Consider the following 102,479-nt stretch of genomic DNA (forward strand, 5'->3'; position numbering starts at 1 on the left):
CAACGATATTGGCACAGGTAACTGGTTTGAAAATGGCGGCCCACACGGCACGCATGTGGCGGGAACCATCGGCGCCGCCGATAACGGCTTTGGTGTAGTTGGCATGGCACCAGGTGTTGATATGCACATCATCAAAGTATTTAACGCTTCTGGCTGGGGCTATTCATCAGATCTAGCGCAAGCAGCTCAGCTTTGTTCTCAAGCTGGTGCCAATATTATCAACATGAGCCTTGGTGGCGGCGGTGCAAACTCTACAGAAGAAAATGCGTTTAAAGACTTCGTTGCGGCAGGCGGTCTGGCTGTGGCTGCAGCAGGTAATGATGGTAATAGCGTGCGTTCTTATCCGGCTGGATACTCGTCTGTGATGATGATTGGTGCTAACGACGCCGATAATAATATTGCTGATTTCTCTCAGTATCCGTCGTGCACCACAGGTCGTGGTAAACGCGTTACTACCGACGAGACCATCTGTGTAGAAGTCACCGCAGGTGGTGTAGATACTCTATCTACCTATCCAGCAGGTGGAGCTTCACTTTCTTCAATGAGTGCTGACGGTGTCGGCTTTGCTTCATCAGCGATGGAAAATACCGGTACGGCATCAGCTGCAACCTACTTCCTAGGTCTAGGCGACGCAGTAGATACCGGCGCAGCAGGCAAAGTTTGTGTTATCGACCGTGGTAGCGTGTCATTCTACGACAAAGTTAACAACTGTGAATTATCAGGTGGTATTGGTGCTGTTATTGTAAATAACGAGCCGGGCATGCTTTACGGCACCCTAGGTGATACTAACAATACATCTATCCCTGCTGTAGGTGCTGCATTTGAAGATAGAAGCGCATTAGTTGCAGCATCTACCATTGATATCTCTATTGGCGCAAGCGACTACGGCTACATGAGCGGTACTTCAATGGCGACACCAGCCGTTGCAGGTATTGCGGCACTGGTATGGTCAAATCACCCAACTTGTACAGGTGAAGAGATCCGAAGCGCACTGAAAGCTACGGCGATGGATGCAGGTGCAGCGGGCAAAGACGACTTCTTTGGTTATGGTATCGCCCAAGCGGCTGATATGAATGCTTACCTTACGCAAAATGGCTGCGCCGGAGGCAACGGCGGTGGTACTGGCGGTGGCGGTACTGGTGGCACAGGTGAATTAACTCTTACTGCCACCGGCTATAAAGTAAAAGGTGCACAACGTGTGGATCTTTCTTGGGCTGACGCTACGTCATCAAATGTTGACGTATATCGCGACGGCACTGTAATTGCTACCACGGCTAACGATGGCGCTTATACTGATGCGCTTAGCTCTAAAGGCGGTGCTACTTACAGTTACCAAGTATGTGAAGCTGGCACTACGACTTGTTCAGCAAGTGTTAGTGTGGTTTTCTAAGGTTTTAGCGGGTTATGTTTCCGACATGAATTTGCAATGATTCGCAAAAAGATTGTCTGAATCTTAAAGCAAGAAACTAAAAAAGCGGGCAGTTCACACTGCCCGCTTTCTTTTTATTAACCGTAATCTAGGTAAGCAATTGCGCTTAGCTAAACATCTGGGTTGCTAGGTTTTGCTGTACCGCCTGAGCAGACGATGCACTTAGCTCAATCTCAATAGGATCGGCTTTGCCCGACAGCCAAATTTTAAGCTCGGCGTCAGTATCAAAATGCCCTGCTGTCTCAACGATAAACTGCGTAATCGATTTGTAAGGAATAGAGTGATAGTTCACTTTGCGCCCGGTAAGGCCTTGCTTATCAATAAGGATTAGGCGCTTGTTAGTGAATACACTTAAATCGCGCACTAGCTTAAACGCAGAGGTAACGGTTTCGTTAACAGCAAGTATAGGCGTAAGCTCTTCTTGCACATCTGAAGCGCTAGTCTCGCTTGCATTACCCATGATGGTATCAAATAAACCCATGACTTTTCCTTTTAGGCAGAGGCAAGTTTAACTCGCCATTGAACTCTATGCGCCAGTGGCTTGGGTTTATCCAAAGCAAAGCCTTGACCGAAATCTACTTTAAGCTCTCGTAAAACTTCGGCGGTCGCGTTATCGACCACAAACTCTGCCACGGTCTGTTTACCCATACTGTGCGCGATATTATTTATCGCAGTTACTGTAGCATGATCGATAGGATCGTGAACGATATTTCGCACAAAGGAGCCGTCGATCTTAACGTAATCAACATCTAGGTTTTTCAGGTAGGTGAACGAGGACATACCTGCACCAAAGTCGTCTAAGGCAAAGCTACACCCCAAATCGCGTAGTGTAGAAATGAAATGTTTAGCAGCGCTTAAGTTAGTTACCGCTGTTGTTTCTGTAATCTCAAAACAAATTTTCTCAGCAGGTACAGAAGTACTTTGCATACGCTTGGCAATCTTATGCAGCGCATGAAAACGTTCGCTTGAGAAAACTTCAAGACCAATTTTTACCTGCTCGGCAACCGACTGCGCTTTGGAAATACATGCAGCGCGTTCATCGTTTTGGATAAAAACACCAGCTGAAACAAATAAAAAGGTGAGAAAAAGAAACAAAACCGTAGGTAAGGCGTAAATACGATGGTTGTGTTTGCTTAACATGTGCCTGTCTCCGGTAACTTGCGCCGGTATACTAAAGAAGGTTTATGAAATAAATATGAATTGTCTTATGGGTATAGGCTCTGGCGTTATCTAATAGTATCTGGCACTGTAAGGCTTCCGATTTCCTTTTAGTGCGTAAAAGCCCTTGTCGGCGCTAACCCATTAAAAACTCAAAATGAAAAGAGCGTTACGTAATGAGTATTTCCCCAAATTTCGAAGATATAAAACAAGCCTATGAACGAATAAAAGGCGACGTAAAGAAAACGCCAATTGTTGAATCTTCGTTGCTCAACAAATGGATGGGCAACCGCATTCTGTTTAAAGCGGAGTGCTTACAGACCATTGGGGCATTCAAAATTCGCGGCGCCATGAATTTTTTAGCCCGCTTGAGAGAGGAAGGTCGTTTACCGAAGCATGTAGTTGCCAATAGTTCTGGAAATCATGCACAGGCGGTAGCCTATGCAGCAGCTCACTTTGGTATTAAGGCCACTATTTTCGCGAGCGAGACCATTTCGCCGATTAAAGCTGCTGCTACGCAAAGCTATGGTGCTGAATTAAAACTATTTCCTACCCGTCCAGAAGCAGATGCGGCTGTCGAGCAAGCATCAAAAGCACCAGACACTGTCTGGATACCGCCGTTTAACCACAAAGATATTGTGGCAGGACAAGGCACGGCAACGTTAGAAGCGCTTAATGAAATTGGTGAGGTGGATGCTGTCTTTGCGCCCTGCGGAGGCGGAGGGTTATTGTCGGGCTCATTGCTTGCAACTCGCGCACTACAGCCAAATGCATTGGTCATTGGCGCTGAGCCTGCCGAGGCGAATGATGCCTCTATGTCGTTGCAAGCTGGTGAGATCATTGCCTTAGACTATGCACCAAATACCTTAGCAGACGGCGCTGCCACGCCTTCTGTTGGCGATGTTACGTTCCCTATATTGCAAGAAATAGATGATTTCTATGAAGTGGACGAGCTGCAAATTGCTTATTGGACCCAATGGCTACATCATTTATTAAAGCTTCACATAGAGCCCACATGTGCGATGACCATGGCTGCAGTAGCGGCTTGGGCTGCCAACACCCCGCCTGGGCAAACGGCTCTTGTTATATTGAGTGGTGGAAACATAAGTCAGGCGAGTATGGCTAAGATTTGGGAGAGAGATTTTTTGCTGCAGCCTCCTATCCTTGACCTTGATGACGAAGATGAACTTGAAGAAACTGAGCGTGTTGAGGCATAGCGTTTTGTTAGCGCGCAGCTATCGAAATTTGGACAACTCGGTATAAGAACAAAGAATAAAACAGAAATAAAAAAGGCAGAAACTCACTATGAACTCTACATTGTCGGCACTGACATTTAAAAAGCACTCGCTTTCAAAATTGCTAACCGCAACGTTTGCAACAGCGGCAACGTTAGGTGCTATGACCACCACGCTTACGGTAGATGCTGCAACGCTAGTCGAGAACGTAAAAGGCTATACGTTAAATGAAAGTGGCAAACTGATTACGTTTAAAAACCTTGTCATTGATGAAGGCAAAGTAGTTGCATTAGATATCGACAAAGATAACACGCCTGTCGATAGCACTATTGATGGCAAAGGCAAAGTCATGCTACCCGGGCTTATCGACGCTCACGGGCATTTGCTTGGCTTAGGCGCAAACTTGTTGGAAGTCGATTTGCGAGAAAGTAGCAGTGCACAAGACGCGGCCAAGACAGTTGCCGAATACGCCTTTGCAAATGGGCAACAAGCTTGGATTACCGGGCGCGGTTGGAACCAGGAATTGTGGTCTGACAGAGCGTTTCCAACAGCGGCTGATCTAGATAAAGTAATTTCTGACCGACCTGTGGCACTAGCTCGCGTAGACAGCCACGCTACCTGGGTGAACAGTAAAGCGATGGAAATTGCGGGTATAACTAAAGACACCCCATCGCCTGCAGGGGGCGAAATCATTAAAGACGCTGACGGTAATCCTACCGGTGTTTTCATTGATAATGCATCTCAATTAATAGAAGCGCACTTGCCTAAAGCAAGCAACGCTATTTACGAGCAGCAATTACATGCAGCAGGTGAGCACTTACTAGCAAATGGCGTTACGTCAATGCACGATGCTGGCATAGACAGAGACGTTTACGATTTCTATTTAAAAGAAGCGGTAGAAGGTGACTTGCCTGTGCGTATTTATGCCATGGTGAGTGCGACGGATCCTGAATTAAGCACCATGCTAGGCAATGGCACTATTCGCGATAAAGACGACTTTTTATATATTCGTTCAGTTAAAGCTTATGGCGATGGCGCACTAGGTAGCCGAGGCGCAGCATTGCTTGAACCTTATTCAGATGCGCCGCATCAACATGGATTGCTGTTAACTCAACCAGAAGATATGACCCAACTGTTTACTACGGTAATTGGTGCGGGCTTCCAGCTTAACTACCATGCCATTGGTGATAAGGCTAACCATGTTGCACTGAACGAGTTTGAAACCACGTTTAAGAGTATTGGCGGCAGCGAACTGCGCAACCGCATTGAGCATGCACAGGTCATTGCGCCTGACGACCTAGCCCGCTTTTCTTCGCTAAAGGTGTTACCTTCCATGCAGCCTACTCACGCCACCAGCGATAAGAACATGGCGGAAGATCGTTTAGGAAAAGATCGTATGAAAGGCGCTTACGCATGGAAAACGCTACTCGATTCAGGTATTGCACTGCCTTTAGGCTCTGATTTCCCTGTTGAGCTTGCTAACCCATTTTACGGCCTTCACGCTGCGGTTACGCGACAAGACAGAAACAATCAACCCGTAAAAGGTTGGTATGCCCACGAAGCGTTAACCATTGAACAAGCCTTTAAAGGGTTTACTTTAGATGCAGCCTACGCAGGGCACATGGAAGATACCTTAGGCACACTAACGCCAGGAAAATGGGCAGACTTTATCTTGGTCGACCAAGATATTTTTACCATCGATGCCAAAGACATTTGGAAAACCGAAGTACACGCTACTTATGTGGCTGGAGAAGAAGTTTTTTCTAAATGAGTAGCGAAAACAAGAGCCTGTTAAGCAAAGGGATTGGCGGCATTGGCGCTTCCCTTTTGGTGCTAAATGGCCTTATTGGGGCGGGTATTTTTGCTTTGCCCGCTAAAATGGCCGCTGAGCTCGGCGCTTTCAGCCCTTACATCTTTTTGATTTTTGGCGCGCTAATGCTGGCCATTGTGTGGTGTTTTGGGCAGCTAGCGGCGCTGTACCAAGAAACCGGTGGACCTGTGGTGTACGCCCAGAAAGGCTTTGGCGACGCAGCGGCGTTTCAAACTGGCTTTATTTACTACTTGGCTCGCGCAACGGCGATTGCCGCCAACATGCACGTGTTATTGCTATACGCCGGCTATGTGTGGCCCGAACTAAATGCGGGAATAGGCAAATCATTCGCTATTATCGCGCTTACCACAGCACTAATCGTAGTGAATATTGTCGGCCTTAAGGCCGCCATGCGTTCACTCGATACTATCTCGGTGCTAAAACTGCTGCCTTTTGTGGCGCTTATTGCGGTTGGTTACTGGCAGCTCGATTTTTCTACTGCGCTAACACGTTCTTCGGAAACCGTTGTACCGGCGTTTGACACCATATCTGCTGGTGCCCTACTTACGCTTTACGCCTTTATTGGTTTTGAAACGGTAGTGGTCACAAGCGGCGAGACCAGTTCGCCGAAAAAAACCATACCTCGGGCATTAATGCTTACGGTTTCAGGTATTGCCATATTTTACTTTTGCGTGCAGTGGCTTTATTGGCACACAGTAGGGCCTGCAGAGCCGGATAGCGCACCGCTTATCGCACTCGCCAATATGATATTTGGCGAAACTGGGGCGCTTATAATGACGCTTACCGCCGTTGTATCGGTTGCCGGTAACTTACTGGCAAATATGATTTCTACGTCTCGGCTTACGTTCTCTATGGCGCAGCAGTCACTTATTCCAGGTAAGCTCGGACAGAAGTTAGGCGAGATTCACACATCCTTTGCTACCCCAGCAGTTTCCATATCAATACTGGGAATATTTGCAGGAGCTATGGCACTTAGCGGTAGCTTTGTGTGGCTGGCTATTTCAAGCGTGCTTGCACGGCTAGTGGTTTACGCCGTGTGTGTAGTGGTGCTGATGAAAGCTCAGCGGGCTTCCTTGCAAGGGGCTTCCTTGCAGAGCGCTTCTTCACAAAGCAGCATGCTGCAAGATACTTCTGAGAAAGGCGCTTACCTTAAAGGTTCTGAAGGCAAATTTTCCAGCCCTGTAAACCTGTTTCGACGTCTGATACCCTTTGTAGCACTAGCGGTTTGCGCATGGTCTATTGCACAGTCGTCAACCAACGCATGGCTATTTTTACTGGGTGAATTGGTAGTTGGCGCACTGCTCTATTTTTTTTATTTCGCTCAAAGCAACAAAGAAACAAAAGGTTAAACCGTGGAAATTCAAGTTATACCCGTTACGCCCTTTGCTCAAAACTGTTCTTTAATTTGGGACTCATCCACTAACAAAGGCGCGTTTGTCGACCCGGGCGGCGACATTGAAAAGTTGATTGAAGCCGCATCGAATAAAGGCGTGAGTATAGAGAAAATTATACTCACTCATGGGCACTTAGATCATGTAGGTGGTACTGTCGCCATCGCAGAGCATTATGGTGTACCCATTGTTGGGCCGCATATTGGCGATAAATTCTGGTTAGATGCACTTATGCAGCAAAGCCAGATGTTTGGCTTTCCACCGGCCCAGCCATTTGCTCCTAATGAGTGGTTAAACGACAACGATACCATTTCAGTGGGCAATTTAACGCTAGAAGTGCTGCATTGCCCGGGTCATACGCCTGGACATGTAGTATTGGTAGAACGCTCAAGCAATCGGGTTATTGTTGGGGATGTCATTTTCGCAGGCTCTATTGGCAGAACTGATTTTCCGCAAGGTAACCATCAGCAATTAATCGACTCGATCAAGCAGAAGATTATGGTGCTGCCGGATGATATGACGATTTACCCGGGTCACGGGCCAACCACAACGGTTGCGACCGAAAAGGCTACGAATCCTTATGTTTCGGGCCAATTCGGATAAAACCTCACGTTGTATTAGCGGTTGAAGAACAAAAAGGCGAGGTGCGTTGAACAAGCTTTTGCTTGTTTCGCCCTCGCCTTTCGCTTATTTAAAGCTTGCTATGCATTTGCTTAACGCAATGCCTAAAAAGCGTTATTAAGTAACGCTTATTCGTATGCACCGCTAGCATAATGCAACTCATAGCTGTGGCTATAAATTTCAAGGATGTTGCCAAACGGGTCTTCCATGTAAATCATGCGGTAAGGCTTTTCACCCGGATAGTAATAACGCGGCGCCTTCATTCTCTTTTTCCCCCCAGCAGCGACAATCTTTTCAGCCAAGCCTTCTACATCTGGGTCTTGAACACAGAAATGAAAGATACCGGTTTTCCAATATTCAAAGTTGTTTTCTGGGTTCTCTTGGTTGCTGAACTCAAAAATTTCAACACCAACACGATCACCTGTTGAAAGGTGAGCAATGCGGAATTTCCCCCAACCTGGACCAAATACATCGGTACACATTTCACCAATGGCCGAGTCATCTTCAACAATCTCGGTTGGCTTCATGATGAGGTACCAGCCAAGTACTTCGGTATAAAATTTCACGGCAGCTTCTAAGTCAGGTACTGAAATTCCAATATGAGAAAACGTACGTGGATACGGTGTTTTTACTGCTTCAGTCATCACTTACTCCTATGTAGTGCAAGTTATCAAAATGGCTTAAGCGGCGGCCTTTTCAAGAAGGCCAACTCGAACACCGCTTAAGTGAATGTGCATACATAGTAGCTAGACAAAGATTAAACATGAAATTATGATATTTTTTAAATTTAATAATTTTAAATTATAGAAAAATGATAAACCCTATTTGGCTAGACACCTTTATCACGTTAGTAGAAACGGGGAACTTTACGCGCACCGCAGAGCAACGATTTATGACGCAGCCAGGCGTAAGTCAGCACCTTAAGAAACTGGAAGAGGTATGTCAGTGTGAATTAGTCGTCCGTTTAGGCAAGGGCATTCAGCTAACTGAACAGGGCCAGCGTGTGTACCACTATGCCAAGGACAAGCAGGAAAAAGAGCAAGATTTTATTGCCAGCTTAAAGTTTGACGCCCCTTTTGAAGGTAAGTGCATAGTGGCCTGCTCAGGCGCGATTGCTCAGCGTATTTACCCTGCTCTGCTGGCACTGCAAAAGCAGCATAGCGCGCTTAATATTCACGTGGAAGTCGCACCTCGTCGTACTATTTTGTCAGGCATTGCGAACAATACGCTGGAGCTTGGCATTGTGACAAACCAGCCAGAGAGCGAAGATATACATAGTGAGTATTTAGGCGAAGAAGCATTGGGGCTTATTCTACCGCGTAGCCTACCTGATGCGCTTGCTGCGCAGATTCCTGAGTTATCTGAAAACGCACAGGGTTTTATTTCGGATTCAGGTTCAGGTTCGGGTTCGGGTTCGGGTTCGGGTTCGGGTTCGGGTTCGGGTTCGGGTTCGGGAGCAAAAGTAGCAAGCGTATCTGGAAAAGCAAAGAGCAAAACTGATGATGCTAGTTCGTTAAAAGACATCCTTAACCATCTAGGGCTTATTAATCACCCTGATGCTATGCACTACTTGCAGCGCTATTTTAACGATTGCGGAGAAGCTGAGTTAGCCAACATTAATCCGAATAAGCTACCTCATACCGGCTACATCAACCAACTTTCGCAAATTCTGCTGCCGGTAAGCGAAGGGTTAGGATACACTGTGCTACCCACTAGCACACTAGACTTTGTGTCTTTTGCCGACAAACTTACTGTCTACAAAGCAAAAAATGAAGTAACCGAGCCCCTATACAGTGTTCAAACACCCCACAGCGCTCTACCCGCCCGCTACCAAGCAGTTAAACAAGCCATCACCCAAGTATTGGGTTAAAAATGGGTTCAGAGTACATTATCGATCAAGCTAACCTGAGTATTGGGGTCAGAGTACATTATTACGCTGGGTTACTAACTCAGCGCCGAGCTTTTTGAGAGCGGGGCAATTAAAGTTACTCTGACCCCACAATTCGTGATTAGTCGTGAAGCGATGGATCTGGTGCAACCATTTCGGCTTCTTTTTTGTGTTCAGGGACATCCACTTTACCCGAGGCTATGACTTCGCCTTCCTGCCATAACTTCCACTCGCCCCGTTCGTAGATATCCCACTGTTCATCGTTTGTTAGCGGTTCAGTAGCAATAATGCTCACTACATCTTTTGGCGTGGTTTCAGCTGCAAAATCAATTTCCACCTCTACATCACTCAAACAAGCGGGGCCAAAAGGTGCTCTGCGGGTAATGCTAGCTAACTTTGTACTACAGAAGGTAAATAACCAGTCGCCATTGCTCAGTAAGCAATTGAATACACCTTGCTGAGCGTACTCCTTTGCAAGTGAAACTAACTTTTCAGCTAACTGCTCAGGCATAGCGTCTCGAGGGAGGTTTTGCCTAACGTTATTCATAATATCGCAGAAAAGCTCTTCGCTATCGGTATCCCCAACTGCTTCGTAAACACCCGTCCGGCGCGAGAAATTAGGTAGTTGTCCGTTGTGCGCAAACACCCAGTATCGCCCCCACAGTTCGCGAGTAAAGGGATGCGTGTTAGCTAAGTTAATGTTACCCACATTAGCCTGACGAATATGGCAAATCGCATTCTTGCTTTTTATAGGCAACTTCGAAACAAAGTCTGCGATGGGTGATGTGGCGCAAGGCTCGGGATCGTGAAACATACGCACGCCCTTCCCTTCATAAAAAGCAACGCCCCAGCCGTCTTTATGCGGCCCTGTTTCACCACCGCGGCGAGTCAGCCCGGTAAAACTAAAACATAGGTCAGTAGGAGTGTTCGCACTCATGCCTAAAAGTTCACACACAACGTTTATCACCTATAGCAGTTATTTCATTAAGTATGTCGAGAATACGCAAGCACTCGAGCCGAATCAATTCGACATTGGTCCGTAATAAAGGAGAAGCGGCAGACTTTACAACTCATTCACCTTTTTAAAGCCAATGACCTTCATATCACTTTATTTTAATTGAATTGCGTAAAAACGTCCGTTTTATGTTTACCTCCCCTTTCATTTGCGATAAATAATAATGATAATCAATTACAAACAAACTATTCTTTCATATATATGATGCGCTACCACTCTTTCTCGATTTATTCGCACTTCGTCATTGTTATGTGTTCGATGTTATTACCTTACACTTCTTTTGCTAACGAGGTTTCGCCTTCAACTCATATCGCTAACACTGGGAACTACGAGGTAAATCAAACCTTTAAGCATTTATTAAGCGAACATCAAATCGTGGCAATTGGTGATATACACGGCTCCGCAGCACCGACCGAGCTCTTAATCAACGCTCTGTCTGATCGTGATATATTTGAGAGTGTCAACGTTATTGTGACTGAGTTCGGTAATAGCCATTACCAGCCCGAGTTGGATGATTATCTGCTTAACCCCAATACAAAGGTTTCACTGCAAGAGTTAGAGCCTTTGTGGCAGGACAGTATTTATTTTATGGCGTGGCAATATGAGCATTACCGACATTTTGTGCAGACACTAAGGTTACTCAATGCATCGTCAAACCATAAAGTGCGCATAGCTCTAGCTGAACCAGAGTTTAAATGGGAAGGATTGAGCAAAGAGCAATGGCAGTCTCTCACCAAAACACGCATTGTTAACTATGAAAAAACTGTGAAGCAGATAGCTGAACAAAAAGATAAAGCGATTCTTCTGTTTGGCGCAATGCATACATTAAAGCAACCGGTGTCGTTAAAGCGCGGGGAAGCAATCAATGAGTTTGTGCCCTTTACTTCTAAGCTTAAGGACCTAAATATTGCGACAATATGGACCCATTTTTCTACATCGACAATACCTGACATTTCTACTCCTACGCTCGTTTTGCTTAACGAAAAGAATGAATTGAACTCCCCTTTATCCAGCGTTTCAGCACGATTTGCAGACGGCACAAATCAAAAGCTTTCAGACGTTGCTGACGCATACTATTACCCAGGCCCTTTGGACCGACATGCGCCAGTGCCTTTACGTATTAAACGAGACAGCCAGTGGCACCACGAGATGAATCGACGCGCCGCAATAGTTGACGAACGAGTCTCAGCACAAATCGCTAAGCAATTAGCTGAATGGCAAGCCAAAACCGACTAGCAATACGAAATTATGGGGAGGCGCTTTTTGCCTGCATGGTGACGGGTGCTCTGTTGGAGAGCAGCAGGTAAACCATGCTGGCGATGATTAACCCTACAAACCATGCGTAGGCGTAAAGCGTATCGAAAACGGCTGGCACGCTTTCTACAAACCCTGCCGCGTGCATAAAGCCAGGAATATTAGGCAAAATACCAATAACAAGTGCAGTCACCCCCGCCATGTTCCAACCGTTGTTCGCGCAATATTCGCCAGTGTGTTGAAATAGCGCATCTATGTTTAAGGTCGATTTTCTTAAGATAAAATAGTCGGCAATTAGAATACCCGCGATAGGGCCAAGTAGCGCAGAATATCCCGTAAGCCAAGTAAATAAATAGCCACCCGCGGTTTCAAGCAGCTTCCAGGGGAAGATAGCGACGCCGATACCAGCGGTTATATAGCCACCCATTTTGAAGCTTATTTTTGAAGGCGCCATATTCGAAAAACCATAGGCTGGGGCTACCATGTTAGCGGCTAAATTTGTGGTTAACGTGGCAAGTGCTAACGCAGCAAGCGCCAACACAACCCCCATGCCGCCCATTCGACCGGCAAGTGCCACAGGGTCCCAAATAGCTTCACCGTAAATGGTTACGGTTGCTGACGTTACCGCTACACCGATAAAGGCAAACAGCGCCATAGGTAACGGCAAACCAATAGCTTGGCCTAACATTTGGTCTTTTTGTGATTTTGCAAAACGCGTGAAATCGGGAATGTTCAACGCCATGGTTGCCCAGAAGCCCACCATGGAGGTTAAGCCCGCGAAGAAGGCTGTCCAAAACTGCCCTTCTTTGGCTCCACCTTCAACAAACTGAGACGGCGTTGACAACATTTCGCCAAACCCACCAGCATTAACGTATGCCCAACCAAGAAGCGCTAAGCCCATTAAGATCAAAAATGGTGCAGCAAAAGTTTCAAGCCAACGAATAGATTCGGTGCCGTGTTTTATAAAAACCAAATGCATCGCCCAGAAAGCGAAGAAGCACAGAGTTTGTGTGATATCGATACCTAAAAATGGTAGTGCCTGCCCCACAAATGCGTCGCCGCTCACGCTATTTAAAATAACGTAAATGGCACTGCCGCCTACCCATGTGTTAATTCCAAACCAGCCACATGCAACAAGCCCTCGGGCCAAAGCAGGAATTTTCGCGCCTTTGGTGCCAAATGCGCTACGTAATAATACGGGAAAAGGTAAGCCGTATTTTGCACCTGCATGACCAATTAGCATCATAGGTACAAGCACGATGATGTTGCCCAACAGTACGGTGATAACCGCTTGATACCAATTCATGCCTTCTGATACCAGACCGGCAGATAAGAGGTAAGTAGGTACACAAACCACCATCGCAACCCATAATGCCGCATAGTCTTTCCACACCCAGGTTCTGGTTTCCGCGTTGGTTGGCGCTAAATCTTCATTCCATAAATCGCCATCGTAATGGGAAGGTTTTGTCATGGTCTGATTGTTGGTGTTATCCACGATCTATTTCCTTATTGGGTTTGCTATTACTTGTTGCTTCTTTTTACACAGCGTCATGCTCGGCAAAGCGGTAGGTTAAAAAATGCATCAGCGCTCTCAACGGCGTAACGATTAGATTAGAGGCTCGCTGCTAACCTTTATTGGGGCTTGCTGATCTTTGGTGTACAACAAAGGTCAACAGCCCCTAGCAAAAAAGAAAAGCAAAAATACTGCCGCTTCGCGCGCTTTGTTAACGCAAAACCTAAATACCGTTTTGCTACGTCGGTATTTAGGTTAGCTACGCACGTTTCTTTTTAGAAGTAGGTAATACGCTTTATATTGTTAAATAAAGCGCAACTACGCTAATTAGAAATTACGTCTTACCGTTACGCCATACGTCCTAGGCTTCGCATAGGAAATCTGGCTGGTTCCATAAAAACCAGTTACGTCAAAGCCAATTAGTTCATGGTCTGAGTCAAACAGGTTATCTATATAAGCCGCTATTAGCCATTTGTCCTCAGCGTCTACCCAGGTTAAACGAGTATCAGCCGTGGCATATCTATCAATTTCATGAGCGGTAAAATTCCGCGCATTATGAAAGGTTTCCGACTGATAATTGGCTGACAGTTGGGCTGCCATATTGCCGTCGAAGGCGTCCCAGTTATAGCGAAGCATGGCAGACGCTTGATACTCTGGTGTAAATGGCGGTGTTGTATCAGCAAAGTACCCAGAAGCCACTTCTAAGTCTTCAACCACTGCATCGGTATATGAAAAGTTAACCATTACATCTAAGCTGTCTGTCGGGGTTAAGAACACTTCTAATTCAACGCCGCTAAATGAGGCTTCTTCGTTTGACACCACCCCCGCATTATTCACCCACGAAAACGACTGGTAATCGCTGTAGTCATAATAAAAAACATTGGCATTAAAAACGCCGCTTCCCTGCATAAAACTGTGCTTTAAACCCGCTTCATACGCAGTAAGCTCTTCAGGTTCGTATAAGCTGAAACCTCCTTGAAGCGGGGCATTGAAACTCCCCGCTTTTACGCCCCGATTGATGCCTGCATAGTACAAGCTATTACCCACACTGTATTCCAGCTGTAGCTTGGCCGACCACAGGTTTTGATCGTTAGAATCGACCAAAGTTTCTAAAGATGTTGTTGTGGTATCAATTTCAATGACGCGGTCGTTAGTATTCTCGTTTTGATACACATTACCCACAAAGTCTTTATCTTCACGGGTATAGCGTAAGCCACCAACCAGAACAAGGTCGTCAGTCAAGCTATAGTCTATTTGCCCAAATACAGAATAAGACTCGGTTTCAAGAAACACTAAAGTGTTATTTTCTTCACCGCCCAAGAAAAAGGTGGTGGGTGAACCCGCCAAGCCTTGGCTATAGTCTGTATCGATAGACAGATAATAAAGCCCCCCAACCCATTTCAAGTCAGCAGTTTCACCAGAAAAGCGAAACTCTTGGCTAAACTGCTCTATGGTGCTGTTGGACTGGAAAATAAGTTCGGGTGACGCGGTTTGGTCGGAGTCGAGGCCAACGGTACGTTTAAATTCTTTATAATCAGACATGGCGAAGAAATCGAATTCTTCGAAGGCATAGTCTAATGTTGCTGCAAGCCCTTTCGATTTGATTTTGTTTTGATCATCAAAAGCGAAGTCTTTATTTACTTTATTACCCGAACCATCAGGGTCGAAGTTACCGTTGAAGTCGCCGCCTTGCACAGGACGGAAAGGGTCGCCATTGAAGTTGCCGTCTACGCACACACCAGATTGAATAGTGTCACAGCCTAGCGGGTCGTCAGCAGCATAAATAACGTCAATTACATTGCCGTCGGCATCTTTTACTTCTGTGGTATTGACCACCTGATAAGGGCCTTCACTTTTGGTTGTATCAGACCAGTTACCGCTTAGTAGCAGCGAGCCTTCCTCACCAATATCAAACAGCAGTTGAGCACGAAATGCTTTGGTATCATCGTTGTACCCATCTTCCCCGCCTCCCACAGAGCCTAAACGGGTATCGGGTGCAGCACCGTCTTCATAAATATTCTCTAGTATCTCACCTTGTTGATTGGTAAACCCAGAAAAGCGACCATAAATGCCGTCTGCTATTTCGCCTGATATCGCCCCTTCGAAGCGGTATTGTTCGAAACGTGCGGCAGTAAATTCCGCGTAGCCTTCTGTATCTGCAGTAGGCTTGGCGGTGACCGTATTAACCAGTCCGCCTGTGGCATTTCTTCCGAATAATGTTCCCTGTGGGCCTTTAAGAATTTCGATGCGAGCCACATCGAATAAACCAAAGGTTTGTGCTTGGGTACTGGCTAAATAGCCACCGTCAACGTATACCGCCACCGGCGCTTCCGCCAAGTCAGCGTAATCGTTTTGCACCACGCCTCGAATATTGAAAATAGCACGCTGACCACCGATATCACCGGCCAACGATACGCCAGGGGTAAACGCGATAAGCTCAGTACTGCTTTCAAGGCCAAGCGCCTCTAATTGTTCACCAGAAAACGCAGTAATAGCGATCCCTACATCGCTTATATTCTCGTTGCGCTTTTGCGCGGTAACTTCAATACTTTCCCAAACATTCTCTGCAGCAAAGGCCGCTGGCGTACTTAACGCCATAGCTACGGTTAACGCCAGCAGACGCTTGTGTGTGTTTAACGTATGCATGTTTTACTCTCGTTTATAGTTCTTTTTAACAAGCCTTGCGGCGGTGTTGTCCCGATATTTTTATAAGAGTAACGGTCGACGTGAACTGCATATCGATTGCCACTGGGGTGCAAACCTAAGGCAGGACTGGAGAGGAACTGCCAAAGGCTTGCGGTTTTAAATTGTTATTATTGATGGCTCATGGCTGAGCCTAAATCTCTGTTCTTTTACCTGCTGCGAGCAACTATTTGTCATAAAGGCATAATAGTTACCTGGCGTGAGTAAAGTACTTATGGTCATTTATGGTTAATCAAGGTCAATACGCCATGACATTAACTTGGAAATGAAAAGCTCACTCCTTCTCGAATGCTGCTTGAAGGCCAACGTTGAGTAATGGTTTTGCGTTTGGTGTAAAAGCGTACGCCATCCGGGCCGTATGCGTGAAGGTCACCAAAGAGTGAGCGCTTCCAACCACCAAAGCTGTGATAAGACACGGGCACTGGCAGCGGTACGTTTATGCCTACCATGCCCACTTGGATATTGTCTGAGAAGTAGCGGGCAGCCTCGCCATCTCGGGTGAAAATACACGTACCATTGCCGTATTCGTGGCTGTCAATAAGCTGCATGGCTTGTTCCATGCTTTTAACGCGCATAACTTGTAGTACAGGGCCAAAAATCTCAGCTTTGTAGCTGGCCATTTCCGGCGTAACCTTGTCGATAAGCGTTGCACCTAAGAAGAACCCCGTTTCGTAGCCTTTTACGCTAGGGTTTCTGCCATCAACGACTACATCAGCCCCTTGCTCAGCCGCATTGGTTATGTAGCCTTCTACTTTCTCTTTGTGCTGAAGTGTAATAAGCGGGCCGAAATCGTTAGTCGCATCGTCAAAAGACCCTACTTTTAAGCTTTCCATGGCTGATTGCATTTTATCTACAATTTCATCTGCCACTTTGTCACCTACGGCAACCACGACCGATAATGCCATGCAGCGCTCGCCTGACGAGCCAAAAGCAGCACCTAAAAGCTGATTCACTGCGTTGTCGATGTCGGCATCGGGCATCACAATAGCGTGGTTTTTAGCGCCACCTAATGCTTGGCAGCGCTTGCCATTAGCATTGGCTTTCGAATAGATGTATTCGGCGATGGGCGTTGAACCCACAAAACTCACCGCTTTAATGCGCTCGTCATCTAGTATTTGAGCAACCGCTTCTTTGTCGCCATTTATAACGTTAAAAACGCCGTCGGGTAGCCCTGCTTCTTTGAGTAGCTTGGCTAAGTAAATGGCGCAGCTTGGATCTCGCTCAGAGGGTTTTAAAACAAAGGTGTTGCCGCATACAATGGCAAGCGGAAACATCCAAAGGGGCACCATGGCCGGAAAGTTAAATGGTGTAATTCCCGCCACCACGCCAAGAGGCTGAAACTCGCTCCAAGAGTCTATGCTTGGCCCAACATTTTTACTGTGCTCGCCCTTTAACAACTGGGGTGCACCACAGGCAAACTCAACATTCTCGATACCGCGCTGTAATTCGCCTGCCGCGTCGTGGCTTATCTTGCCGTGCTCCGCACCAATTAAAGCAATAACTTTATCGGCATGCTCTTCAAGTAAGCTTTTAAATTTGAACATAACGCGAGCGCGCTTACTCACTGGCGTATTACGCCACTCAACAAACGCATTTTGCGCGCTGACGATAGCGTCGTTTACCGTCGCTTTTGACGCCAGTAAAACCAGTTTTTCTGCCTCGCCCGTCGCGGGGTTATAAACATCTTGCATGCGCCCCTTTGGGGTACAGGTTTCACCGTTAATAAAGTGGCCTACTACTTTCATTATTTGTCTAATCCTTTAATTATGCGTCTTTGCACGCGCTGTGATAGCCGCGCTGATAATATAAAAGCGCGTCGGCTTCTGGGTCTTGCTTGATATCCACCACCTGGCAAAAAATAACGTCGTGAGTGGCCACACTTTTAACGTCTGTAATTATGCAATCGAAGCTTACTGCAGCATCGGCAAGTCTTGGGCAGCCGGTCGTCGATTCAACCCAATCACCAATTTCAAAGCGTTCGTTCATGGGCGCTTTACCACCGAATGTGTTTGAAATTAACTGATGCTGTGAGGTAAGGGTGTTGATAACCAAATGCGTGCTGTTTTTGAAAACCTGATGTACAGACGCACCGCGATTCAAACAAACCAGCAAAGTTGCAGGAGTATCGCTTACACTACATACGGCGGTCGCCGTAAAGCCTGCACGCCCTTCTGGGCCAATGGTTGTAACGACGTTTACCGCTGCCGCTAAACTCGACATACCTTCTCGATAAGCTTCGGGAGTTACCGGGGGAAGCACTTCTGTTACTGCGTTTTTTATTGCTGTAATAGTCATACAAATATCCTTTAAGTTGGCGTTACACGATTTGGCAGGCTTGCTCGAAACTTAAACGAGGCAAGCGTTTATGTAATTTCTCTTTATCGCCGTAGCCAATGTTCAGTAAGAAATTCACCTTCCACGTGCTATCTGAAAAGAAAGTCTCGTTGAGTAATGTGGGGTTGAAACCAGACATGGCGCCAGCGTCAAGGCCTAAGGCACGAACGGCGCTTATTAAGTAAGCCCCTTGCATAGAGCTATTGCGCATGGCAGTCTCATTGGCCGCTTCCGGGCTTGAAGTAAACCAGCTTTTCGCATCTGCATAAGGGAATAACATAGGAAGCTCTTCGTAGAACTCTTCGTCGTAGGCCACTATAACCGTACAAGGTGCAGTCATGGTTTGCTCAACGTTACCGCTTGAAAGGCAAGGTTTAAGTTTTTCTCTCCCTTCAGCTGAGGTAATGAAAACAAATCGCGCTGGGCTACAATTCGCCGATGTCGAGCCTACTTTTACTAAGTCGTACAGCTGTTTCAACACGTCTTCTGAAATAGGTTTGTCGTGCCATTTGGTGTGGGTATGCGCATCGGTAAAGAGTTGGGCTAGCCCAGCCTCGTCAAGCGGGCTAGTTGCTTTAAACTCTGTATTTTGTGTATCAGTCATTTTTAATTCATTCCAGTTTTATCAAATCTTTTAAACACTGCGCTATGTTTTCGGTTTTTTGCGCTTAGCGCTTTTTTAGCCATCACGTCATTGAGGCTGTAGCTTTGCAGCTTGTTTACAATGCATACGCCTCATCAGCTATAAAACACTCTAAAGCCTGATTCAGTGTCATGGGTACTTTAGGCCACTTGCCTCAAATACCCTCGCAGCAGTTCATTAAACGCAATTGGGTTTGTGATGCTTGATGCATGCCCGCCGTATTCCATCACCGACAATTCGGCGTTGGGCATAGCTTCAGCCAACATCAGTGAACGCTGCCACGGCACCAAGGTGTCGTCTTTGTTGGCAAGCGCTAGCGTTGGCGTGGTGATGGTGTGCAAACTTTTATCGATATCGAACGCACTAAGGGCACCAATGCGGGCAAACAGATTGTTTACGTCTGGGAAGTGGTTGAGTGAATGGGCCTCTTCCTCTTCCAAGTGGGCAGCATTTGCGGCTATCCAATCAGGCGGAAACAGCAGCAGCGCCTGAAGTTGCAGATACATGTCTTTTCTGTCTGCGGCCAATAATGCTTTGCGTATGTTAAAGCAGCGCAATGTGTGCGGATTTGCACTGCTCCATGCGTTTACCAGTACTAAACTTTGTAAAAGCTCAGGTTTAGATAGCGCAAGCTGAAGCCCTACCAAACCGCCCAACGCGTGACCAACAAAATGGCACGCTTGCACTTCGAGTTTATTAAGTAATGCAGCGAGTTCATCCGCCATATGTGAAATGCTGTAATTCTCTGGCAAGTCACCCACACTTTTATTCGTGCCATAGTGATCGTAAATAATCACTCTGTAGTCTTGGATAAAGTCAGCCAGTTGAGGCTGCCAAAATTTTGCTGCCCCGCCCAGTCCAGAACTAAACACAATCGTGGGGGCGTCAGGCGACGTCAAACCGTGAATCTCGTAATGTAACTTGTTGCCCACTTCACCGTTCATTTCGCCGCTCATGTGGGCGTAGCCTGCCTGCGCATCAGAATGCATAAAGCTCACCTATATAAAACCAATGGGCGCAGTTCGCGGGTAGTCCAAACATAACCGTCTACTCAATGTGCGCTACAGATGCGATTTCAATTAAGGCCTCTGGTTTTACCAGCCCAACTTTAATGCAGTAACGCGCCGGTTTTTCACCTGGAAAGTATTCGGCGTACACCTTGTTTACCGCGGCATAGTCATCCCAATCGGTAATAAAAATTGAGTTAAAGGTGACGTCATCCATAGTGCCGCCCGCTTCTTCGATAACACTTTTAATCGTTTCTAAAACGTGGCGCGTTTGTGCCTCAGCATCGCCCACGTGGACTACGTCGTTGTTTTCATCAAACGGTAAGGTACCTGACACATACAGAATATTGTCAGCCATAGAGCCTGGAACAAAAGGGGCTATTGGCGTTGATGTACCTGCTGGAATAATGGCTTTCTTTGGCATGTTCTTATCCTTTTCATTGCGCTTTCTATGCATTGCTGCCTAGCGCCTATAAGTGGTTTACTTCAATTCGTGCTAACTGATTTATCGTGTTGTTTTTGTCTGTGTGGCTAGTAGAAGCTAAGAAGAAAGCGCCTAATTCGCTCCATCAAACACTTCACAGAACTGCGCGGTGGTAGACACCCACCCGAAAAACGTTTGAATATTAAAAAGTGACGCCTCGTGAATATCCGGTGGACCAGCTTGATATGCGGCATCAGCCAACACCACACCAAAATATTCCAGGTGAAAGCCATCGCGCAGCGTGGATTCCACACACACATTGGTTGCAATGCCCGTAAACACTAAGTTGCGAATACCGCGGGCTCGCAGCATGCTGTCTAGATTGGTGTTATAAAAACCGCTGTAACGTGTTTTAGGGATAACGATATCGTCGGCTTGAGGCTTTAATGCGTCTACGAGTGCATAGTCCCAAGTGCCTTTGGCAAGCAAACTGCCCTTAAGCTCTGGTTGTTTACGCATGGTTTTAAGGGCATTAGATTTATACCAGTTCGGCGAACCTGGGCCGCCCGCCTCTTTATAGTCGGCATCCCATCCATTTTGTAAGAACACCACCGGCATACCAACAGCCCGCGCCGTTTCCAGCACTTTAATGGTATTCTCAATGACTGGTGCCGTGGTAGACACATCAAAACCCGCTTTATCTAAGTAACCGTTTTTACTGGCATAAGCGTTTTGCAAATCCACCACAATTACAGCAGTTTCCGCAGGGTTTAACGTCAACGGTTCAGGCTTAGCTGGTAGTACGGGCTGCCCTGTTTGGCGCGCTTGAAAGCACCCTGACACTTCAAATACTTCACCGGCAGACATTAGGCGGCTCCCGATGTTTCAAGTAGATGCTGACGGGACTTCATTAACGGCTGAATTTTAGTGCCGAAATCATCCATACCTTTAAGGAAGTCATCAAAGGTAAGCAGTACACCTTCACAGCCTGGCACCGTCGCTATTTCATCAAGCATAGAAGCGACTGATTCGTAAGAACCAACAAGGGTACCCATATTCAGGTTTACTGCTGAGGTTGGGTTGGTCATGTCTCGGATGTTAGTGTCTTTACCCGATTTCTTATCAGCAGCTCCTTGCGTTGCCATCCAGTCCAACGCTGACTGATCTTTGCCGTCTTTATAGCTTTCCCATTTCGCCATGGCGGCTTCATCCGTCTCATCGGCAATAACCATGATAAGTACCGCTGAACCTACGCTGCGACCGTGTTTTTCAGCCGCTTCAGTTAAGCGCGCTGCGGTTGGTGCAAAAGCGGTAGGTGTATTTACGCCTTTACCAAAGCAGAAATTATAGTCGGCATGACGCGCCGAGAAATCCATGCCTGCTGCGCTTTGACCGGCACAGATAAGTGGAATTTTTCGCTGTGGCTTGGGCAACATTCGGCAATCATCCATTTGGAAATGCTCGCCTTTAAAATCGCTTTTTCCGGTTTCCCATAATTCTTTGACTACCTGAATGTATTCATCCAAATACTCATAGCGGTTACCGAAAAATTCATCGCCCGGCCACATACCCATTTGTGAGTATTCAGGGCGTTGCCAGCCAGTGACTAGGTTTACGCCAAAACGTCCGTTAGAGATAGAATCGATGGTACTGGCCATGCGCGCCATGATTGCAGGCGGCAAGACTAGTGTGGCAGCCGTGGCATATAGTTGAATTTTTGAGGTAACTGCGGCAAGGCCTGCCATTAACGTAAACGACTCTAAGTTGTAGTCCCAAAATTCGGTTTCACCGCCAAACCCTCGTAGCTTGATCATAGAGAGCGCAAAATCCATATCGTACTTTTCAGCCTTCATTACAATCTCTTTGTTGAGATCGAAGGAAGGTTTGAACTGAGGCGAATTTTTAGAAATTAACCAGCCGTTGTTACCAATTGGAATAAATACACCTATATCCATGTTGTTCCCTCTGCTTGTTTGCGTTTTAAGCGGTTTACCCCGCTTTTTTAAGGTTGCCGAATTCAAAACATTGAAGTGGCGGTATACATAGTGAACAGCATAAAGCAGGCCAATTTATTAAATCTCTAATTTTCAACAACTTAAGAGTTATCGAAATTTAAATTAGACCCTTTGGTTCAATTTGGAACATCCAGTCCAGTGCAACTGAACTTAATTGGTGCATATTTGTGCAAATGGGTTTATAGGTGAGAAAACTGCGCGTAAACTATGCGCTAGATTGTAGAAATCCGGTTAAGAAGAATCGAGTAGTGAGCAAATCTGAAGACCAAGTAAATACAAAAACAGTAAGAGCATTTAGCCCTAAAACCCAAAAGCGGCGAGAAAAGGCGCTTCAAGAAAAGCGCACACGTATTATGGATGCAGCGCTATCTTTGTTTGCAAAAAACGGCGTTAACGGCACAACGGTAGAGCAAGTTTCTGAGTTAGCGAATGTCTCAAAAAGTAATTTATTGTATTACTTTAAAAGTAAAGAGGGTTTGTACTTATCGGTTATTACCCACCTTTTAGATGTGTGGTTAACGCCTCTTCAGAGCTTTTCAGCAGAACAAGACCCTATAGAAACCCTGAGCGACTACATTAAAGTAAAACTTGAAATGTCGAGGGACAATCCCGCTGAATCTAAGCTTTTTTGTATGGAAGTGGTACAAGGTGCCCCTCTTTTAATAAAGGAATTAGAAACGCCGCTCAAAACACTGCTGGACGCGAAAAGCGCCGTCATTATCGAATGGATTGAAGCGGGTAAGCTAAAGCCTGTTGATCCTATACACTTGATATTCAGCATTTGGGCCATTACTCAGCATTACGCCGATTTCAGCGTGCAGATCAAAGCCGTAACTGGTAAAGATTTAAGCGATCCCGCTTTCTTCGAGAGCACGCTAAGCGACATCCAGCACATTATTTTAGGCGGGCTAAAGCCAGCGTAATACTTGATGCATGAGTTGCCACGGGCGTGGAATAAATTTGAGGGAGGGTCTTTTGGCGCTCTCGCATGTGGAGCGCATTAACCGCTCTTACAATGGTAATAGTGACGAACTTTCTTTTAAAAAACCTTCCAGTCGCTCGACATGGGTAATAGCCACGCCCCCGTAGCGCTTTTCAATCAACTTTAGAGCATACAGCTTAGTTAACGATTTATGTGCGGTAAGTACGGTAACGCCCAACCTTTCAGCATAATCGCTTTGCCTTAAGGGTATAAAGACGTGCTTAGATGTAAGATACGATTGATAAATTAGCTTAGCTAACTGGACGTGAGTAGGTAAACGTCGAATATCATCCAACCTTTCCAGCGCCGAATGAAGCTTTATTGCCAGTGAACGGGTGATGAATTCTGTAATCGCTGGGTGTTGGCTTGTGAGAGAACGATAAGCAGGTTCAGGGATTTGTAAAACTTTACATTCCGTTAGCGCTTCAGCGTGATGCGTTCTTGCAAGTGATGCATATAATGTGAACTCGCCAAACGTATCTCCTCGTCGCAATACAGTAGTAATTTGATAACTGCCGTCCAGGCCATAATTACCAATCTTTACTTCTCCTGATACCACAAGAGACAACCCTTTGTTTTTAATTCCCCTTTCGTGGATGGTCGAAGTAGCCGCATAGGTTCTTAGCGTTCCAAAGGGCAAACAAAGCTCGACGTATTCGTCAGGCATAATGGTTTGCTGTATGCCGTGAATGTAAGACATGACATTCAAATCTATACAAGTATATATTCTCGCATGTTAACGCAATGTAAATTCACTCTCAACAATCTCTCGGTGGGAGTTATTACATGGGTTATCAATGGGCAATTTTAGCGGTTTTTATCACGTTTGCTTTGCTGGAAGCGAAGAACGGTAAGCTATTTAAAAAAGCGACAGAAGTGAGCGATGATGGAAAAGTAGAGCTCATAGGTACGTTACTCTTATTTATTGTAACTCAGCCACTGGTTCTATTTTGTTCTGCAACAATGATGGCACTAGCATTTCCCCAATATCAGGGAATACTTGTAGATTCCCCTATTCTCTTGCACATAGCGCTACTTTTGATTTTCGATGACATGATGCAATATTGGTGGCATAGGCTTTCACATTCCACTCGATTTCTTTACAACTTACATAGAGCCCACCATAACGCTAAGTACATGAGCGTTCGCATTATTTACAGAAATAACTTTTTCTATTACCTGTTTATGCCTTCGCTATGGTTTTCCGGTGCACTAATTTACCTAGGATTGGGTTGGACCTATGCCTTTTACTTGGTGATTAAACTTACCGTTATCACTGGCGCCCACGCGGAGTGGAAATGGGATAAGAGACTTTACAATATTCGGTGGTTACATCCTGTAGCCTGGGTAATTGAACGCACGATATCAACGCCTTCAACACATAGTGCGCATCACGGATTAAAAGCCGATGACGGCGTGACCAACTATAAAGGTAATTATGGAAACCTGTTGTTCTTCTGGGATGTACTATTTGGAACCGCTAAAATCACCAGACAGTATCCTGCACAATACGGTATTGAGGGTATGTTTTACGCCAACTGGAAAGAACAGCTTATTTGGCCGCTTTATAAAACACCGCGAAAGCCTAGAGTAGTGCGAAGTCCATCGACGAAAGTGAACGACGCTAGCCAACCTTTGATACCGAACACAAAACAAATACCTACGGGTGAAACAATTGAAAGTAAAGCCTAGCGCATTGATACGCAGCAAGTGGGTTCGTGCTAGAATAGGGTCTTAATTTAGAACAAGCAGCGGCACTTTATGAATCAACAACCTAATAATCCCTTACATGGCTTAACGCTAGAGAAAATCGTCACGCAACTTCACGAGCGTTACGGATGGGATGGATTGTATTACCGCATCAAAGTGAACTGCTTTAATAACGATCCTTCGATTAAATCGTCACTTAAGTTTCTTAGAAAAACCCAATGGGCGCGAGATAAAGTAGAGCAGCTTTATATACAGACGTTTAGTAATAATGCCTCAAATGGTGAATCTTAAAGCCATTTGAGCTGCAAAAACTTGAAACCGGTTTCCACAAAAACGATTCAAGTGGGTCTGAGCCGCTTGGGACATTAGACAAATAAACCAAGCATTAGTACGAGAAAAAGCCCAATAAAACCTATTAGGGTGGCCATACACGTCCAAGACACAAACGTGTCTTTCACAGAAATATCAAAATAACGGTTTACGATCCAAAACCCCGTATCGTTCACGTGAGACATGGCCGTAGCGCCTGCCGCTATTGCAATTGTCATCAGGGCGAGTACTGATGGTGAAAACGCCAGTTCCTGCACTACAGGGCCCATTAAACCAGCAGCCGTTAACATGGCCACCGTAGCCGAGCCCTGAATAATTCTGACTGAAATTGCGATAAGAAACCCGGCTGCCAATGGTGGGAGCGGCGATAATGCGACAACATCGGCGAAGACCTGCCCCGCCCCAGAATCGATGAGCACTTGTTTAAACATGCCACCCGCGCCTGTCACCAGTATGACTAAGGCAACCGGCTCTAACCCTCTTGATGCAATGTTTCTAATTTGTTCGCTTGATAAGCCTTGCTTCTTCCCTAGCACTTTAAAACAAGCAATGGTTGCAATGGTCAGGGCGATAAAGGGATGCCCAATAAATAGCAACGCCTCCTTCAAGACACCTTCGGAAAGCGTAAACTTTGCCAACGTACCCACCAGAATAGCCACTAGCGGAAATGTCAGTAGCGCCGCAACTGAACCAAAGCTGGGGAGTTCCATTGGCTTTTTATGTGAAGCTTCAATGATATGGTTTGGGACAGGTACGTGCAGGCGTTTCGCTAAAAATGTTGCGTAAATTGGGCCGGCTAAACAGGCGCAAGGAATACCAACGATAAAGCCGAACAAAATGACTAAGCCGATATCCGCCCCTAAAATTGAAGCTACCGCTACAGGTCCTGGTGTTGGAGGAATAAAAGCGTGAGTGACAGCGAGTCCTGCTGTGAGCGGGATTCCGTAATAAATAAGCGACTTTCCTGATTTCTTTGCTAACGAATAAATAAGAGGCATTAATATGATAAGCCCCACTTCAAAGAAGACAGGTATAGCAACAAGAAACCCCGTTAACACAACCGCCCACTGACTATTCTTATCACCAAATTTATTGTTGATAGTTTGCGAAAGCCTATCAATGCCGCCGGATTCTTCTAAGAATTGCCCGAACATAGCACCAAGACCAACAATGGTCGCTACAAATCCCAGCGTGTTGCCCATGCCTGACTGCATGGAAGCCAGTACGTCGGCCGCTTGCATTCCCGTACCCAGGCCAACAAACGCTGCTGCCACAAGGATAGCGATAAAAGCATGAACTTTTCTAACTACAACTAAATATGTGAGAAGCACAATGCTACAAATGGCGACAAAAAGAAGGGAAAAAGTATCGGTCATACGTGCTCTCTGGTACCTGTTAGTGACATTGTCTTCATGTCGACGAAGCCATAATACGGAAATCACCCGCTACCTTTACAAGCTAAGTTGAAAAACCCAGCCAATGTTAAATATTTATTAATACAAGATAGCTATCTGGTAACACTATTATAATCACCCCTTGAACGCAACCGGTTTCCAAACTAATATTTATGAGTAAGATGGAGACCAAATAACTCGCTCTTGATGTACTCCTGAATTTTAATGTAAGAGATAAGCTTATGACCCATTGCCATGTATTTTTCGTTTCGGGAGTTTCAGGGACGGGAAAATCGACATTGAGCCAGCATTTAGCCCAACGTTTTGACATGCCTTTCGAAGAAGGAGATCGTTACCATAGCGAGGCAAACGTAGAGAAAATGTCTTCAGGTATACCACTGCAGGATGCAGACAGATGGGAGTGGTTAATTACGTTAAACATGATTGCCAAGCAACACATTCACGCCGGCCGGAACGTGGTTATAAGCTGTTCAGCGCTGCGCTCAGCCTATCGTGACGTGCTAACCAAAGATATCGCGCCTCACTGCCACTTTATTTACCTTCATGCGTCACAGTCTGTGCTTAGTGCGCGATTAAAACAACGGGAGCATTTTTTTAACGGTGATGCTATGCTCGAAAGCCAGTTTGCAGCCTTAGAGCTGCCTTCTAAAGACAACGCATTCATTATTGATGTTACACAAACTTTCGAGTGTGTTTCTCAGCAGGCGGAAGACTTTATACGCCCTTTGATATCGAATTAAACATCACGACATTAACACTCACTTCCGCGCGGATTAGCGGACCTAGCAGCACATAAAAAGATCGAAGAATGAGTAAGGTAAAAAAGTCACGCACAAAAATATCAGACGTAGCCAATCATTTGGGGGTTCACAAAACTACCGTATCTCGCGCGCTTAATAATTCTAGTGGCATTTCTAAATCACTCGCCCTTAAGATCAAAAATGCAGCGCGAGAGCTAAACTATATTCCGAACCGCGCCGCCCAGTCATTATGCTCAGACAATAATAGAACCATCGCGTTATTGCTTCCGTCTTTTGGAAACAATGTGTTTAACGATGTGATGTTAGGCGTAAAGGCCGTTGCCGACAAAGCCAATTATGCACTGATGATTGGCGACTCGACCTATACCGAGCTTGGCGAGGAACGTACTGTCGAATCTTACATTCAACAGAACGTGAGTGGCTTCATTCTTACTTCGACGCGCCATACAGAAGAAACGAGAAAAATGCTGCTAGCCACAGGGACGCCTGTGGCCGAAATTATGGATATTTCTAGTGAGCCCTTTGATATTAACTATGGGGTAAATAACGAATTAGCAGCCCAATCTATGACCCAACATCTCATCGATAAAGGGCGCCGCAACATTGCTTTTTGCTCTTTGTTTTTAGATTGGCGCGCAATATTGAGAAAACAGGGCTGGGCAACCGCACTGGACAATGCTGAGTTGTCCGCCGAGCGATATGTTTCTTCTAGAGCCGACGCCACATTTCAAGCTGGTGCTGAGCTTCTTTCAGAAACACTGCATAAATGGCCGGATACTGATGCGCTATTTTTTGTGAGTGACGAGCTTGCTGCTGGCGCGGTGATGGAATGTAATAGACGAGGTATCAAGCCTGGTAAGGATATTGATATCTGCGGTTTCAACGACTTGAGTTTTGCGCGCTCAATTTACCCTGCCCTAACCACCGTATCAGTCCCGCGCCGTAAGATGGCAGAAATGGCAGCTGAATCATTGATATCGCTAATAGAGGGCGAAGACGTTGAACAAGCGAGCCAAGTTCTACCCTTTGAGCTTAAAATACGAGAAACCGCTTAGTAGACGTTTGGCAGCTTTAGCCCCTAGACTTGGTGCTCGTAAACCTGCGTTTCCTAACCTATTGTCTTTGAAGTTAGTCCTCAAAAACCCAGTGATAGTGCCATTTTAACGAAATTGCAGGGTCGTAAAGAAAACTCCCCTGCACACTCGCTCGATATTAAAGTGTAACCAATACTATTTAGGCATCAGTATAGAGTGTAGTTATCCACTTCTCTTCATTGATGAAATTCCAGCTCCAGTCGGCCCACTTATCGTCTAAGCCCATCGATTTAACTTCATCGAGGGTTTTGCCGTCTTGCTTAAGTGCCTTAACGTAGCTGAACGTTTCAGAGATCATAGCTAAAAATGCGCTGTATTCTTGCTTGTTACTGATGTCGCCGTGGCCAGGAATAATAACGGTTTCATCGTCTATTTTAGCAAGCAGCTGTTTTACTGAGTCCATATAGCCTTCCACATTACCGCCAGCACCTTGGTCGATGTAGGGAAAGCGACCATTAAAGAACAAGTCGCCGGTGTGCATAACGTTGGGTTGCTCGAACCACACTACGCTATCGCCGTCGGTGTGGCCTACTGCTAAGTGCATCACGTGAAGGGTTTCACCATTGAAGTAAATTTTTATTCCGTCTTCATAGGTGATAGTTGGCAGCGCTTCCGGTTTTATCTTTTCATCGTTAGCTAGGCGAACACGCACATTTTCGTGTGCCAGAATGGTCGCGCCTTTATGGCTGTGGAAAAACGCATTAGAGCCTGTGTGGTCGCCGTGATAATGTGTGTTTATCACATACTTTGGCTTGTCACTCCCGAGCTCACCAAGCTGGGCCGCTATCTTTTCTGCAAGCGGCGCAAATTGATCGTCGATGATCAAAACACCGTCTTCCCCAGCAGATACGCCGATATTTCCACCTGCACCTGTAAGCATGTGCACTGAGCCTTTTATCGCTGTCGCTTTAACTTCGACATCGGCAAATCTATCTTGTGCATTTGCGGGATTAATCGTTGAATAAACCAAAGGGCTCGAAGCAATAAACGCAGCCAAAATGTGTGCGCTAAGACGAGGTGCAGTTTTCATTATTATTTCCTTGTAAGAAGCCTGTTTATTAAAGACCTCTTACACTATGACCTAATTTCACAATTAGATCATTTTTTCATCATCGGGAATATTGCCAACATAAGCAAAACGGGTGAGTGTTTCTCCGTCTTTTTCAACCGACTCAACAAACATATCTAGGGGACGAACCCAAAGCGCTTTTTCGCCGTAGCATGGGCGGTATACCACTAGCTTACTTTCATCTTCTGAATGCGTCGCCACTTCGTATACATCGTATAAATTACCTTTGTAATGTTTGTAGCGACCAGGGGTTTTAAGTTCTTTCGAGTCCATAACGTCCTTCATTAAAGTGGGAAAAAATAGTAAGGGTTAGCCAACCGCTTTCATTTGCCAAAGATTAAATGGTCTTAGAAACTAAACTCTGTGGGATTGGCCTTTAATCGGGTAATACAAAACTGTCAGTCTATCGCATAGTATCAGTGCGTTAAGTATAACAAGTGGTTAGATTGAGGCTACTCATGTTAGTACTTAACAAGTGAGCTTATTGGCTAAATCGGTTCAAAAGGTAACACCAATTGCTGTGTTGATTGATCGGCAGCAAGACCTATATGAACGCCAACAAGACGAATACCCCGCCCTGTTGCTCGTTCGAAGGCTTCCTGCATTAACGTGCGAAAATACGCTTCATCAAGCGTGGCACAGCGGTGCTCTACCGTAGTTAGTTGGAAGTCGTTAAACTTAAGCTTAACGCCCTGCGTGCGAATACGTACAGGCTTACCCGTTCGCTTCTTGTGATTTTCCATTCGCTCTTGAAGCTTTTCAAATAAATGTGGCAAGAAGTCAATGCACTGCTCGAAGGTGTGGATGTCTTCGCTTAACGTACGCTCCACACCAATAGACTTGCGTTCACGAGATACCGATAGTTCACGTTCATCAATACCGTGAGCTCGCTCCCACAGCACACTGCCAAATTTACCCAGCTCTTTTTGAATGCGCTCAAAAGGGTATTGGCGAACATCGTCGCAGGTATTAAGCCCCATACGCTGAAGCTTTTGCATGGTGACTTTGCCTACGCCCGGTATTTTCTTTAGTGGCATTTCGCGTACAAACTCATCGAGCTTATCAGGAGTAATAACACAAATTCCATCGGGCTTATTTTCATCGCTCGCCACTTTTGCCACAAACTTACAAGGCGCAACACCTGCTGAAGCTGTAAGCCCAAGTTCATTTTTAATGCGTTCACGTATTTCTTCAGCAATTAACGTGGCGCTGCCACCGCAAAATTCACTGTTAGTCACATCTAGGTAGGCTTCATCTAATGATAAAGGCTCAATGAGGTCGGTATAATCAGCAAATATCTTACGTATTTTTTGCGACTCGGCAGCGTACACATCCATGCGCCCTTTTACGAGGGTCAAGTTTGGGCATAGCTTTAAAGCATACGCTGTAGCCATAGCTGAGCGCACACCAAATTTTCGGGCGGGATAGTTACAGGTAGAAATAACCCCTCGACGGTCGGCACTGCCGCCTATCGCAATGGGAATATCGCGCAAGGCTGGGTTGTCGCGCATTTCAACTGCGGCGTAAAAACAATCCATGTCGACGTGGATAATTTTTCGCATTACGTGCCTTTGTTCTTTACGTGCTTACGCAAAACTGTATAAAAAGACAGTATATTATTATTAGTGCCGAATTACACTATTTCGTTGTGATCTCCCAAAAAATTGATGGCTCGGCTAGCTACATTTCAACCAATGTCACAGTGTGAGCGAATTTATCGAAACAACGTCAATAGATCTCAATATTAAAGAACGTAATAGATATGCCCACAAAAAAAGCGCTGTCGATTAGTATCAAACAGCGCTTTTAAACCTTAAACCAACGGTGGGTTAAGCATTACAAAATTTGGTTCTGCTTCCACTCGTTTAGTTTTTTCTGGCGGGCTTCTTCTTTTTCCATTCGTGACTTTTTACGGTCACACGGTTCTGGACAGTCACAGGCTTTTTCTATGCCTAGTGCACCTAAGCCACCACAGCTTCCAGAAATTGATTTTTTCTGAAAAAGGTAGCCTACGGCCATAGCCAGTACCATTGTGAGAAAGAAACCAAAAGCAAGAATGAATGTAGACATTGCTACCCCCTAATTATGAACTGTGACCAGTTTATCAAATTCTGGCGATGCATACTCTTCAAATCCGTCTTCTGTGCGACGAATGAGGAATACAGCGAGTTGTTCTTGCTCAGCAACCGCTATCGCTTGTTCCCATCCCATTACATTGAACGCCGTAGCCAAACCATCTGACGTCATTGAAGAAGGATGAACAACAGTAACCGAAACCAGGTTATGTGAGATAGGTTTGCCCGTTGTGGGGTCGATTAAGTGCGAATAACGAACGCCGTCTTCTTCGTAATAGTTGCGGTAGTCACCCGATGTAGCAACCGCATTTTCCCCTATTGAGACAACTTTTTGAACAGCGCGTTCAGTGGTAACTGGCTTTTCAATGGCAATCAGCCACTCACTGCCGTCGCCGCGTTCCCCTTTCACGCGCATTTCACCGCCTATTTCTACAAGGTAGTTTTCAATGCCATGCTTTTCAAGGATCTCTGCCACTTCATCGACGCCAAAGCCTTTAGCAATAGTCGACAAGTCGACATAAAGCATTGGGTGACTTTTCTTTAATCCTGTAGGCGTGGTTGACAGCTTCTTATAACCCACATATTCGCGAATATCGTCGATGTCTGTCTGGCTTGGTACTTTTTCAGGGCGTTTAGTTGGGCCAAACCCCCACAAATTAACCAATGGGCCAACGGTAACATCAAGTACTCCGCCACTAAGGTTAGCCAAGCGTAATGCCTCATTTACCACGGTTAGGGTATCAGGCGACACAGCAAAGTTGTCGGTATAGCGATATTGATTAAACCTTGATAGTTCTGACGTTGGGTCGTAAGTAGACATCATCTTGTTTACCTCAACAAGACGGGCGTCTATTTCAGCTTGTAAGCCTTCCACCGGCGCTTCTGCTACAAGATATTTTATATTGTAGGTTGTGCCCATTGTTTGCCCTTGAAGGTGCACTACAGGCGTTTTTTCGTCGCTACAGCTTGCGAGAAGTAGAATACCTACCGCAACAAAGGCGAGGAATATTCGAATAGCAAATCGAATCACGATGTTGTCCTTAGCTAATATGCACAAAACGAAACGGGTATTATGTGCATTATGCGTTTTGCTTCAACGAAAAAGGGGCTTACGCCCCTTTTAATATGCTTGAGTTTTTAAGCGAGTAGCTTAGCCACCGAAGTCATCTAGCATGATGTTTTCGTCCTCAACACCTAAATCTTTAAGCATGTTGATTACGGCCGCGTTCATCATAGGTGGTCCACACATGTAGAACTCACAGTCTTCTGGTGCAGGGTGATCTTTCAAGTAGTTCTCAAGAAGTACTTGGTGAATGAACCCTGTGTAACCTTCCCAGTTGTCCTCTGGCTGAGGATCAGAAAGTGCTACGTGCCACTCAAAGTTATCGTTTTCTGCTGCTAGCTCGTCGAAGTCTTCTGTATAGAACATTTCACGAAGTGAACGTGCACCGTACCAGAAGCTCATCTTACGCTTAGACTTAAGGCGACGAAGCTGATCGAAGATGTGTGAACGCATTGGGGCCATACCAGCACCACCACCTACGAATACCATTTCGTTGTCAGTTTCTTTCGCGAAGAATTCACCGAATGGACCAGAGATAGTCGCTTTGTCACCTTCTTTCAGGCTCCAAATATACGATGACATTTTACCCGCAGGTAGGCTTAGGTTATTAGGTGGCGGCGTAGCAATACGCACGTTCAACATAATAATGCCTTCTTCTTCTGGGTAGTTCGCCATTGAGTAAGCACGAATAGTCTCTTCGTCTACTTTAGACTCGATGTCGAAGAAGCCAAAACGCTCCCAGTCACCGCGGTATTCTTCAGGAATATCGAACTCTTTGTACTTAACGTGGTGCGCTGGCGCTTCAATCTGAATGTAGCCACCTGCACGGAAAGGTACGCTTTCACCGTTAGGAATTTTAAGCTTCAGTTCTTTGATGAAGGTTGCTTTGTTATCGTTAGAGATAACTTCACAATCCCACTTCTTAACACCAAATACCGACTCTTCTAGCTCGATTTCCATGTCTTGCTTAATAGCAACCTGACATGAAAGACGGCAGCCTTCGCGTGCTTCACCTTTTGTGATGTGGTCTAGTTCAGTTGGAAGGATTTCACCACCACCTGAGTGTACATCTACACGACACTGGCCACATGAGCCACCGCCACCACACGCAGACGATACGAAGTAACCTGCGTCAGCTAGTGCACCAAGAAGTTTGCCACCCGGTGCAGTTTTGATTGCCTTATCTGGGTCACCATTGATAGTGATAGTAACATCACCACTTGGCACCAATTTAGACTTGGCAAACATGATAATAAATACCAACGCTAGAACGATGGCAATGAACATGCCTACGCCTAGATATATTTCTACATTATTCATTTATATGCTCCCGAGCTCTATTACAGCTGAATACCAGTGAATGACTGGAAGCCAAGTGCCATTAGGCCAGCGATCATGAATACAGAACCAAGACCACGAACACCATCAGGCATGTCAGCATACTTCAGCTTTTCACGCACTGCCGCTAGCAATACAATTGCTAGTGCCCAGCCCATACCACTACCTACGCCGTATACGATACTTTCAGTGAAGTTGTATTCACGCTGTACCGCGAACGCCACACCACCGAAGATTGCACAGTTAACGGTAATTAGCGGAAGGAAGATTCCTAATGCGTTGTAAAGCGCAGGGAAGAACTTGTCTAAGCTCATCTCTAGAATCTGTACCAACGCCGCGATAACACCGATAAACGTTAGGAAGTTAAGGAAGCTTAGGTCAGCTTCTGGGAAACCTGCCCATGCTAGTGCGCCTGGAGCAAGAATGTTTACATAAATAACTTGGTTAACGGGTACAGAGATACCTAGTACCACGATAACTGCAACACCAAGACCCATAGCAGTTTTAACTTTCTTAGATACCGCTAGGAATGTACACATACCCAAGAAAAGTGATAACGCCATGTTCTCAACGAAAATTGAGCGAACAAATAACGACAAATAATGTTCCATGACTTACTCCTTAGGCTCTACTTGCTCTGGACGGATAGTACGGATAAACCAAATCATACCGCCGATTAAGAAGAATGAGCTGAATGGTAGGATTAACAAACCGTTACCCTGATACCAGCCACCGTTTTGAACCAGTGGAAGGATTTCGAAACCTAAAATAGTACCGAAACCAAATAGCTCTTTAATTGTACCAATAACAATTAGAATGAAAGAGTAACCCAAGCCGTTACCAATACCATCAAGGAAGCTCATCAGAGGTGGGCTCTTCATGGCGTAAGCTTCAGCACGACCCATTACGATACAGTTAGTAATAATCAGACCAACGAATACCGACAGCTGCTTCGATATTTCATACGAATACGCTTTCAGAATTTGGTCAACAACGATTACCAACGATGCAATGATGGTCATCTGGATAATAATTCGAACGCTAGATGGGATCTGGTTACGAATTAGTGAAATAAACAAGTTTGAGAACGCTACAACGCTTGTAAGCGCAAGCGACATTACCAATGCTGTTTCCAGCTTAGTAGTAATTGCCAGTGCTGAACAGATACCCAATACCTGTAGGGCGATCGGGTTGTTGTCCAGGATTGGCCCAAAGAGGGCCTTTTTCATTTCTTTAGTATCTGCCATGAGACTTCCCTTATGAACGCCATGCTTGGTTCTTCAGGAACTGGCCGAAGCCTTGCTCGCCTACCCAGTAACGAATAGTGTTTTCAACACCGTTGCTGGTTAGGGTTGCACCTGAAAGCGCATCGATAGTGTGAGGATTGCTAGGGTTAGCATTTTTCACTACGCGAATAGCAACTTCGCCATTTTCGTAAAGCTCTTTGCCGTCCCATTTGTCCTGCCAAGCAGGGTTTTGCACTTCACCACCTAGTCCTGGCGTTTCTTTTTGCTGATAGTAAATAAGCTCGCGAACCGTTTGGCCGTCTGCGTCTACCGCTAAGAAACCGTACATAAGATCCCAAAGGCCGCTGCCGTGCACAGGAAGGATGATACGAGATACATCACCTGCGTCGTCGCGAACTAAGTAAACACTTGCCACGTTAGGGCGGCGTTGAAAACCAACATTGCTGTTAGTTACCTTAGTGCTGTACTCAGTTTCTTTGGCTGCTTTATACATATCGTAATCTGGCTTAGGCGCTTCTACGAAAGTACCTTCGTCAAGATTTACATAACGCTGCTCTACTCGCTCGCTGTACGTGCTTTCAATTGCGCTATTGCTCATGCCCATTTCATAAAGGCCTGCAGCATTAAGAATGTTGCTCTTTTTATCTAGAGCTGCGTTTGTTTGTTGTAGAGAGCGAAGGCCAACAGCCGCGCCAGAAACAACAATTGAACAAACTAAACATACGGCAACAACAATACCTACCGTTTTGCCTAAAGATTCTTTCTTAGCCGACACGTGCTACCCTCCGCTTGATATTGCTTTGTGCGACGAAATAGTCGAACAGTGGCGCCCACAAGTTAGCAAATAGAATTGCTAGCATTACACCTTCAGGGAAGGCTGGGTTTAGGACGCGGATTAGTACCGTCATGAAACCAATGAAGATACCGTAAGCCCACTTACCTTGGTTTGTGAACGACGCAGAAACTGGGTCTGTCGCCATAAAGAACATACCAAAAGCAAGACCACCAACAACAAAGTGCCAATGAGCAGGCATTGCAAACATAGGGTTAGTATCGCTGCCGATTAGGTTTAGCAAAGTTGCGAAGAACGCCACACCAACTGCTACACCAGCAACAATGCGCCAGCTTGCTATACGCATGTACATGATGAACAAGCCACCAAGAATAATAGCAAGGGTGGACACCTCACCCGCTGAACCTGAAATAGTACCGATGAAGCTGTTCATCCACTGATCCATGTTCGCGTAATCAAGGTTGCCAGAAGCCGCTTGGCTTAGAGACGTTGCACCAGAATAGCCATCTGCCGCTACCCATACTTGGTCACCTGAAATTTGTGCAGGATACGCAAAGTAAAGGAATGCACGACCAGACAATGCTGGGTTAAGGAAGTTACGACCTGTACCACCGAATACTTCTTTAGCAATTACAACACCGAAGGTAATACCTAGTGCAACTTGCCATAGAGGAATAGTAGCTGGAAGTGTTAGTGCAAACAGTACCGATGTAACGAAGAAACCTTCGTTAACTTCGTGCTTGCGCACAGACGCGAACAATACTTCCCAGAAACCACCTACCGCGAACGTAACCGCGTAGATTGGCAGCCAGAAACATGCGCCATAGAAGAATAGACCTAGTGTACCCGCATTTGCCAAGTCACCGCCAAGGGCAGCGAATAGGCCTGCTTGCCACGTATCAGGTAGTGTTCCTGCGCCAGCAGCAATAGCTTCTTGCGCTTGGAAACCAATGTTATACATACCAAAGAACATAGCTGGGAATGTTGCCATCCATACCATGATCATGATGCGCTTAAGGTCAATGCTGTCACGCACGTGCGTGTTAGCTTTGTTTACTTTACCTGGGGTGTAGAAAATGGTCGCCGCAGCTTCGTAAAGCGCATACCACTTTTCATGCTTACCACCTGGTTCGAAGTTTGGTTCGATTTTTTCTAAATACGCTTTTAAACCCATGACTTAACCCTCTTTCTCTATCGTGGTCAAACAGTCGCGTAAGATAGGAGCGTAGTTGTATTTGCCAGGGCATACATAAGTACACAATGCCAAATCTTCTTCGTCCAGCTCTAAGCAACCCAACGTCTGAGCACCGTCAGTATCACCAGAAATCAGGTCCCTAAGCAGAAGCGTAGGAATGATATCTAGGGGCATAACGCGTTCGTAATTACCAATTGGAACCATAGAACGTTCAGAACCATTGGTAGTTGTTGTCATATCAAATTTCTTGCTGCCACTTAGGTGACCTAAGTAAGCACGAGTCACTGAGTGCTTATCTGAACCTGGAGTGATCCAGCCAAATAGCTTTTTCTCGCGACCTTCTTTTAGTAGTGAAACTTGGGTGTGGAAACGGCCAAGGAAACCGTGAACGCCCATCGCTGTCGTACCGTTAAGTACAGAACCAGAGATAACACGTACTTCACCGTCTACTTGCTCGTTAGCAGTAAGCTCGGTCAAGTCTGCGCCAATTACAGTGCGCACTAGGCGTGGGTTGGTTGCAGCAGGACCTGCAAGTGAAATAACACGACGGTTATCTAGCTCGCCAGAGGTCAGCAACGCACCAATAGCCATTACGTCTTGGTAGTTGATGTGCCAAACCGTTTTGTTCATGCCAGCAGAATCAAGGAAGTGGATGTGAGTACCCGGTAGGCCCGCAGGGTGAGGACCGCCAAATTCTTCAACATCAACTGCCGCATCGCCAGTAGCAACAGAAGCACCTGCCGCTTTACAAACGTAAGTCTTGCCACCGCTCAATTGCGTTATTGCTTTAAGACCATTTACGAAATCGTCTTGGCGCTCAGCAATAATCACTGCAGGATCTGCTGCTAGTGGATTGGTATCCATTGCTGTAACGAAAATTGAACTTGGAACAGAGTCTAGCTTAGGAGATTTGCTAAATGGACGTGTACGGAACGCTGTCCACATGCCTGACTCTACAAGGATTGACTGAAGCTGCTCGCGTGTTGCGCTCGCGATCTGGTCAGCTGCAATTTTATCAAATGTCACAGCATCGCTGCCGTTCACTTTGATAACTACAGACTGAAGAACACGTTTTGCACCACGGTTAACCTCTACCACTTCACCCGCTGCTGGGGCAGTGAATTTAACGCCAGGATTCTTTTTATCTTCAAAAAGAACCTGACCTTTCTTCACTACATCGCCAACTTGGACGTGCATGGTAGGGCGCATACCCACATATTCTTCTCCCAGAATGGCAACGCGCGTTGCAGCAGATGCATCAGCAATCTCCTGCTTTGGCGCTCCCTCAATTGGGAGGTCGAGACCTTTCTTGATTTTTATCATATGTAATCGCACTACTCTAATAGAAATACCCTTTTGCATGACCGCAGAAAACCTGCCTGTCAGCATGCAAAAGCGCACTATTAACAGGTGTAGAACACCTTTTCGTTGTTGATTGATGGAACTTGCTGCAATTGCTACGGTCAGCCTGTTATGAAGCCGTAACGCATAATTCCTTTTTGCGGACGCTTACTCGCCCTTTCTTTATAGACCACCAGCAGAAATTCACACTTATTATTATTGTTGTGTTGCTGCAATCGCCACTGCCGTTTTGGTAGAGGCAGAAAAGACCCCTACTTAATTTCGGGATTTTAGCATTAACCCATACGTTTGTGCCACGCTATTTCAAGATAAAGGCAAATTTTTCTACAATTTAATGTAAACCTTTGGTCTTATTCATTTACATTTTGCGAATCCATACGCCGTATCAACTTGTAATCAGGTACAAAAAAGCCGTCAAATCAGACGGCTTTTGCGCATATAAGCATTAGGTTAATTAATGGTAAGTTTAGGTTTTACCAATTAACCATTGGGTCAACTTCACTGTCGTAATCAACGCTTGAAATGTCGAAACCGAACAGTTTTAAGAACTCATGGTTGTAACCTTTGTAGTCACTTAAGTCATGAAAGTTCTCTTGTGTCACTTGATCCCAAAGCGCCTTAATTTTTGCCTGTGTTGCATCGTTAGTCTCTTTTCCATCCATGCGATAGCGATTTGCTTCATCTAACGTTGGTGTATTGCCGAACAGGCACTGTGTGAACAAGCCGTGAATCTGCTCAATGCACCCTTCGTGGGTGCCTTCCTCTTTCATCACTTTGTAAATAAGTGAAATATACAGAGGCATTACAGGAATGGCTGAGCTTGCCTGCGTTACTAGTGCTTTCAACGAGCTCACATTGGCTTGCACAAGCAAATCACTGTTTTTACCAATAATGGCTGCGGCAGCGCGATCTAGGTCTTCTTTCGCTTTACCAATCGTCGCCTGACCATAAATAGGCCATGTTAGTTCTTTACCGATATAGGTATATGCGGTAGTTTTACAGCCCTCAGCAAGCACATCGGCTTCACGCAAAAAGTCCATCCAGCGTTCCCAATCTTCACCGCCCATCACTTTGATGGTGTTAAGGATTTCTTCGTCGTTGGCTGGCTCTAGCGATACTTCATGCACTTTGTCTTTATCAGTATCGTAGGTTTTCGTAGTGTACGCCTGCCCTACAGGCTTAAGCGTAGATTTATACGTCACGCCTGTTTCTGGGTCGGTTCTACGCGGGGATGCAAGGCTATAAATAACCAAATCAACCTTGCCCATTTCAGCTTTGATTTTTTCGATGGTTTCATTTTTGATTTCATCAGAAAACGCATCGCCATTAATAGTTTCTGCATACAAGCCTTTTGCTTTGGCTTTTTCGTGGAATGCAGCGGTGTTGTACCAACCGGCAGTACCCGTTTTGCGTTCCGTTGGTGCTTTTTCAAAACACACACCCAGCGTTTTAGCGCCATAGCCGAACGCAGAAGTAATGCGTGATGCTAAGCCGTATCCCGTTGAGCTACCAATTACCAAAACATTTTTTGGGCCTTCGCCTAAGTCGCCTTTTGCTTCTACATAAGCAATTTGTTCGTCAACCGCCGTTGCACAGCCAACAGGGTGCGCGTTTGTACAAATGAAGCCTCTCACTTTAGGCTTGATAACCATAATAATTTTCCTTATTTGAGCGTGGGGCTATTGTAATGCCGAAGCCACTGATAACAACTCGGAGCAGATGAAACCTAGCATATCGCAAACGCAAGGCGACACCAATGAAACAACGTGCCAAATTTAGTTTTACTATGTATTTACGAGAAAAGAGAGAGAAGAAAACAGATAGGAGAAAGAAACATTAGGCCATATCGCTAAATTTAACGAAGTGCGGGCTAGTTTTTAAAACGTTATGAACTATGAATAAGAAAAGATGGAACACAGGTGTACAGAACTGCACACCTGTGAACAACACATTAACCTAGAACGTCTAGAAGCTCTACGTCAAAGATAAGCGTGCTGTATGGTGCAATAGCTGCGCCCGCACCTTGCTCACCGTAAGCAAGATCATGTGGCACGTATAAACGGTACTTAGCACCTACTTTCATAAGTTGAAGTGCTTCAGTCCAACCTTTAATAACGCCGCCTACTGGGAATTCAGCTGGCTGGCCGCGCTCGTAAGAGCTGTCAAAAGTGGTACCGTTGATAAGTGTACCGTGGTAGTGAACACGTACAGTGCTAGCCGCAACTGGCGTTTCACCGTCACCTTCAGTGATAACTTCGTACTGAAGACCAGATTCAGTAACGGTTACTTCGTCACGCTTCGCATTTTCTTCAAGGTACTTTGTGCCTTCTTCAATAACCGCTTTGCTCGCTTCTTCTTTAGCCGCTTGCATACGCTTGTGAATTTCGCCAAACGCATCACGTAGTGTGTCGTTATCAACCTGAGGCGCTTGACCTGCGAAGGCGTCTTTTAGGCCAGCTACAACAGCGTCAATCGCTAGTCCGTCAAACGGATTTGATTGTAATTGTTGACCCATTTGAAAACCAATGCCGTAACTTGCTTGGGTTTCTACTGTATTGAATGTATCAGTCACAAGAACTCCTGAAATTAAATTACAAATGCAGTACAAATTTCAAACAAAACGCATGTCGCGAGAATGTTTCTGCATTTTCCGGTGCAAGAGTGTATCACACCACAAAATATCTTGCTTTGAGCAATGTTAACTGGGGTGCAAAAGTATCAAAATGTTGTAAATTATAACCGAAAGTGGTTAGACAAGTCGCAAAGGACACAGTATGGTTAAGGCCATATATTTAGGAGGATAGCATGCAAACACACTACGATGCTGAACTGAAAGATACCGTTCGATACCTAGGTAAGACCCTTGGTGAAACAATCAAAAATCAATTGGGTCAAGAGTGGCTAGACCGTATTGAAAAGATTCGTAAAGGCGGCCGAGCTTCTTATCAGGGCGACGCTACCTGTAGCGAAGAACTGAAAGAAACTTTCAAAACAATGTCTGACAGCGATTTGCTTACTGTTGGCCGTGCATTCGCACAATTCTTGAATTTGGGCAACATTGCTGAGCAAGAATACAATGCGGCAATGAATGTTGATGCATCGATAGATGCACTGTTCAAACACCTAGATAAAGCTGAATTAACAGCTGAAAAAGTGCAGGATGCGGTTGCAAAACTGAACATCGATCTTGTACTGACCGCGCACCCTACTGAAGTTACGCGCCGTACACTTATCCACAAACATAAAGAATTGGCGAACTGCCTTCAGGCCATTCACCAAGAATCGCTTAATGACGTTGAGCGTAAAAAAATTGAAACCCGCATTGCCGACCTTATTGCACAGGCTTGGCACACTGAAGAAATTCGTTCTGTACGCCCTACACCTGTTGATGAGGCGCGCTGGGGCTTCTCGGTTATTGAAAACTCATTGTGGGAAGCGGTACCTGATTTCATGCGCGAGCTTGACGGCCGTTTAAATGAAGATTATGAGGTTTCACTGCCGCTAGATGCTTCTCCTGTTCAATTTAGTTCTTGGATGGGCGGCGACAGAGACGGTAACCCATTTGTAACGTCAAAAGTGACTGAGCAAGTACTCTTACTTGCCAGAAAGCGTGCAGCCAAACTTTTCGCTATTGATCTTGATCGCTTACAAGTTGAGCTTTCAATGTACGACTGCAACGACGCGTTACGCGAAAAAGTCGGCGACGCCAACGAGCCATACCGCGCCCTTCTTCGTCCACTCGTTGACAAGTTCATCGCAACCCGCGATGGCATTAGCGACTACTTAGCAGGTAAGAACCCAGATACTTCAAACTGGATAGAAAGCGACGATGAGCTAATCGAGCCGTTAATGCTTTGCTACCAGTCATTGTTAGACTGCGGTATGCAGGTCGTGGCAAACGGACTGTTACTAGACACTATTCGCCGTGCTCGAGTATTCGGTATTCACCTTCTGCGCCTTGATGTACGTCAGGACTCTGAGCGTCACGCAGACGTCTTTAGCGAACTCACTCGCTATCTTGGTCTTGGTGATTATGCTCAGTGGAGCGAAGCCGACAAGCAAGCTTTCTTATTACGCGAGCTTGGCTCAAAACGCCCGCTTTTCCCTGCGCAATGGGACGCGTCTGACGACGTGAAAGAAGTGCTTGATACCTGTAAAGTAATTGCGAAGCACAGCAAGCACGGCTTTGGTATTTATATCATCTCTATGGCCAGTGAGCCGTCAGATGTCATGGCCGTACAGCTTCTACTTCAAGAAAGTGGTGTAGATTGGCCTATGCCAGTGGCACCATTGTTCGAAACGCTAGACGATTTGAACAACTCACCTGACGTAATGCGTAAATTGTTGTCTATCGACTGGTATCGCGGTTACGTGAAGGGCCGTCAATTCGTTATGATCGGTTACTCTGATTCAGCGAAAGACGCTGGTGCATTGGCTGCTGGCTGGGCACAGTATCAGTCGCAAGAAGCATTGGTTGCCATTGCTGATGAGTTTGACGTAAGCCTGACCCTATTCCACGGACGTGGCGGTACAATTGGCCGCGGTGGATTGCCAGCACACGCGGCTATTTACTCACAACCTCCTGGCTCACTAGAAGGCGGTTTCCGCGTAACAGAACAAGGCGAAACTATTCGCTATAAATTCGGTATGCCTAAGCTGGCTAAACGCAGCTTGGGTATTTACGCTAGCGCTATAATTGAAGCCATGTTATTCCCGCCTCCGGCACCAAAAGAAGAGTGGCGAGAGCTTATAACTGCAATGGCAGCCCAAGGTCGCGACAACTACCGTGCAACCGTGCGTCACGATAAAGAATTCGTACCTTACTTCCGTGTAGCAACGCCAGAGCAAGAATTAGGCAAACTCCCACTAGGTAGCCGACCTGCGAAGCGTAAGCCTCAAGGCGGTATTGAGAGCCTACGTGCGATTCCATGGATATTTGCTTGGGCACAAACCCGTTTGGTACTGCCAAGCTGGCTAGGCGTTATGCGTGCTATTGATAGCGTGAAGACCCCTGAGAATGAGAAAGTCGTTAACGAGATGTTCAGCGAATGGCCATTCTACCGTTCACGTCTTTCTATGCTAGACATGGTGTTCCATAAAGCTGACCCACGTATTAGCGAAGCTTATGACGAGCGCTTGGTACCAAAAGAGCTTAAACACTTTGGTGAAGCATTACGTAGCGAGCTTAAAGAAAGCATCTCGTCACTCTTGGCTATCACAGGCGATGACGACATTATGAAGAACGACCCGCAGGGTAAAGAGTCGATGGAGATCCGTGCAGGATACCTTCAGCCACTTCATTACCTGCAAATTGAGCTTCTAGATCGTATCCGTAAAGCCGGTGACGATGCACAGAACACCAGCCTAGAACGCGCCATGATGGTAACCATTGCAGGTATTGCAATTGGGATGCGTAACACAGGTTAACTCGCTAAATTTATGAAAAATAAAAGCCCGCTGCGGGGTACGTAGCGGGCTTTTTTGTGCTTATACCAGTCCGAATTTAGTACAGAAGTTTTAATTTCACTAGTTAGTAATACCAAATACGCATATTATTAATCACGCGGCTTCTATCATATTTTAAAGGAATAAAAATGCGTATATCTCTACTGTTATTATTCGTTGCGCTGTTCTCGATCAATAGCCACTCCATCGCCGGTACACTGGAACTACCTACTGGATTATGGGAAGGCATTAGTGAAGATGATATGACTTTCCGTCTACTTCAAATAAATGAAAGTGGCGAACACCACTTTTATGAAGTAGCTATCGCTGGGGGCTTAAAAAGAGTTCGCCGCACTCCATTCACTAATGACGACATTAGTTGTGTAGAGAATAGATGCACTATTAAAACAGTCATTGAAGGCGACGTGACGCGCGCAATCACTGTGTCGCCTTATCTGGATACAGGTCTCAATGTACTGGAGTCGAGCTATAGAGGTGAAGAGCATTATATTTCTGAAACGTATCAACTTATAAGGCAAGACGCAAAATCAACACCACGTAAGTTTGTCGAAAACCGTAAACAGATAATACTTGATGCAGAACAGCGTGATACTCCCCCTCCCTTTGGTACATGGATTGGTGTGATGCACTATTTAGAAAGGCCAGAGCTTGCATTGCTAGAATTAAACGAAAACGAACCTGGTTCTCTTCGCGTTTACAGAAAAGGGGAAAAGGCGTTTAGTGAACTACAATCACTATTTTCTGCCGACGAGATAAGTATAGATGAGCGAATCATCGAGATTGATGGGTCACATACAACGTTCGCATCGAAGATAATCCTGTTCGTTGAAACTGACTACAGAATTTCTGGATACACCTATGCAGTTCACAAGGGCTATCCAATGGCGCTAAGTAAAATAACACTGCACCGAATAGAGCCATCTCAGCCGTAGTAACAGACTGCTCTTTTCTAAAAAACTTAAGTGATTAGGCTATTAGGGCGCTCGGAGTTGACGGGGCTTTGATAAGTAGGCTCTCCTGTGCCAAGGATGCCGTGGCAAAGCCTACAAAGACGCAACAAAAAAGGCTGGATACGTAAGGTCGTAACAGACTGCTCTTTTCAAAAAACTTAAGTGATTAGGCTATTGGGGCGTTTGGAGTTGGCGGGGCTTTGATAAGTAGGCTCTCCACCGCATGGATGCGGTGGCGAAGCCTACAGGGAAGTATTCACGGCGTGCCTACGTTCAAAGGCCCGCCAATGACACTCACCGATTAGCCGTTTACGAAGTCTACGCCTAGCTTGATGTCGCCACGTAGGCCTTCAAGCATGTCGTTTTTCGCTTTTTCTTCGAATGCGCTTAGCTCGCCGTATGGCAAGATTTCTTCAACACCGTTTGCGCCAAGACGTACAGGGTGTGCAAAGAATGCTGCGTCGTCGCTGTCGTCAGTTTGTACATAAGTGTACTCAACAACGTTCTCGCCTTGCATTGCTGCAACAAGAGATAGACAGAAACGTGCCGCTGCTTGACCCATTGATAGGGTTGCAGAACCGCCGCCCGCTTTAGCTTCAACCACTTCAGTACCCGCGTTTTGGATACGAGTAGTTAGGCTAGCAACTTCTTCGTCTGTGAACTCTACGCCTTCAACTTGTGAAAGTAGAGGAAGGATAGTTGTACCAGAGTGACCGCCGATTACCGGTACGTGCACAGAAGATACGTCTACACCTTTAAGTTCAGCAACAAAGGTTTCAGCACGGATAACGTCTAGTGTCGTTACACCGAAAAGCTTGTTCTTGTCGTAAACGCCTTTTGCTTTTAGCGTTTCAGCTGCAATAGCAACAGTAGTGTTAACTGGGTTAGTGATGATACCAACACACGCGTTCGGGCAGTTATCAGCTACACCTTCGATTAGGTTTTTAACAATGCCGGCGTTGATGTTGAACAGATCAGAACGATCCATACCTGGCTTACGAGGCATACCCGCTGGAATTAGAACAACGTCTGCTCCAGTTAGTGCATCAGCTAGGTCATCTTTACCGTGACCGGTTACTTTTACCGCAGTGGGGATGTGGCTCAAATCAACGGCAACACCAGGAACAACTGGCGCTACGTCGTAAAGCGCTAAATCTGAACCTGCTGGCAATTGTGTTTTCAACAACAAAGACAGCGCCTGACCAATACCACCGGCAGCACCTAACACGGCTACTTTCATACCATTTCTCCTATGGGATTACTTCACGTATTTAAACGGAACGTCACACTAATGCAACGCGGGGGAAAACTCAATCACCGGATCGTCTTATTAACGTTATTTATGGCGATTTTATCTCGATATTCATTATCATGAATGATTATGCAAAGAAATTGCGCAAAGTCTACCTGTACGGCACAATATACGCATACTAAATATAATTCCTAACGATAATCCTTAAAAAGAAAAGAGCGCTAATGGCAAACGCAAAACAAGAGCAACTCATCAAAGCTTTTAAAGAAATTCTTAAAGCAGAAAGTTATGGTTCGCAAGGCGAGATTGTTGATGCTTTAAAAGCACAAGGTTTCGACAACATCAGCCAATCTAAAATCTCTAGAATGCTAAGCAAATTCGGCGCGGTACGCACGCGAAATGCCCGAGGTGATATGGTGTATTGCTTGCCTCCAGAGCTAGGTATGCCTACGGCTAAAAGCCCTCTTAAACAGCTGGTACTGGATATCGTTCACAACAATGTAATGGTAATCATAAGAACCAGCCCTGGTGCTGCGCAGCTTATTGCGCGCTTGCTTGACTCATTGAGTAAAAAGGACGGGGTTTTGGGCACCATTGCAGGTGACGACACTATTTTCATCGCGCCAGCGGATGTAACAAGAATTGAAGAGCTAAGGCAACGCGTTGAAGATTTATTCGAAAATGTCTAGGTAGTTCGTCAAGAACTCGGTAACCGAAAACAAGAAACCGCATACATGATGCGGTTTCCAACTAGCTCCTAAGCGAATGCTTCCTTAAGACAGTAATTTGATAAGCGCATCTGCAGTTGGGCGTGATGACGGTGGGTTCTGTCCTGTCACCAGTAAACCATCAGTACACACTTTTACGGCGAAATCGTCTGCACTTTCATATTTACCGCCCTTTTTCACTAGCTCGTCTTCAACTAGGTATGGAACAACATCGGTAAGCTCCATTGCTGCTTCTTCGCTATTGGAGAAGCCTGTCACAGCTTTTCCGTCCACCAAGTACTTGCCATCTGGAGTTTTCACATCTTTAAGCACAATTGGCGCATGACACACGGCACCAACAGGTTTGTTTGCCGCAATTGTGTCTTCAATAAGTTTGATTGAGTGAGCGTTATCTGACAGATCCCACAAAGGACCATGACCACCTGGATAGAATATGGCGTCGAACTCATCTGCGCGTACATCTTCAAGCGGTATAGTTGAGGCAACGGCGCTACGCGCTACCTCATCTTTTGTGTACCGGATAGCGTCATCTGTCATGGCGTCATCCGTCAAACTGTTGGGGTCAATAGGCACCTGTCCCCCCATAGGCGAAGTTAGCGTTAAGGTGTAGCCTGCATCTTTAAACGCATAGTAAGGTGCGGCAAACTCCTCTAGCCACATACCGGTTTTCTTGCCCGTATCGCCCATTAGCTCATGTGATGTCATTACCATTAATACATGTTTGGACATTATTCCTCCTTGCTTGGTTATTTAAATCTCGTGCAAGTTGGTTCGCATAAAGAGAAGCGTTAGATCAGTTTTTGGGAAAATCTTAATAAATTGAAAAGCGGAGTTATTGAATTTTAGGCATAAAAAAGTGCCACCCCCGATTAAGGAAAGTGGCACCTAACACTACAATTGGTTCACACCATTGGATTAGAAGCTGTACTTAACACCAACTCGGATTTGCCATAATGATTGCTCATTAAAGAATCCATTTTGATTAGTATTACCTTCAAAGAACTCGTTGTACGTATATGTACCATCGCTATTTAGCGATGCATCAAGTACAGGAGCTGAAACGAATGGACCAATTTTACGAACGCCCCAATCATCATTTAAGAAGTTACCAACGTTCTTAAGAATGAAGTATGCACTTGCGCGATGACCTTTCATGAAACCAGGAAGTTGCTGGTCAATACGGAAGTCAACTCGAGAATACCATTCAGCATTTTCAGAGTTACGCTCAAGGATTTCGCCGCGAGCAAAACCACCTTCATCGATGAATGAGTTGAATGCACCTAAGTCGAAGCCTTCTGCATACGTCACGTTTGGATCGTCAACTTCTGGGATGTAAAGAAGTGCATTGTTTGTTCTAAACTGCGCGTCGCCGATTGTGATACCGTCAAAGGTGTACGAGAATGGACGACCTTGCTGGCGAGATCCGAATAGCGAGAAGCTTGTTTTGTAACCGTCAACAATTTCAGTCGAATAACGCAAGTTAAACGTAAAGCGATGTGGCACTTCGTAGTTCGAAGTTGCGATACCAGGGTTTAACGGATCTGATGAAGCAAAATTAGTAAAGTTCGAGAACGCTACTGAACTTGCCATTGGTGTCACGTCTTCAGAGCGGTTGTATGCGTAACCGAATGAAGCATCTAAACCAAAGTCATATTCTTTTTGAACAGCAAAAGAGATAGTGGTCGACTTGCCATCTTCACGAGCATTGGTAAGTACTAAGTCACTCTTACGGAAGTTACGGAAAACAGCGTCGCCGTCGCCATCAGTTCCAACTTGGATATAGTCGTAGATAGGTCGACCGTCAGCTGCAAAAGTAACGTTTTCTGTGTCCCAACCAACATTTATGATTTGTGCACTATCTTGCTTCTTGTTGTGAAGAATATCTGCTTGGAATACATAATCGCTGTCTGTTACCCAAGTGAAACCAAGATTGAACTTCCATTCGCTAGGAATCTCAAAATCAGGGTCTACGGCATTCGTTGAAGGCTCATTACCCAAAGATGGATCTGCATCAGCAACTTCATCAAACATCTCTTGAAGTGGTGAGTAAATTAGGCGACCACCATTAACCAGTGGAACCGTGTTACCGTTCTCATCGAACAACTCAAAATCACTGCGATAAGTATCAATATTTGTAATACCGTCGTTAGAGAATGAGTTTGATAGCCAAACGTTAGGGTTACCACCAGAGTATAGGCCGACACCACCACGTACTTCCATGTTGTCATTCAATGTATAGTTGAAGCCAAAGCGAGGCTGCAATAAATCAATTCCATCGAATGTTGAAGTGTTGTCATAACCATAGCGTTGAGCAAACACTTCATTGCGCTTAGGCTTGTCATCACTGCTGTATTTGTCATAACGAAGACCGAACAACAAAGTTAGGTCATCAAGGACCCACTCGTCTTGAACATAAAGCGTGTTCGTTTCATAAGAGAATCGTTGCGCTGCGTCCTGAGGATCATTTGTGCCAGCAGAGTTGTTGTAGTAAATGTCGTCAGCCAAACCAGCTTCGAAATCATCAATAGTTTCGAAACGGTATTCACCAATGGTATGTTGCATGAACAAGTTAAATGCTTCTAGCTCTTCATACTCATAACCAAATGTAATTGTATGATTATCTAGGTAGTACGTACCAGCGAACTTGGCAGTTGTGCTATTCCAATCCATTTCGTTAGATTGACGAGAGTCATCTGGACCGAAAAAGACGTCTGCACCGTTTACTCTGTCGATGCGAATTTCACCAAAGCCACTATCAGCATCTAGTGAACTTTGACGATTTGTAAGCTTTATACGACCTAAGCGAACCTCAGTAGAGAAATCGTCTGTCCAGTCTGAGTACAATGAAGCAACTGTTGAATTAAGCTTTGCACCAACTTCATAGAAATGGCTATCTAAAGATAGAGCTGTCGAGTAGTCATCAGATTGGTCGATTCTGAAGCCATCATTGTAGTTATAAACTAGTGATGCGCGGTGAGCGTCGTTAATGTTCCAATCAAGCTTAACAAGTACTTTCTCGTCTTCCACAGGCATTGAGCCAGGCGTACCGCCGATATCGTAGTCGTAAACACGTGATGCAATTTCACGAATACGATCAATATCTTCTTGAGATACTTGGTTACCTAGCGGACCATAAGAGAAGATTTGAGCGCCTTCAAGTTTTTCATAAGCACCAAAGAAGAAAAGTTCATCTTTTATTAGTGGGAGTCCAACATTTACACCATAGCGCTTTTCAGTAAAGTCGCCTGTATCAACGTCTGTATCTTCAACTTTATCACCCATGAATGAATCACTGGTGTAGTCATAGAAAGCACTACCGTGAACTTCATTTGTCCCCGATTTTGTAACTGCGTTGATGTTACACGCGGTAAAACCACCATACTGTACATCAAACGGAGCAAGCTCAACGGTTACTTGGTCAATTGCATCGAAAGAGAATGGCATTCTAACAGTCGGGTAACCATTTTGGTTCAAACCGAAGCTGTCGTTCATACGAACACCATCGACAGTTAATGCACTGAAACGTGGGTTACCACCACCACAGATGATCGCTTCTTCACCGTCGCTTTCTGAAATGCTAATACGAGGGTCTACACGAACAATATCTTTTAAGTCACGGTTTGCAGAGGGAGCAGACTCAAGATCTTCTAGGTTGAATGTTGACGCAGGACTTTTTTGGCCGAATACGTCGTAACCCATTTGAGAAGCTGTAACTTGAATTCTTTCAACGTCAGCTTCGGCAGTTAGCGCTAAATTAATAACTAAAGGCTCACCTAGTTGCAGATAAACATCACTTATGACTTTATCATCAAACTTATCTGAATCAAATTCAACAGTATAAGGACCACCTACGCGTAGACCTTGAGAGCTAAATTGTCCTGCACTGTTAACTTGAACGGTTTTTCTAGCGCCAGTGGGGACGTGGGTAATAATAACTGTAGTTCCTGCTGCTGGAGCTCCTGCTGGACCAACTAGGCTACCTTTAATTGCTGAAGACGTTTCTTGCGCCATTACAGCGGTAGACAACCCGATGGACAGCGCAACAGCAGCCGCAATACGGCTGAATTTAGCTGGAGAGTTCATGTGTGTTTCCCTTTTTGTTTAAAATACTTTTTTATGGACTTGCGCAGGGCGTTGTCCCTATCAAGACCACTTACTATTCTAGTACCGCGAGAAATTGTTATCGAGGTTCATGTCAAATTTATTACAGTTTTACATTTTTGTTTAACACCAATTGCCCGACGCTAGTGACTTTGCAAAAAATTACTTGACCATATGGTCAAGTTAATTTACTTGTTATTATTGTTGTCTATCTGCAGCAATTGGACAGTTGTATTCTTGGCAGATGTGCGACTAATAAACAGCGTTTAATAAAAATCAGGTTTACCTATAAAAATAAACACTATTTCAATAACTTAACACCTTAAAATAAATTTACCTATTGCAATAAATAACCTTAACTGATGAAATCCCCACATAAATCGTTAATTCATTTGGTCGTTTTTTTGGCGAATTTTAGAATTGTTGCCTCCGGAAAGTGGATATTATTTGTCATCGTCGCTATCGCGTGCGGTACTTTTAGCTATTTACAAAAAAACAATGTTTATAATGACATCACCCCACAAACCGGTCAATTTTTATACTGTGAAACTAAATTAAGTGCGAATAGCGACATTTTTTCAGTGTACGTTACCGATGGTCGCATTGCTGAAATGGCAAGAGATAGATTGTGCGCTGACAGCACAACAAAGAGGCAATTCGGCGAAGTTAAAATTATCATCGGTCAAAGCGACTACGACACGTTTCGCTACATCAACCACGGCGTTGTTGACCTTGCATTAGTGAAAAAGAACGTGGTCGACGCGTTTGGCGCTGACCAAATATATGGGCTGTCTAAAGTGGCATCGCACCCTAATTACAGCGCCTTTTTCATTGCGTTACGCGAACGCCCGCAATTAAGTAAAGAATACTTGCTTGGTAAAAAAATTGGTTTATTAGATTACCCCAGTAGTCGCTCAGGCCACATTGTACCCAAAACTATTCTACAAAATTTAGGGTTAAGCGACACAAACGTATCAATTGTATATTACAGTTCCCACCAAGAGCTTCGCAGAGCACTGTTAGCAGGTGAGGTTGACATTATTTCGTCTTATTGGGCTGAAGATGACAGTGATCGCTTTTCAAGAAATTACGCAACACCGTTACAAGAAAGCATAGGTGGAATGCAGTGGTACCTGAAAATGCAGACACAAAACACCGATTTGTTCTGTGCTATGCAGTCTGTTGTACATGAAATAGCAATGGCTCACCCGCGACCATATTACAAAAATATTACACTTGAAGCGGGGTGTAACAAATGATCAAACCTAAGTTCAAATCGCCTGCATGCATAACGTTAAACTGGGCACTGCTATTTCTGTGCTTACAGACTATCGCGCTCATTGGCCAGTACTTTTCATTTAAAGCTGATATTCATGAAGCGCAAGATAAAGTCGAACGTCGTATAAGCCTAGACAGCGCATTTCTAGATGTGGGCAATGAAACGCTTAATACGCCGGTCAATCAGCATGCTATCTATAGCTATTTAGATAGATTAAATAGCGAACTAATCAAAGAAGGCTATCCTATTTTAGTGAGCCATATTCAGGAAATCAGCATTCAATCTCAAGATTTCACACAATACCCTAACGTGACATCTACCTTACTGATAAATGCAGAGCAGCGTATTGTAGTTGAGATGCGCAGTAAGTCGTCATGGAGTGGAGTAGGATTTAGTTTTATAGCATTGCTCTGCTCACTTTTACTACTTCCAGTATTTTCTATTGCAACGAAAAAGCGTAAGAAAGTGTCGGCTGTTGAAGAAGAATCGCTGCCGCCAACACCGAAGCTCATTATTAATCTCAAAGATAAAACACTTTCAAACGGTGTTGATGACAAGGTGGTTGCACTACAGAATAAGCCATTATGTTTCTATACTGCTTTAGTTAAGTTTTGTATTGAGTACCCTAATCAGCCGCTTCCTCCGCATAAAGATGTACCACATGAACTTATGATTCTTGCTAACAAGAGCTTTGGTAGACTGATTGAACTTGGGCATACTAAACGCAAAAGGCCAGACTTCAATGCGAATTTAGACAAAACCTTGAGCGAGATCCGTGCAGCCCTTGATGAAGTGTTTGCCGGATTCACTGAAGAAAAAGAAATATACTATCCACCTCGGGCTCAGGGCGAGGGCTCTCGCTCTAAGCAGCACTCGTATGCGTTACCGAGTATAAAGGACGACGATATAGAGATAATTGGTAGCTAGCGATATTTTGACTTGTTCAGTTAAAAACTGACCAATTGGAGAACTTTTTCGTATTTTATGCGAGTTTTAAAAACAGCCCGCAATACCTTGAAAACACAATAAAGTTCTAGCAAAGACCGCGCCCAAAAGTGATAACTTGTGAATATAACATTGATTCGCGAGGCCTAAACGCGTATCTTTGCACCAACAAAACCAGCTTTATAGTACTATGCAATCGCCACTAATTATTGCCATTTCTGGAGCTTCCGGCTCTGGGAAGTCTCTTTTTACAAAAAATTTGTTTAACGGCTTCAGTGCTCAAGGCCGCCCTGTTCAAGTGCTGCGTGAAGATCACTATTACCGCGCACAAGATCATCTTCCCATGGAACAACGTGAGAAGAATAACTACGATCATCCAAATGCGTTTGAACATGAGTTATTGAAAGCACACCTGCAAGCATTGCGTGACGGTCAACCTATCGACTACCCACACTACTGCTATAAAACGCATACGCGTTTACCGGAGACGGAGCGCCTAAACCCCGCCCCAGTCATCATTCTTGAAGGCATTATGTTGCTTGCTCGAACAGACTTGTTACCCTTGTACGACGTGAAAATTTTCATCGACACTCCTCTTGATATTTGTTTGATGCGCCGGATGATGCGCGACCTTAAAGAACGCGGTCGTAGCATTGAATCTGTGGCCAAGCAGTACGAAGAAACTGTGAAGCCTATGTATCATCAATTTATCGAACCTAGCCGCTTCACTGCCGACGTAGTAGTGACGCAAGGTGGCAAAAACCAAATTGCATTAGATGTGATCAAATCACACATTCAGCAAGCGCTTCTTTAAGGGAACATTACTATGGTAGGTTTACTGGGCATTGCAGTCCTTCTGGGTATTGCTTTCGCGTTATCATCGGCGAAACGTAGTATAAATTGGCGCACCGTTGGCGGCGCATTTGCTATTCAAGCATCAGTTGGCGCGTTTGTCCTGTATTCTGAAACAGGTAAAGAAGTATTGTTGGGTGCAACCAAGTTTGTTGCCAACATCATTGCTTACAGCCAAGAGGGCATAAACTTTCTGTTTGGCCCTATTGGCGACAAGTCAATTGCATTCATTTTTGCCTTCAATGTACTCCCTGTTATTGTCTTTTTCTCTGCCCTTATCGCGGTTCTCTATCACCTCAAAGTGATGGGTGTCATCATCAAAGTAATCGGTGGTTTCTTACAAAAGACGCTGGGTACCAGTCGCCCTGAATCCATGTCTTCGGCTGCCAACATTTTTGTCGGTCAAACCGAAGCGCCTTTAGTGGTTCGTCCTTTCATCCCACACATGACAAGCTCTGAGCTGTTTGCCATTATGGTAGGCGGGCTAGCGTCAATTGCAGGTTCTGTGATGGCTGGTTATGCCGGTATGGGCGTTGACCTTAAATACCTACTGGCGGCAAGTTTTATGGCTGCGCCAGGTGGCTTGTTGATGGCAAAAATCATCTTGCCTGAAACCAGTAAACCCAATGAAGATTTACATGACGTAGATGCGGAAGATACCGGCTACGCCAATGTTTTTGATGCTGCAGCCAGTGGCGCAGCGTCAGGCATGCAGCTTGCGTTAAACGTAGGTGCAATGCTACTCGCTTTCATAGCATTAATTGCCATGTTCAACGGCCTTATTGGCTGGACAGCAGAGCTATTTGGCTATGAAAACGTTACGTTTGAAGGGATCCTGGGTTATGTACTTCAACCTCTTGCATGGGCAATCGGCGTACCATGGGAGGAAGCGCAACTTGCAGGCAGCTTTATTGGTCAGAAAATGGTAGTTAACGAATTTGTTGCCTACCTAAATTTCTTGGAGAACCAATCGCAGCTATCTGAAGCATCTCAGGCCATTATCACCTTTGCACTTTGTGGTTTTGCAAACTTCTCTTCTATCGCTATTTTGATGGGTGGAATTGGTGCTATGGCACCAACACGCAGAAAAGAAATTGCGAGACTGGGGTTAAAAGCTGTTATTGCTGCAACGTTATCTAACTTAATGAGTGCCGCGCTAGCGGGCTTTTACCTCTCTCTTGGTTAAATTTCATTAATTTGGACCAGTTGGTCAATATTTTACTAGACTAACCGGTCAGGTTTCTGTAGATTACGCGCAAATTCCTCGCGGGGTTGATTTATGTCAATTTCTGCGACTTTTTTCTGTAGCCCGTCTACCTTTATAATGCCGCAGTCAAAATATACGGGATAAAGTTATGCAATTAGTTGCTGTTGATTACCAAGCGGAAAACGCACAAGAAGAATTCGTGAAGTCACTTCGCGAGACAGGGTTCGGTGTTTTAAAAAATCACCCTATCCAACAGTCATTAGTTCAAGGTATTTACGACAATTGGCAGGGCTTCTTCGACAGTGAAGAGAAGAACGATTACCTGTACAACAAGGGTAAACAAGACGGATTTTTCCCTCAGAGCGTTTCTGAGGTAGCCAAAGGCTTTACGAAAAAAGATATTAAAGAGTATTACCACTTCTATCCGTGGGGTCAGTGTCCAGAAGCACTACACCCGCAGATTTCTCAGTACTATGGGGAAGCAAATACACTAGCGAAAGAGCTATTGGGTTGGATAGAAAAACATTCTCCTTCAGAGGTGAGCGATAAGTACAGTCAACCGCTAGGTGACATGATCAAAGATTCTGATCAAACCTTGCTACGTATACTGCACTACCCACCACTAAAAGGTGATGAAGAAGTAGACGCAATTCGCGCAGCTGCTCACGAAGATATTAATTTGATTACTATCTTGCCTGCAGCCAACGAGCCTGGATTGCAAGTACAAGCTAAAGACGGTAGTTGGATTGAAGTTCCTTGTGATTTCGGGAACTTGATTGTGAATATTGGCGACATGCTTCAAGAAGCATCAGGCGGATACTTCCCATCAACTACGCATAGGGTTGTAAACCCAGATGGTGCTGACATGACGAAATCTCGTATCTCATTGCCACTGTTCTTACACCCTAGACCAGATGTTGTTCTTTCAGAACGTCATACCGCAGGGTCATACCTGCAAGAGCGCCTTCGTGAGCTGGGCGTTATATAAATTAAGTTCCTTTTGTAGTGTTATTCTTTTGCCGCAGCTAGTCTGCGGCTTTTTTTTAACTGCTCGCCAATGTTGCCAGCTTCGACGAATAGCGCTGCTTTTCCTGTTCATTTGGTGAATGTCTCACTGCCCTTTCTAGATAACGCTGTGCTTCGCTGGCATCACCTAATTCATGATATGCTTTGGCCATACCGAACAGAATCTCGTGACGAACGCTATCGAGTTTTAACCCTCGTTCATAATGCGTTATCGCAACTTCAATATTGCCAGACTCAAAAGCCTGCTCCCCTAATATATAATGATAGAAAGGGTTACTTTTTCTCTTCTTTTCAACCATTTGTGTAATAAGCAGTGCTTCCTCACGTCTATCTTGGTGAGTGTAGAGAATAGATAAGTTTTCCCATGCAGTAAGGTTTTCATCATTGAGCGACAGTGCATGTTTGTAAGTCAACTCTGCTTGGTCATAAGCATCGACCATTCTATATAGCACACCTAAATTCACCCAGCTTTGCTGTAATTCGGGAGATAACCTAGCGGCTGCACGAAAATAGCTGTAAGCACGAGTGTAGCTATTAGCTACCAGTGCATCTGCCCCCTTATTGTTGTAGTACATAGATACTATTTTGTTTTTTGTCACAGGCCTGCGGGGAAAATAATTTCGCAGCATTTGCGGGTCAAAATCCACGTCTGCCCATGTCCCTCCGACTAATGCTATTTGGCTGTCACTAGGCATTGAGATACGCATGTTAATATGCCCGTTTAGTAAGCTATATCCTTCTCTTCGCGTCCAGTATTCCGGAATATCTACCTCGTAGAAAGTTGCGTCTAAACCTACATGCTCTGCCAGCGCGTACGTCATAATTGATAAAGATAAACAGTTTGCTGCTCGGTTATTAAACGTTGAATCCGCAGTAGTATTTGCACTATTGCGATATAGCATGCCGTAATCTGAATGATCGAAGATTGCTTTCACAAGTCCTTTAACATTTTTCTTAGAAATGCTTTTGACATATACCGCTTTTTCAGCAAAAAGCTGAGCGTCTTCACCTAAACGAAAAATTTCATCGATGGTCTCTACGGGAAACAAATGGTAGGACGGGAAGAGGTTGTCGTTTAATAAAGTAGGAGACGATACTGTATGTTTACTTTCGGTAGACTGGCAAGCGCCGAGTAAGCTACAAAATAGTAGCAAGAAAACTATTCGAGTATTCATATTAAGGCACCTTTTCTAGTTACTCGATAGTTTAAAACTATAGCACCAAAGTATTTTTTTACATTTTATTTACAAATTAATTGAACGTACTTTCGCCGCAGAAAACAGTAACAATAGAGCTTACTGGCAGGCCTAACCACTCTCTTCCAATCGTTGCTGATTGTCTCTTTATTGGTATTACATAAAGTTAATCATCAAGTTACAGGATAGCGCCGTAACGACTTCCAAATCAGTAACTTTCGCTAGATAGTAAGCAATACGAAGGATAGTGAATTTCACTTAATGCTAATTTACATGTTGAAGGAAATACTATGAAAAAAGTGATGATAAACGACGCGCAAGTTATCGAAGCTGATGTGGTGACCAGCAACGGCGTTATTCATGTTATCGATTCAGTATTACTTCCCGCCGATGTAAAGGCGTCACTGTAATTTATCCGACAAAAATGTAAATGAAGAGCATAGACCAACGATGCTTGGTCTTTGCCCTCTAGTTTAAACATAGATCTCTTCCAACAATTCCCGCGTAAAAAAAGGCAATTCAACAGAACACTTTAAATGACCTTGTCAAAACCTAAGAATGGAAAATAGATAAAGTCCATCAACTCGATGTCACTAGACTTATAAATATCAAAGGTCTATCACTAAACCAGAGAAGGAGTTCAAATGTTTGCGGTTTACACATACAGTATTGCTGGGCTACTAGTCATTAGTTTGACTGTGTTTGTTCAAAACATCGTAGCCGCTGTTGCACATAGAAAGCAGTCTCACTACATTCCTGGCAAAGTCAGTGAAGAATTAAGCCATGATAGCTTTGTATTTAGAAGCCACAGAACCTTTCATAATTCGCTTGAAAATATTCATCAATTTGCTCTGCCCGCCCTACTTTGCATGTTCCTTGGAGCGCAAACAGACGTGCTCGCCATTTTGGTCTGGGCATTCGCAGTAAGTCGTATCATTCATATGGCGCTTTACTATGCTGTTGCCACGGAAAAGAACCCTAGCCCAAGAAGCTATTTTTACATGATAGGCGCGCTTTGCACGCTTGGCGTTTATGGGCTCGCGTTTATTAATCTATTTATCTAAAGCAACAATTCGTCGTGAAAACTGAATAGATGCGTTCTTTTCTAGAAAAAAGCTGCAGGGGATTAAAGTTTTTTGAGAAAAGGCAGATAAATCAGAAGTTAAACTCAGCGCTTAAATATTACACTTTTGATTAATGTTCTTTTCTTGATTCAGGCGTATTCTTACTATTTGAAAACTCGACCATGCCCATGTGTTTAGGAGATCCAGTGTATATTGACCAAGTCGGCGGTCGTACGTTAGCTGATTGCAACGTATTGATAGTCGATGACCAAGCTAGCAGCAGACTCGTATTAGAAACTTTACTCGAAGAAACAGTAAATTGTTTTTCTGTTGACTCTGGTAAACAGGCTATCGAGTATTGCAAGCACAACACGCCTGACTTGATCCTCATGGATGTTTCCATGCCAGAAATGGACGGACACCATACCACTGCGCAGCTTCGCGCCACCCCCTCTTGCGAACATATACCGGTCATTTTTGTAACGTCTTCTTCAACTGAAGAGGAAGAATCACGCTGTTGGGCATCGGGTTGTGTGGACTTTGTAGTAAAGCCTGTCAACGCCTGTACGCTGCGCAATCGTGTTAAGTCACATATTCACCACAAACTTAGAAGCGATTTCTTAGAAACGCTGATTTATCTCGACAAACTGACCGGGGCCTACAACAGGCACTATTTGGATGACTTTTTACCCCGACTTGTAAGAGACAGCGAGCGTAACGCTTCTCCCTTGTCTCTTGTTATCTTTGATGTTGATCACTTCAAACTGTTTAACGATATGTATGGACATTTAGATGGCGATAGCTGTTTATGGAAGGTCAGCAAAACGATAAGTGACGAACTCCTTCGACCTATGGACAAGTTAGTTAGAATTGGTGGTGAAGAGTTCTTAGTGATTTTGCCAGGCACTGACGGGGAGGGTGCAGTAGCTGTCGCCGAACGTTTATTGCAAACCGTTTACGACCTCAACATTATCCATAGTTCGTCTGAGTATGGGCGTGTAACACTAAGTGCTGGCTTAGCGATAAAAAACGCCAACGATGATAAAACGATTGATTTCGTAATGCTTGAGGCGGATAAAAACTTGTATTCAGCTAAAACCTCTGGCAGAAATCGGTTAGTATCCCCTTCACTCTCGTCTGCAAAAAAAGAAAAGACCATCGGCTCTTCACAACCACAGAAAACTGTCTAGCTATCGCCTAATTGAATGCGTCCAACAGCCCCAGTGTGAATTAAGCAGTCCAGCGTGGCTTCTCTAGTTATACCTAATTCAGTCAATTGAGCTAGGAAGAGCTGCAGTGTAGCCAACGCATCATCTAGCGCATTATGCTCATAAAAAGCAGGAAGGCCCAAGCGTTGGCGGCAGACACTTAGCGTAGCGCTATTACTTGGCAAAACTTGATGCTGCTTATTTAGCTGATATAGCGCAAGCTGCAGGGTATCAATGTAAAGCACATTTATCTTTGGTGCGCCGCACTGTTTAAAAGCTCTGTTTAACGCCGTTAAGTCTAGCCTAGCGTTGTGAAAAATAAGTACGTGTTGTTGAAATAAGGGTGCGAGTGCATCAATTGCCTGCGCTAGGTTTTCTCCTTTTTGCAAAACATCAAGGGTTAACCCATGAATCACCGGGCTTTGCCCTAAATCTGCGGTTGTATTAATGACATGATAGCCGCAAGAAGACAAATCAATACGACTACCTATACCACTCACATAACCCACGGAAGTAATTTGCGTTTTAGAAGGGTTTAGAGACGTAAGCTCCAAATCAACTGCGGTGAACGATGTTTTATAAACGTCAAAATTGCTAAAGCACTGCTTCAGCTTAGCTTTGCTAGAGAGCGCCTGTGAGCATGCCTTAATCCACTCTTTAATCATATCGGTTAACTTACGCCGCCAGAAAACTTCATCACCATAGCTTGATTGGTTCTCTCTATCGCTTTAAATGCCGCTTTAAGCTGATGTTTCTCAATTGAGGACAAGCTGGATATCGACACTCGGTTGTCGGTAACTTTGTTTTCAAGTTGATGGCGCCAGCGCAGGCGGTTCAGGAAAAGCCAAATATCGCGAAGATTTGTTGCATCACGCTTCGATAGTTGAGAGCGTTCAGACAGAGCTTCCAGACGAGCAAGTGTATTAGGTAAAGTCACGCCATCGGCTAAAGCGTAAATTCGGGCGATATTATTAATTAAAGCGACAGCACGGGTTTTAAGATCGATAAGGTCTTTTTGTTTTCTACCCTTTTCATAAACAAACTTCTGAAACATGGAAAGCGGCACAGATATTTCATTACTATGCCTGGCAAGTGCTGCTAAAAACATGTTTTGCTGCATCAAAGGCGCACGCCGTTTTTGAAGGTGCTTGAATAAGCTTATATCTCCCGCTGCACATCGAACATCAAGAAAAATATTAAAATGCATAATCGCATCTTTGGTGGGCGCTTTTACCCATTGTTTCGCCTCTTCAAGAGCCTCATCCAATGACAACCTAAGCTTGGGGTTACTGGCCATAATATTGCCATCGCACAGCTTAATACCGCACTTCGCTAACCCGTTGCATACGTACTGAGCCATATTTGAAAAGTATGCGGATTGCGCTTCGGAAGGTCGTTCTGCAAGAAGCAAGCCGTTGTCTTGATCTGAGCCCATAGTTTGGTCTTCTCTAGCTTGCGAGCCATACACCAACCACGCAAACATCATGGGAGCTTTACCGTTAGCTTGTTGGAAAAAACCAATGAGTTTTCTGGTCATAATATCGGTTGCTTGTGACAGTATTTTTCCAGCAATATCGTAATCACCCGCTTTTTTCGCGTGAGCAGAGAAATAGTGAGGCAGTTGCCACGAGAGGCGAGTGAGTTCATATAAGTTCTCGGCTTTGCTTAGTTCACCAATTATAAACAGTACGTTCCCCCGCTGATGACGAATAATATCGCTGGCCGTTACCATTCCAAGCGGCACTTGCGTTTGGTTGTCGATAACAGGCAAATGATGAATATTTTTTTCTGTCATTAGCGCTAATGCATCAAAAAGCGTTCTGTTTCCCATAATTTGGGCGGGGTTAGCCGTCATTATCTGACTAACAGGGAGATGAGTGTCTAAAGATGCCGCAACTACTCTCGACCTTAAGTCACGATCAGTAATAATGCCTATAAGCTTCTCTTCTTGCGTAACCAACAAAGAAGAAACTTTTTGCGACGTCATTAACTGAGCAGCAACCGTAATGGGTGTTTGAGCATCAACGGAAACCGGGGCTTTTTCGATAGCATCAGTAAGGCCTTTGTAGAGCCACATTGAATTACTATCTGCTATAGCGTGATTTTGAAGTGCATTATTTCTAAGCCCATCAAAAAAGTGCCGTATTACTGGGATCTCTAGTAAAGGCTCAATGGCTAGCGCATCGAAACAATAGACCAACCCAGGGCTGTCGACCGTTATGCTTAGTGGGAAATTGCTCTTTTCTATTATATTCGTATAACCGAAATAGTCCCCATCACTCAAGTGGCGCGTGGGAGCATCGGAATCTTTCACAGAAAACTGTCCACTTTGAATAAGAAACAGCGACACCTTATCTTTGAAAACATCGTTAACATTTTCATTAGTTAAATAGATAAGTTCTGTGTGCTTTACCAACGCGTGTTTCTGATCATAATCTAGTAGTTCAAAAGGCGCTGATGTATTGAGAAAGTCTTCAACTTGCTTAGCCATTGCAGTCATAGAAATTGTCCGGTACACAAAAAGAAAAAACCAACCTACTCACTTTCGCCAGTAGATTGGTTTTATTTTGCTAAAGCCTATCTTTAGGCAACATTAGCTTAGTGCGCTGATGCTTCACCCGCTCCCTTAGGATAACGAATGCTTTCAACCAGTTCTTGGATTTCTTCTGGCGCTTCATCTGTTGCTTTGAACACAAGGAAAGCCACAATGAAGTTCACCATCATACCCAAAGTACCAATGCCTTCAGGAGAGATACCAAACCACCAGTTGTCAGGCGTATTAGCCGCTGGGTTTACAAACTTAAAGTAAATAATGTAAGCCGCAGTAAACGCGATACCTGAAATCATCCCAGCAATAGCACCTTTATCGTTCATACGCTTGCTAAAGATACCCATGATAATTGCCGGGAAGAAACTCGACGCCGCCAAGCCGAAGGCAAATGCCACCACCTGCGCCACAAATCCAGGTGGATTAATACCGAAGTAACCCGCTATCACTATCGCCACACCAGCAGCCAGTCGCGCATACATAAGCTCGGCTTTATCGGTAATATTCGGCATAAAGTTCCGCTTCAGTAAGTCGTGTGATACAGAGGTTGAAATAACCAGCAGCAAGCCCGCTGAAGTAGAAAGGGCTGCTGCCACACCACCCGCGGCAACGAGTGCAATAACCCACGCTGGCAGGTTTGCAATTTCAGGGTTAGCCAATACCATGATGTCGCGGTCAACTTTCATTTCGTTGCGCTCATCACCCGAATAGAACATCTTGCCATCACCGTTCTTATCTTCATATGAGATAAGGCCAGTTTGTTCCCAGTTTTTAATCCACGACGGCGCTTCTTCATAGCTGGTACCCGTCATTTCAGGGCCGTTAATGGTTTCGATCATATTCACACGGGCAAACGCTGCTAACGACGGTGCTGTAGTGTAAAGAATGGCGATAAATGCTAAGGCATAGCCGGCAGATTTACGTGCATCGTGAACTTTAGGCACAGTGAAGAAGCGAACAATAACGTGTGGAAGACCCGCAGTCCCCACCATTAGTGCAAAGGTGATAAAGAATACATCGATAGTACTTTTCGTTCCTGACGTATATTCATTGAACCCGAGTTCGACGGATAAATTATCGAGTTTCTGCAGCATATGCATCCCCGAACCGTCAGCTAAAGTTGCCCCAAAGCCAGTTTGTGGCAGGATGTGTCCTGTTACCATCATTGAGATAAACACGGCAGGCACTATGTAAGCGAATATCATTACGCAATATTGCGCTACTTGAGTATAAGTGATGCCTTTCATACCGCCAAGCACGGTGTAGAAAAACACAATAACCATGCCGATAACTACGCCAGACACAATATCCACTTCTAAGAAGCGGCTGAATACCACGCCTACGCCACGCATTTGGCCTGCTACATAGGTGAAGCAAACGAAGATGGCACAAAATACCGCAACCGTACGTGCGGTTTGTGAGTAGTAGCGATCGCCAATAAAGTCAGGTACCGTAAACTTGCCAAACTTACGTAGGTAAGGTGCTAAACAAAGTGCAAGTAGAACGTAGCCGCCGGTCCAGCCCATAAGGTATACCGCACCATCGTAGCCCATGAATGAGATAAGGCCCGCCATAGAGATAAACGATGCAGCCGACATCCAGTCTGCCGCCGTAGCCATACCGTTCATAACAGGCGGTACGCCACCACCTGCTACATAAAAGTCATTTGTCGACCCGGCGCGGGCCCAAATTGCAATTGCAATATACAGCGCGAACGACGCGCCAACGATAATGAATGTTAAAGCTTGAACGTCCATGATTTACTCCTCATCTACGCCGTAGCGTTTGTCCATGGCGTTCATCTTCGCCATATAGACAAAGATCAATGCAACAAATACGTAAATTGAGCCCTGTTGTGCAAACCAGAAGCCTAATTTAAAGCCAAAAAACTGAATTTCATTTAAGATATCGACAAACAGTATGCCGGCACCAAATGATACGATGAACCAAACGACTAAAAGCTTAGCGAGGAGTGCTAGGTTTTCACTCCAGTAGGCTTTTTTGTCCTCTTCGTTTCTAAATGCCATTGTTTCACCCTCATGTCAGGTTAACTAGTTGTTATGATTTTACAATTCCCTAACGCTCGGCTTTGTTAACGTTATTGCTGCGTTTGGAAGTTTTGCACAAAGCAGAAACCAAGCAGCAAAAGTCAAGCATCTAGGAGGTCAGCTACTACTCTAGACCTGAGGTGTGAATTTCAAAATGAGACCATGGTCGTAGGTAGACCATGGTCGAAATGATTATAATATCGGCACAGTTGTTAAAACTAGGTTAAAGGAAGATTATGGTTTTTGGTTGGGTAACACTTGCAGTCTTGTACCTCTTTTTGCTGTTTTCACTGGCAAGTTGGGGAGAGAAGAATTCGCCTACAGCAAGAGCATTAACTTCCCATCCCGCCATTTATTCATTGGCCCTGGCAATCTATTGTACCGCTTGGACGTTTTTTGGCATGGTGGGGCAAGCAAGCAGAGATACATGGATTTATCTGCCAATTATGCTTGGCCCTATCCTAGTGTATGTGCTGGGATACAAATTTATTTATAAGCTGACATTAGTCAGTAAAAAGCAGCATATTACTACCATCTCCGACTTTATTGCCTCTCGTTACGGAAAGCGACAAACCGTTGCCCTGGTAGTAACCCTGATTGCATTACTCGCCACCATCCCCTATATCGCGCTCCAATTAAAAGCGGTTGGCGCAACCTTTCAACTGTTAACTCAGCAACCCAACAGTAATGGAATTATCATTGCAGCCACGGGCTTTATCGCTGTTTTTGCGATCTATTTTGGTACACGCCAAACCGACGTTACAGAATACAGACGTGGTCTAATGCTAGCCATAGCTTTTGAGTCAACCATTAAGCTACTTGCCTTAGTGTTAGTCGCCATTGTCGGCTATAGCGCTTGGAAACGCACGCAATCAGGGGCATTCTTTGAGAGCTTCACGAATGAGGTAGCACTTGCGCAATTTGGCTCATTTAGCTTCATCGCACAAACGATTATGGCTGCGGCAGCCATTGTTTGCTTACCTCGTCAGTTTCATGTAGCCATTATTGATAACTTGAGCTTAGGCCATTTACGCACAGCGCGCTGGCTGTTTCCGCTGTACCTCACCATTATTTCTGCTGTTATTCCTGTTATCGCTATTGCGGGTAAAGCCATTTTTGCAGGTCAAGGCATTGAGCCCGATTCGTATGTTTTATCACTCGCTATGTTTTCTGAGTCAGCATTGCTTCAGGTCATAGTTTTTGTGGGAGGGCTTTCTGCGGCCACCGCTATGATTATTGTCGCCACGTTAACGCTAAGTACCATGCTTACTAATGACGTAATATTGCCCCGTATTCTTGCATTTTCCGGCAATACTGATGATAAAAAAGACGTATCGAAAAGAATCCGCCTTATCCGCCGTATCGTTATTGCCTTCATTTTATTAATGGCCTTTTTATACCACCAGCAAATGACCAGCAGTCGGTCTCTTCACTCTATTGGTCTTATTGCGTTTTCTCTTGTAATACAGCTAATGCCTGCCATTGTTGGCGGCCTTTATTGGAAACGCGCTCACGCCCATGGTGTCTACGCAGGCCTAATGGTAGGGCTTGTTATCTGGGTGCTGTGGTTAGTGCTTCCCATTGTGAGTGAACAAGTGTCTCAGATGGAACAAAACGAGCTTATTAGTCAAGGCGCCATGATTAGCTTGGCAGCAAATAGCTTTGTCTACATTCTATTTTCCCACTTTGCGCCACAGCGCCTCATTGACAGAATGCAAGCAGAAGCGTTTGTTTCACCCGCTATATCTGGTACTAATACGGTTAAATCACAAGCGACTAATGTCACCGTGTCTGACCTTATCACCCTGCTTTCAACCTTTATGGGAACAGGCCGCTGTGATCAACTTCTTACTCAATATCAGCAGTTAAATAATTGCCAGCTAAATCATACTGATACGCCTGATGAGTCTTTTTTATCCTTTTGTGAAAGGGCTCTCGGTGGTGTGATTGGAGCATCGAGCGCGAAGGTATTACTAGACAGTGCGCTGCGCGGTAAAAAAATGGATTTCACAGAAGTTATTAACTTCTTCGACGATACCACGCAAGCGATGCAATTTAATATGACAGCACTATTAACCTCGCTTGAAAACATGGATCAGGGAATTAGCGTGGTAGATAAACATTTGAATTTGGTCGCTTGGAATAAACGCTACGCCAACCTCTATCCCTACCCAGACAACTTACTTGCTGTGGGCACGCCCATTGAAAAGCTCATTCGATACAACGCGTCGCAAGGCGAGTTTGGAACTCTCGATGTCGATGCTGAAGTAGAAAAACGTTTGGCGCACTTGCGATCCGGCATGCCCCATCGCTTTACTCGTCAGCGCAAAGATGGTCGGGTCATTGAAATGGTAGGTAATCCGCTACCTGGCGGCGGTTTTGTAACAAGCTTCAACGACATCACCGGGCACGTGGAAATTCAGCAAGCGTTAGAAGAGTCGAATATCGATCTAGAAGCCCGTATTAAGAAACGCACCGAAGAAGTGCACTCCATTAACGCTGAGCTTCGACTTGAAATAGAGCGCCGCTCAGAGGCCGAGAAAGAATTGATAAGAGCACGAAAAGCCGCAGAAGACGCCAACGCCAGTAAAACTCGTTTCTTAGCCCTTGCCAGTCATGACGTACTGCAGCCACTTAATGCAGCTAAGCTCTATGTAAGTGCGTTGGAAGAGCAGGAACTCTCTGATCAGGCCCAAGCTATTATTCAAAAGCTTGGCCATAGCGTTACGTCGAGTGAAACCCTTATCGGCACCTTGTTAGATATCGCGCGTTTAGATCAAGGTGAAATGAAGCCCGACATTGAATCTATCGATGTTCGTGTCCTACTCTCTCCGCTTGTTGATGAAATGGCCATGCGAGCCCGCGAGAAAGGACTGGCCTTCAAAGCCATCATTCGCCCTTGCTGGGTTAAAGCTGACAAAACGTATTTATACCGAATAACCCAGAATTTGCTATCAAATGCTGTGAAGTACACTGAAATGGGTCGAGTTTTATTTGTCGTAAAACCGGTGAAAGAAACCGTCTATTTCAAGGTTATCGACACAGGTATTGGTATATCAAATGATAAAAAAGACAGCATATTCGGCGACTTTTTCCGCGCGAACGAAAGTAAAGAACATGGCTTAGGTCTAGGCTTGGGTGTTGTGCGCCGCTTAAGTTTGCAGTTAAACAGTGATATTAGCGTTAACTCGAAAGTTGGAAAGGGAAGCTGTTTTTCATTTTCGCTTACCAAAGCTGAGCCCAAACTGGTATCTAATGTTATTGCAAAACCACGCAGCACTACATTTACTGGAATGAATGTACTCTGTGTGGACGACCAACGGGAAAATTTGGACGCCATGCAAACCTTGTTACAAAAATGGGGAGTGAACGTTTTCTTAGCGAATAACTGGGATGATGCACTGAAGGTCTGTGAGGTTATCCAGCCTCAAATTTTACTAATGGATTATCAGCTAAGCCACGATAGCGAGAAAAACGGGCTGGCGCTGATTGAAGAAATAAGGCATCGATTAAACATCGTAGTGCCGGCAGCGCTGATAACAGCAACACCAGATGAGAGCTTAGTTACACAATGCAAAGCACAAGGCGTTAACTTTCTAGCCAAGCCGCTAAAACCAGCGAAGCTTCGTGCGCTACTTCAAAGTATGACTCGCTACATCAGGGAGGCGAAAAACGTGTAGCTAGTAGCTCGCTGCAGGTTTTTCGCTATATGTGTAAGGAAAGACGTCTAGAGTAAGTCGTCGTGTGGTTTACTCTCTTCAATTTTAACCACCGGCGTTTCTACGCTCGACTTTGCCACCACTTTTCCCATTGCTCCCCACTTCTCTTTAGGGTTTAGCAAAACAGGACGGGTTAAAATTAGGTTATTAGGATACATGAGGGTTTCACGCTCAGCGGTAAGCAAGCGGGTACTAAACGGCCCTACATCGGCAATCACACCTTCAATGAAGTTATCGCCGTCGAGAATGCGCACATAATTACCTCTGCGATACGCTACGTTTGTAAGCAAAATAAAGTACGCAGTGATGTTACTGATGAGTGACCAACTAGCAAAAAGCGCAACACCGGTTACAGTGATGATAGAAGTGGAAAGCACTAAGAGCCCAGAAAAATCGATCCCCCATGCTAGCAACAACAAGGCTAATGATACTGTAGCAACAATAACCCGTGCAGCAAAAAGCCCTTTAATAGCACTATTTGATTTTAGCTTTGACTTTGCGATGTTGGTTTCTAATTTTGGCAGCAACTTACGAGACATCGCCAAATAAATTAGTAAAACCAAACCACTCCACACGACATTTGACTGGTACTGAGTTAACCACGCCAAAAAACCATGCCACCACTCATTCATTCACTCTTTCCTTACTGTTTTTATAACGCATATTAATCTCTTTAATTGTTTTTACTTAAAGAAGGCCAAAGCGCTCTAATGCTAACGTGAATAACAGACAAGTTCATGCATTAAAAGCAATCGACACAACAAGAATTATTCGTAAGACACTCCCTATCACTTCTATTAGTATGCGCGCAAAAATGACTTGTCTAATTAATAATCACGTTCTAACGTATTAGATTGTAATCACGTTCAAACGTGGTAAATGACACGTCTATTTAATGACAGAACAAACTATAAACTACAGGCTTTTTCATAATGCGCATCGCTATTCTTTCAAGAAATCCACGTCTTTACTCTACTTCACGCTTGGTGGAAGCTGGGCAGGCCCGCGGGCATCAAGTTGACGTTATCGACACTATGCACTGTTACATGGATATCACGAGCGCGCGACCGTCTGTTCGCTATAATGGTAAAAAACTGCCTTACTATGATGCAGTGATCCCTCGAATAGGTGCGTCTGTTAGCTTTTACGGCACATCAGTCGTTCGCCAATTTGAAATGATGGGCACATACAGCCTTAACGAGTCAGTTGCTATCAGCCGTTCTCGAGATAAATTGCGTTCGTTGCAGCTTTTATCACGTAAAGGCATCGGTATGCCGAGAACAGGCTTCGCACACCACCCTGACAAAATCGACGATGTTATTAAGACGGTTGGCGGCGCCCCAGTGGTTATTAAGTTACTTGAAGGCACGCAAGGTATTGGCGTGGTATTGGCAGACACGCAAAAAGCAGCAGAGTCGATCATTGAAGCCTTTATGGGTCTTAACGCCAGTATTTTAGTGCAAGAGTTCATTAAAGAAGCGGGCGGTGCAGATATTCGTTGCTTTGTGGTAGGTGGAAAAGTTGTAGCAGCGATGAAGCGCCAAGCAGCACCTGGGGAATTCCGCTCTAACCTTCACCGTGGCGGTCAGGCAAGTTTAGTTCGCCTAAGTCCAGCGGAACGCAAAACAGCGGTAGATGCGGCTAAAACGATGGGACTAAATTGTTGTGGCGTGGATATTCTTCGCTCCAACAACGGCCCTGTTGTAATGGAAGTAAACTCTTCGCCGGGCTTAGAAGGTATCGAGAAAGCAACCAACAAAGACGTTGCCAGCATGATTATTGAGTTCATTGAAAAGAGTGCCGAGCCGCATAAAACGAAAACCCGTGGAAAAGGCTAACCCTTTTAACCTATGCAATAACGTAATTATAGGAAAACGTTAGTGGTAAATGATGTTTTAAAAATTGGGGGTGAAAGTATTGCTCCTGGCGAAACAAAAAAGATTGAGCTAGAAATGCCGCCGCTCTACACGGCCACCAATATGAGCATTCCCGTTTATGTAAAACGAGGAAAGCGGCCTGGACCTGTTATGTTCGTTAGCGCTGCCATTCATGGTGACGAGTTAAATGGTATTGAAATTGTTGGGCGACTTATCCGCTCAAAGGCTATTGAACGCTTAAGAGGCACCTTGATAGCTGTACCAATGGTTAATGTATATGGCGTGCTCAATCAATCTCGTTATTTACCCGACAGACGAGATTTAAACCGCAGTTTTCCCGGCAGTAAAAAAGGTTCGCTTGCCGGTAGGTTAGCCAACTTGTTTTTCAAAGAGGTGGTGAGTAAGTGCGACGTAGGCATTGATCTTCATACTGGAGCTATACATCGCAGTAATTTACCGCAAATTCGCGCAGACCTAGACGACCCAGAAGTACTAGAAATGGCCAAGGCATTCGGCGTACCTGTGCTGCTCAATGCTGAATTACGCGATGGTTCTTTGCGAGAATCTGCCAGTGAAAGTGGCGTTAAAATTTTACTTTACGAAGCAGGCCAGGCATTGCGATACGACGAATTTTCTATTCGAGCGGGCGTAAGAGGCATTATTAATACCATGCGCCACTTGGGAATGCTGAATAAAAGTAGAAGCAAAGGCCATAGTATTGAGCGCTTTATTGCAAGGCAAAGTGGGTGGGTTCGCGCGCCTGAGAGCGGTTTTGTGACTCACTTGGCTCAGCTTGGTGACCACGTAGAAAAAGGTGATAAACTGGCTATTATTGCCGATCCGTTTGGCAACTATTTAGACAGCCTTGAGAGCCCAGCTGAAGGGGTTGTTATTGGTAAACAAAACATTCCGCTTACCCAAGAAGGTGAAGCCGTTTACCACATTGCATACTTCTCAGAGCCTGATACTGTTGCGGAACATGTAGAACTATTACAAGACAATTTATTACCACCAGAACAGGGGCCTGTTCTTTAACATTGGTAGAAAAACTGATGAACAATAAGAAAATTGTTGGTGCGGTAGAACTGTGCGATTTACCTAAACTTGCTATCTCCGATTTAAACGTGCGTGTGGATACCGGAGCAGCGACTTCTTCGCTTCATGTAGACAATATTGAAGAGTTCGAACAAGACGGTGAACTATGGATTAAATTTGATATTCACCCAGACATTCACAATGTTGAGCGTGTGGTGCGCCGAGAAGCGCGCGTTGAAGGACAAAAGCGCGTGAAGAGTTCAACGGCTACACTTGAGAAGCGCTATGTTATAATTACGCCTATAATAATGGACGGGTACCAGTGGGATATTCAATTAACCCTTACGGATCGCTCTGAAATGACCTATTTAATGCTGCTGGGAAGAGAAGCAATGAGTGGTCAATTTATTGTAGACCCCGAGCACGACTTTTTGCTTACGGGGAAAGATTAACATTACAAGTTAGCCATAAGGGAAATGTTAGCTGGATCCTTTGGGCAACTTGCAGTATGGCATGCGTTTAGTGCATGAAAAATACAATATGGACGTTACGAAAAAAGCCCGAATTATTGCCGCTTTGCTGTTGAGTGTAGTTACACCATTGAGTGCTCATACTCAGCAGATAAACACAAACGAGGTAAGTACTGACTTACCTCACACCGTTCTCCGCCTGCCAAATATTCATCCTGGGCGAGATGCCGTATACGCCTACGCTAAACGTCTTCTCACAGAATCGCTGCGCGTTACTGAACCTCAATACGGCTCTTTTGAACTGATTGTCAGCGACCAAGAAACGGCGCAAGAACGTCAACTACGCAGCCTTGAACACCACATGCTAGACGTGACGTGGAGCGTTACCTCAACAGAGCGTGAACGTCAGTTCCTGCCCATTCGCATTCCCATTATGGCGGGTCTTTTAGGTAAGCGTGCACTGCTGGTCAGAGAAGGCGATACGCGACTTAAAGAAGTAAAGTCATTAAACGCTTTACGAGCATACCGAGCGGTTTTGGGCTACGACTGGCCCGATACGAAGATTTTTCGCGCAAACGATATCCCGGTGTTGGAAACGACCTACCGGGCGTCATTTCGAATTGTGTCGGAAGGCTTCGCTGATATGTTTCCAAGAAGTGTTGTGGAAATTAAAGAAGAGCTCGCTGACAAGGCGCTCTCACGCGGTCTGACTATCGACGATCACCTTATCATTTCATACCCGAGCCCCATCTTTTTCTTTGTAGGAAGCGACAATCAGGCATTAGCCGGGCGGATAGCTGAAGGTCTGTTAAGGCTCTTCGAAACGGGTAAGTTTCAGGAGCTACTGTTAGCTCATGATAACTTTAGAGAAGGTATGGCACTTACCGAAGGGCGAACGGTTATTGAAATTGACAACCCTTTGCTAAGTGAACAAAGCCGCTTGGCATTAGAAAAGTTCTTACCGGAATTTGCTATCTCAGAAGCCGTGCTTAAGTTCGACGCTACTGAACCGGCGGCTCCAACTCAAGTTGTGAAGCAATAAGTACCGCTTGTGTGCGGTTGTTTATGCCCAACTTTTTAAAGATAGCAGTAACATGCGCTTTAACCGTGGCCTCTGCGATATCTAAATTAAAGCCAATTTGCTTGTTAAGCAAGCCGTCTCGCATGTAACAAAGCACCTTGTATTGCGAAGGTGTTAGCGAGGCAACTTTGTCCGCTAATTCAGAGAACTCTTCATTCACCTCATCAACGTCTTCACTTAAGTTATCAGGTAGCCATACATCGCCATCCAGAATTGCTTCTACGGCGTTTGCAATATCTTGCGCACTGGCAGTTTTTGGGATGAATCCTAGCGCGCCCACGCTAATAATCTTTGAAATAAGTGTGGTGTCTTCTGTGCCAGAGACTACGGCAACAGGAAGTTCAGGAAAGAGTTTACGAATATGCAGTAAGCCAAATAAATCGTTGCTACCCGGCATGTGTAAATCTAGCAGCAATAAGTCGATATCCTCATTATTGAGAATATCGACCGTTGTATTCAGGTCTCCCGCCTCTTTGAGGGTTAAGGCTGGAAGTGACAACGACAACGCGCCTCTTAGTGCATCGCGATACAGCGGATGATCATCTGCGATTAGAAGGGTTATCATTGTCTATATCCTTAGTTTCTACTTATTTAGACGTTCCTCTATCAGTGTATCAACAACCGATGGATCCGCCAACGTAGATGTGTCACCTAATTGCTCATGCTCATTGGCGGCAATCTTACGCAAAATACGGCGCATAATTTTACCAGAGCGGGTTTTAGGTAATCCGCGAGACCATTGGATCATATCAGGTGTAGCAATCGGGCTTAGCTCTTGACGCACCCACGCCTTAAGCTCTTTAGTAAGGGCTTCATCTGCTTCAACCCCTTCATTTGGTGTTACATAAACATAGATCCCCTGCCCTTTAATGTCATGTGGGAAACCAACAACGGCAGCCTCGGCCACTTTAGGGTGGGCAACAAGTGCACTTTCAATCTCAGCGGTACCCAAGCGGTGACCCGATACGTTCAATACGTCATCCACACGACCGGTGATCCAGTAGAAGCCATCTTCGTCACGACGTGCGCCGTCGCCCGTGAAGTACACGCCTTTGTATGCGCTGAAGTAGGTGTTAATAAAGCGTTGGTGATCGCCGTAAACCGTGCGCGCTTGACTTGGCCAGCTGTCTTTAATTACTAGGTTACCTTCTGCTTCCCCTTCAAGCTCATTGCCGTCTGCGTCAAATAGCGCAGGCTGTATTCCGAAAAACGGACGCGTTGCTGAACCTGGTTTTAATTCTGTGGCGCCTGGCAGCGGTAAAATCATGTGTCCGCCGGTTTCAGTCTGCCACCATGTATCAATGATAGGGCAACGACCTTCGCCAATAACACGGTGATACCACTCCCATGCTTCTGGGTTAATTGGCTCACCTACCGTTCCGAGCAAGCGTAGCGAAGATAAATCGCATCCCTCAGCCGGCACATCACCGTGTGCCATCAACGCACGAATAGCAGTTGGCGCGGTATAAAGACTATTTACTTTGTATTTTTCTACCACCTGCGCAATACGCTTAACGTCAGGATAAGTCGGTACACCCTCAAAAAACACTTGTGATGCAGCATTTACCATAGGGCCATAAACCATGTAGCTGTGACCTGTGATCCAACCAACATCGGCCGTACACCAGTAAACGTCATCGTCTTTGTAATCGAAAGCATATTTGAAGGTCATAGCGGAATATAGTAGATAACCGCCTGTGGTGTGCACTACGCCTTTTGGTGTGCCCGTAGACCCCGATGTATATAAGATGAAAAGCGGGTCTTCTGCGTTCATTACTTCGGGCTCACACTGGGCAGACATACCATCTACAGCCTCATGCCACCACACATCGTGCTTCGCATTCCAGTCCACGTCGCCGCCTGTTAATTTATGTACCAAAACATGTGTAATAGACGGGCAGGCATCATCGGCTAACGCTTTATCCACATTTGCTTTAAGCGGGATACTTCTTCCAGCACGACGGCCCTCATCGGCAGTAATTACCACTTTTGCACTACTGTCGTTAATACGGTCGGCTATGGCGTTAGGCGAGAACCCACCAAAAATGACCGAATGTACCGCACCAATGCGTGCACATGCCAACATAGCGTAGGCAGCCTCGGGTACCATTGGCATATATATGGCGACACGATCGCCTTTGGCTACCCCCATCTCTTTAAGCGCATTCGCTAATTTACATACTTCATAATGAACTTGTTGATATGTCACATCTTGACTATCTTCTGGTGAGTCGCCTTCCCAGTGAAAGGCAACTTTTGTGGCATTATCAGCTAGGTGGCGGTCAATACAGTTATAGCTGGCGTTTAACTCTCCATCTTCGAACCATTTGATAGACACATCTTTTTCACCAAACATGGTGTTTTTAATTTTGGTTGGTTTTTGATACCACTCAAGCATGGACGCGTGTTCAGCCCAGAATTTTTCGGGCTGCTCTACTGACTGCTTGTACATCTCGTCATACTGCGTTGCAGTCAAGTGAGTAGATTGAAGAATGTTCTCAGGCACAGGGTAAGTTTTGCTGGCGGTCATAAAGATTGCCTCCAATATCAATAATGTAAAATTCTTGTTGTATGGTGAAACACTCTAGCTATTCACCCGCAAAGCAAAATGAGACTTTGGTCTTAGCAGCCTACAACTAAGGTGCTAGTTAAAAAGTTAGACTAAAAGCATTACGACTATAGTCTTATGCGACCATCGGCTTATTTAAATTTGAGATAATAAGTACACAATCAACAATGTTAACGTTGAATTTACATTTATTTAACCACTTTTTTGGAACAGACACGATGAAAGCTAAAATAAAAAATACGGCTACCGCAGTAGCGCTGTGCCTGGCGGCTACCGGCGGCGCAGCACAAGCAGCAACAATCGGCGACACTAGTGTGAAATTCACGGGTTATATTAAAGTTGACGCAATGGTAAGTGACTATTCAGATGGCACCATTGCCTCGGGTAGCGTAGGTCGAGATTTTTATATACCTTCACTAACCCCCGTTGGTGGCGTTGACGAAGACCCTCAGTTTGACGCTCACATCAGAACCTCACGATTCCGCTTTGCCACTTCAACACCCACTGCCGAAGGTGACACTATTAATGGTGTATTCGAACTCGACTTCGTTGTAACGAGCGGCGGTGATGAACGAATTAGTAACTCCTATGTTCCTCGTGTTCGTCACGCTTACCTTACCTACAAAAACTGGTTGGTCGGTCAAACATGGACAACTTTTATGGACGTAGGCTCATTGCCAGAATCACTTGATTTCATTGGGACTACTGACGGGATCACGTTTGGTCGCCAAGTGATGGTGAGATATACCAATGGCGGGCTGCAGATAGCACTCGAAAACCCGGAATCAACCATTACTCCGTTCGGTGGGGGTAGCAGGATCACAAGTGATGACAGCAGCGTTCCAGATTTTGTAGCTGCCTATACGTCAAAGTATGACTGGGGTTATGTAAAAGTTGCGGGCTTATTAAGACAGTTGTCTTACGATAATGCCGCTGGCATTGATGCGGACGAAACCAGCTTTGGTGTATCGGTAACCGGTAAATACAATTTGTCTAATGGCGACGATATTCGCTTCACGTTTAACACGGGTAAAGGTTTAGGCAGATACTCTGCGCTTAACGCAGTTAATGGTGCAGTACTTACCGAAAGCGGCGACCTTGAAGCCATAGACTCAACAGGTTACGGCATTGCGTATCGTCACAAGTGGAGTGAAAAAGCGCGCAGTAGCATCATGTTCTCGGCGTTTGAAGCAGACAATGATGTATCACTAACAGGTTTAGCTACCACTGAAAGCACTTATAGCACACGTGTAAACTACTTGTACTCGCCAACTAAAGCGCTAACCGTTGGTGCTGAATACGCTTTCGCAAAGCGTGAGATTGAAGCCGGCCTTGAGGGCGACATGAACCGCTTCCAAGTTTCAGCAAAATACGCATTCTAATACATGCACTAAGTTAAAAAAGAGAAACGGCACTGAGCTCATCAGCGCCGTTTTTTTTGTGCATACAGAAAATAGAATGGCGCGCTACGTTAGCTACATAGTGGTGAAGATAATACCCAAAGGCATAATAAAGAATAAGCCACCGATATAAGCTGCGCCGTACATTTTCCGCTCTGCCGCTATCACTGATAATTGATAAGACAAATTGAGCGGAATATTACGCAATAAAGGCAGACCGTAAATAAGCGTAACGCCCAGAACGTTATAAATCAGGTGCACAAGCGCTATTTGTAGTGCAAATCCACTATTAACCCCCACTACACCCAACGCTGCGATAAGCGCAGTGATACATGTGCCTATATTCGCGCCCAATGTGAACGGATAGATATCCTTAGCTTTTAAAATTCCACTACCAACCAAAGGCACCATGAGCGATGTAGTAGTTGACGAGGATTGCACTAGCACTGTCATCACAGCACCCGACGCTATTCCAGAGAGCGGTCCTTTTCCTATGCTGGTATGCAATAGCGCCTTTGCCTTGCCCACCATAAGTGATTTCATAATTTTACCCATGTAGGTAATTGAAAACATAATAAGGCCAATGCCAAGAATTATTTTCGCTACGCCCGGATAAATAGAAGGTAAAAAGAAGAATGCTTGTGTAACTAAGTCTGTTACCGGTTGCGTCATCGCTTTAATAGGATTAACACCAGACACACCGATGGCTTCACCAGTATGGAGAAGCGCCACCAATTGGGCACTTAAAAACTCCAAAATACCAAACGCCATTTCAAGAGGTAAGAAAATTAGTACCGAAAGTACATTGAAGAAGTCATGAATAGTGGCCGCATTGAAGGCTCGTTGAAACTCATCTTTTTTTGCAACATGACCAAGGCTCACCAGGGTGTTGGTAATACTGGTCCCAATGTTGGCACCCATCATCATGGGTATAGCGATAGTTATGGGTAAACCACCCGCTACCATTCCGACAATAATAGAGGTAACCGTACTTGAAGACTGAATAAGTGCGGTACACACCATGCCAATAATCAATCCCATGACAGGATTAGAAGCAAAACTAAAAAGAGATTTCGCGTGGTCGCCAGTAGCAAATTTGAATCCGCTGCCAATCATGCTGACAGCTAATAACATCACATAGACTAACAAGGCTAAAAGAAGCCACTTACGCCAGTTTTGTACTTTTTCTAGCACGCTGTTCTGGGCTAGTTGAGGGTCAATCATTGACATAATACGCACAAATTCATACTTGAAAAACTCATAATATGACGTGCGTATTACACAAAAATGACGGGGGTGAAGTGCTACCCCGCCATTCTTAGGAAGAAAAAATTCGCTTAGAAGCCTAAAGGATACTGCCTTAGTACACCGTGAATGTCGTCTAATGTTTCCTTCGAAAGTGAAATATCAAACGCGTCTATATTTTCTTTAAGTTGAGGCACAGTGGTAGCACCAATAATTGTTGAGGTAACACCAGGCACTTGCTTACACCACGCCAACGCGAGCTGCGAAGGTGTTATTCCTACGTTTTCTGCAATCTTCATATATTCAGCTGTAGCTGCCTGCGCTGGCGCTTTATCTCTAAATAACCCCATACGCTGAGCTAGTGTCCAACGACTACCTTCCGGTCTGGCTCCATCCTGATACTTACCACTTAACATACCCGTTGCTAGCGGTGACCACGGTAAATACGCAATATTCTCTAGCTCACACATTTCGATTAAATATGGCCAGTCTTTCGCATGGAGCAAACTGAATTCATTTTGAATAGAAACAGGTAGCGGCATATCCAGCTCTTTGCAAAGTGTAAGAAAGGCGTGAATGCCCCAAGGCGTGTCATCTGACAGCCCCCAGTGTCTAATTTTCCCTTCATCCAACGCGCGCTTAATGCCTAAAAGGATATCACGCATACCATCCAGTTCTTTCTCTCGACTGGTTTTGGTTGGATCAGCACCATCCGGCCAATGCTTACCGAAATGTGGTGTTACTCTGTTTGGCCAATGTAGCTGGTAAACGTCGATATAATCGGTCTTTAAGCGCTCTAATGAATAGGTGAGTGCGTTTGCGATAGCGTCAGCTGTAATGGGCCCTGCATTGCGAATGTATTTTAAGCCACTGCCGGCGATTTTAGTCATTAATACAATATCAGAGCGCTTTGCTTCATTTCGCGAGATCCAATTGCCGATAATGCGCTCTGTATCACCGTACGTATCGACATTGGGAGGAACGGGATACATTTCCGCGGTATCTAAAAAGTTAACGCCTTTATCAAGGGCGTAAGCTATTTGTTCATCTGCATCTTGCTGAGTGTTTTGAATGCCCCATGTCATTGTTCCTAAACAGATGTCTGACACCTGTAGGTCGCTATTTCCTAAGCGGTTAAACTTCATCTTTGCTTCTACCTTGGCTTATACCTTGTTAATGCAATAGTGAGTCGGCCGCTTTAGAAAATCTACTTACTTTTAGCTTTTAAATGAAAGCTATGAGACTTTCTTATTGGCCAACTCGGCTTCTACGCTGGCGAGCCGCGCCTCAATATCTCTTTTCGACTCGACCATTTCATTTGCCAGCTCTGCGAGTGACTTTAACTCTGCAAACCCTAACTTTCTGGTATCAATCACTTGATACTGACGCTTGCAGCGATAAAAGAAAGTGAGAAAGTTAACAAATGCACGATGAAATGTCGCAAAACTCTTGATTAGCACCAGAATTAAAACGACAGACGTAAGCGCGGCAATACTTAAGCTGTAAATACGCACTTGCGCCTCTTGTTGTTCAATTACCGGCTGCAATGCAGCGTCAACGGCTTTCAATTGAGTTTCAACATTATGGGCGTTTTGTCTAAATTCCCTACGGAGCCCCTCATTGTGGGTTACTCCATAGATCGTGAATGCGTCAATTAACTGTAAAAGCGCTTCTCTGTACTGGACCAAGGTGCCTTTTAGTAAAGCGGTGCCTCCACGTTCTGACATTAAACGCTCACTTAACGTCATCATCTGCTTCGCATACGTTCCTTCTTGGCTAATCTGGAAGTTACGCGTAGAAAGTTGAATACGGGTTAACAGCTCATTTACTTGGGGGCTTCGTGCCAGCTCACCTTCATTAAGTGCATTTTCTAACTCGGTAATACGCGCTCTCAAACCATCGTTTTGCGTTAACCCAATTCGCTCTTGCAGTGACACCACTTGTCGAAATGTACCGCTATAAGCTTCCATAGAAGACGACAAGCTTTCAACGTCAGCCACGGGTAGTCGATATTCGTCAAACAGGGGGACAATAGACGATAGCCGACCTTGAAACTCATAGGCTTGCTGAAGGAACTTATCGAAATAAACCGTCTCGTGGCGAAGAAGAAAATCTTTTTCGTGTCGTCGCATTTGCAGCAGATCTTGCCCCATCCGCAATAACACATCACGCTGCTGGTGTAACCCAATAAGTCGCTGTGTAAAATAATGCTGGCTAACCACCAATACGCCCATGCCGATTACACAAACAAGTGTCATTAATACTAGACGAGATTTAATAGAATCGAATTTCATGACAAGCTCCTCTGGGGAGAAAAGCGGGCACCAGCTACATAACCAAAAGCTAATAAACCCTTAAAACACATCAACATACGTCATCAATATAGATCGTTCGCAGGTACTTTATTATTAAACCTTTGTAGCATTTTTGAGCATTCCTTTAACTAAAATAATCTCACAATTAGGGTGAAACCCCTATGTTATGCACCTTTTCAAAAAGCCACTATTAAGGCGTACCTTGCTGCGATGACGTAATCCGATATACGCCGCGTAACAATATATAACTGGCTTTCTGTTATATACAACGCGTTCAATCGTGCTGATGACAATATTGATAACGATATTCTCTGTAGTACCAAAGAAAACCGCAGCCTCTAGAATTTGGAGAAGAATATGAAGAAGTTCGCCCTATCTACCTTAGCTGCTGCAATGCTTGCAAGCCCTTCAGCTCAAACGCTAGCTGATGCTTACATCGGCTCTCAAATGGCCGATAAACTAGTGTCTTTGTCCCCTACAGAATCATTAATGGCAGTAGTGACCTATGATCAAATGTCACCTCTTGCCGAGTCTCAAATAACGCAACTATTGAATTTGGGTATTACCGAAGGCGTTCAATTTAAAAACTTACCTATTATTGGGGTAGTGGCGACTAAGTCACAAATTGAAGCCATTGCACAATTCGACGGCGTACGTTCAGTATTCGCTAACCGTGAAATGAGTCTTTTCAACGCAGACGCACGGGAAATAACAGGTGTAGCTGATTTACAGGGCGAGGCATTTGCATCGCGCAACGACGTTGAATTTACCGGTAAAGGCTCAACTATTTTAGTCATCGACTCTGGTATTGATGCGTCGCACCAGGATCATTTCTTCGGTGACACTGTGGTTGATAACGTGCAAGCAATTCTAAATCCTGGCGCGCTGTCGATTGTTGGTATAACCGGCCCTACATTATCAAACCAGGTTAATACAGACTTAAACTCAGGCCACGGTACTCACGTAACGGGCACTATTGCTGGTACTGGCGCCATGTCTGGCGGCAAGCACCGCGGCGCAGCACCCGACGCAGATATTATTGGTTATGGCTCGGGTGCAGCTGTACTGCTACTTGACACCATCGGCGGTTTTGATTACGCAATTAGCAAGCAATACACCTTCGATAACCCTATCAAGGTCATCAGTAATTCATGGGGCTCTAGCGGCAAGTATGAACCACTTGGCCCGGTATCATTAGCAAGCTACAAAGCGCACACAATGGGAATGCTAAGTGTTTTCGCCGCGGGTAATAGCGGCCCTGGTGAAGACTCGCATAATCCATACGCACAAATTCCTTGGGGTATTTCTGTGGGTGCGGGCGATAAGTTTGGCAAGCTTGCAGATTTCTCTTCTCGCGGTCTTAAAGGCGAGTCTGGCGACTTTACTATGCCCGACGGCACTGAGTGGACGTATACAAACGACGTAACCGTTGTAGCTCCTGGTGTAGATATTATCTCTACACGTGCTGTTTTAAATGCCGCAGCGAACGGCGGTGATGGGGATATAGGTGTTATTGAGCCGCAGAACCTACCTTTTTATACCATGATTTCTGGTACTTCTATGGCTACACCGCATGTGTCAGGAATTATTGCGTTGATGCTGGAAGCCAATCCAAACCTTGATAACTTAACCATCAAACGCTTGCTTCAAGAAACTGCCACAAATATGCCTGGTTACGAGCGTTGGGAAGTGGGTGCGGGTTATGTTAATGCACGCTCTGCGGTTGCTGCTGCGCTACTTGAAGATATGGACCATAAGGTGACGGTTAATAACCTTGACTCTAAGACCTTTAAAGCCAACGCTTTAGTGACCACCAGCGACCGTGTAGAAAACTTCGATGTTTTTTACTCACCAGTAGGCGCACCTGAAGTCATTGAGTTTGAAGTAGGCACGGAAGAAGTACTTGTAAAGGCCTCTGCCGACAGTTTCGCAAATCTGACCAAACTTGTGCTAGTTGCGCCAGACGGCACTGAGTATCGTGGCAACCTCACTACGCCAGTACTGACTACTACCATGCGTGTCGCTGCACCTGCAATGCCTGGCACATGGGGCGTATACGTTTATGGTTTAACATCACTCTCTGGCGTAGAAGCTGATCCATTGGGTTTAACTAACGGCCCAGGTTTACCTGAAACATTTAACGTTACTGTGTCGTTTGAAAATAGCGGCGGCTTTGAAGGTATGGACGATGTTGAAGGTCATCCTCAGCAAAATGCCATTGAGTTCGCTGTTAGTGAGCGCCTAATGGACGCCATCAACAGCCGTGGCTTTTCACCAGATGCTCGCCTGAAACGCAAAGATTTTGCCCGCTATGCAGTAATGGGAGGGGCTGTAAGACAGTACCGTGACCTGCTAAACGAAGAACGCCCAAACATTGGTTCAGTACCTGGGTTTGACAAGGCATTCATCGAGTCAGTAATGGTTAATGGTGGCGCGCTTAAAGATAAGCTTCGCACACAAGCACCTATATTAAGAAGTGTAAACGGCAGCGCAGACCCATTTGCAAGTGTTACCAAGTTAGACATTGCGTATTCACTTGTTCAAATGTTAGGTCTTGAGGAAGCGGCACTTAGCTTTGACCCAAGCGCCGACATCGTTGTTGACTACAATGGCGAGCAAATTGTGCTAAAAGACCAAGACAGTATTCCGGCTGATATGAAGGGCTACGTTCAATTAGCACTTACCTTGTCGTTGATTAACGCAGAGTTTGGTGTAGAGCAAAGTCCATTCAGCATCACGCCTACTATCACTGCGAGCTTCGCGCCAGATACGGTTATAACCAGAGCGCATTACGCTGTATTAGCTTCGCGCTTCTTTGTTCAGTATTTCGAATAAAATCGCAAACCACTGAAAACGGTGCCATTATATTAATTGATAATGGCACCATTTTAGGTTAAATTTTAACCAATACTGAAAGAGGTCATCCTATGATGTTTACTGCGATGAAATTCAGACAACTTACCACCGTTGTTGCCACCACAGCCCTACTTTTGTTTTCCACTGCACAAGCACAGGTAGTCACGCCTGCAACTCTCACTGTCGACGACAATAAGATTCAGGCCAAACTGACGCTAAGCAGCTTAATTGAAGTAGATTTAACTGTAGAGTTCGAAAACAGTATTGGCCTTAATGCTAACAATATTGACATTACCGCTGAGTTGCTTGACCCCACAGATTTGACCATTACAGACCGCCTGCCCTCAACATTAACAAGCGCTGTTTCGGGTTTCCCGGTTCTTGTGTCAATCTCTCCGAAAGCTAACGCCGGTTTTGGTTTTGAAGGTTTAGCGACGGTTGAGCTTTACACCAAAGCTATTCACTACACGCCAACCATTCCATGGCGTTTGTTTACGTCTCACGACGGTGGCGAATTTGAAGATATAACCGTACTCATGTCATCAGGTAGTATCCGCGCGCGTGGCAGCACAGGTCAATTTTCTGATTTCATTATCTTACTAGACAATCGCCCGTCAGCTTCTGTTATCGATGACAAAGTTGCTTCTTTAAGCTCGATAGTAAATGGTAACCGCGATAAAATTTCGGCGCTACTAGAAACAGCTATAGACAGTGGAATAAACGATGTCCAGTCGGCATTGACGGTAAACGATGACGATGCGGCACTGGTTGCTGTAGATAGCCTTATATCGCTTATTGATAATGCGTCTGGCAGTGAAATTGCAGATGTGTGGCGCTCAAGTGGTGATGTTGTGAATGTGAAAGGTTTACTACTTACTCAACTACAAACATTACGCTTTAGCTTAAGAACATTATAAGTCATAGACCAACAGTCTCTGACAAGTTTAATTGCGTTGAAATCGACGCAATTAAACTGGCGCTTGGCGTGCACTGATAAGAAAAAGTTCGCTCATTTGTGTGATTTTATACAAATAGATGGAAAGAGATGGCACCAGTGACGCGACGAGGAATATGCCATGCCGTTAAAAATAGCCTTTACAGAATATAACGGAAGCGTAAGTGAGCACTTGCTCTTTGAAGGTCGAGAGTATCAAGTCGGTCGCGCTGAAAGCGCAGACATCGTTATTCCCCACCCCCAAGTTTCTCGCTCTCATATTGTATTACGAGCAAACAAACAAGCTGACAACGATCACGTTTGGCAGCTTAATGACATGAGCTCTACAGGGTGCTTCAGTGCGGGAATTCAAATAAAGCACCTGACGCTAGACAAACCACATGTATTACAGCTTGGTCCAGTACCCTGTGAATTTACTCCCCTTGCACTCAATAATGTGGTTAGGCTTGATAGCCAACGGGAGTGGAGAAAGCAACAACTAAAGCAGTACCAAACGCAGCTTCAACAGTGTAATAGCAGTACTGCTCTTATTAACTTTGCCAGAGAATGTTTAATCCAATCATTAGGGTGTGAACGTGCATCACTCATTTTGTTTGATAAAATAAATAACTATCAACTCGGGGTGGGCTATGAAAGCTGGATGCAAGGTGAGGACTTTACCGGTAGCCGTACCATTATCAACCAATGCATACAAGCAAATGCTGTTCGTGCCATTGGCAATATTGTTTGCGAAAAATCGTTAAACAACCAGCATAGTATAATCAGTCACGGTATTCAGGCTGCCATCTGTGTACCTGTTTGTATTGATGAAAAGCCCGTTGGCGTATTGTACGCAGACTCGACGCTGGGACGCCGTTACTTTACTCAAACGGACATAGATTTTGCCACTTCTTTAGCTAATATGATTTCGATGCGTTTGTTATTCCACACAATTGAGCATAAACTTTCACTCATAAGCTAAAATAAAAATAACAACAACAATTTAGTAACGCAATTCGTCTATTCGATTGCGTCGCTGTAGTGATTAGTGAAGTGTGGAGAAGGCTTTGAACAGGCCAGATGTATTCTCGTCGCAAAACAATTCCCTTAAAACTGAAGCTTTAGCTTTAGGGCCAAATATTGCGCCAAATTCACGCTTAGCCAACCGTTTTCGTATTATTGAGCGATTAGGCGCAGGCGCTCAAGCTTGTGTTTATAGCGCTATTGACGAATTACTTGATGTAAAAGTCGCGCTTAAAGTAATAGAAGGTGGAGCCAGCGACCCGGTAAAAATGCAAACCATCCGCAATGAAGTTAACATTGCGAGGCAACTACAACACCCCAACATCATCCGCGTTCATGACGTTTTCTCTGATGGAGATACCGCCTTTTTTACAATGGCGTTTATTGAAGGTGAGCCCCTTTATTTGCGCCTTCAACAACCAGTTTGCAAAGCAGAATTTGATAAATGGCAAGAACAACTCATCGAAGCCTTACTCGCTTGTAAAGCTGTTGGTATAAAGCATGGCGACATAAAGCCCGACAATATTCTTATTGACCACAACGCAGACATTAAGCTTATTGACTTCGGTATTGGTCAAAGCGCCGCCTCTGGCGCTCAAACGAGCGGGCACCAACGCTATACCGCTCCTGAAGTCATCCAAACAGGAAAAGCGAGCGAGCACTCTGACACCTACAGCTTAGGAAGAGTGTTAGAAGATATGCTGGGCTGTGTCCAAAAGGAAGGACTCGGCTTTTCTCATTTCCTGTGGACGAAAAAACGTAAAGCTTGTATTGATCAGTTAACACACCATTTACCCGCGAAGAGACTCTCTTTGGAGCAGGCGCTTAACATCAGCTCATCAGGCGATAATGGCAGTGCTAATGTAACTTACAAAACCCTTGTCACCTTTTCCGCCATTGCCATATTGGTACTTGTTATTAGCGCCAGTATTTTTTCTTACTCTGGGTATCAAAAAACGCAAACCAGACTGCCCTCTGACACTCCTATTCAGCTACTCGTACTCAATGACCCTCAATATCCACTTTTAGATACGATAAACACGTTGCTGCGCTACCCCCTGTCTACTCACCCTCACATTGTGTTAGATGATAAAGCGCAAACCCAAACATTGGTGTCAAACTTAGCGTTATCCCCATTTAATAACGACAATGACAGAGTAGACTTAGCGGCTTCCACGTCAGTAAACAGCGTATTATTACTTGATGCTACGCCTACTAGTAGCGATAGTTACTTACTTCACGCCAGTGTTCTTAGTATGCCCGCTAACGAACCTATATTTACCGTGTCTCATAATGTAAATGCAAACACCCTGTCCGATGATTTAAGTGTGTTTGCCAACAAGCTTATTCAATCGTTATTTGACGCTATCGAAACGCAATCGCCTCAACCACTTCCTGACTTACGCTACCTCGATGCCTTGGATACCGCTTGGCAAAAGGGAGAAGCGCTAAATAGCGCAGACACCGTTGAGGCGATTATAGCGACCACACCGGACTATCCGGGTGGATGGGTGGCAAAGGCTCGAAACGATTTAAATACGGGCGATTATGACGGTGCCAGGCAAGCGCTAGAAACTTTATTCCAACTCTCTGATTTGGCAGTGTATTGGCGTTTACAAGGCGAGCTACTAAGAGCAGAGCTAAACGAAGATCTGTCTCTTGCTCAACAATCAATAGATGCGCTTGTTTCTCAGTTCCCTGACAGACCAGACTTGCTGTCGATGCGTGCAGACATATATCAGTGGGCTGGCGAAGATGCCAAAGCAATGTCCGACTACAAAGCTGCTTTAGCCCTTCGCCCCAATAATGGACAGCTTTGGTTTGAACTTGCTCGTCTGCAAATAATTAATGGAGACATTGAAACTGCCACCAGCGACTCCTTAACTCGTGCACTCGTAGCGTTTCGCCAAGCAAAGAATCCCCAAGGTGAGAGTTTAGTACTTAACGCTTTTGGTATTGCTTACTTACGTACAGCTGACAATGTGGCTGCAGCGCAGTATTTTGAAGACGCACTAGCATTGCGTGATGCAAAAACGCAGCCTTCTCAGCGGGCTAAAACATTAGCCAACCTTGCCATTGCCACCTCTCTAACAGGCGACTACGCCACCGCAGAGGCGTCATTAGAAGAAGCGGTAAAACTACTCCACGATTTAGGTGACTTGGCACAAGAAGCCCATGTAAACGATACACTAGGTTTTATGTTTGAAGAACGAGGCCAGTTCGCAAGGGCGTTAGAGTACTACAAACGCGGTCTTGATATTCGTGTACAAACCGATGACAAAGTGCTTCAGCCGCAAAGTATGAGCAATGTGGCCTATATGCATTTTCTAATTGGAGATATCTCTCTTGCCGAGATTTACTGGCAGCAGGCGAAAATGCTATTTGAAAGAAATGGGGACGAGTCTCACTTACTTCGAACCCATCAAAACCTTGCACAGTTGAGTTTGGTAAAAGGGGACAAAAATACTGCTTCTCAATATTTAAGTACCGTAGACAAAAAACTTGGAAATCAGCATAACCAAGAGAGAATGATAAACCACCTGCTATTCAGCTACTTAAACTTTGCAAATGGAAACTTGACCGAAGCCACGCAGCACGCCGCTGACGCAAGGCGCTTAGCTTTGGCTTCTGAAGATGCCAGAGCAAAAACCGAGGTATTACTATGGCAGGGAGAGATGTGTTTACTTACCGCAAACTGGTTATGCCTAGAAAACAGTCTTGAAACCGTTACGCCTACCATTAGCGAAGAGCGCCACGAGCAATTTGCCGTTTATCAATGGTTAACATTGGGATTGAAGCATTATAAAGGCACAATAAATAACGAACGTGACGAGATCTACACTACACTTGTCGATAAAACCAACGTGCCGGTCATCACTGAAATTAAAATTCTGCTCGACATGCAGCAGCGACTTTCTTTGAATGAGAATAGCAGCGCCATGGAGAAGCTTGGCTCGCTCATTAAACCAACCTACTACCAGCCTTACCTGCAGTGGCTATACATAAAGGCATCGCTAGGTGAAGAAGAGTCCATCGAAAAGTTAAAGCAAAAATTAGCGTTATATCCTACCTACTGGCGGAACCACCTTTACTATCGCGCCATACCGGGTAAAGAAGACACGGTGGATGACTTAACATCCAAATGGCTATCTCAATTACCTGAGCAACAGGTTGGAGACTACAGGAACGCCTATTTTGACTGACTTAGCCACCGAGATAGAGAACATTAAAGCGTTACAGGCGACACTTCAGGCTCGTTTAGATGCCGACCAGGAGGTTTTGCAACAGCTCGCAAAACGATTGTGGGCTCAACAAGAATCAGAAAAAGCGAAGCTTTCTCGTGAATTACATGATGGGATTGGTCAGCTGCTCACAGGGCTGACACGAAGACTGCAAGCATTATCAACCTCTTCGCCTGAGCTTGAAGCACTACACGGCATCGCTGAAATGGCGTTAAATGATGTCAGACAATTATCGCGGCTAATGAGCCCAACAATCCTTGATGACTTAGGTCTTAAACCAGCACTTAACTGGCTTTGTAGAAATTTGCTTAGTGGTGAAGATATTGAATATCACACCGAAATAACCGTACCGCCTGATCTGCCCAAAGACATAAGCACATTATTATTTAGAATTGCGCAAGAAACGCTGGTTAATGCTATAAAACACAGTGAGGCCACCAACCTTACCTTATCAATTTCTTACCATCATCACGTTATTCGTTTGGATATTCTTGATAATGGTGTAGGGTTTGATAGTAAAGCCATAGAGCCCGGCATTGGCCTTTCTAGTATTCGCGACAGAGCAGAAGCCTTCAATGCGACACTGGAAATAGACTCTGCAGTAGGGCAAGGCACCAGAACAACAGTAACGGTACCCGTATGACAATTCGTGTAGTGCTAGCCGATGACCATGTGCTTATGCGTCAGGGCGTATCTCAAATGCTAAATGCTAACCCAGATATCAGCGTAGTGGGAGAATGCGACGATGGTGTCGCGCTAATTGCTGCTGTGTTAAAGCTCTCGCCAGATGTTATTTTAATGGACATTTCGATGCCACGTATGAGCGGGCTAGTGGCGATTGATAAAATTTTGTCCCAGCGCAGCGACGCGAAAATTCTTGTGTTGTCTATGCACAACGAAGTGGAATACATTGAAGCCATGCGCGATGCTGGCGCAAAAGGCTACATATTAAAAGAATCTTCCGGTGAAAGCCTGGTTGAAGCCATCAAGAAAGTGGCCGCAAACAAAACCTGTTTTCCCGATGAACTAACCCGGTCATCTAGCGATCAATGTCAAAAACACGTATCGCCGCTGAGCGTATTAACTAGAAGAGAGCGAGAAGTTTTTTTCTTAGTTGCTGCAGGCAACACCAGTAAGAAGATTGCTGAGCTCTTAGATATGAGCCTTAAAACTGCAGAAAATCACCGCAGTAATATTTATAAGAAGCTTAATTTAAGCAGTTCGGCAGAACTTATCAGAATGGCAGGAAAAGCAGGTTTATTAGAGTAGTTGGGGTTTATTCTCAGCGTAGAACTCTTTTCCATTTCCCCCTCCTCCCAAATTCCATATTCAGCGAATGCTGGTTGCAGTATTTAACGCGCTAAACAAAAAAGAGGGGTCTTGCTTCAGCCACCCCTCTCTAAAAAGTGTGCGAGGGCCGGTTGTAACATTCAAAACCCGTAGCAGTACACTTGCTCCAGAGGATTCTCCACAAGTGAGCTCCATTAGATTGAACACTGCTCCATTGGACTTTTTTACATTAAAACTAAAAAGAGGGGCCTTGCTTCAGCCCCCCCCTCTCTAAAAAGTGTGCGAGGGCCGGTTGTGGCATTCAAAACCCTCAGCAGCAGGGATGCTGCTGTGGAGCGCCCATGGATGGGTTTACCGCGTGTTTTGAATGTTACAACCGGCCCTCGCCTCAAAGGACTAAAGTTCTGCGTATTGCGTTAGGATAAACGCGGCTTCGCCTCTAGATACCCCATTTTGTGGGTTAAAGAAGGCTTTAAGCGTAGGCTGTAGGTCAAATGGACCTTGCTCTACTTTTACTTCCACCTGCATTAGCCCTGCAGCCAGTGCCTGTTGAACATAGCCGCGATACTCAGGCGCAATTGCATCAGTATCTTCAACTTCCACCGCTTCACCAAGCACAATAGCGATAACCTTTTCAGAGTCAAAGCTGTTCGCGGCATCTTCAAGACCTAATGCTTGAACCATAGAGTACGCCATTTCTTCTTTGCTCACCTGCATGTTGCTACCAAAAAAGTCATCGTCAACTTGCATTACGGGCTGCGTATTCATCTCTAAATCTCCCAACACTGCCCCAGTCGCTGTGGCAGAGTTTACCGCTGCAGCATGCTCAGCACTTACATCGGTATAGTTAACTGTGTTGCCGTCGTTGGTTTGACGAAGGTTTGCACTAAGCGCCAGCGTATCAGCAAGCTCAACACGAGTTAGTGGAGCGTCTGGCGCAAACCCGCTTTCTTTTGCATCCATTAGCTCATTGGCAACAACGTATTCAATGAATGCTTTAGCTGGATGGCCTTGTGCATCGTCAATACCGGTATAACCTGATGTGACTAACAAGCGAATATTCACATCGTTAGTGCCAGGAATGCCCACACCGTTTGTAACACCTAGTGGGTCAACTGACACACCACTAATACTGCCAATACCGCGGCTGTATAGTTTCCATGTACCCGGCATACCTGGTGCAGCTGTGCCAACAGAAGAGCCTAAAACAGGTAGGCCAATGCCAGAGCCGTAACGGTTACCTGCTGGGTCTTCTAGTACGAACGCTGTTGCCGTTTCGATTGACGCGCTCGCCACCACCATAGATACGTCAGACGTTACTTCAAACTCTTCTACAGGTGACTCACCAACGGGTAGGTAAGTCGTAGGTAGCGTAAAGCTATCGCCTTCAGCAACATTAGCAAATGCGTTAAACTCGCGATTTTTCTTCACGGTATCGCCAAATACTTCTTCACCGTTAAGCACTGCAGTTACCGCAGCATAAGCGTTAACATAACCAGCGCCCACTTCCCACTCGTCCATACCAGCCATTGGTGTTGCGGTTTCCTGAAGAATACGCTTTACGTCTTCCCACTGAAGGTTTGGATTCGCTTCTAGCATGAGTGCAACAATACCAGACACATGCGGCGCAGCCATTGATGTGCCGCTAGATACGGTATAAAACGGTAGGTGTTGTGGCTCAATCATTTCCGCGTCGTCAGCTGCACTTAAACCGCCTAAGCTAGACAGTGATGCACGAGCAGAAATAACGTCTACACCTGGCGCTGTTACGGTAGGACGGTCTTCCCACGTGAACACTTCACCATCAACGACCGCTTGACCACCTTTTCCGTCGACACCGCGAGAACTAAAGTCAGCTAGCTCGCCCTGCTTGTTGCCCGCAGCCACTGTAATTACCCAAGGTGCTTTTTTGAAGTTACCGGTAATTGTCGATTCGCCAGGACCTGAGTTACCTGCCGAGAACACGGTAATAATACCGTTGTCTGCCAGTGCTTTAGTCACAACGTTTGTTGGATCATCTGGATTAAATTCTGTACCTACATCGCCAGTGTTACCGAACGAGTTAGAAATAACACGAATGTTGTAATCGAACTGGTGTGTTAACGCGTAGTCGAAGCCACCGATCGTATCTAAAATAAATAGACCTGCGCCCGAACCATAACCAATGATGTCTGCGCCAGGAGCTACACCGGCGTGCAATCCACCACTCTTGGCGCCGTTACCGCCTACTGTGCCAGCTACGTGCGTTCCGTGACCGCCTAGAATATCGGTGTTAGATACATTTTCTTGGTATGTAATCGGTAAAATGCCGCTGTAGCTATTCAAGTTAACCTGCGCTAGAACGTTTTGAACAACGTGATCAGGAAACGCTAAATCGCTGTGTGTACCGTCAACACCCGAGTCATTTACCACAACACCAATGCCTTTACCTGATACTGGCATGCCGTTAATGCGAATATCGCGGTCAGCTTGTAGTGCCTGTACACCCGTAATTTGGGTAGACTCATGGTTTTCTAGTTCTAGTGGGTCGTTGTTCCACACTGACACCACGTCATCGCGCTGATAAAGTGCTTCAACTTGCTGTTTGTTCGCTAGCACACCAACAATAGGCACGTTGCGAAGGCTAACACCGCCAGTGATACCTAACGATTCAAGTGCTGTAATTTGTTCTGTTGTGGCAGGTCCCTTACCTTCAAATGTAACAATTACTTGTTGTAGTTCTAGTGGCGAAGCAGCAAGCGCATCAGCCAATGTTTTATCGAAAGTTTTTGCATTCACCATGCTCGCTGGTAGGGCACAAGCAATAGCTACTGATAATACTGTTTTGTTATTAAGGAACTTCATAATACACCTCTCTTTGAGTACCCATTGAGTATTTAACAACCAAAGAAGCAAAACTATGGGGAGTTCCCCCTATTCGATGTGATTTATAAAAGCGTTGAAAAAACAGAAACTTAAAAAGAAAAAAGCCCTCACAAAAGGAGGGCTAAAAACACCAACTATCGAAAGACATCGCCAAGTTGGAGGGAACGAACGTGGTACAGGAAATAAACCACTCACTCGAAACAAAAAAATCTTACTGTTTGCGCTTTCTGAAAGAAGTAAACGCAAACAAAACTAGCATTGCAGTAGCAAAAGAAGCTGGTTCACTCACGTGTGTTGAGCCATTATTAGATTCAACAGTTTTAACTACTTGAAACAAGCCACCCGCACAGCGGTCGCCACCGTCAAAGAAAACACAGGTGTCTGTTTCGCCTACACCGGCTAAACCTGAGCTAATAGTGAATTCGTAGGGAACGCTTGAATCTTCAATGTAGAACTCAAATCCTTCACCGCTTTCATCACCAAACACACTATCATTTAAATCAACTACTGCAAATTCAGCAATGTCTTCTTTTAATATGTTGTAAGAGACGTTATCGAACTTTAACTGAAAGAAAAACGATAGCAATGTATCCACATTGAACTGGGTTTCGTTTTCATCAAAGGTGATTTGCCCAATTAAGCTGGTTTGGTCAGATTCGTCACCTAACACCAATCGTGTGAAATCATAGGTAATTACGCCAGCGAAAGAAGGCATAGAAAACAGAACGAACACAGCGGCAATTAATGATTTCATAGTAAATCCACTTCTAAATTCTTATGGGTTTAGTATTGAACTTAATGCATTGAATACAAATAGGGAGTTCCCCCTAGTTGTATTCAATGCTATCTAATATGACGTGGTTTAATTAGCGTTTTGTTCGCGTAGTACTTTTGCTAGTTCGTAATTACCTTGCGAAAGAGCGATATCCGCTACCGAATTACCCGCTTTATCCATGTGAGCTGGGTTAGCCCCTTTATCGATAAGCGTATTGATAATTTCTTGTCTATCAAAAAGGCTTGCGAACATTAACGCCGTTTGGCCTTGCTCGTTTTCTTCATCTATATCGCAATCGGCAAAAACCAATTGCTTAGCTACACTGACGTGACCTTTAAATATGGCCCCCATAAGTGCGGTGTTTCCGCGGTTGTCTTCTTGACATGGGTTGGCATTAGCTTCGCTGATAAGAAAGTTCACGGTGTCGGTATGCCCATGGTACGCCGCAAGAATAAGTGCGGTGTAGCCTTTTTCATCGGCCACATTAACATCTAAACCGGCTTGATAAAACGCACTCAGCATGGCGCTATCACCTTCCCGCGCTGCATCAAAATAACGTGCTTTCAAGGTCTCCATATTAGGCCTAGTTGCACTTTGTTGAGTATCAGCTTGAGTGGTTGCGTCACTTACCGCACTAGTATAAAAACTGGTGAAGGTGGCAACGACGAACAGTGCTGCCGTAAGTGTTTGCTTTAAAAAAGACATTGTGCCCCCTTACTGGTAAATCTAAATTTGGTTACTACAAAACTGTTTTCAGTAAAGCTGTTACAGAAAGATTGTTAAAGAAGAATTGTTTGAGAAAAATGGGAGTTACTCAACACTGTGATGTAACTCCCAACCCTATTGCTACTTAGCTTATTGCATTAGCGCGGTTAGGCTTTCAGCAACTTGCTTTGCTTTAGCGGCACGTGCAGCTTGCTGTTCCATTAAGTCTTTCGCCGTTTGACGAACTTTAGACATTGGTGCTTTCGCTAATTTTGCTACACCTGCACCGTAGTCTTTATCAGCGTTGTACATATAAGCACTAATAATGACGCGGATTTCTTCTTCAGGCACCGATGCCAGTGCTCCACCTAAGTTATTAATCAGGTTTTGCTGGCCTTCTTTAGTTAGTTTTCTGAAAAACTCCCCTGCTTGTTTAAAGTTCTGCTCTTTGTAGAACGGAATTTGTTGCGTCATACCTGCAAGCGGTTTGCTTGAGTAACGGAACGCTGGATCTTCGTTAAGATCAAGACGTCGACTTGGCTGATAATTCACGTCGCGCGCAGTGCTAGTCGTTCGAAGCTGACCATGCTGTTCGTGGTTATTAATAACCGCATTTTTAGGTGAATTAACCGGAATGCGGTACGCGTTTACACCTAGGCGATAGCGCTGTGTATCAGCATACGAGAACAAACGACCTTGAAGCATTCTGTCTTCTGACGGCTCAATACCAGGAATTAGATTGCTCGGTGCAAATGCCGCTTGTTCAGTTTCTTCAAAGAAGTTATCTGGTACACGATTAAGCACTAGGCGACCAATCTTTTTAGCCGGCACTAGCGATTCAGGCCAAATCTTAGTGGTATCAAGTGGGTTAAACTCAAAGTCATCCAATTGCTCTGGCTCTAGCTCTTGTAAATAAAGATCCCAAGACGCTGTTTCACCTTTTTCACCAATTCGCGTGTAGATGTCGGTAGTATGCGGCTGCATATCCATTCCCTGCACTTTCATGGCTTCTTCATTAGTAAAGTTCTTTATTGGCTGGTTCGACTTCCACGTGAACTTCACGTACTTGTAATTACCTTCTTCATCAACAAACTTGAAAGCATGTACACCTGAACCATCCATATTTAGATAGCTTGCCGGTGTGCCGTAGTCAGAGAAAAGCATAGTTAACGTGTGCGTTGACTCTGGTACGTGCGAGAAGAAATCAAAAATACGTTTAGGCTCTTGCTTGTTCGTTACCGGCGATGGTTTAAATGCATGCACCATGTCTGGGAACTTAATTGCATCGCGAATAAAGAAGACGGGGAAATTGTTACCGACGAGATCCCAGTTACCTTGCTCAGTGTAAAACTTCACTGCAAAGCCACGCGGGTCGCGCAATGTCTCTGGAGACAAATGGCCATGTACTACCGATGAAAAACGAACAAAAACGTCGGTCTTTTTACCCGCTGATTGAAACGGCGCAGCCAGTGTTTCATCTGACAGGTCGACCAGGTTTTCATAATACCCATAAACGCCTGTACCACGTGCGTGAACAACGCGCTCAGGAATACGCTCGCGGTCAAATGCCGCTAGCTTTTCAATGAGGTGCGAATCTTGTAGTAAAACCGGTCCCCATGGGCCTGCTGTTTGCGAGTTTTGATTATCGCCTACGGGGGCACCATTTTGACGTGTTAGTGTATCGGCGCTTACGCCTAAGGTAAGCATACTGGCAGCTACGCCGCCTAGGACAAACTTAGTTAACGTTGATTTCATTGAGGTTCTCACAGCTGTACTCCCACATGAAGGTTGGTACGAGGTTTAGGGGCTTTGACTTCTACGCAAACTTGGTCGCCATAATAGTTATCAGCGTAATTGCATTGCGTTCGAATGGGTTGATTAGTTGTGGAGGAAACACGGTGGCTATTCGCCGTTGTTAGCTTTTTTAATAGTGCGCTCATTTGGCTCTCCTTCTTAAGTTGAGAGCATTATCATTAATTGAACAAAACTATTAAAACGGGTTAAAACGATTCAAATAATCAATTTATTGGATTGTAAAGATACTAGCTAATCGAGAAAAGGTATGAAAGTAGGTAAATAGTGCGTGACGAAAGAAAGGTTGATAGAAATTTGCAGTTCACACTGGGGGGATAACGGCGCCGTTTTAAAGTAATAAAAATAAATGACGCCAGTTTACTAGATAACCCTTAATATCTGCTCTCTAACCTTCGAGCCATGGCCCGGTTATAGCTAAGGTCTTCGTTGGAGAGTAAATATTCACGAAAAGCGTATTGCCGTCAGGCGAGAAACACGCGCCGGCAAGTTCAGTTTGCGCATGGAGCTTTGCAAAGTTATACACTTCTCCATTTGGTGTAACACCGCGTAAGTGATTATCAACAATGTCGGTATATTGGTCTTCGCACACCAATAGATGCCCGTTTGGACATACGGTTAAGTTATCGCCGAAGTTATATAAGTTCTTGTCTTCGCTTTCTAAAAATAGCTGAAGCTTGTCTTGTTTACCATCAGTAGAAGGAACAAGTTTCATTACTTGACCGAGCTGCTTTTGGCCGCCATTAGTACAGCAAAAATAAAGCTCATCTTCACCCCAATGTATACCTTCACCGCGAGCGAATAAGGCCGCACCTTTCTTGTACCCTCTAGCCCGTAAGTCATCGTTCGGACTTTCCGGGTTGTCTAATGCTATCCACTCAACGTCGAACCACGTCGCCAATGGCATAGTTGTGGAACTCCAGTTACGTGTATCAAACTGAGGTTTGTTTTTTACTACCAGGGCTTCTAACTGGCCGCCAGCTGCCAAGTTAGCGTACTCGTTAGGTACAAAGCGATATAGCAAGCTGTCACCCTGATCTTCAGTCAGGTAAACAATACCGGTTTTGGGGTCGACACATGTCGCTTCATGATTAAAACGACCCATTGCTTTAAGCGGTTTAGCTTCAATGAGTGAGTCAGCGTTTGCGGGTACTTCAAAAATGTAGCCGTGATCTTTGTTTACCACATCACCGTTCGGGCCATGAGGTCGGTCTACGGACTCTTCACACGTTAGCCACGTGCCCCAAGGCGTAATGCCGCCCGAGCAGTTTCTTACCGTTCCAACAAGACTGATAAACTCTCGCTCTACCGTTTTGGTGGTAAGGTTATACACCATGGTTGTGGTGCCGCCTGGTAAAGCAACCCCACTATGATAGTTGTCGTAGGCCAACTCGCTGGTATGCTTTTGAATAGACTGTGGCTGAGCACTTAAATGTTTAGGGTGCAGTTCGTGGTTACGTATAAGCGCCACTTTGTCGCTACTGCCTTCTACAGGCAAACAACCCATACCGTCCGCTCTGTCAGGTACATGCATACCATCAGACATGCTATTTCCAAGGCTTGATATAACCTTATAGCTAAAGCCTTTAGGTAAATCGAGCAGCTTTTGAGGGTCGGCGACTAGTGCACCATAGCCTTCACTAATCGGCATAGACGCCAAATTTATTTTCTTACCAAAAGCACTGGTCGCTAGGCCACCAAATGCCAAAGAGCCTACTAAAAATTGACGTCGTGTAATCATAAAAATCTCTTACTGCGCTAAATGTAAATATCATCGCTTGGTATTGTTATATTATAACAGCACGAGATCAGCAAACTAGCAAGAATGCTTTCTGTTAAAGCGACAAAAAGCGGTAAAAACACGCTTAAGACTAAGCAATACGATAAACGCTATTTGCAGGCGTTGTTTTAACATTAGGGAAGCTTTGTATTTTTTTGAAGGCCTTCCCAATGCGCTTGTGGTTCTGGCCTTGAGAAGTAATAGCCTTGGAATTTTTCACAGCCTTTAGCTTTCAGATAGTTTAACTGCTCTTCGCTTTCTACACCTTCGGCAATGCAGGAAACGTTAAGCGCTCTTGCCATTTCAATAATAGCGTCAACAATCTGCGCGGCTTTTCCGTCAGAGTCCTTTCCTATGTCGTCCACAAAATATTTATCTATCTTGAGTTCGCTGATAGGAAGCACTTTGAGATATGCAAGACTGGAATAACCGGTACCAAAATCATCAATTGAAAAACGAAAACCGAACTTCGCCAGTTCAAGCATGGTTTCTTTAACCAATTCAATATCTACGACTAAAGCGGTTTCAGTTAGCTCTAGCATTAACATATTAGGCGGTATGCCAAACTGATTTACGCGAGAAAGAAGCGTGTTAACAAAGTCAGGCATAACAATTTGTCTAGCGCTGATATTGATCGCAATACTGGTATTTAAGCCGTTCTTCATGAAGCTACTAATTACGTTCAGCGCTTTTCGTAAAACGATGTCACCTATTTCGCAGATGGCATAGCTCTCTTCGGCAATAGGAATAAATTCGCCAGGGCTTACCGGACCAAACTCTTTCGAGTACCACCGCACTAGAGCCTCGAAAGAAGAGACAGTTCCATCATGGGTAACTTGGGGCTGAAGCACGATTGACAATTCATCGTGTTCTATCGCCTGCTCAAGCTTAGATTTTATGTCTAGGTATCGATCAAACTCTTTAAAACCCTCTTCTGATATATGGCATAGCCCAAAAGGTGCTGATCGTTTAGCCCGTTTAACCGCTTGTTCAATTACATTAATAATCGACTCGAAACTTTGACCTTGTGGGTTAAAAACAGCACTTCCCAGCGATGCGGTTAGAGACCATTTAACGGAGTTTAACATAATATCGAAGTGACGAGGGTTGAGCAGCGCACTTTCCACTAAGCTCGAATAAAACTTGTGGAGTTCTTCTTTTCTGTAGGTTTTCTTCGACAACACAACAAAGCTATCGCCACCATACTTAAATATCTCATAGTCGTGTCCGATAACGAAAAGCAACTGCTCAGCGACTTTTCTTATGGCGTAGTTACCATTACCGAAGCCAAATCGAGTGTTGATTTGGGCCATGTTGTCGATATCTAGCAGCAGAATATGTATGTATTCTTGATTCATTGATGCGCGCAGCATCAAATCTTTAAAACGCTGATGAAACCACTGCTGATTTCGAAGATGAGTAACCGGGTCGGTGTAAGCAAGGTTATAAATGGTATCCTGCGCCTCTATACGTTCACTGATATCTCTAATAACCCCAATAAAGCCCCTCTCACCTAAGTCGCAGCTTTCAGTTAATGATAGTTCCATCTGAAAAATGTCGCCGTTTTTGCGTTTAGCTGGAAGCTGACGACCCACACCGATAATTTTGCCTACTCCCGACTCCATATAATTACGCATGTAGTAATCATGATTAGAGGCGTAAGGCTCTGGCATTAACATCTCAACGGAGTGACCGAGTAACTCACCTCGCGTATAGCCAAACATTTTAAGTGCAACGTCGTTACAGTGTGTAATGGTGCCTTTTGCATCAATACTAAATACGGCGTCATTAATGTTGTTTAATATACTTTGAATTCTTTTGGCGCGATCTTCATTAAGAATCAGCGCCGTTTTATATTCGGTAATATCTTCAAACGCACCAAACAGCCGTTTAACTGCGCCGTTCTTATAAAACTCAGCCTTACCAGAAGCTCTTACCCACCTTACTGAACCAGATGTATCAATGATTTGGCACTGAATGTCATAGGGCTGCTGACTATTGCGTAGATTTTCAAATGCACGTGTAATTTCGGCTGTATAATCAGTGACGATGAAGTCGATAGCTTTTTGAAAATTGATCTCACTATCTATTGGCAGGCCATGGATGCGATAGGTTTCCGGTGACCATATCAACTTTTCAGTTTCAGGGTAAAACTCCCATGACCCTGTTTTCGACATACGACTTATCTCATCAATAAGCGACAAGTTGCGTGCTGTTTTTATCGCAAAAAAATCCTTTTGAAGCTGCGTAAAAAACAGCTTCGCTTGAAGTGAAAATACTTGTAGCCACTCAGTGATGTCTTTTTTCGGCGTTTTAAATATAGCGACGAGTACACCAATATCACGACTTCTTTCATTAATAAGTCCTGCGCCCAAATACCCTTGAGCCCCAAGCGCTTCAAGGGTGTTATCGGCGGGAAAATACTCGCAAACGTTTGACTCATAGCCACATGGCCCAGTTAACAAAACACTTTCACAAGGAGAGCCTTTAAGCTCATATTCTATTTCTGCAATCGGTGAGTGATGAGACAGCCCTATGAGTACGGAAATGCTATCTTTTTTCTTGACGCCCAAGTAGAGATAGTCAGCCTGAAGTAGCTCGTTAAACGCTTTTAAATCTTGCTCGTAGGCACTACGATTTTCCAAAATAATTGTGCTGAACTCTGATTCATTTAGGACTGACTCGAATGACATTACTTTATACAACCTTAATGTAACACTAAACTGAAGCTTGCCACTTCGCACTAACGAAAGAAAGACATGACAATGATAAATTTCAGATTTATTAATACCGAAGCTTAGCTCAACTTTCGATTAAAGCTACTCACTAGCCTTATCTATGTTAAACAAGTACTCGCTAAATCCCGCCATAACCATAAAATGAATGCGGTGCCGGAGCCGCTGACACAAAAGGTAGGATGGCTTTACGGCGTGTTTCTACCTATCACAAGCTTTCGTTTTACGGCGTCCCCCCTCTCCTACAGAGTCTTATTTTACGCATAGTAAGGGAGTGAGTGTATGCCCTCTGAAACCCTACACCGCATGGATGCGGTGTAGGAGCCCCCATGGATGGGTTCACGGCGTGTTACTTCTTCTCCCCCTCAAACTTTTTGCTATGCCGCTCAAGGAGGGAGTGAAGCCCCATCAAAAACTCTCAGCAGCAGGGACGCTGCTGCGAAGCCGCCATGGATGGCTTCACGGCGTGTTTTTAATGGGGCTTCACTCCCGACCTAAAATCGCAGGCATAAAAAAAGCGCACCTAAGTGCTAATGCCGATCAGTTAAGAATTTAATGATCGGTTGACCGATCTTTTTAAGGCTTCAAAATCCGGTATCAGGTAACTGATATCGGATTTTTTTATGGACGTTTCTCAAGCTTTAGACATCATCAATACTGTTAAGCAGCCACAAGCTAAAGCGCTGTCTGACCTCATTCCATTAGAGTTGATTGAACAAGCTTATCAGATGTCTGATACAGTTACCTTGCGCCAACGTAAGTTGTCGCTTGAATCACTGGTATGGTTACTTGTAGGCATGGCGCTGTACAATGACAAGTCGATATCTGATGTTGTAAACCAGCTCGATATTGTTGATCGCGAGGGTAAGCCTTTTGTGGCGAAAAGTGCGTTAACGCAGCGTCGTAAAACCTTGGGGGAAAGTGGTGCAAAGGCGGTGTATCAGCACATGACGGCGCACTGGCTCAGACAGGCAAACTTACCTCAGTGGAATGGGCTGACGCTGTTAGGCGTTGATGGTGTCGTCTGGCGTACCGAAGATTCGCCGGAAAATGCCGACGCGTTTTCACGCCAAAAGGATTCTCTTTACCCGCAAGTAAGAATGGTTTGTCAGATGGAGCTAAGTACCCACCTGATGACGGGAAGCGCGTTTGATAGTTACGCCGTCAACGAAATGAGGCTGGCCGAACAGCTTATCGAAACTACCCCAGATAATAGTGTCACCCTGTTCGATAAAGGGTTTTACTCCCTGGGCCTATTACATCAATGGCAGCTCGAAGGGGAAAACCGTCACTGGCTTATTCCTGTTAAAAAGAACCTGCAATATCAAGAAATTCGCTCCTTGGGACGCAACGACAAGTTGGTAATGTTAAGCAGTAACCCTCGCTCTAGGAAGTTATGGCCGGGATTACCCGATACCCTGACCGCTCGTATTGTGAGCCGAAAAATCAAAGGTAAAACCTATGAAGTGCTTACGTCAATGACTGATGCCATGCGTTACCCTGCAGCTGATATCGCTGACTTATATGGGCATCGCTGGGAGATTGAGCTGGGCTACAGGGAGCAAAAACAATACATGCTGGGAAACCGTCTGACCCTGCGCAGTCGCCTTCCTGAATTAGTGAAGCAGGAACTGTGGGGCGTATTGCTGACCTACAATCTAGTGCGATACCAGATGGTTCAGATGTGCTTTAACCTTAAAGGAAACTACCTGCCTTACCAGCTTAGTTTTAATGGTGCACTGGCTCAGGTGACGTCGCTGCTGGTCGGTCTGCCTTATTCAACGCCCGGCGCAATTCCAAGGCAGTATAAATACCTGCATAAAATGGCTGAGAATCTTATTCTGGCTCCACGGCGAGAACGCAACTTCCCCCGAACAGTTAAGAAGAGACCACAGCGATACAGCAGAAAGAAAAATGCCGCTCACCTTAAGTGAACGGCATTACACCTAAGTGCGCTTTTTTGTACCTTGTGTTGCTAAGTCTAGA

84 protein-coding genes and 1 pseudogene (1 of these 85 only partly in view) are annotated in these 102,479 nt (G+C 45.0%); 36 read left to right on the forward strand and 49 right to left on the reverse strand.

Annotated elements, in window-relative coordinates:
- Positions 1-1,390 carry the 3' portion of a S8 family serine peptidase gene (locus RJ41_RS01160; protein WP_039216361.1) on the forward strand. 458 nt of this gene lie to the left of the window's left edge, so 1,390 of the gene's 1,848 nt are visible here — the last part of the coding sequence; its start codon lies beyond the left edge, outside the window; it ends in the stop codon at positions 1,388-1,390.
- A gap of 145 nt (positions 1,391-1,535) precedes the next feature.
- On the opposite strand, the gene RJ41_RS01165 is transcribed toward RJ41_RS01160, so the two are convergent.
- Together RJ41_RS01165 and RJ41_RS01170 are read right to left on the reverse strand one after the other, a co-directional pair.
- Positions 1,536-1,910 carry a PH domain-containing protein gene (locus tag RJ41_RS01165; RefSeq protein WP_039216362.1) on the reverse strand — a complete coding sequence of 125 codons (375 nt, stop codon included), beginning with the start codon at positions 1,908-1,910 and terminating at the stop codon, positions 1,536-1,538.
- A gap of 11 nt (positions 1,911-1,921) precedes the next feature.
- Positions 1,922-2,569: an EAL domain-containing protein gene (locus tag RJ41_RS01170; protein WP_039216363.1), complete on the reverse strand. Its 648-nt coding sequence runs from the start codon at positions 2,567-2,569 to the stop codon at positions 1,922-1,924.
- A gap of 194 nt (positions 2,570-2,763) precedes the next feature.
- Here RJ41_RS01170 and RJ41_RS01175 point away from each other — a divergent pair, with 194 nt between their 5' ends.
- The 4 genes from RJ41_RS01175 to RJ41_RS01190 all read left to right on the forward strand — a co-directional run bounded on the left by RJ41_RS01175 (position 2,764) and on the right by RJ41_RS01190 (position 7,647).
- Complete coding sequence (locus RJ41_RS01175) at positions 2,764-3,804, forward strand: serine/threonine dehydratase (protein ID WP_039216364.1); 1,041 nt, start codon at positions 2,764-2,766, stop codon at positions 3,802-3,804.
- Between the two features lie 88 nt (positions 3,805-3,892).
- Positions 3,893-5,593 (forward strand): amidohydrolase, encoded by a 1,701-nt coding sequence (locus RJ41_RS01180; RefSeq protein WP_039216365.1) that lies wholly within the window; start codon positions 3,893-3,895, stop codon positions 5,591-5,593.
- The gene (locus tag RJ41_RS01185) at positions 5,590-7,002 is read left to right on the forward strand and encodes an APC family permease (RefSeq protein WP_039216366.1); all 1,413 of its coding nucleotides are present in this window, start codon (positions 5,590-5,592) and stop codon (positions 7,000-7,002) included. Before RJ41_RS01180 ends, RJ41_RS01185 begins: the two co-directional genes overlap by 4 nt.
- A gap of 3 nt (positions 7,003-7,005) precedes the next feature.
- Positions 7,006-7,647: an MBL fold metallo-hydrolase gene (locus RJ41_RS01190; RefSeq protein WP_039216367.1), complete on the forward strand. Its 642-nt coding sequence runs from the start codon at positions 7,006-7,008 to the stop codon at positions 7,645-7,647.
- Positions 7,648-7,793: 146 nt separating this feature from the next.
- Here RJ41_RS01190 and RJ41_RS01195 read toward each other — a convergent pair whose 3' ends face one another.
- Complete coding sequence (locus RJ41_RS01195; protein WP_014950763.1) at positions 7,794-8,309, reverse strand: lactoylglutathione lyase family protein; 516 nt, start codon at positions 8,307-8,309, stop codon at positions 7,794-7,796.
- A 167-nt stretch (positions 8,310-8,476) separates the two neighbouring features.
- Here RJ41_RS01195 and RJ41_RS01200 point away from each other — a divergent pair, with 167 nt between their 5' ends.
- Entirely contained in the window at positions 8,477-9,535 is a 1,059-nt protein-coding gene (locus RJ41_RS01200; protein WP_039216368.1) for a LysR family transcriptional regulator, read from the forward strand.
- A gap of 139 nt (positions 9,536-9,674) precedes the next feature.
- Here RJ41_RS01200 and RJ41_RS01205 read toward each other — a convergent pair whose 3' ends face one another.
- The gene (locus RJ41_RS01205; protein ID WP_039216369.1) at positions 9,675-10,508 is read right to left on the reverse strand and encodes a class II glutamine amidotransferase; all 834 of its coding nucleotides are present in this window, start codon (positions 10,506-10,508) and stop codon (positions 9,675-9,677) included.
- A gap of 318 nt (positions 10,509-10,826) precedes the next feature.
- Here RJ41_RS01205 and RJ41_RS01210 point away from each other — a divergent pair, with 318 nt between their 5' ends.
- On the forward strand, positions 10,827-11,804 hold the full coding sequence (locus RJ41_RS01210; protein ID WP_240485704.1) for a hypothetical protein: 978 nt from the start codon (positions 10,827-10,829) through the stop codon (positions 11,802-11,804).
- Positions 11,805-11,814: 10 nt separating this feature from the next.
- On the opposite strand, the gene RJ41_RS01215 is transcribed toward RJ41_RS01210, so the two are convergent.
- The 9 genes from RJ41_RS01215 to rutA all read right to left on the reverse strand — a co-directional run bounded on the left by RJ41_RS01215 (position 11,815) and on the right by rutA (position 22,401).
- Positions 11,815-13,317: an NCS1 family nucleobase:cation symporter-1 gene (locus tag RJ41_RS01215; protein ID WP_039216371.1), complete on the reverse strand. Its 1,503-nt coding sequence runs from the start codon at positions 13,315-13,317 to the stop codon at positions 11,815-11,817.
- A 345-nt stretch (positions 13,318-13,662) separates the two neighbouring features.
- Complete coding sequence (locus RJ41_RS01220) at positions 13,663-15,981, reverse strand: TonB-dependent receptor (protein ID WP_039216372.1); 2,319 nt, start codon at positions 15,979-15,981, stop codon at positions 13,663-13,665.
- Positions 15,982-16,292: 311 nt separating this feature from the next.
- Positions 16,293-17,783 carry a CoA-acylating methylmalonate-semialdehyde dehydrogenase gene (locus tag RJ41_RS01225; RefSeq protein ID WP_039216373.1) on the reverse strand — a complete coding sequence of 497 codons (1,491 nt, stop codon included), beginning with the start codon at positions 17,781-17,783 and terminating at the stop codon, positions 16,293-16,295.
- A gap of 19 nt (positions 17,784-17,802) precedes the next feature.
- Positions 17,803-18,333 carry a flavin reductase gene (locus RJ41_RS01230; RefSeq protein ID WP_039216374.1) on the reverse strand — a complete coding sequence of 177 codons (531 nt, stop codon included), beginning with the start codon at positions 18,331-18,333 and terminating at the stop codon, positions 17,803-17,805.
- Positions 18,334-18,355: 22 nt separating this feature from the next.
- Complete coding sequence (locus RJ41_RS01235; protein ID WP_039216375.1) at positions 18,356-18,976, reverse strand: malonic semialdehyde reductase; 621 nt, start codon at positions 18,974-18,976, stop codon at positions 18,356-18,358.
- A gap of 179 nt (positions 18,977-19,155) precedes the next feature.
- Positions 19,156-20,004 (reverse strand): pyrimidine utilization protein D, encoded by an 849-nt coding sequence (rutD, locus tag RJ41_RS01240; RefSeq protein WP_205622697.1) that lies wholly within the window; start codon positions 20,002-20,004, stop codon positions 19,156-19,158.
- Positions 20,005-20,062: 58 nt separating this feature from the next.
- Positions 20,063-20,446 (reverse strand): pyrimidine utilization protein C, encoded by a 384-nt coding sequence (gene rutC, locus RJ41_RS01245; protein WP_039216428.1) that lies wholly within the window; start codon positions 20,444-20,446, stop codon positions 20,063-20,065.
- Between the two features lie 132 nt (positions 20,447-20,578).
- On the reverse strand, positions 20,579-21,313 hold the full coding sequence (gene rutB, locus RJ41_RS01250) for a pyrimidine utilization protein B (RefSeq protein ID WP_039216376.1): 735 nt from the start codon (positions 21,311-21,313) through the stop codon (positions 20,579-20,581).
- The gene (rutA, locus tag RJ41_RS01255; RefSeq protein ID WP_039216377.1) at positions 21,313-22,401 is read right to left on the reverse strand and encodes a pyrimidine utilization protein A; all 1,089 of its coding nucleotides are present in this window, start codon (positions 22,399-22,401) and stop codon (positions 21,313-21,315) included. Before rutA ends, rutB begins: the two co-directional genes overlap by 1 nt.
- Positions 22,402-22,709: 308 nt before the next feature.
- Here rutA and rutR point away from each other — a divergent pair, with 308 nt between their 5' ends.
- Positions 22,710-23,384 carry an HTH-type transcriptional regulator RutR gene (gene rutR, locus RJ41_RS01260; protein WP_039216378.1) on the forward strand — a complete coding sequence of 225 codons (675 nt, stop codon included), beginning with the start codon at positions 22,710-22,712 and terminating at the stop codon, positions 23,382-23,384.
- An 87-nt stretch (positions 23,385-23,471) separates the two neighbouring features.
- Here the strand turns inward: rutR and RJ41_RS01265 are convergent, their stop codons facing one another.
- Positions 23,472-24,143: a Crp/Fnr family transcriptional regulator gene (locus RJ41_RS01265; protein WP_039216379.1), complete on the reverse strand. Its 672-nt coding sequence runs from the start codon at positions 24,141-24,143 to the stop codon at positions 23,472-23,474.
- Positions 24,144-24,229: 86 nt separating this feature from the next.
- Here RJ41_RS01265 and RJ41_RS01270 point away from each other — a divergent pair, with 86 nt between their 5' ends.
- Together RJ41_RS01270 and RJ41_RS01275 are read left to right on the forward strand one after the other, a co-directional pair.
- On the forward strand, positions 24,230-25,135 hold the full coding sequence (locus RJ41_RS01270; protein WP_039216380.1) for a sterol desaturase family protein: 906 nt from the start codon (positions 24,230-24,232) through the stop codon (positions 25,133-25,135).
- A gap of 69 nt (positions 25,136-25,204) precedes the next feature.
- Positions 25,205-25,444: a VF530 family protein gene (locus RJ41_RS01275; RefSeq protein ID WP_014950784.1), complete on the forward strand. Its 240-nt coding sequence runs from the start codon at positions 25,205-25,207 to the stop codon at positions 25,442-25,444.
- 74 nt (positions 25,445-25,518) lie between these two features.
- Here RJ41_RS01275 and RJ41_RS01280 read toward each other — a convergent pair whose 3' ends face one another.
- Positions 25,519-26,859, reverse strand: coding sequence for a GntP family permease (locus RJ41_RS01280; RefSeq protein ID WP_039216381.1), 1,341 nt, complete (start codon positions 26,857-26,859; stop codon positions 25,519-25,521).
- A 260-nt stretch (positions 26,860-27,119) separates the two neighbouring features.
- Between RJ41_RS01280 and RJ41_RS01285 the strand changes: the two genes are divergently transcribed.
- Together RJ41_RS01285 and RJ41_RS01290 are read left to right on the forward strand one after the other, a co-directional pair.
- The gene (locus RJ41_RS01285) at positions 27,120-27,638 is read left to right on the forward strand and encodes a gluconokinase (RefSeq protein ID WP_039216382.1); all 519 of its coding nucleotides are present in this window, start codon (positions 27,120-27,122) and stop codon (positions 27,636-27,638) included.
- 68 nt (positions 27,639-27,706) lie between these two features.
- A complete protein-coding gene (locus tag RJ41_RS01290; RefSeq protein ID WP_039216383.1) occupies positions 27,707-28,714 on the forward strand; it encodes a LacI family DNA-binding transcriptional regulator in 1,008 nt (335 codons plus the stop codon).
- 178 nt (positions 28,715-28,892) lie between these two features.
- Here the strand turns inward: RJ41_RS01290 and RJ41_RS01295 are convergent, their stop codons facing one another.
- The 13 genes from RJ41_RS01295 to RJ41_RS01355 all read right to left on the reverse strand — a co-directional run bounded on the left by RJ41_RS01295 (position 28,893) and on the right by RJ41_RS01355 (position 41,467).
- Complete coding sequence (locus tag RJ41_RS01295) at positions 28,893-29,783, reverse strand: MBL fold metallo-hydrolase (RefSeq protein ID WP_039216384.1); 891 nt, start codon at positions 29,781-29,783, stop codon at positions 28,893-28,895.
- Positions 29,784-29,846: 63 nt separating this feature from the next.
- Entirely contained in the window at positions 29,847-30,095 is a 249-nt protein-coding gene (locus RJ41_RS01300; RefSeq protein WP_039216429.1) for a DUF1653 domain-containing protein, read from the reverse strand.
- Positions 30,096-30,310: 215 nt separating this feature from the next.
- Positions 30,311-31,384 (reverse strand): DNA polymerase IV, encoded by a 1,074-nt coding sequence (gene dinB, locus RJ41_RS01305; RefSeq protein WP_014950790.1) that lies wholly within the window; start codon positions 31,382-31,384, stop codon positions 30,311-30,313.
- A gap of 274 nt (positions 31,385-31,658) precedes the next feature.
- A complete protein-coding gene (gene nqrM / locus RJ41_RS01310) occupies positions 31,659-31,892 on the reverse strand; it encodes a (Na+)-NQR maturation NqrM (protein WP_014950791.1) in 234 nt (77 codons plus the stop codon).
- A gap of 9 nt (positions 31,893-31,901) precedes the next feature.
- Entirely contained in the window at positions 31,902-32,927 is a 1,026-nt protein-coding gene (locus tag RJ41_RS01315) for an FAD:protein FMN transferase (RefSeq protein WP_039216385.1), read from the reverse strand.
- Between the two features lie 120 nt (positions 32,928-33,047).
- Positions 33,048-34,280, reverse strand: coding sequence for an NADH:ubiquinone reductase (Na(+)-transporting) subunit F (gene nqrF, locus RJ41_RS01320; protein ID WP_039216386.1), 1,233 nt, complete (start codon positions 34,278-34,280; stop codon positions 33,048-33,050).
- A gap of 20 nt (positions 34,281-34,300) precedes the next feature.
- Positions 34,301-34,909, reverse strand: coding sequence for an NADH:ubiquinone reductase (Na(+)-transporting) subunit E (gene nqrE / locus RJ41_RS01325; RefSeq protein ID WP_014950794.1), 609 nt, complete (start codon positions 34,907-34,909; stop codon positions 34,301-34,303).
- 3 nt (positions 34,910-34,912) lie between these two features.
- Complete coding sequence (locus RJ41_RS01330) at positions 34,913-35,545, reverse strand: NADH:ubiquinone reductase (Na(+)-transporting) subunit D (RefSeq protein WP_014950795.1); 633 nt, start codon at positions 35,543-35,545, stop codon at positions 34,913-34,915.
- Between the two features lie 10 nt (positions 35,546-35,555).
- Positions 35,556-36,320, reverse strand: a complete 765-nt coding sequence (locus RJ41_RS01335) for a Na(+)-translocating NADH-quinone reductase subunit C (protein ID WP_014977464.1) — start codon at positions 36,318-36,320, stop codon at positions 35,556-35,558.
- The gene (locus RJ41_RS01340) at positions 36,310-37,512 is read right to left on the reverse strand and encodes an NADH:ubiquinone reductase (Na(+)-transporting) subunit B (protein ID WP_039216387.1); all 1,203 of its coding nucleotides are present in this window, start codon (positions 37,510-37,512) and stop codon (positions 36,310-36,312) included. Before RJ41_RS01340 ends, RJ41_RS01335 begins: the two co-directional genes overlap by 11 nt.
- 3 nt (positions 37,513-37,515) lie before the next feature.
- Positions 37,516-38,856: a Na(+)-translocating NADH-quinone reductase subunit A gene (locus RJ41_RS01345; RefSeq protein WP_039216430.1), complete on the reverse strand. Its 1,341-nt coding sequence runs from the start codon at positions 38,854-38,856 to the stop codon at positions 37,516-37,518.
- A 512-nt stretch (positions 38,857-39,368) separates the two neighbouring features.
- The gene (gene fabV / locus RJ41_RS01350; RefSeq protein ID WP_014950799.1) at positions 39,369-40,547 is read right to left on the reverse strand and encodes an enoyl-ACP reductase FabV; all 1,179 of its coding nucleotides are present in this window, start codon (positions 40,545-40,547) and stop codon (positions 39,369-39,371) included.
- 299 nt (positions 40,548-40,846) lie between these two features.
- Positions 40,847-41,467 carry a BamJ family beta-barrel-assembly machinery protein gene (locus RJ41_RS01355; RefSeq protein ID WP_039216388.1) on the reverse strand — a complete coding sequence of 207 codons (621 nt, stop codon included), beginning with the start codon at positions 41,465-41,467 and terminating at the stop codon, positions 40,847-40,849.
- A 233-nt stretch (positions 41,468-41,700) separates the two neighbouring features.
- On the opposite strand from RJ41_RS01355, the gene ppc reads away from it, so the two are divergent.
- Complete coding sequence (gene ppc, locus RJ41_RS01360) at positions 41,701-44,322, forward strand: phosphoenolpyruvate carboxylase (RefSeq protein ID WP_039216389.1); 2,622 nt, start codon at positions 41,701-41,703, stop codon at positions 44,320-44,322.
- Positions 44,323-44,489: 167 nt separating this feature from the next.
- Positions 44,490-45,293: a hypothetical protein gene (locus tag RJ41_RS01365; RefSeq protein ID WP_039216390.1), complete on the forward strand. Its 804-nt coding sequence runs from the start codon at positions 44,490-44,492 to the stop codon at positions 45,291-45,293.
- A gap of 319 nt (positions 45,294-45,612) precedes the next feature.
- On the opposite strand, the gene mdh is transcribed toward RJ41_RS01365, so the two are convergent.
- Complete coding sequence (gene mdh / locus RJ41_RS01370) at positions 45,613-46,551, reverse strand: malate dehydrogenase (protein WP_014950802.1); 939 nt, start codon at positions 46,549-46,551, stop codon at positions 45,613-45,615.
- A gap of 236 nt (positions 46,552-46,787) precedes the next feature.
- On the opposite strand from mdh, the gene argR reads away from it, so the two are divergent.
- Complete coding sequence (gene argR / locus RJ41_RS01375; protein ID WP_025253953.1) at positions 46,788-47,252, forward strand: transcriptional regulator ArgR; 465 nt, start codon at positions 46,788-46,790, stop codon at positions 47,250-47,252.
- A gap of 84 nt (positions 47,253-47,336) precedes the next feature.
- Here the strand turns inward: argR and RJ41_RS01380 are convergent, their stop codons facing one another.
- The gene (locus RJ41_RS01380; protein ID WP_039216391.1) at positions 47,337-48,020 is read right to left on the reverse strand and encodes a type 1 glutamine amidotransferase domain-containing protein; all 684 of its coding nucleotides are present in this window, start codon (positions 48,018-48,020) and stop codon (positions 47,337-47,339) included.
- Positions 48,021-48,206: 186 nt separating this feature from the next.
- The gene (locus RJ41_RS01385; protein ID WP_039216392.1) at positions 48,207-51,374 is read right to left on the reverse strand and encodes a TonB-dependent receptor; all 3,168 of its coding nucleotides are present in this window, start codon (positions 51,372-51,374) and stop codon (positions 48,207-48,209) included.
- A 380-nt stretch (positions 51,375-51,754) separates the two neighbouring features.
- On the opposite strand from RJ41_RS01385, the gene RJ41_RS01390 reads away from it, so the two are divergent.
- The 5 genes from RJ41_RS01390 (at position 51,755) to RJ41_RS01410 (ending at position 56,663) form a co-directional block, all read left to right on the forward strand.
- Positions 51,755-52,651: a PhnD/SsuA/transferrin family substrate-binding protein gene (locus tag RJ41_RS01390; protein ID WP_039216393.1), complete on the forward strand. Its 897-nt coding sequence runs from the start codon at positions 51,755-51,757 to the stop codon at positions 52,649-52,651.
- Positions 52,648-53,598, forward strand: a complete 951-nt coding sequence (locus RJ41_RS01395) for a hypothetical protein (protein ID WP_039216394.1) — start codon at positions 52,648-52,650, stop codon at positions 53,596-53,598. The genes RJ41_RS01390 and RJ41_RS01395 overlap by 4 nt, the downstream gene beginning before the upstream one ends.
- A 208-nt stretch (positions 53,599-53,806) precedes the next feature.
- The gene (udk, locus tag RJ41_RS01400; RefSeq protein WP_014950808.1) at positions 53,807-54,430 is read left to right on the forward strand and encodes a uridine kinase; all 624 of its coding nucleotides are present in this window, start codon (positions 53,807-53,809) and stop codon (positions 54,428-54,430) included.
- 12 nt (positions 54,431-54,442) lie between these two features.
- Positions 54,443-55,654, forward strand: coding sequence for a NupC/NupG family nucleoside CNT transporter (locus tag RJ41_RS01405; protein ID WP_039216395.1), 1,212 nt, complete (start codon positions 54,443-54,445; stop codon positions 55,652-55,654).
- A 169-nt stretch (positions 55,655-55,823) separates the two neighbouring features.
- Positions 55,824-56,663, forward strand: coding sequence for an isopenicillin N synthase family dioxygenase (locus tag RJ41_RS01410; RefSeq protein ID WP_014950810.1), 840 nt, complete (start codon positions 55,824-55,826; stop codon positions 56,661-56,663).
- 55 nt (positions 56,664-56,718) lie between these two features.
- On the opposite strand, the gene RJ41_RS01415 is transcribed toward RJ41_RS01410, so the two are convergent.
- Positions 56,719-57,876 carry a tetratricopeptide repeat protein gene (locus tag RJ41_RS01415; RefSeq protein ID WP_039216396.1) on the reverse strand — a complete coding sequence of 386 codons (1,158 nt, stop codon included), beginning with the start codon at positions 57,874-57,876 and terminating at the stop codon, positions 56,719-56,721.
- Positions 57,877-58,172: 296 nt separating this feature from the next.
- Between RJ41_RS01415 and RJ41_RS18815 the strand changes: the two are divergent.
- From RJ41_RS18815 to RJ41_RS01425, 3 genes and pseudogenes are all read left to right on the forward strand, one after another.
- Positions 58,173-58,307 (forward strand): annotated as a pseudogene (locus tag RJ41_RS18815) (fasciclin domain-containing protein); the annotation flags it as partial.
- 234 nt (positions 58,308-58,541) lie between these two features.
- On the forward strand, positions 58,542-58,961 hold the full coding sequence (locus tag RJ41_RS01420; protein WP_039216397.1) for an MAPEG family protein: 420 nt from the start codon (positions 58,542-58,544) through the stop codon (positions 58,959-58,961).
- Positions 58,962-59,167: 206 nt separating this feature from the next.
- Entirely contained in the window at positions 59,168-60,151 is a 984-nt protein-coding gene (locus tag RJ41_RS01425; protein WP_039216398.1) for a GGDEF domain-containing response regulator, read from the forward strand.
- On the opposite strand, the gene RJ41_RS01430 is transcribed toward RJ41_RS01425, so the two are convergent.
- The 4 genes from RJ41_RS01430 to RJ41_RS01445 form a co-directional block, all read right to left on the reverse strand.
- A complete protein-coding gene (locus RJ41_RS01430) occupies positions 60,148-60,834 on the reverse strand; it encodes a 3'-5' exonuclease (protein WP_052235377.1) in 687 nt (228 codons plus the stop codon). The two genes, RJ41_RS01425 and RJ41_RS01430, sit on opposite strands and share 4 nt — an antisense overlap.
- Positions 60,835-60,839: 5 nt before the next feature.
- Positions 60,840-62,669, reverse strand: a complete 1,830-nt coding sequence (locus RJ41_RS01435) for a putative nucleotidyltransferase substrate binding domain-containing protein (RefSeq protein ID WP_039216399.1) — start codon at positions 62,667-62,669, stop codon at positions 60,840-60,842.
- 98 nt (positions 62,670-62,767) lie between these two features.
- Positions 62,768-64,474 (reverse strand): sodium:solute symporter family protein, encoded by a 1,707-nt coding sequence (locus tag RJ41_RS01440; RefSeq protein WP_039216400.1) that lies wholly within the window; start codon positions 64,472-64,474, stop codon positions 62,768-62,770.
- A 3-nt stretch (positions 64,475-64,477) separates the two neighbouring features.
- On the reverse strand, positions 64,478-64,744 hold the full coding sequence (locus RJ41_RS01445; RefSeq protein WP_039216401.1) for a DUF4212 domain-containing protein: 267 nt from the start codon (positions 64,742-64,744) through the stop codon (positions 64,478-64,480).
- A gap of 257 nt (positions 64,745-65,001) precedes the next feature.
- Here RJ41_RS01445 and RJ41_RS01450 point away from each other — a divergent pair, with 257 nt between their 5' ends.
- A complete protein-coding gene (locus tag RJ41_RS01450; protein WP_039216402.1) occupies positions 65,002-68,445 on the forward strand; it encodes a PAS domain-containing hybrid sensor histidine kinase/response regulator in 3,444 nt (1,147 codons plus the stop codon).
- Positions 68,446-68,492: 47 nt separating this feature from the next.
- Here RJ41_RS01450 and RJ41_RS01455 read toward each other — a convergent pair whose 3' ends face one another.
- Entirely contained in the window at positions 68,493-69,116 is a 624-nt protein-coding gene (locus RJ41_RS01455) for a mechanosensitive ion channel family protein (protein WP_039216403.1), read from the reverse strand.
- A gap of 300 nt (positions 69,117-69,416) precedes the next feature.
- On the opposite strand from RJ41_RS01455, the gene rimK reads away from it, so the two are divergent.
- From rimK to RJ41_RS01475, 4 genes are all read left to right on the forward strand, one after another.
- Entirely contained in the window at positions 69,417-70,322 is a 906-nt protein-coding gene (rimK, locus tag RJ41_RS01460; RefSeq protein WP_039216404.1) for a 30S ribosomal protein S6--L-glutamate ligase, read from the forward strand.
- Between the two features lie 42 nt (positions 70,323-70,364).
- The gene (locus tag RJ41_RS01465) at positions 70,365-71,396 is read left to right on the forward strand and encodes a succinylglutamate desuccinylase/aspartoacylase family protein (RefSeq protein ID WP_039216405.1); all 1,032 of its coding nucleotides are present in this window, start codon (positions 70,365-70,367) and stop codon (positions 71,394-71,396) included.
- A gap of 17 nt (positions 71,397-71,413) precedes the next feature.
- Positions 71,414-71,848 (forward strand): ATP-dependent zinc protease family protein, encoded by a 435-nt coding sequence (locus RJ41_RS01470; RefSeq protein WP_039216432.1) that lies wholly within the window; start codon positions 71,414-71,416, stop codon positions 71,846-71,848.
- Between the two features lie 61 nt (positions 71,849-71,909).
- Positions 71,910-72,908, forward strand: a complete 999-nt coding sequence (locus RJ41_RS01475) for an amino acid ABC transporter substrate-binding protein (protein ID WP_240485706.1) — start codon at positions 71,910-71,912, stop codon at positions 72,906-72,908.
- Here the strand turns inward: RJ41_RS01475 and RJ41_RS01480 are convergent.
- Positions 72,868-73,512: a response regulator transcription factor gene (locus tag RJ41_RS01480; RefSeq protein ID WP_014950824.1), complete on the reverse strand. Its 645-nt coding sequence runs from the start codon at positions 73,510-73,512 to the stop codon at positions 72,868-72,870. The genes RJ41_RS01475 and RJ41_RS01480 overlap by 41 nt on opposite strands.
- An 18-nt stretch (positions 73,513-73,530) precedes the next feature.
- Positions 73,531-75,477 carry an acetate--CoA ligase gene (gene acs, locus RJ41_RS01485; protein WP_039216406.1) on the reverse strand — a complete coding sequence of 649 codons (1,947 nt, stop codon included), beginning with the start codon at positions 75,475-75,477 and terminating at the stop codon, positions 73,531-73,533.
- A gap of 257 nt (positions 75,478-75,734) precedes the next feature.
- Here acs and RJ41_RS01490 point away from each other — a divergent pair, with 257 nt between their 5' ends.
- Positions 75,735-76,898, forward strand: a complete 1,164-nt coding sequence (locus tag RJ41_RS01490; protein ID WP_039216407.1) for a DcaP family trimeric outer membrane transporter — start codon at positions 75,735-75,737, stop codon at positions 76,896-76,898.
- A gap of 93 nt (positions 76,899-76,991) precedes the next feature.
- On the opposite strand, the gene RJ41_RS01495 is transcribed toward RJ41_RS01490, so the two are convergent.
- The 3 genes from RJ41_RS01495 to RJ41_RS01505 form a co-directional block, all read right to left on the reverse strand.
- The gene (locus tag RJ41_RS01495; RefSeq protein ID WP_052235379.1) at positions 76,992-78,146 is read right to left on the reverse strand and encodes a Na/Pi symporter; all 1,155 of its coding nucleotides are present in this window, start codon (positions 78,144-78,146) and stop codon (positions 76,992-76,994) included.
- A gap of 107 nt (positions 78,147-78,253) precedes the next feature.
- Positions 78,254-79,306, reverse strand: coding sequence for an aldo/keto reductase (locus tag RJ41_RS01500; RefSeq protein ID WP_039216408.1), 1,053 nt, complete (start codon positions 79,304-79,306; stop codon positions 78,254-78,256).
- Between the two features lie 90 nt (positions 79,307-79,396).
- A complete protein-coding gene (locus tag RJ41_RS01505; protein ID WP_039216409.1) occupies positions 79,397-80,455 on the reverse strand; it encodes a hypothetical protein in 1,059 nt (352 codons plus the stop codon).
- A gap of 378 nt (positions 80,456-80,833) precedes the next feature.
- Here RJ41_RS01505 and RJ41_RS01510 point away from each other — a divergent pair, with 378 nt between their 5' ends.
- The 6 genes from RJ41_RS01510 to RJ41_RS01535 all read left to right on the forward strand — a co-directional run bounded on the left by RJ41_RS01510 (position 80,834) and on the right by RJ41_RS01535 (position 89,800).
- A complete protein-coding gene (locus RJ41_RS01510) occupies positions 80,834-83,311 on the forward strand; it encodes a S8 family peptidase (RefSeq protein ID WP_039216410.1) in 2,478 nt (825 codons plus the stop codon).
- A 92-nt stretch (positions 83,312-83,403) separates the two neighbouring features.
- Positions 83,404-84,249: a DUF6689 family protein gene (locus tag RJ41_RS01515; RefSeq protein WP_039216412.1), complete on the forward strand. Its 846-nt coding sequence runs from the start codon at positions 83,404-83,406 to the stop codon at positions 84,247-84,249.
- 159 nt (positions 84,250-84,408) lie between these two features.
- Positions 84,409-85,248: a GAF domain-containing protein gene (locus tag RJ41_RS01520; RefSeq protein WP_039216413.1), complete on the forward strand. Its 840-nt coding sequence runs from the start codon at positions 84,409-84,411 to the stop codon at positions 85,246-85,248.
- 85 nt (positions 85,249-85,333) lie between these two features.
- The gene (locus RJ41_RS01525) at positions 85,334-88,492 is read left to right on the forward strand and encodes a serine/threonine-protein kinase (protein ID WP_039216414.1); all 3,159 of its coding nucleotides are present in this window, start codon (positions 85,334-85,336) and stop codon (positions 88,490-88,492) included.
- On the forward strand, positions 88,485-89,174 hold the full coding sequence (locus RJ41_RS01530) for a sensor histidine kinase (RefSeq protein ID WP_014950835.1): 690 nt from the start codon (positions 88,485-88,487) through the stop codon (positions 89,172-89,174). Before RJ41_RS01525 ends, RJ41_RS01530 begins: the two co-directional genes overlap by 8 nt.
- Entirely contained in the window at positions 89,171-89,800 is a 630-nt protein-coding gene (locus tag RJ41_RS01535; protein ID WP_039216415.1) for a response regulator, read from the forward strand. Before RJ41_RS01530 ends, RJ41_RS01535 begins: the two co-directional genes overlap by 4 nt.
- Before the next feature lie 417 nt (positions 89,801-90,217).
- Here RJ41_RS01535 and RJ41_RS01540 read toward each other — a convergent pair whose 3' ends face one another.
- The 7 genes from RJ41_RS01540 to RJ41_RS01565 form a co-directional block, all read right to left on the reverse strand.
- Positions 90,218-92,665, reverse strand: coding sequence for a S8 family serine peptidase (locus RJ41_RS01540; protein WP_039216416.1), 2,448 nt, complete (start codon positions 92,663-92,665; stop codon positions 90,218-90,220).
- Positions 92,666-92,897: 232 nt separating this feature from the next.
- Positions 92,898-93,440 (reverse strand): hypothetical protein, encoded by a 543-nt coding sequence (locus RJ41_RS01545; RefSeq protein WP_039216417.1) that lies wholly within the window; start codon positions 93,438-93,440, stop codon positions 92,898-92,900.
- Between the two features lie 108 nt (positions 93,441-93,548).
- Positions 93,549-94,166 (reverse strand): ankyrin repeat domain-containing protein, encoded by a 618-nt coding sequence (locus tag RJ41_RS01550; RefSeq protein WP_014950839.1) that lies wholly within the window; start codon positions 94,164-94,166, stop codon positions 93,549-93,551.
- 150 nt (positions 94,167-94,316) lie between these two features.
- Positions 94,317-95,933, reverse strand: a complete 1,617-nt coding sequence (locus RJ41_RS01555; RefSeq protein ID WP_276203212.1) for a catalase — start codon at positions 95,931-95,933, stop codon at positions 94,317-94,319.
- On the reverse strand, positions 95,930-96,106 hold the full coding sequence (locus tag RJ41_RS19025) for a hypothetical protein (RefSeq protein WP_155279885.1): 177 nt from the start codon (positions 96,104-96,106) through the stop codon (positions 95,930-95,932). The genes RJ41_RS01555 and RJ41_RS19025 overlap by 4 nt, the downstream gene beginning before the upstream one ends.
- A gap of 260 nt (positions 96,107-96,366) precedes the next feature.
- Positions 96,367-97,719, reverse strand: coding sequence for an alkaline phosphatase PhoX (locus tag RJ41_RS01560; RefSeq protein WP_039216419.1), 1,353 nt, complete (start codon positions 97,717-97,719; stop codon positions 96,367-96,369).
- Positions 97,720-97,892: 173 nt separating this feature from the next.
- Positions 97,893-100,451 (reverse strand): sensor domain-containing protein, encoded by a 2,559-nt coding sequence (locus RJ41_RS01565; RefSeq protein ID WP_039216420.1) that lies wholly within the window; start codon positions 100,449-100,451, stop codon positions 97,893-97,895.
- A 665-nt stretch (positions 100,452-101,116) separates the two neighbouring features.
- On the opposite strand from RJ41_RS01565, the gene RJ41_RS01575 reads away from it, so the two are divergent.
- Entirely contained in the window at positions 101,117-102,427 is a 1,311-nt protein-coding gene (locus RJ41_RS01575; protein WP_039216422.1) for an IS4 family transposase, read from the forward strand.
- Positions 102,428-102,479: the final 52 nt, after the last annotated feature.

Source organism: Alteromonas marina, from assembly GCF_000808575.1.
Lineage (GTDB): Bacteria > Pseudomonadota > Gammaproteobacteria > Enterobacterales > Alteromonadaceae > Alteromonas > Alteromonas marina_A.

Excerpts from the sequence above, each read along its gene's own strand:
- RJ41_RS01180 (WP_039216365.1), top strand. The coding sequence starts at position 3,893 with ATGAACTCTACATTGTCGGCACTGACATTTAAAAAGCACTCGCTTTCA.
- RJ41_RS01450 (WP_039216402.1), top strand. The coding sequence starts at position 65,002 with ATGGTTTTTGGTTGGGTAACACTTGCAGTCTTGTACCTCTTTTTGCTG.
- RJ41_RS01560 (WP_039216419.1), bottom strand. The coding sequence starts at position 97,719 with ATGATTACACGACGTCAATTTTTAGTAGGCTCTTTGGCATTTGGTGGC.
- dinB (WP_014950790.1), bottom strand. The coding sequence starts at position 31,384 with ATGCGAAAAATTATCCACGTCGACATGGATTGTTTTTACGCCGCAGTT.
- acs (WP_039216406.1), bottom strand. The coding sequence starts at position 75,477 with ATGACCGCCAGCAAAACTTACCCTGTGCCTGAGAACATTCTTCAATCT.
- fabV (WP_014950799.1), bottom strand. The coding sequence starts at position 40,547 with ATGGTTATCAAGCCTAAAGTGAGAGGCTTCATTTGTACAAACGCGCAC.
- RJ41_RS01480 (WP_014950824.1), bottom strand. The coding sequence starts at position 73,512 with ATGATAACCCTTCTAATCGCAGATGATCATCCGCTGTATCGCGATGCA.
- RJ41_RS01520 (WP_039216413.1), top strand. The coding sequence starts at position 84,409 with ATGCCGTTAAAAATAGCCTTTACAGAATATAACGGAAGCGTAAGTGAG.
- RJ41_RS01545 (WP_039216417.1), bottom strand. The coding sequence starts at position 93,440 with ATGAAATCATTAATTGCCGCTGTGTTCGTTCTGTTTTCTATGCCTTCT.
- RJ41_RS01295 (WP_039216384.1), bottom strand. The coding sequence starts at position 29,783 with ATGAAAACTGCACCTCGTCTTAGCGCACACATTTTGGCTGCGTTTATT.
- RJ41_RS01225 (WP_039216373.1), bottom strand. The coding sequence starts at position 17,783 with ATGAAAGTAGTAGGCCACTTTATTAACGGTGAAACCTGTACCCCAAAG.
- RJ41_RS01220 (WP_039216372.1), bottom strand. The coding sequence starts at position 15,981 with ATGCATACGTTAAACACACACAAGCGTCTGCTGGCGTTAACCGTAGCT.
- RJ41_RS01270 (WP_039216380.1), top strand. The coding sequence starts at position 24,230 with ATGGGTTATCAATGGGCAATTTTAGCGGTTTTTATCACGTTTGCTTTG.
- RJ41_RS01235 (WP_039216375.1), bottom strand. The coding sequence starts at position 18,976 with ATGACTGATACACAAAATACAGAGTTTAAAGCAACTAGCCCGCTTGAC.
- RJ41_RS01410 (WP_014950810.1), top strand. The coding sequence starts at position 55,824 with ATGCAATTAGTTGCTGTTGATTACCAAGCGGAAAACGCACAAGAAGAA.
- RJ41_RS01200 (WP_039216368.1), top strand. The coding sequence starts at position 8,477 with ATGATAAACCCTATTTGGCTAGACACCTTTATCACGTTAGTAGAAACG.
- RJ41_RS01535 (WP_039216415.1), top strand. The coding sequence starts at position 89,171 with ATGACAATTCGTGTAGTGCTAGCCGATGACCATGTGCTTATGCGTCAG.
- ppc (WP_039216389.1), top strand. The coding sequence starts at position 41,701 with ATGCAAACACACTACGATGCTGAACTGAAAGATACCGTTCGATACCTA.
- RJ41_RS01475 (WP_240485706.1), top strand. The coding sequence starts at position 71,910 with ATGCGTTTAGTGCATGAAAAATACAATATGGACGTTACGAAAAAAGCC.
- RJ41_RS01380 (WP_039216391.1), bottom strand. The coding sequence starts at position 48,020 with ATGTCCAAACATGTATTAATGGTAATGACATCACATGAGCTAATGGGC.
- rimK (WP_039216404.1), top strand. The coding sequence starts at position 69,417 with ATGCGCATCGCTATTCTTTCAAGAAATCCACGTCTTTACTCTACTTCA.
- RJ41_RS01500 (WP_039216408.1), bottom strand. The coding sequence starts at position 79,306 with ATGAAGTTTAACCGCTTAGGAAATAGCGACCTACAGGTGTCAGACATC.
- RJ41_RS19025 (WP_155279885.1), bottom strand. The coding sequence starts at position 96,106 with ATGAGCGCACTATTAAAAAAGCTAACAACGGCGAATAGCCACCGTGTT.
- argR (WP_025253953.1), top strand. The coding sequence starts at position 46,788 with ATGGCAAACGCAAAACAAGAGCAACTCATCAAAGCTTTTAAAGAAATT.
- RJ41_RS01515 (WP_039216412.1), top strand. The coding sequence starts at position 83,404 with ATGATGTTTACTGCGATGAAATTCAGACAACTTACCACCGTTGTTGCC.
- RJ41_RS01420 (WP_039216397.1), top strand. The coding sequence starts at position 58,542 with ATGTTTGCGGTTTACACATACAGTATTGCTGGGCTACTAGTCATTAGT.
- rutB (WP_039216376.1), bottom strand. The coding sequence starts at position 21,313 with ATGTCTGCCGGTGAAGTATTTGAAGTGTCAGGGTGCTTTCAAGCGCGC.
- RJ41_RS01540 (WP_039216416.1), bottom strand. The coding sequence starts at position 92,665 with ATGAAGTTCCTTAATAACAAAACAGTATTATCAGTAGCTATTGCTTGT.
- RJ41_RS01445 (WP_039216401.1), bottom strand. The coding sequence starts at position 64,744 with ATGGCATTTAGAAACGAAGAGGACAAAAAAGCCTACTGGAGTGAAAAC.
- RJ41_RS01550 (WP_014950839.1), bottom strand. The coding sequence starts at position 94,166 with ATGTCTTTTTTAAAGCAAACACTTACGGCAGCACTGTTCGTCGTTGCC.
- RJ41_RS01395 (WP_039216394.1), top strand. The coding sequence starts at position 52,648 with ATGATCAAACCTAAGTTCAAATCGCCTGCATGCATAACGTTAAACTGG.
- RJ41_RS01345 (WP_039216430.1), bottom strand. The coding sequence starts at position 38,856 with ATGATAAAAATCAAGAAAGGTCTCGACCTCCCAATTGAGGGAGCGCCA.
- nqrE (WP_014950794.1), bottom strand. The coding sequence starts at position 34,909 with ATGGAACATTATTTGTCGTTATTTGTTCGCTCAATTTTCGTTGAGAAC.
- RJ41_RS01285 (WP_039216382.1), top strand. The coding sequence starts at position 27,120 with ATGACCCATTGCCATGTATTTTTCGTTTCGGGAGTTTCAGGGACGGGA.
- RJ41_RS01565 (WP_039216420.1), bottom strand. The coding sequence starts at position 100,451 with ATGTCATTCGAGTCAGTCCTAAATGAATCAGAGTTCAGCACAATTATT.
- RJ41_RS01185 (WP_039216366.1), top strand. The coding sequence starts at position 5,590 with ATGAGTAGCGAAAACAAGAGCCTGTTAAGCAAAGGGATTGGCGGCATT.
- rutA (WP_039216377.1), bottom strand. The coding sequence starts at position 22,401 with ATGGATATAGGTGTATTTATTCCAATTGGTAACAACGGCTGGTTAATT.
- RJ41_RS01300 (WP_039216429.1), bottom strand. The coding sequence starts at position 30,095 with ATGGACTCGAAAGAACTTAAAACCCCTGGTCGCTACAAACATTACAAA.
- RJ41_RS01165 (WP_039216362.1), bottom strand. The coding sequence starts at position 1,910 with ATGGGTTTATTTGATACCATCATGGGTAATGCAAGCGAGACTAGCGCT.
- RJ41_RS01505 (WP_039216409.1), bottom strand. The coding sequence starts at position 80,455 with ATGAAATTCGATTCTATTAAATCTCGTCTAGTATTAATGACACTTGTT.
- RJ41_RS01365 (WP_039216390.1), top strand. The coding sequence starts at position 44,490 with ATGCGTATATCTCTACTGTTATTATTCGTTGCGCTGTTCTCGATCAAT.
- RJ41_RS01330 (WP_014950795.1), bottom strand. The coding sequence starts at position 35,545 with ATGGCAGATACTAAAGAAATGAAAAAGGCCCTCTTTGGGCCAATCCTG.
- RJ41_RS01265 (WP_039216379.1), bottom strand. The coding sequence starts at position 24,143 with ATGTCTTACATTCACGGCATACAGCAAACCATTATGCCTGACGAATAC.
- RJ41_RS01470 (WP_039216432.1), top strand. The coding sequence starts at position 71,414 with ATGAACAATAAGAAAATTGTTGGTGCGGTAGAACTGTGCGATTTACCT.
- RJ41_RS01275 (WP_014950784.1), top strand. The coding sequence starts at position 25,205 with ATGAATCAACAACCTAATAATCCCTTACATGGCTTAACGCTAGAGAAA.
- RJ41_RS01575 (WP_039216422.1), top strand. The coding sequence starts at position 101,117 with ATGGACGTTTCTCAAGCTTTAGACATCATCAATACTGTTAAGCAGCCA.
- rutC (WP_039216428.1), bottom strand. The coding sequence starts at position 20,446 with ATGCCAAAGAAAGCCATTATTCCAGCAGGTACATCAACGCCAATAGCC.
- RJ41_RS01405 (WP_039216395.1), top strand. The coding sequence starts at position 54,443 with ATGGTAGGTTTACTGGGCATTGCAGTCCTTCTGGGTATTGCTTTCGCG.
- RJ41_RS01435 (WP_039216399.1), bottom strand. The coding sequence starts at position 62,669 with ATGACTGCAATGGCTAAGCAAGTTGAAGACTTTCTCAATACATCAGCG.
- RJ41_RS01510 (WP_039216410.1), top strand. The coding sequence starts at position 80,834 with ATGAAGAAGTTCGCCCTATCTACCTTAGCTGCTGCAATGCTTGCAAGC.
- RJ41_RS01495 (WP_052235379.1), bottom strand. The coding sequence starts at position 78,146 with ATGTCAATGATTGACCCTCAACTAGCCCAGAACAGCGTGCTAGAAAAA.
- RJ41_RS01210 (WP_240485704.1), top strand. The coding sequence starts at position 10,827 with ATGTTATTACCTTACACTTCTTTTGCTAACGAGGTTTCGCCTTCAACT.
- RJ41_RS01390 (WP_039216393.1), top strand. The coding sequence starts at position 51,755 with ATGAAATCCCCACATAAATCGTTAATTCATTTGGTCGTTTTTTTGGCG.
- nqrM (WP_014950791.1), bottom strand. The coding sequence starts at position 31,892 with ATGTCTACATTCATTCTTGCTTTTGGTTTCTTTCTCACAATGGTACTG.
- RJ41_RS01430 (WP_052235377.1), bottom strand. The coding sequence starts at position 60,834 with ATGATTAAAGAGTGGATTAAGGCATGCTCACAGGCGCTCTCTAGCAAA.
- RJ41_RS01455 (WP_039216403.1), bottom strand. The coding sequence starts at position 69,116 with ATGAATGAGTGGTGGCATGGTTTTTTGGCGTGGTTAACTCAGTACCAG.
- RJ41_RS01170 (WP_039216363.1), bottom strand. The coding sequence starts at position 2,569 with ATGTTAAGCAAACACAACCATCGTATTTACGCCTTACCTACGGTTTTG.
- RJ41_RS01340 (WP_039216387.1), bottom strand. The coding sequence starts at position 37,512 with ATGGGTTTAAAAGCGTATTTAGAAAAAATCGAACCAAACTTCGAACCA.
- RJ41_RS01290 (WP_039216383.1), top strand. The coding sequence starts at position 27,707 with ATGAGTAAGGTAAAAAAGTCACGCACAAAAATATCAGACGTAGCCAAT.
- RJ41_RS01385 (WP_039216392.1), bottom strand. The coding sequence starts at position 51,374 with ATGAACTCTCCAGCTAAATTCAGCCGTATTGCGGCTGCTGTTGCGCTG.
- RJ41_RS01195 (WP_014950763.1), bottom strand. The coding sequence starts at position 8,309 with ATGACTGAAGCAGTAAAAACACCGTATCCACGTACGTTTTCTCATATT.
- RJ41_RS01230 (WP_039216374.1), bottom strand. The coding sequence starts at position 18,333 with ATGACTATTACAGCAATAAAAAACGCAGTAACAGAAGTGCTTCCCCCG.
- RJ41_RS01175 (WP_039216364.1), top strand. The coding sequence starts at position 2,764 with ATGAGTATTTCCCCAAATTTCGAAGATATAAAACAAGCCTATGAACGA.
- RJ41_RS01490 (WP_039216407.1), top strand. The coding sequence starts at position 75,735 with ATGAAAGCTAAAATAAAAAATACGGCTACCGCAGTAGCGCTGTGCCTG.
- rutD (WP_205622697.1), bottom strand. The coding sequence starts at position 20,004 with ATGCATTCTGATGCGCAGGCAGGCTACGCCCACATGAGCGGCGAAATG.
- RJ41_RS01440 (WP_039216400.1), bottom strand. The coding sequence starts at position 64,474 with ATGGACGTTCAAGCTTTAACATTCATTATCGTTGGCGCGTCGTTCGCG.
- udk (WP_014950808.1), top strand. The coding sequence starts at position 53,807 with ATGCAATCGCCACTAATTATTGCCATTTCTGGAGCTTCCGGCTCTGGG.
- RJ41_RS01280 (WP_039216381.1), bottom strand. The coding sequence starts at position 26,859 with ATGACCGATACTTTTTCCCTTCTTTTTGTCGCCATTTGTAGCATTGTG.
- mdh (WP_014950802.1), bottom strand. The coding sequence starts at position 46,551 with ATGAAAGTAGCCGTGTTAGGTGCTGCCGGTGGTATTGGTCAGGCGCTG.
- nqrF (WP_039216386.1), bottom strand. The coding sequence starts at position 34,280 with ATGAATAATGTAGAAATATATCTAGGCGTAGGCATGTTCATTGCCATC.
- RJ41_RS01415 (WP_039216396.1), bottom strand. The coding sequence starts at position 57,876 with ATGAATACTCGAATAGTTTTCTTGCTACTATTTTGTAGCTTACTCGGC.